Here is an 86,395-nt window from a genome sequence, read left to right as displayed (position 1 = left end):
GCGCGGCGTCGTGGACGGCAACGGTTACCCGCCCCCGGCCTACCCGCCCCCGAGTTACCCGCCGCCCGGATACGGTCCACCCCCATACGGGGGTTCGCCACCGTTCACCCCCGGAGGGTTCAAGCCGGGGATAATCCCGTTGCGGCCGTTGAGCCTCAGCGACATCTTCAACGGCGCGGTCGGCTATATCCGGGCCAATCCGAAGGCCACGCTTGGGCTGACCGCGGTGATCGTGGTGATAACGCAGATCATCACGTTGATCGCGACGGCCGGACCGCTCGCCGCCGCGAGCCGGCTGAGGACCACCCCGCCGGACGAACTGAGCGGGGGTGACCTGGGCGCGTGGCTGCTGTCGGCCACGCTCGCCATGCTCGTCTCCTGGCTGGCCACCGTTCTGCTCAGTGGCATGCTCACCGTGGTCATCGGGCGGGGAATTTTCGGCTCGACGATCACCATCGGCGAAACGTGGGCCAAAATCCGCGGACGGATACTCGCCTTGCTCGGACTGGCGGCGCTCGAGCTTGCCGCCCTGATACTGCTGGGCGCCCTGGTGGCGCTGATCATCGCGGCAGTTGGCGCCGCAGGTAGCGCCGCGGCGGCATTCGTATTCGGTTTCCCGCTGGTGCTGGCCCTGATCGCGGCCGTGGTCTACGGCTACACCGTGTTGTCGTTCGCCCCGGCGTTGATCGTGCTGGAGCGGCTGCGGGTGATCGATGCGATCAGCAGATCCTTCGCGCTGGTCCGCAACAGCTTTTGGCGGGTGCTCGGCATTCGGCTGCTGACGGGGATCGTGGTATTCCTCATCGCCCGAGCGGTAGCCGCGCCGTTCAATTTCGTCAGCTACCTACTCTCCGCGTCCACGGGCGCGCTGCTGATCAGTGCGACGGTAGGGGCCATCGGATCGGCGATCGGCCGGATCATCACCGCTCCATTCAGCGCCGGGGTGGTCGTCCTGCTCTACACCGACCGCCGGATCCGTGCCGAGGCGTTCGATCTGGTTCTGCAGACCGGCGCGACCGGCGGCCCTGCGGCGGCGGCATCCACCGACTACCTCTGGCTGACCCGGCCGGCGTAGGGACCACCCGAGGATGCCCGCTATCGACATCGACCGCGATGCCGCGCACGACGCCGCGCAGCGCGAACTCGCCAAACCGATCTACCCCAAACCGTCGCCCACCCAACGGGTCCACGAATGGGTCGACGAACTACTGGACCGACTGGTGGAGAAGGGCTCATCGGTACCCGGCGGCTGGTTTACCGTGACCGTGCTGCTCATCCTGCTGGTTGTCGCGGTTGTGATCGCTATCCGCGTCGCACGCCGCACCATCCGCACCCAGCGGGGCGGCGACTACCAGCTGTTTGACGCCGGCGAGCTCAGCGCCAGCCAGCATCGTCGTATCGCCGAAGGCTTTGCGGCCGAGGGTAATTGGGCCTCAGCGATCAGGCATCGGTTGCGCGCGGTCGCCCGCGGGCTCGAGGAGACCGGGATCCTCAACCCGGTTCCCGGCCGCACAGCCAACGAGCTGGCCCGCGACGCCGCTGCGTCCATACCTGCGCTCGCGTCCGAGTTATCCCGAGCCGCAACCGTTTTCAACGACGTTGCCTACGGCCAACGGACAGGAACGCCACAGTCCTACCACGTGATCGTCGACCTCGACGACCATCTGCGATTCCACTCTGGGGCGGGCCGTTCACCCGAGACCGATCAGCAAGCCACGGTCGACTCGTGGGCGTCGGTCCAGTGACGGTCACCGACAGCTCCCCGAGCGTGGTCGGACGGTGGCGTGCCTGGCGCTGGGTCGTGTTGGCATTGGCCGCCATCTGCGTGGTCGCCGCGATCGGCACATTCCTGACCGCACCGCGCCCGGGCGGCCAGATGGATCCGGCATCCACCGGCCCCGGGGGCGCGCACGCCCTGGTGACCCTATTGCGCGAGCACGGTGTCGAGGTTGTCGTCGCCGGCAGCGTCGCCGAGGCGGAGAACGCGGTGCAGCCAGGAACTCTGTTGCTGTTCGCCGAAACCCAGCACATCACCAACGGCTCGCTGCTGCGGCGGCTGGCGGCCACGTCGGCAGATCTGCTGCTGGTGGAGCCGACCTCACGCGCCCGCGCCGCGCTTGCCCCCGGAATCCGCAACAGCGGCGCCAGTGTGCTGGACAGTGCGCCGAATTGTGCACTGCGCGAAGCCAACCGAGCAGGATCGGTAGCATTCGGGCCGTCGAACACCTACCACGCCGTCGGTGACCGAACAATAACCAGTTGCTATGGCGGAGCGCTGGTGCGTTACCGCGACGGAGAGCACACCGTCACGGTCGTCGGCAGTACCGAGTTCATGACGAACAAAGGCCTGCTGCGGCAGGGTAACGCGGCGCTGGCGATGAACCTCGCAGGTGACCGGGCTCGCCTGGTGTGGTATGCACCGCAGCGAGTCGAGGGTGAATCATCGGGTACAGCCTCGGTTTTCGACCTTATCCCGCCCAACGTCATCTGGATTGTCTGGCAGTTGTGCCTGACAGTTATCCTGGTTGCCTTGTGGAAGGGGCGCCGAGTGGGCCCGCTAGTCGCCGAGGAGCTGCCGGTGGTGGTACGCGCATCGGAGACCGTCGAAGGCCGCGGCCGGCTGTATCGATCGCGGCGGGCCCGCGATCGAGCCGCGCAAGCATTGCGCGCCGCGACGCTACAGCGGCTGTCACCGCGACTCGGACTTGGCGCGGATGCATCGGCGCCAGCGGTGGTGACCGCCGTGGCGCAGCGCAGTGGCGCCCATGCGGAGATGGTGGGGCACGCCCTGTTCGGACCGTCGCCGGCCACCGACGCCGACCTGGTTCAGCTGGCCCGTTCGCTCGATGACATCGAAAGGCAGGTCGCGCAGTCATGACCCAATCGGCTCCCCCCTCCGCCCAGCCGCCGGTGGCGGAATCGGCGCGTCATGCGTTGCTGGCGTTGCGTGCGGAGATCGCCAAGGCCGTCGTCGGACAGGACGCCGTGATCAGCGGCCTGGTGATCGCGTTGTTGTGCCGCGGTCACGTGCTGCTCGAAGGCGTTCCGGGAGTGGCGAAAACGTTACTGGTTCGATCCCTGGCCGCAGCACTCCAGTTGGAGTTCAAGCGGGTCCAGTTCACCCCGGACCTCATGCCCGGCGACGTCACCGGGTCGCTGGTCTATGACGCTCGTACCGCCGCATTCGTCTTCCGCCCGGGCCCGGTATTCACCAATCTCATGCTGGCCGACGAGATCAACCGCACACCGCCCAAGACACAGGCCGCCCTGCTGGAGGCGATGGAAGAGCGCCAAGTCAGCGTGGAGGGCGAGCCGCGGGCATTGCCCGACCCGTTCATCGTCGCCGCGACGCAAAATCCGATCGAATACGAGGGCACCTACCAGTTGCCGGAGGCACAGCTTGACCGTTTTTTGCTCAAATTGACTGTGCCAGTGCCTCAGCGCGATTCCGAGATTGCGATCTTGGGCCGACACGCGCACGGCTTCGACCCGCGCGACCTGTCGGCCATCCAACCGGTCGCCGGGCCCGCCGAGTTGGCAGCCGGCCGCGACGCGACGCGTCAGGTGCTCGTCGCCGACGAGATACTGGGTTACATCGTTGACATCGTTGCGGCCACCCGCCGTTCTCCGGCGCTGCATCTGGGTGTTTCGCCGCGCGGCGCAACCGCGCTGCTGGCCACCGCACGTTCGTGGTCGTGGCTTTCCGGACGTAACTACGTCACGCCCGACGACGTGAAGGCCATGGCCCGCGCGACGTTGCGGCACCGGGTGATGCTTCGGCCGGAAGCCGAGCTGGAGGGCGCCACACCCGACGGCGTGCTCGACGGCATCTTGGCCTCGGTCCCGGTGCCACGCTAGTGATCCTGACCGGGCGCACCGGGCTGATCGCGCTCATCTGCGTGCTGCCTGTTGCGCTATCGCCTTGGCCCGCAACGTCTTTCCGCATACTTCTGGCGACGCTGGCGGTGCTGGTGATGGCGGACATCGCTTCGGCGGCGAGCCCGTCCGGATTGCAGTACACCCGGCTGGAAAACGGCTCGGTGCGACTGGGCGAGTCGGTGAATACTTCCCTGCTGATCCACAATGGCGGCCGGCGCCGATTCCGCGGCCAGATCCGCGATGCTTGGTCCCCCAGCGCATGCGCCGAGCCGTACACCCATGCGGTGAACATCGCCGCCGGACAGCAGCAGCGGGTGGACACCTGTTTGCGGCCGGTGCGCCGCGGCGATCAGCGGGCGGCGGTGGTGACTGCCCGTTCGGTCGGACCGCTGGGGCTGGCGGGACGGCAACGGTCCCGTCCGGTGGCCGGCCGGGTCCGGGTGCTGCCGATGTTCTTGTCGCGCAAGCACCTGCCGTCGCGGTTGGCCAAACTTCGCGAGATCGACGGGTTGTTGCCGACGCTGACGCGCGGGCAGGGCACCGAATTCGACTCGCTGCGTGAATATGTCGTCGGCGACGACGTGCGCTCGATCGACTGGCGGGCGACCGCGCGGCGCGCCGACGTCGTGGTCCGGACCTGGCGGCCGGAGCGGGATCGCCGTGTCGTCATCGTGCTCGACACCGGCCGCACCGCCGCGGGGCGCGTGGGAGTCGACCCGACGGGTGGCGATCCGGGCGGCTGGCCGCGGCTGGACTGGTCGATGGATGCCGCGCTGCTGCTGGCCGCGCTGGCCGCCCGGGCGGGTGACCATGTCGACTTCCTCGCCCACGACCGGGTGACGCGGGCCGGTGTGTTCGGCGCATCACGCACCGAGCTGTTGGCCCGACTAGTCGACGCGATGGCGCCACTGCAGCCCACGCTTGTCGAATCCGATGCAACCGCAATGGTTTCGGCCATCCTCACCCGCGCACGTCGCCGGGCGCTGGTGGTACTGCTGACCGACCTCAACGCGACCGCCCTCGAGGAGGGCCTGCTGCCGGTATTGCCCCAACTGTCCGCCAAGCACCGGGTGATCCTCGCCGCGGTCGCCGACCCTCGCGTCGACCAAATGGCCGTCGGCCGTGCCGATGCAGCCGCCGTCTACGACGCCGCGGCTGCCGAACGCTCCCGCAACGACCGGCGGGCGATCGCCTCGCGGCTGCGCCGTGGCGGCGTGGAAGTCATCGACGCGCCGCCTACCGAACTCGCGCCGGCACTTGCCGATTGCTACCTGGCGATGAAAGCCACCGGTCGGCTCTAACCCCGCGCCGAGTGGCCAGTGCCACTCGGTGTGGCTAGCCCGTTGGGACCACATCCGGCGCGTCGGCGATATCGCCGGTGTCGCCGGCGCGTGCGGCACGTCGTCCGAAATAGACGATGTAGGTCAAAAACGCCGCCTCCGCGGCGATTCCGATGCCGATCCGCAGGAACGTCGGCAACGGCGAGGGAGTCACCAACGCCTCGATGGCACCCGAGACAAGTAACACCACGACCAACCCCACAGCGACCGACACGACGGCTCGGCCCTGCTCGGCCAGCACCTGGCCGCGGGGGCGCCGGCCCGGGGAGATCACCGACCAGCCCAGCCGCATCCCGACCGCGGCGGCCAAAAACACCGCCGTGAGTTCCAACAGTCCGTGCGGAATCAGCAGCCCCAGCAAGACGTCGGCCTTGCCCGCTTGCAGCATCAGACCAGCGACGACTCCGGTGTTGGCGGCGTTTTGGAACAGCACCAACGGGATCGGCACTCCCAGCACGACAGAAAACGCGATGCACTTGGCGGCCACCCAGGAGTTGTTGACCCATACCTGCAGCGCGAACGCTAGAGCGGGGTGTTCGCTGTAGTACGAGGCGAAGTCGTGATTGACCAACTCATCGATCTCGCGTGGTGTTCCGATCGTGGATTGCACTTCCGGGCTGCCCATCACCCACAGCGCTATGACAGCTGTTACGGCGAAGAAAGCCACTGCCGTCGCCAACCACCAACGCCAGGCGCGGTAGGCGACCACCGGAAACGACACCGTCCAGAACCGGATCAGTTCGCTGGTCAACGGGGCGTGTGCGCCGGTGACCGCGGCGCGGGCCCGCGCCACCAGCGTGGAAAGTCTGCCGACGAGAGCCGAATCTGACGACCCTGAGCGCAGCATCGACAAGTGTGTGGACACCCGCTGATAGAGCTCGACGAGTTCGTCGATCTCGGCGCCCGTGAGTCGCCGACGGTTTTTGACCAGTCGATCGAGGCGGTCCCAGGTGCCGCGGTGCGCGAGAACGAACGCGTCGACGTCCACCACCCGAAGACTAGCGGGTCATCGTCCAGATGGATCGAGTAGCGTTTGCTGCATGTCGGAGGTCGTCACCGGTGACGCCGTCGTTCTCGACGTGCAGATCGCCCAGCTGCCGGTACGGGCGGTCGGTGCGCTGATCGATATCACCGTCGTCTTCTTCGGCTATGTGGTGGCGTTGGTGTTGTGGTCGATCGCGCTCCGCGAATTCGATGACGCCGTCATCGGCGCGATCATCGTCATCTTCACCGTGCTGGTGCTCGTCGGGTATCCGCTTGTCTTCGAAATCGCAACACGGGGTCGCTCGGTCGGCAAGATCGTGATGGGCCTTCGCGTGGTGTCAGACGATGGCGGCCCAGAACGCTTCCGTCAGGCGCTGTTTCGTGCACTGGCGTCGGTGGTGGAGATCTGGATGCTGTTCGGCAGCCCCGCGGTGATCTGCAGCATGATTTCGCCGAAGGCCAAACGGCTCGGCGACATCTTCGCGGGCACGATCGTGATCAGCGAACGTGGGCCCAAGCTGGGGCCGCCGCCCGCAATGCCTGTGTCGCTGGCGTGGTGGGCTTCGTCGCTGCAGCTCTCCGGGCTGGGCGCCGAGCAAGCAGAGCTTGCGCGCCAATTCCTTTCACGGGCACCCCAACTCGATCCGCGAGTGCGCGATCAGATGGCCTATCGGATAGCCGGCGACGTACTGTCCCGGGTCGCTCCGCCGCCGCCGCCGGGAACTCCGCCGCAACTCGCCCTCGCCGCCGTCCTCGCCGAACGCCACCACCGAGAACTAGCGCGGTTACGCCCCCCGCCCGGCGGACCACCGCCGTCGCCGCCCCCGCATGCGCCGCCCCCGCCGGCGCCGTTCTGGCCTGACGAGGGTTTCTCGCCGCCCCACTAGGCTCGCGGCCGTCCTACTGCGCGACGGTCACGGCAACGATGGTGATATCCGCGATCAACAACGCCAACGCGCAGATCGGAACAACGATGCCCCATCGGCGACGCGCCGTGAAAAACGAAGCGACGATCGCCGCCGCGGCCACCACCGGGGCGCCGTAGAACAGGAAGTTGAAGCCGATCCCGCCGGGGCCCAAGTTCGGGCACGCCCGGGCGCTGCAGGCAGCGGTACTCATCACCGCACCAAGCGCAAAGATCATGACGGCCGCCGCGGCCGGCACCGTCAACAGCGCCAACACCCAGTTGACCCACAACCGCAGGCGCTCGGTGTCGCCCGCCGTCGCCGGTTTGGTGTCGGCAGCGAGCCGGTCTTCGGTCTTCAGATCGCGGTTTTCGTCGTTCATCCATCGAGTGCTACCCAGCCTCGATCGGATACAAACTCGCGCGGAGCGGGTCACGCGCCGGGGTGACCACCCAGAATCAACCGTTGCATCACGATAATTTACGATATATCGTCAACGTATCGGCAGCGCCCGGCGTCCCTGCCAAGCTGGTCGACCATCTGGATTCGAGAAGGAATGAAACCGAGTGAGGTTCTGGCGCAGATCCGCGACGTTTTGGACACACGCGGCTGGACCCAGCACGCCTATATGGACAGGCGGGGTCGCAGGTGCCTGCTAGGCGCGGTTGCAGCCGTCCAGGGAACTCGGCGCCCAGAACTCTGCGCGGCCACTTCGGCGGCCGTGATGGCGTTGGAGCACAAGATTGCCGAGATGTACCCGGACAGCACCGGCATCCGCTCGCTGAACTTCTGCCCAGGCGACAGCATCTCCGTCTTCAACGATGCCCCCGGGCGCACTCTGCAGGAAATATTCGATCTGCTCGACAAGACCCGGATCGGCCTCGAGGAGAAGGGGCAATGAACGCTGCCGGTATCCCTAAGCACGATGAGAATGAAGGAGCACACATATGAGCAACCCTTTCGAACCGCAACGACGCGCATTTCAGGAGGCCAGGCGCCAAGCCAAACGGCAGTTCAAGGAGCACCTGCGCGACCAGGCCGGCCGACATGACGGCCCATTCGCCATGGCTGGCGGCTTCGGCCCCGGCTTCGGTCCGGGGTTCGGTTTCGGTTTCGGCCCAACCGGATTGCGCAATTGGCGCCGCGGCGGACGAGGCCGTGGGCGTCGCGGTGACGTGCGTGCGGCCATCCTCCTGCTGTTGGCCGAGCAGCCGATGCACGGATACGAGATGATCCAGCAGATTGCCGAGCGCAGTGGCGGATTGTGGCGACCCAGCCCGGGGTCGGTGTATCCGACGCTGCAGCTGCTCGTCGACGAGGGCCTGATCACCGCTACCGAATCCGACGGCAGCAAGAAGCTTTTCGAGCTGACCGAGGAGGGGCGCGCCGCGGCCGAAAAGATCGAGACCCCGCCGTGGGAGGAGATCGCCGACGGCATCGAGCCATTCCAGCTCAACATGCATACTGCGGCCGCGCAATTGTCCGGTGCGGTAATGCAATCCGCGATGCTCGCCACCGTCGAGCAGCAGGAGCGCATCGTCGACATCCTCAATAATGCACGCCGCGAGATCTACGCCATCCTCGGCGAAACCGAATAGCACACCGTCGCGCTAGGACACGTCGACCCAATCCAGGGTCCGCTGCACCGCTTTACGCCAGCCCGCGTAGCCTGCGGCGCGCTCGTCCTCGCTCCACGCCGGCTTCCAACGCTTGTCCTCCCGCCAGTTGGCCCGCAGGTCATTCGGGTCTGCCCAGAATCCGACCGCGAGGCCTGCTGCGTATGCGGCGCCCAATGCGGTGGTCTCGGCGACCACGGGTCGCACTACGTCCACGCCCAGCACGTCGGCCTGTATCTGCATGCACAAGTCGTTGGCGGTGATACCGCCGTCAACCTTCAAAACCTCGAGGTGCACGCCAGAATCTGCTTTCATCGCGTCGACCACGTCGCGGCTTTGGTAGCAGATCGCCTCCAGGGTCGCACGCGCGAGATGCGCGTTGGTGTTGAACCGCGAGAGCCCGACAATCGCGCCGCGGGCATCCGAGCGCCAGTACGGGGCGAACAACCCGGAAAACGCAGGAACGAAATACACTCCGCCGTTGTCGTCGACCTGACGGGCCAGCGCCTCGCTCTGCGCGGCGCCGCTGATGATGCCCAACTGATCACGCAGCCACTGCACCGCCGAGCCGGTAACCGCGATCGAACCCTCAAGCGCGTAAACGGGTTTGGCGTCGCCGAATTGATAGCAGACCGTGGTCAGCAGACCATTGGCCGACCGCACGATCTCCTCACCGGTGTTGAGCAGCAGGAAGTTCCCGGTTCCATAGGTGTTTTTGGCCTCCCCCGGTGCCAGGCACACCTGGCCCACCATCGCCGCATGCTGGTCGCCCAGAATTCCGGTAATGGGCACCTCGCCGCCGATGGGTCCGCTGTCCGCTGTGACGCCATACGGCTGCTGCGGCGACGACGGCGCGATCGACGGCAGCATCGCTCGAGGTATCCCGAAAAGCGACAGCAGCTCGTCGTCCCAGTCCAAGGTCTCCAGGTTCATCAGCATCGTCCGGCTGGCGTTGGTGACGTCGGTGACGTGCACGCCGCCCCGGGCACCGCCGGTGAGGTGCCACAACAGCCAGGTGTCCGGGGTGCCGAACACGGCCTCACCGCGCTCTGCCGCGTCCCGCACCCCGTCGACGTTGTCGAGAATCCACTGCAGCTTGCCGCCGGAGAAATACGTCGCCGGCGGCAGGCCGGCCTTACGTCGGATCACGTCGCCGCGCCCGTCGCGTTCGAGAGCCGATGCGATGCGGTCGGTGCGGGTGTCCTGCCAGACGATCGCGTTGTAGTAGGGCCTGCCGGTGCGGCGGTTCCAGACCAGTGTGGTCTCCCGCTGGTTCGTAATACCCAGCGCCGCAATGTCTTTAGGTTCCAAATTGGCCCTGTTCAGCACGGACACCAGCACCGATGAGGTGCGCTCCCAGATTTCGACCGGATCGTGCTCGACCCAACCGGCTCGCGGCAGGATCTGCTCGTGCTCAAGCTGATGGCGGGCGACTTCGGCACCGTCGTGGTCGAAAATGATGCAGCGGGTGCTGGTGGTGCCCTGGTCGATCGAGGCTATGAACTCCGCAGATTCGGCCACGTCGTCAATGATGACTTACATGGCTAGCCGGTGAAGGGGTCCCGCACAGTGAACCCTTCGAACTTGCGGAAATCGCGGTCGCGGCTCCAGATGGTTGCGATGCCGTGCTGGTGCATGAGAGCGACGACATGGGCATCGGACACCAGGTTGCCCCTCGGCTTGACGACATCAGACACCCGTCGATACACCGACCAAAATCCGTCGCTCTCGCCGACCAGCCGCACGTGCGGTGGTGCGATGAACTGTTCGATGTTGTCGGCTGCGACATTGGGCGACAGCGGCGCATCGAGCAATGCAGGATGCGTGACGATCCGCAGGTAGCCCATCGCCACGGGCCACAGCAGATAAACCAGTCCCGGACCGGCCAGGAACCGCTCAACGAGTGCTTTGGCTTTGTCGTGAAACGGGCTGGCCCGATGAGTCGCGTACACAAGCACGTTGACGTCGAACGTCTCGCTCATGTGTGGTCGAGGACTGCCCAGACGGCGTCCTTGTCGTCAAGGTCGACGCGCGGGCGCAAGTCGGCCGTCGTCCAACGGATGTCCACGGCCGGGGGCGGACCGGCCGCGAGCGCTTGAGCGAGCAATTCCGAGACGAGCTGCCCCAACGTTTTGCCTTCCTCGCGCTGGCGCCGCTTCAACACACGCAGTACGTCGTCGTCGAGGTCGATCGTCGTTCTCATGCATCAGATGCTATAAGATTGCGCATCTGATGTGCAGACGTAGACCTACCCGGTTGCGCAGCCATCGGTAAACCGGTTGCATCGGCGGTGTGGGCGAAGAGGTCAAGCAGACCACCTATGGCCGCGCGCACCGGCAGGAATACCGGCGCAAGGTCCAGTTGTGCCTGGACGTCTTCGAGACCATGCTCGCGCAGTCGAGTTTCGAGTTCGATCGCCCCCTCACCGGCATGGAGATCGAATGCAACCTGGTCGACGCCGACTATCAACCGGCGATGTCGAATCAGGATGTGCTGGCCGCCATCGCCGACCCGGCGTATCAGACCGAATTAGGCGCTTACAACATCGAATTCAACGTGCCGCCCCGGCACCTGCCGGGCCGTACCGGGTTGGAGCTGGAAGCAGATGTGCGGGCCAGCCTGAACGCCGCGGAGACCAAGGCCAACGCCGGCGGCGCCCATATCGTGATGATCGGAATTCTTCCCACGCTGATGCCCGAACACCTCACCGGCGGATGGATGAGTGATTCGACACGGTATGCGGCGCTCAACGCGTCCATCTTCAACGCCCGCGGCGAGGACATCCAGATCGACATCGCCGGCCCCGAGCCACTCAGCTTGAATTCGCCGACCATCGCCCCCGAATCGGCTTGCACGAGCATGCAGTTGCACCTGCAAGTGGCGCCCTCCGAATTCGCCAACAACTGGAACGCCGCGCAGGTGCTGGCCGGGCCGCAGCTGGCGGTCGGGGCGAATTCGCCCTATTTGTTCGGTCACCAGCTGTGGGCCGAAACCCGCATCGAACTGTTCACACAGGCCACCGACACCCGCCCCGACGAGCTCAAGGCCCAGGGCGTGCGGCCGCGAGTCTGGTTCGGCGAACGCTGGATCACGTCGATCTTCGATCTGTTCGAGGAGAACGTGCGCTACTTCCCGTCGTTGCTGCCCGAGGTGTCCGACGAAGATCCGGTTGCTGAACTTGCCGCCGGACGCACCCCGCAGCTCTCGGAGCTACGCCTGCACAACGGCACGGTCTACCGGTGGAATCGGCCGGTGTACGACGTCGTGAAAGTCGATGGGCTCGACCGGCCACATCTGCGGGTGGAAAACCGGGTGTTGCCGGCAGGACCGACCGTCATCGACATGATGGCCAATTCGCTGTTCTACTACGGCATGTTGCGCACGCTGTCCGAGGAAGAACGCCCACTGTGGACCAAGATGAGTTTTGCTGCCGCGCAGAAGAATTTCCTAGCGGCCGCTCGGTACGGCATCGCGGCCAACCTGTACTGGCCGGGCGTAGGCGAGGTGAGCACCGCAGAGCTGGTGCTGGGCAAATTGCTGCCGATGGCGTACGAAGGACTGACGCGCTGGGGCGTTGCCGCCGATGTGCGTGACCGTTTTCTCGGTGTGATCGAGGAGCGCGCGAAGACCGGACGCAACGGGGCGGTTTGGCAGGTGTCGACGGTGCGGGCCTTACAGGAGCGCGGGATGACGCGTCCGGCCGCGCTGGCCGAGATGCTAAGGCGCTACTGCCATCACATGCACACCAACGAGCCCGTGCACGCCTGGGATGCAACGACGGTCCGCTAGCGATCTGAATCCTGCCAGACGATCTTGGCGAGTTCGTCACGGTCGGTGACGTCGAGTTTGATGCAGGCCCGGTATATGTGGCCTTCGACCGTGCGGACCGAAACCGTCAGCCGCTCTGCGATTTCCCGGTTCGTCAGTCCCTCGGCAACCATGGCAGCGATCTCGCGCTCGCGTGAGGTCACCGGCAACGGCCGCGCCGCACACCGGATCGCCGGGGTCGTGGCGCCACCGCACTGAGCCGCCAATCGCAGCGTGCGCGCCGAGGCCTCCGCACTTTCGCGTCGCCGACCGGCTTGATCGTGCAGCGGTACGGCTTGCGCCGAGGCATCCGCTGCCGAAAGCAAAAAGCCCGCATTTTCGAATTCCACGCTCACTGCGTCGAGCGCTTTTCCGTCAGAGGTGGCAACAGCTTCGGCGTGGCGGGCTTGAAGTCCCACCAGTTGTCCGTCGACGCGTTTAATGAGTTTCGCCAGGCTATCCGCGACGGTGCGGTCACCGAACCGGGCGGCATCGTGCAGCGCCTCAGCCTCGACGGCGTATTGCCCTGAGCGGTGCGCTAAATCCGCTGCTTCGCGGGCGAACTCGATGGCGGAACGTTCGCCGCCCTTGGCGGCGGTCACCCACGACCTCGCGATCAGCAACTGCGGGTCGTGCAGCGCCATGAACCGTCCGGTGTGTTCCTTGGCGTCGTCGAGTACGCGTTCGGCCTGTTCTGTTTTACCGACCGCCGCATACGCTCGGGCCAGCAGTGTCCGTGCGGGCAGAAGCCAGGGCAGTGGAACATCTGCTGCCAGCGCTGCAAGGGCTTGCTCAATCGACGCGATGGCGTCGGGGAACCGGCCTCGGTAGGTCGCCACCAGGCCGGCCATGATTTTCGCGATGGCCCAGCCGAGAAACTGTCCGGCTGAGGAGAATTGCGCATAGCCGGCGGCGGCCTGATCGGCCTGTTCCAGTTCACCGATGTACGTGCGTGCGAGCACGTCGCCGTAGCGCACCATGATGCGGATCATCCCGTCGGTGGCCTTCTGCTCTGCACGACACCGGTCGGCGATCGGCGCGAAATCGCCGCCGCGGCCCGCGACCGGCATCGCCAGCCCGGCACTGAAGGCGGCGAAATCGACCGCCTGTTTCGGCGCATGCGGATTGGACAGCACACGCTCGGCCGCATCCAAGCCTTCGGCAATTTTGTTCTCGTGCACCGCCATTGCCGATCCGGTCGCCTCCACGATGAGTTTCAGGCTTGGGTGCTGTACATGATCGCGCAGCAATGCCATCACCTGGTGAGCGCGCTCGATGTCGCCCATCGACCAGAACAGGATCGACACACGCGGGATGCCCCATTGCACCAACTGCAACTCGTCGAGGTCAGCGGGCTCAAAGCGGGCCAGGACTTGCTCGGCCTGCACCGGCCGGCCTTGCCACAACAACGCGCGGGAGAACAGCTCACCGGCCTGCACCCCACCCCCACGCTCGAAGGCTGCCTGGGCGATCCGCTCCCCGAGCGGTAGGTCTGACAAGAAGATCGCATCCTTGGCGGCCGAGGTGAGCAGGTCGGTGTCGACGAGCTCGTCGCTGTCGATGCAGAGCTGCGCCAGCCGGATACGGGTGGCCGCCGAGTCGAGTTCGCGGTCTCGGAGCACCTTGACGATACGACCGCGCAATTTGCGCGCGGATGCCGTGCCGATGCGACGCCGCAGCACCTCACCGTAGAGCGGATGGGTGAACCGGGCGTTGACCTTGGGCCCGTCATGATCGATCCGGATCAAGCCGGCCACCTCGGCCGCATCCACGGCCTCCTCACCGGCCAGCTCACACAGCGCGTCGATGTCGAGCGGTTCGCACAGCGCCAACAGCTTCATTGCGTTGATCGCGTCCGCGCCGGCGTGTTCGAGACGGTCTTCCAACAGCACGGCCAGCCCGGAGGGGACCACTGTCGGCCCGCGCAGCTGCCATACCCCGTTGACCTCTGTCAGCGTCCCGGCCTGCACCGCGCCCTCGACCATGTGCCGGAGAAATAGCGCGTTACCGCCGGACGACTCCCACATGACGTCGGCGCTAAGACCCTCCAACGTTCCGCCCAGGACGGATTCGACGAGCGCGATGCTCTGCTCTTTGGTGAACGGATCGAGCTCGAATCGCTGCAGATAGCCGTCTTTCCACAAGGCGGTGACCGCGTCGGGAACCGGCTCGCCGGTTCGGACGGTGGCCACGATCCGCCCCGCCCGATCCACCGCGATTTGGTGCAGCAGCGTCGCGGAGAGCTGGTCGAGCAGGTGCGCGTCGTCAATACCGACGACGGTGTCCTTGTCGGTGAGAATGGACTCCCGCGCCGAGTACATCAGTGCAATCGGGTCGCGCGGGGCGGATGGTCGCAACCACGGCGCGAACGCGCCGAGCGGAATGCTGCGCGAAGATTCGGTGCACGCCGTCCAGTGCACCTGCGAGGGCAGGGACTGGGTGACGGTGCGCGCCAGCGTGGTCTTGCCGACCCCGGCGGCGCCGACGACGACAACGCCGCAACTGTCCTGCTCGCTCAATGCCGAGCAAATAGCACCAAACTCCGCTGGGCGGTCAAGCAGCTGCCATTGACCTGCCATGAAGGGAAGTGTAAGCGTCACTATCAAAAGTCCGCGGTAAAACTGGCTATGGGAAAGCTGCCCTAATCGGGCAGCTGCGCGATATCGGTGGGTTCTGCTCGAGGCACATTGTTCATCTCATGCCGAAACCGGCTCGACGCCTCGTAAACCTGTTTTTTGAGCCGGTTGATCGACCCGAGCGGACGGTGAACCTCCAGGGTGCGCCACGAATTGAACGACAGCACGTCATCGCCGTAGGCACGGCGCGCCGGACTGTCCACGTCCTGCATGTCGAATCTGATCTTGGCGACTCCGCGGTACGGAGAAACGGTTTCGGGCCACTCCACCGTGGCGTCCTCGATCGGCATCGCGACGGGATCGGTGCACAGTTGCACGCGCAGCTCGTATTCGGCGCTGTTGCTGTCGAAGAATTGGACAACCATGTCGCGGTGCGCATCTCGGCCGGCGGCGCGGGGAACCGGCACACCCACCAATGCTTTCACCGATTCCGACAACGGCACGTAGGCCATCTTGACCACGTAGTCCCCATAACGCAGCGGCGCCGACGAGTAGAAGGTCTCGCCCAGAATGTGGTTGTTGGGCAGGGCAAACAACGCCAGAGTAGCCGGCACCGGCAGTCCGACCTTGAGGGCGGCGACCGCCAGATTGCTGATGAACCTCAGGCCGATGTCCGGCAGCCAGGCCAGGATCCAGGCCGCCACCATCCCTGCCCGCGCGTAGGCCCGCATATCGGCGAACGGGAACTCCCGGTGGGTGACCAGCACGAAGTCCTGCGTGGTGGCCGGCTCGCCGGGCAACCCGCTGTCCTCGCGCTTCCCGTCGACACCAAGCACCTTGACGCCGAGGCCGCGGACTCCGCGCAGCTGGTCGCTGCGAAGTCCGCCCGCAGTGCTGGAAAGCCGGGCGATGACGTCGTAGCTCTTCCCCGGTGTCGCGAAAAGTCCCTGGCGCAGTTGGGGATCCAAATCGTCGTACACGGTGAGCTTTCCACGAAGGATGCCATGGCTCTTGGCGTGCGCGTCACGGATCGCGTGTTTGTATTTCCGATACGCAAATTTGTTGTTCCAGTGCAGCACCTTGATGATCTGGGCGATCGACTGCTCCTCGTCGGGCTGCCGCCGTTCCAGTTTGTCGCTGTAGGCGACGTAGGTGTCGGTCATCGCCGGTCGACCCTTGCCCAGGGTGCGAACGGGTTCTTGACGCCGCGCAGGGCAGGCTCGAGCGACGGGAAGTGCCGCAGCAGGACCGTGCGCATGGTGTTCGAGTCGATCCAGTCCATTCCGGCTGGGGTGTAGATCTCGGGGCGATAGTCGCGGGTGAAGAAGCGGTCGCTCTCGAGCCGTCGGGAGGCCATCAGGATGAAGATGCGAAAGGCGGTGTCACTGAACCCGAATCCAGGCGGCTTGGGCTCGGCGTACAGTCCGATCATCAGGTCCACCCGTTCCACGTCACCATAGATCCGCCGCAATTCCGCGGCCCATTGCGGGTTGTCGGTCAGCTCCTCGAACGACGACGCCGGCTTCAGGCGCAGCAGCCGCCGGAACTCGTTGTAGCGCGGCACGCCGCGTTCGCGGGCGCGCAGGATGTCAATTGCCGCAAGGTCGACAACCGAGTCGTCGTACCGCTTGAAGTACTGCAGATGCCTGGGGAAGTTATGCAGGTTGATGGCACCGGGATAGGCGCGACCGAAGGAGTAGAAGATGTCGTCCATCTTCAGCTCGTTCAGCCGATCGCGCACGTGACGCACGGTCAGGTCGGGCAGTTCGTGCTCGGCGATCAGCTTGTTGTCGGCCACGGACCGGAATACGAAGTGATCGGGAATCAGCGGATGCATGCGGTAAACCGCGACGAACTCCTCGGTGAGGGAATATGGGACGCCGTGCTGGTTGGTGGGTGATCCCGGTATACCTTGCAGCACTTCGTCCTTGGTGATCCGCCCGAAATACTTGCGAAACCGCTCGCCGAGAACGCCAAACCAGTTGGCGCGAAGCGCGACGACGGTGGTGGGGTGAGCGATGACGGCCGGCGTCCAGTCCACGGTGTGGATCTTGGCCATCAGCGCGCAGTTGACCAGGCGCGCTTTGTCATACAGTTGCTGGTCGGACATGTGCGGGTACTCCGCGGCCAGCCGCTCGCAAATCGCATTGTGTTCGCGCATGAACAGCGAGTGCAAGATCGCCAGACCCACCCAGAAGGCGCCCGCGGTGCCATTGAGGTCGAGGGTCTGCTCTGCGTCTTCGGGCGGCAGCCCCAGGTCGTCGATCCGCAGCTGTCCGCGACGGCCCAGCCGCAGTGCCTTGGCGAATTCCAAATTTGGTGCGCCACCATAGATTTGAGAGCTGTCCCACCAGTGGGTATCTCGTGTCACGAACGTGGGCGGACCCTGGCTGTCCGGGCTGGGGTCGGGCGGGGTTCGTTCGATCCGCATGACGTGCTTGCCGGCGGGCCGTTTGCTCCGCCTGGACCGATTGGGCCATGGATCGTCGTCGTCGAGCGGGATCTCCCACTGATGCGACAGGTCGGTGCCGTGGCTGAACCAATCATGGACTTCGAACTGGATCCACGCCGCCGCCAGCAGATTCAGCGTGGTGGCCGGCTGGAATCCTTCGCGCACGAGCAGTTTCCGGCTTATCAGCCGCGGGTTGGGATCGAGCAGGCGCTCATCCTCTTCGGGGTAGGTGTGCGCCAGCGGAACGTTACGGCCGAACCTGCTGCCCAGCGAACCCATGAGGGGGTGATCAAGGTCGTTGTGGGTGCCGTTGAGGGAACGAGCGGTGAGGTCACCAACGAGTTCGGCGTCGTACGGCGGCTTGTCCCCGGCACCGCGGCCGGTGTCGTATAGGTTGTGTGCGCGCAGCTGCTGGCGCAATCCGATTAACACCGGTATGGCCAACGGAGTTGGTAACCGCGACCATCCGATGGAGCGGTCCAGCTTCTCGGCAATCCAGGAAACCAACCGCGACAGTGTGCCCGAGCCATTTTCGTTCACAGGGATCCCGTTCGGCTTGCTACGTTGTGGTACAGCTTCGTGGGTGGCGTTTTCGGACGGTACCAATTTCGATGCGACGACGTGGGATAACTTTGTATAAACCGGGTCATACGCCGCAAGGCTGATGAGCCGTGGTTGCCGGCTCATCAGTCTTGCGCATGACGCTGATAGGCCCAGCGTTCCAGTTTCGCCTGCAGATGGCTTATCCCGACGGCGAAGGCCGTTGCGCCGATCAAGATCAGCGCGAGCGTAACGGCGTTCACTACATCCTCCTCCGATGCATCGAGCGGCGCGAACCGCTGCCCAGCGATTACAGGCGGCCCATCTCGCGTGCCATGGCGGCGTGCTCGAGGAAGTCATAGCGTTTCGCGTAATGCCGCCGAGGCTCGCGAGGGTCGGGGGTCAATGCCGCCGACAGTTTGTGCACAGCCGCGGCCAACCGCCGCTTCCTCGCCGGCGCCACCGGCACCGCCGCCGCCGTGCCAAAGGCGACCTGTTGCTCGGTGATCAGGACCGGCGCCTCTTGGGTGCTGGACTCGGTGTCGGGTGTGACAACATCCAGCAGTTCTATTTCTGGTGTGGTAGTCATTTCGGACCTCCTATGGTTTTGGATCGGCTGTCGATGGGCTTTGCTGCCGCTGCGCCCACTTTCAGATGTCCCGATCGTCGCTCGGGCTGGGCGTGATGAAACGCGTAGCGCACTACGCGAATTTCTGGTTGCTGGCCCGCCAGGTACCCCATCGCGAGGCGCGCGGTACGCAGGCGCGCGGATGCTGGCCGCAGCTGCACCCCCGAGTAGGTTGAAGAGCATGGCAAATGAGGTGATGAACTGGGACGATGCCTATCGCGAGCAAGGCGTCTTCGAGGGCCCTCCGCCGTGGAATATCGGGGAGCCGCAGCCGGAATTGGCGGCGTTGGTGGCCGCCGGCAAGGTACGCAGCGACGTGCTCGACGCCGGATGCGGCTACGCGGAGCTGTCGCTGGCTCTGGCCGCCGAGGGCTACACGGTTGTGGGCGTCGACCTGACCCCGACGGCGATCGCGGCCGCCACCAAGGCCGCTGAGGAACGCGGGTTGAGCAACGCCACCTTTGTGCAGGCCGATATCACCTCGCTTACCGGCTTTGACGGGCGTTTCAACACGGTGATCGACTCCACGCTGTTTCATTCGCTACCGATCGAAGGCCGCGACGGGTATTTGCGCGCGGTGCATCGTGCGGCCGCCCCCGGGGCGAACTACTACGTGCTGGTATTCGCCAAGGGCGCCTTCCCGCCGGATGCCGAGCAGGGACCCAACACCGTCGACGAAGACGAGCTGCGGGACGCGGTGTCAAAGCACTGGGAAATCGACGAGATCCGACCGGCGTTCATTCACGCCAACATTCCCCCGGCCCGCCCCGATGCGCCGTTCCAGATGCCGGACTTTCCCAAGGACGACAAGGGCCGGGCGAAGATGCCGGCTTACCTGCTGAGTGCGCACAAGGCCGGCTGAAAGGCGCCGAGCATCACACCGCCGCGGTGGCCAGCGCGAGCGTCTCGGCGAAGGTCGTCAGCTCGTCGGCGGTGGCGTCCACGTGTGGGGAGATCCGCAGCACGGGCGCGGTCATTTCCAGCGGCGCCCGCTCCACGCCCGCCGACGTCGTCACAATGCCGTGTTCGGCAATCAGCCAGGCACGCACCCGCGCCGGGTCCAGGCCGTCGACAGGTGCCAGTGTGGTGATCGCGCTGGGTTCGTCGAGCGCTTCCACCACCCGCCAGCCACCTACGTCGGCGAGCACGGCCCGGCTGGTGCGGCCTACTTCGGCCAGACGCGCGCGCATCGCGACCGGCCCGGACGCCACATGCTCGCCCAATGCGACCGAAAAGCCCACTCGCGCAGCTATATTCGCCTCGCCAAGTTCGAGGCGCTGGGCCACCGACAGCGACGACACCCAATCTGGCGGCGGTAGCCGCGGCTGCAGCCGCCGCATCAGCGGCCCGCGCACGGCAAGAACGCCGACACCGCGCGGGCCGGCGATCCATTTGCGCGACGACGCGTACATCACGTCGGCGCCCACCGCACAGTCCACTTGGCCCAGTGCCTGCGCGGCGTCGACCACCAGCGGTAACCCCAATTCAGCACACACGTGTGCCATCTCGGACAGCGGTTGCACCACGCCGCGGTGGCTGGCCACCGGGGTCAGGTGCACAAAGTCGGGTGGGTCGGCGGCCAGGCCGACAGCGGCCTCGTCGACCGCGACTCGACCCTCACCGTCGACCGGCAGCGGGCGTCGGGCGAAGCCGTGCGCCGCCATCACGGCCAGGTTGGGTCCGTACTCGCCGGGCAGGCAGGCCAGGGTGCGACCGCCGGGCGGCCAACTGGCCAGCAACAAGTCCAGCGCGTGCAGGGAACCGGTGGTGAATACGACCTCGGCGTCGGGCATGCCGGCGAGCGCGGCCACCGCCGCGCGTCCGGCGTCCAGCACGGGTTTGGCCGCGTCCGCGGCGACGTACCCGCCGACCTCGGCCTCGTGCCGGGCATGCCGGGCGGCGGCGTCGAGCACCGCGAAGCTCTGCCGAGAGCAGGCTGCGCTGTCCAGATGCAGCCCCGCGACCGGCGGACGGGCGGCCCGCCAGGCATCGGCGAGACCAGCGCTCACTTGACCGCCAGTGACAACCCGAAGTCGCCGGCGTCATCGGTCCACCACCGGATGCGGCGCAGGCCTGAGCGCGCCAGCTCGGCGGCCACGGCCTCCGCCCGGAATTTGCAGGACACCTCGGTGAGCATCTCCTCACCGGCGGCGAACTCGACGGTCAGATTCAGCGCGCCGATGCGCACCTGCTGCGGCGCCTCGGCCCGCAGCCACATTTCCATCCGCTCTTCGGCGGCGTTCCAGCGGGCGACATGTTGGTAGGCGCTGAGGTCGAAGTCGGCGTCGAGTTCCCGGTTGACCACCGCTAGTACATTGCGGTTGAACCGGGCCGTCACCCCTGCGGCATCGTCGTAGGCCCGGACGAGTCGGCCGGTGTCCTTGACCAGGTCCGTGCCCAACAGCAGGCTGTCGCCCGGCTTCAACACCGCCGCCAGCGCCGCCAAGAACTCCGCACGCGGGCCGGGCGTGAGATTACCGATCGTCGAACCCAAGAAGACGAACAGCCGCCTCCCACCACCGGGGATTTCGGCCAGGTGCTCTTCGAAATCGCCGCAGACAGCGGCTATTTCGATGCCAGGATATTCGCGCTGGATTGCGGTCGCGGCCGCCGACAACATGCTGGCGTCCACGTCGAACGGCACGAACCTGCGCAGCGAGCCGCCGTCGCGCAGCGCGTTCAGCAGGATCCGAGTCTTCTCCGACGTGCCGCTGCCCAGTTCGACCAAGGTGTCCGCACCGGCTGTAGACGCCACCTCGGCCGACCGGGCGCGCAGTATCTCCGCCTCGGCGCGGGTCGGGTAATACTCGGGCAGCCGCGTTATCTGGTCGAACAAGTCGCTGCCTACAGAATCGTAGAACCATTTGGGCGGCAACGACTTCGGTGTACACCGAAGGCCGTCGAGCACATCGCGACGCAGCGCGTGGTATGCCGAGTCCGCGGCCAGATGGTTGGACAGCGACAGCGTCATCAGGGTCCCTTCAGCACGGTCATGGTAATGCCGTCCGGGGTGACCTCGACCAGATGGCGGTCCGGCACTTCATCCCAGTCGGCATCGTCGTCATAGGGTTCACTGGCCAGCACGATGCCGTCGTCGCGGTGCAACACCGACAGGGTGTCACCCCAGGTGGTGGCCAGCATACGAGAACCGTTGGCCGCCAATATGTTCAGCCGAGCATGCGGGTCGGCATTCCCGATCTCCACGACCACCGCACCTAGCTCGTCGAGTCCGCGGGCAAAGATCAGGTCAGCGAGAACCGCGCTGTCACAGACCGATTCGGCCGACGAGGTGGCGGGCAGCACATGGCGGTCGACGATGCCGTTGTGGGAGAGCAGCCAGTGTCCATCGGTGAACGGCGCGGTGGCGCCGACTTCGATCGGCATGCCGACCGTCGCCGAGCGCACCGCCGCCACCACGCAGTGGCTACGCAGCGCGGGGGCGACCGAGGCGAACGACGCATCCCCCCACAACGGTGCGGCGCTGCGCCACCGCCGCGGAATCGCGCCGTCGAAAAACCCGACGCCCCAACCGTCGGCGTTCAGTAGCGCATACTTCTGCCGGCGGGGCGCATAGGACTGCGTGCGCAGACCGTAGGCCGGCTCCAGCACCAGCGAGGAGACCGAGACCTCGCGTCCCAACCAGCCCAGGTGCCTACACATCAGACGTCCCACGCCAATCGGACACCGGAGAAGATCTGCCGCCGGTACGGGTGATCCCAGTTGCGGAAGCTCGGCCGCAGAATCGACGACTCCACCGCCCACGACCCGCCGCGCAGCACCCGGTAGTCGCCGCCGAAGAAGGGCTGCGAGTACCGCTGGTAGATCATCAGCGTGAATCCCGGCCAGGGCCGCAGCGACGAGCTGGTCCACTCCCAGACATCACCGAGCATCTGCTCGGCCCCGTAGGCCGACGCGCCCGCCGGGTAGGCGCCGACCGGCGCCGGGCGCAGCGCGTCGCCGCCCAGGTTGGCGCGGGCGGCAGAGGGCTCCTCGGCTCCCCACGGGTAGCGGCACCGGGCACCCGCCGCCGGATCCCACGCACAGGCCTTCTCCCACTCGATTTCGGTGGGCAACCGGGCGCCGGCCCACGCGGCGTAGGCCTCGGCCTCGAAATAGGTGATGTGCTGGACGGGTTCGTCGGAGGGAATCTCCTCGATGCGGGCGAACCGGGTCCGGGTGTGCCCATCGGCGTCCCAGAACTGCGGCGCGGTCAGGCCGGCGTGCTGGCGATGCTCCCAGCCGCGCGCCGACCACCACCGCGGCTGGGCGTAGCCGCCGTCGTCGATGAACTGCCGCCACTCGCCGTTGGTGACCGGAACCCGCCCGATGCGAAATGCCGGCACATCCACGACATGCGCGGGGCGTTCGTTGTCCAGCGAGAACGGCTCGCTCGCGGCGTCGACGCCCAACACGAAAGGGCCGCCCGCAACCAGCACCGACGTCCCGGCCAGTGCCGGTCGGCCCTCGGGCAGCACAGATCCAGCGGCCAGCAGCGGCGGGCCGCTGCGCAGGTTCAGCGCCTGCAGCATGGTTTCGTCGTGCTGGTGTTCGTGGCTGACGACCATGCCGAACGCGAAATCTGCGTCGGGTTGGTCGGGCAAGGCGTCGAGGGCGTCCAGGGCTTCCGAGCGCACGGTGCGGCAATAGACCCGCGCCTGGTCCGGGGACAGCAGCGGCAGCTCGGCGCGGCTGGCGCGGGAGTGCACGAATGCGTCGTACAGGCCGTCGATCGGTTGGGGCAACATGCCCGGTCGATCCGGGTCACCACCGCGCAGCAGCCAAAGCTCTTCCTGCTGACCGATGTGCGCCAAGTCCCATACCAGCGGACTCATCAGCGGGTCGTACTGCCGGCAAAGTTCGGCGTCGTCGAAGTCGGTCAGGCGCAGCGTCCGATCTCGCGCCCGGGTCAGATCCCGGGCCAGGGTTTCGCGTGATGTCACGGCTGCCCTTGCGCCAGCTGGGCGACGGCCGGGGCGATCCCGTTGGCGATCACCTGGTCGCAGAAGTCGTCGGCCGGACAGCGCCCCTGGTCGACCGCCTCGACCAGGCGCCGCATTGCGTCGCCCAGCTGGGCCGGTGCACGTTCGGCGGCGATGGCCACGCAGCGGCTGGCCGCGGCGTGCAACCGCCGGTCATTCAGCCCGACCCGCGCGGCGGTGTCCCACGCGGTGGCGACGGGTTCGACGGCTTCGGCCGCGACCTCGGCGGCGGCCGGGTCGTCGAGCAGGGTCACCAGCGTGAACGCCACTGCCGGCCAGATGGCGTTCGGAACGCTGTCCAGGTAGCGGATTTCCAGCCACTGCCGTGGACGCACCGGCGGGAACAGCGTGGTGAGGTGATAGTCCAGGTCGTAGGCCGTTGGCCGGCGACCGCCCAGCACCGCGCGCCCGTCGGCCCAATCCGCAAACGGCACATAGCGCGTCACCGGAACGGCGTCGGGCTCGTGCACCAGCATTACCGGCGCCTTCAGCGCGTAGCGCGCCCAGTCGGTGCCCGGGTCGTCGCCACTGGCGGTCAGAATGGGTCCGCACCGCGCCGAATCGAGCTGACTCCACACCCGCTGTCGGGTGGATAGCCAGCCGGAGAACTCCCCACCGAGCAGCGGTGAATTGGCGGCGATCGCGACCATGGTCGGCCCCAGAGCGTGCGCCAACCGCACCCGCGCGGCCCACCGGGCCCGGGGCCCGGCGTCCAGGTTGACCTGGACCGACGCCGTCGACGTCATCATCGCCGCACCGGCGACGCCGGAGCGGCTGGCCGCGAAGAACTGTTCCATGGCGCGATAACGCGCGCCCGGGTTGACTCGCTTGGCCGGCCGCAGCGGGTCCGCGCCCAGCATCACCAACCCCAGTCCGGCCTCGGCGAAGGCGGCTCGGAGCACGGCCTGGTCGCTGGTCATCGCCTCGATCGCGGCCAGCACCCCGTCCACGGGCGGCCCGGACAGTTCCACGGCGCCGCCGGGTTCCACGCTGAGCGCACTGCCACCCGGCATCGCCGGCAGCGATTCGAGGACCGCGGTGATTTCCTCCCAGGCCGGTCTGCGATGCGGCTCGACCGGGTCGTAACAATGCGCTTCGACCTCGAGACCGACCCGGCCCACCGGGCCGTCGGACAAACAGGTGTCGCCGATGTACCGCGCGGCGGCCGCGGAACTGGCCAGTTCGCCGTCGGCGAGGCGTGACTGATCTACCTGCGACGCGACGGCAAAGGCCATATTCTCGATCCCTCCGGGGCCCGGACCTCGGTCGCGGGCCACTGGTTGCGCGCGGCTACCCAACCATAGCCACAAGATTCCATCTTCCAGAGAGCACCGACATATTCCCGCGGCGTTACTGGCCCAGCGCGTTCTCCATGGCGCCAGCCAGCACATTTGTCGCGGGACCGCCGTTGCCGGATTGACACACCTTGGCTTGAAGCAGCACGTTTTCCCGCAGCCGGGTCTGAGTGAAGCAGCGGCGGTCGGTGCCGGCCTCCTGCTTGGTCCACGACGCGTCGGTGGCGCCGGGCGGGCCGCCGTCGAACGACCACACCTGGGTAACGCCGTTGTCCAAGTGCATCGCGGTAGTCTGCCCACTGCAGCCGACCGTGCGGTCCACGACGCGGTGAAACGCCCGGCCCGCGGCGTCGCCGGTGGCGAAGACACCGACCGCCTGCTTGACGAAGTGGGTCTGATCGGTGGGCGAGGTCTGGGTGCTCGCACCGTTGAACGACGCCAGGTCGGGATCGTTGTAGACCTCCGGCAACCCGATGTCGGCCCAGTTGTTGCACACCGGGTTGTCAACCGAGAACGACTGGAACGGCTGAGTGAACAGCGATTCGTCGCGCATCGGCCCGCCGACGATGTTGCCGACCGAGCCCTTGCCCATCACTGCGTAGTTCACCACGCCCGGATCGGATGGGCGGGCCGCCGCGACCGGGGCCGCGAAGATTCCGACGGTTATCGCCACGGCGGTAATACGCATTGCCCGATGCATGGGCTCGATCATGCCAACTGGGCCAGTCAGATCAACCGTCGGCTGTCGGCTACGTCGTACTCGGGCAACCTGATTTCGCCGAGTGTGAAGCCGTTGCGACGACACGCCGGTGAGCGTCGCAGCGGCTTCACACTGAAGACGCTTTTCGCGCAGCCCTAGGGGTTACCGAGGCGGGGGCGGCGGCGGTGGAGGTGGCGCGGGCGGTGGCGCTGGAGGTGGCGGTGGTCCCGGCGGCATCGGCGGACCACCCGGGCCCATGGGCGGCGGGGCACCGGGGCCGCCAGGGGCGATGAAAATCCACCGCCCGGGCCCCGGCGGCGGTCCGTCCGGCATACCGCCGGGTTTGGACACGCCGTGGTGATAGCTGCAGCGAAGGTCATGCATCGCGACTGCGGCGCCGGTGAAAAAGACGATCGCGAGGATGAGAACAGTGCCGGCGACGATCATCACCCACGCCGCGACCTGATAAAGGCGGGGCGGCTTCGCTTCATGCGGTGGCCGAGGAGGAGGCGGCGGTGGCGGGGCCTCCGGCGGGAGGGGAGGTTCAGGTGCCTGCGTCATGTCTTGATAATGCCCCCTTCAACGGTCAACAGCAGAACACGCACACCAAACGCTACGGGCGCGGCGGCGCCGTGGACGGAGCGATGGAGTGCGGCGGCTGTCCGGGACCGGGTGCGCCGGCGCCGGGACCGCCTTGCGGACCGCCCGGCCCCCGGTGGTGGACCATCGCGTGGTGGTGACGGCAATGGTGGTGACCATGGTGACCGGCAATCCGGAAGCCGGCGAAGAAGATGGTCGTGACGATGAACAGGATGCCGGCCACGATCACCACCCACGCCGCCAGCCGATAAAGCCAATATGGCTTGGCGGGCGCAGCAGCTGGCGTCGTTGCGGCCGAAGTAGTGGCTGGTGTTTCAGGTATTTCACTCATGCCTCGAATGATGCGCGGCCAACGAATAGTCCGCGCTAGGTGCTGGCTATGAAACAGCTATGAATGACACGGCGGCTACTCCGGTTTGAACGGGTTGACCGCGAATTGGATGACCCGGTAGGGCGCACGCGCCCGCGGATCGCTGTTGTGCCACTGGCTGACGAACACCCGCAGTTCGTCCAGCGTCGAACCCGGCGAGATGTATCCGCCGTAGGGCTGCGCCAGCCGGTTGTCATACGGCGGGGGCAGGCTTTCCGCGGGTTCGGGCCACTCGTCCACGTGTTGCACCACCGTGGTCACCGGCGCGGTGCCCAGCGAGGTCGGGTCGTCGGCGACCCGCACTTCCATGTTTCCGGTGTTGGAGTTGAAATAGGACAGCACCGCCTTGCCGTCGATCTGCTTGAAGCTCATCTCGCCAACCGTGTCCGCCCACAACGGCGTTGGGGGTTTGTCCCAACCGCCGTCGGGACCGGACGACCAGCCCTGCCACTGAGACCGGTCGCCGAACTTCTCCGGGGCGACGCGGTAGAGCGTCACGGGTTGGTTGCGTTGGAAGCTGTCGGCGACGATGTACACCCACCCGCTCGGCGATTCGGCCGTCGGGATCGGGTCGTAATAGCCGCTGATCTGCGACTGCTGCCCCCCCAGGTAGTCGGCGGTCCGCACCGACCCGGCAACAGTCTGCCAAAATCCATGCACCGGTTCGGCTTTCACGAGTCGCGAACCCTGCGGTACCAGTTCGACCGTGCTGGTCACCAACAGATAGTTCTGCCGGTTGATCTGCACTACACCGGCGGGCAACTGCGCTACGCCCGGCGGTGCCGGGTCGGCGAGCAACGGCTCCCACACGCCGGTGACGCCGGTGTAGCGCACCCCGTTCGGGTCGTCCACCGATGACGTGTCGACCCGCAAGGCGATCGGCGCATAGTAGCCGCCGAAGCCGACGCCCTGGCCGGCGAAGCTGTCACCGCAGACCTGCATCACTTCGCTTGGAAATTCCATGAATTCGCACAGGTCGGTCGCCCCGATGCCATAGTCCCGGGTGGGCGTGCCGGTCCCTGCGGTGGGGCCGATCCGGATCACCTCGCCGGGCGCCAGCGGGGGCATCACCGGCTCGGGCATCGGCGCCGGCGGGTCGGCATGGGCGATCGAAACACCAATCGGAGCAAGCAAACACGCGAACAGTAGCGATAGGCGGGCGGGCGAGCTCACGCCCGGATCACAATTCGGCGGCCAGCAGCTCGGCGATCTGGATGGTGTTCAGCGCCGCGCCCTTGCGCAGGTTGTCGCCGGAGACGAACAGCGCCAGGCCGCGTCCATCGGGCACACCGGGGTCGCGGCGGATCCGGCCAACCAGAGATTCGTCGACGCCGGCGGCGGCCAGCGGGGTCGGCACGTCGACCACCTTCACTCCCGGGGCACCGTCGAGCAATTCACGCGCCCGCTCGGGTGAAAGCGGTTGCGCGAACTCGGCATTGATCGACAGCGAGTGACCGGTGAACACCGGGACGCGCACACAGGTGCCGCTGACCAACAGATCAGGGATGTCGAGGATCTTGCGGCTTTCGTCGCGCAGCTTCTGGTCTTCGTTGGTCTCTTCGGACCCGTCGTCGACCAGCGACCCGGCCAGCGGGATGACGTTGAACGCGATCGGCTCGGTGTAGGTGTGCGGCGACGGAAACGCCAGCGCGCTGCCGTCGTGCACCAGCAGCTCGGCACCGTCGATCACTGCCCGGGTCTGCTCGGCCAGCTCGGCCACCCCGGCCACGCCGCTGCCGGAGACGGCCTGATACGTCGATGCCACGATGCGCACCAGCTGGGCCTCGTCGTGAAGCACCTTGAGCACCGGCATCGCGACCATCGTGGTGCAGTTCGGGTTGGCGATAATGCCCTTGGGGCGGTTCCGGGCGGCAGCGAAATTCACCTCGGAGACAACCAGTGGCACGTCGGGGTCCTTGCGCCACGCCGAGGAGTTGTCGATCACCGTCACCCCGGCGGCCGCGAACCGTGGCGCATGCACCCGCGACATCGCCGCGCCGGCGGAGAACAGCGCGATGTCCAGCCCGGCCGGGTCGGCTGTTTCGGCGTCCTCGACCTCGATTTCCTGGCCGCGGAACGTCAGCTTGCGGCCCTGCGAGCGGGCCGACGCGAAAAACCGCACGCTGGTCGACGGGAATTCGCGATCGTCGAGCAACGCGCGCATCACCTGGCCCACCTGGCCGGTGGCGCCTACTACACCGATGGCGACCATTAGCGCCCCGTCCCGGCATAGACGGTTGCGTGCTCCGTGCCGCCGAGCCCGAATGCCTCGTGCACTGCGACGACCGCCTTGTCCAGCTCGGTGTCCTTGCACAGCACCGAAATCCGGATCTCGGAAGTGGAGATCAGGTCGATGTTGATTCCCACACCGGCCAGCGCCTCACAAAACGTGGCAGTCACCCCCGGATGGCTACGCATGCCGGCACCGATCAACGACACCTTGCCGATGTGGTCGTCGTAGAGCACCCGGGTGAAGCCGATCTCGTCCTTGAGCGCGTCCAGTACTTGCATCGCGGAGGGCCCGCTGTCCCGCGGGCAGGTGAACGTGATGTCGGTCTTGCCGTTCTCGACCTTGGAGACGTTCTGCAGCACCATGTCGATGTTGATGTCGGCGTCGGCGATCACCCGGAACACCTTGGCCGCGTACCCCGGCAGGTCAGGTATACCGACGACGGTCACCTTGGCCTCGCTGCGGTCATGCGCGACGCCGGTCAGGATGGGGTCTTCCATGGGGATGTCCTTGATTGATCCGGTAACGACGGTGCCCGGCTTGTCCGAATACGACGACCGGACATGGACGGGCATGTTGTAGCGACGGGCGTATTCCACACAGCGCAGCATCAGTATCTTCGCGCCGCAGGCCGCCATCTCGAGCATCTCCTCGAACGTCACGGTGTCCAACCGCCGGGCATTCGGCACGATCCGCGGGTCCGCGCTGAAGATGCCGTCGACGTCGGTGTAGATCTCGCAGACGTCGGCGCCCAGCGCGGCGGCCAACGCCACCGCGGTGGTGTCCGAGCCGCCGCGGCCCAGGGTAGTGACATCCCTGGTGTCCTGGCTGACGCCCTGAAAGCCGGCGACCAGCACGATCAGGCCCTCGTCGAGCGCGGACCGCAACCGGCCCGGGGTGACGTCGATGATCTTCGCCTTGCCGTGGGCGCCGGTGGTGATGACACCCGCCTGCGAGCCGGTGAACGAGCGGGCATGGGCGCCAAGCGATTCGATCGCCATCGCCACCAGCGCGTTGGAGATACGCTCGCCGGCGGTCAGCAGCATGTCCAGCTCCCGGGCCGGCGGCGCCGGACACACCTGCAGGGCGAGGTCCAGCAGGTCGTCGGTGGTGTCGCCCATCGCCGAGACCACCACGACGACGTCGTTGCCTTGCTTCTTGGCCTCAACAATGCGTTCGGCGACGCGGCGGATCCGCCCGGCGTCGGCTACCGAGGATCCGCCGTACTTCTGCACGACGAGCGCCACTGCGACCCCTTCTGATCGGGCAGAGTCCTAGTGGCGATCGCCAGCGCGGCGGAGCCGGGCGCAGCGGGTCGCCACCATCAGACCTAGCATCGCTGAGGTTCAAGGTCCACAACAGAATACGTTGACATGAGAAAGGGGTCCTGACGATGGGTGCGGTGCTGTGGAGTGCCGAACCGGACGAGCATGACTATCCGGCGGCCGCGGATTACTTGGCCCTGCTCACCACCGCCCAGCAGGTTAGCGAACTCGTCGCGGCGTTGAAGGTGGCCCCGCTGGTGCACAAGAAGGCCAAGGACCTGCTGCGCGCGTCGCGCCTGGCGCTGCTGCCGCCCGACAACCCGCACGTGCGAGCAGACCTCGAGAAAATCAAGAAAGGCAAGCAGCTGTCGCCGATTCTGGCGGTGCGCGGCGATCTCACCAACGGTGTGCCGCTGCAGATCGCCGACGGCTATCACCGGGTGTGCGCCAGCTATCACACCGACGAGAACACCGACATCCCGGTCAAGATCGTCCCGCCCGGTCAGTAAGGGGACGACCTGGGGTTTTGGGGACGGGTGTAAGCACGGTAAAGTACTAAAGCGTGCAGCGGGTGCTCCTTCTCGAACGCCGCGGCGGGGTCTGATCGCAGGCCGGCTTCCCGTCGCGGAGTTCGCGATGCGCCGGTCTGAGCCGAATTAGGCGCCCTTCAATATCACCGGAGCAATCACCGTGACTAGTTTCCCTTCTGATTCGCCCGACGCGTTCAGATCTACGCGGACCATCACCAAACCCGCGGGCAGCCCCAACGCCGGCCAACCCGCGTGGAACACCCAGCGCGGATCGTCGATGCCTATCAAGCGGTATCGGCCGTTCGCCGAGGAAGTCGAACCCGTCCGGCTGGCCGATCGCACCTGGCCCGACCGAGTGATCACTCGCGCCCCGATGTGGTGTGCGGTCGACCTGCGCGACGGCAACCAGGCCCTCATCGACCCGATGAGCCCGGCCCGCAAGCGCCGCATGTTTGAGCTGCTGGTCCAGATGGGCTACAAGGAGATCGAGGTCGGCTTCCCGTCGGCCAGCCAAACCGACTTCGACTTCATCCGCGAGATCATCAGCGAGGACGTCATTCCCGACGACGTCACCATCCAGGTGCTGACCCAATGCCGCCCGGAGCTGATCGAGCGCACCTTCCAAGCGTGCGAGGGGGCGCCGCGGGCCATCGTGCACTTCTACAACTCGACGTCAATCCTGCAGCGCCGCGTGGTTTTTCGCGCCGACCGGCCTGCCGTCCAGGCGATCGCCACCGACGGCGCCCGCAAATGCGTCGAAGAGGCGGCCAAATACCCAGGCACCCGGTGGCGCTTCGAGTACTCACCGGAGTCCTACACCGGCACCGAACTGGAATACGCCAAAGAAGTCTGCGACGCCGTCGGCGAGGTCATCCAGCCGACGCCGGACAACCCGATCATCTTCAACCTGCCCGCCACCGTGGAGATGGCCACACCGAACGTCTACGCCGACTCCATCGAGTGGATGAGCCGTAACCTGGCGCGCCGGGACTCGGTGATCTTGAGCCTGCATCCACACAACGATCGCGGAACAGCCGTCGCAGCAGCCGAATTGGGTTATCAGGCCGGCGCCGACCGAATCGAGGGCTGCCTGTTCGGCAACGGCGAGCGCACCGGGAACGTGTGCCTGGTGACGCTGGGGCTGAATCTGTTCTCCCGCGGCGTCGACCCGCAGATCGACTTCTCCAACATCGACGAGATCCGGCGCACCGTCGAGTACTGCAATCAGCTGCCGGTGCACGAACGTCATCCCTACGGCGGCGATCTGGTCTACACCGCGTTCTCCGGCAGCCACCAGGACGCCATCAACAAGGGCCTGGACCAGATGAAGATCGACGCGGACGCCGCCGACTCCGACGTCGAAGACATGCTGTGGCAGGTGCCGTATCTGCCGATCGACCCGCGCGACGTGGGCCGCACCTACGAGGCGGTGATCCGGGTCAATTCGCAGTCCGGCAAGGGCGGGGTGGCCTACATCATGAAGGCCGACCATGGCCTGGCGCTCCCGCGACGGCTGCAGATCGAGTTCAGCCAGGTGATCCAGAAGATCGCCGAAGGAGGAGGCGGCTCAGAAGGGGGTGAGGTCTCGCCCAAGGACATGTGGGATGCGTTCGCCGAGGAATACCTGGCCCCGGTGCGGCCGCTGGAGCGGATGCGCCAGCAGGTCATCGCCTCCGAGGTCGACGGCGGCACCGACCGCATCCTGGCCGTCGTCAAGATCGACGGGACAGAGACCGAGATCAGCGGCGCCGGCAACGGCCCGCTCGCCGCATTCGTCGACGCGTTGGGCCACGTCGGCTTCGAGGTATCGGTGCTCGACTACTTCGAGCATGCGATGAGTGCCGGCGAGGAAGCGCAGGCCGCCGCGTATGTGGAGGCGTCGGTCGGCGGCCGCACGGTGTGGGGCGTCGGGATCGCGCCGTCGATCACCACCGCGTCGCTGCGCGCCGTCGTCTCGGCGGTCAACCGCGCATCGCGCTAGAACCCTTTAGAACAGGGCGAACTGCTTGCCGACGTCTGCGGTGTCGATGAACTCCTCGACGCCGGTGCCACCAGCGACGGTGTTTACGCAATCCATGAACTGCGCGTCGGAAACCAACGGCACACCCAGTTCGCGGGCCAGATAACCCTTGCCGTGCTCGGGCCGGGACTCATTGCAGACCACCAGCGAGGTGTCGAGGTCGACGGCCTCGGTGTAGGCCAGCCCGGCGTGCAGGATCCGCTCGACCAGTTCCTCGTGAGTGCGGCGCACCTCGGCGGCCAGTGCCACCCGCATGCCCTGCACCAGCGGTCGGCCCCGCACATACGGGCCCGGGTTGAGATACGGGCAGGGTAACCGGGACGCCAGCACCTTCAGCGGCCGAAGCTCGTCATGGGTGACCCGGCCGTTGGGCCAGCGGCGGCGGGTGACCGGGCGCACTGGTAGCCAGACGTCGCGGTCGCGGGCCCGCTCGAGTGCGGCGGCCAGCACGCGGGTCAGCACAAGGGCGTCGTCGAAGGCGTCGTGCGGCCGGCGCTGGGCGACTCCCCAGTGCGCCGCGAGCGTCTCCAGCCGCAGGTTGTCGATGCCCAGTTCTAGCCGGCGGGCCAGCTCGACCGTGCACATGACCGCGTCGACCGGGAGTTCGAAGTCGGCGAGCTCGGCCTCAGCGGCCAGGAAGGCGTAGTCGAACGCGACGTTGTGCGCGACCAGCGTGCGGCCGTCGAGCAGTTTGACGACGTCGTCGGCGATGTCGGCGAACTGCGGCTGGTCCTCGAGCATGGCGGCGGTCAGGCCGTGCACATGGGTCGGACCGGGATCCACGCCGGGGTTGAGCAGGCTGACGACGGACTCCTCGACTCGCCCGTCGACGTCGAGGGCCAGCGCCGCGAGGCTGATGATCCGGGCCTGGCCCGGGCGGAAGCCCGAGGTCTCGACGTCGATGACGGCCCAGCCCGTGCCGGGTTCACTGGTCGGCCGACCCCAGATCGTCTCCATAAAGGTGAGGATGGCACGTCGAACCGACATCGCCGGTTCGCCGCGCGACGTGTCGTGAACTTAACTCGATGAGGGCGACCCGCTGCGCCCGGCGCAATCGCCGCGCTTGCGATCGCCCTAAACTCCCGAACGTGATTACCGCCCGTGGACGCCTCGCCCTGGCCGCCGGAGCCGGCGCGCGGTGGGCGTCGCGGGTGACCGGCCGGGGGGCCGGCGCAATGATCGGCGGCCTGGTGGCGATGACGTTGGACCGCTCGATCCTGCGTCAGCTCGGCGCGGGCCGGCGCACGGTGATCGTCACCGGGACCAACGGCAAGTCGACGACCACCCGGATGACCGCGGCGGCGCTGGGAACTCTCGGCTCGGTGGCCACCAACGCCGAGGGCGCCAACATGGACGCCGGCCTGGTGGCGGCGCTAGCCGCCGACCGCGGCGCCGGGTTGGCGGCGCTGGAGGTCGACGAGATGCACGTGCCGCACGTGTCGGATGCTGTCGAACCCGCCGTCGTCGTCCTGCTCAACCTGTCCCGCGACCAGCTGGACCGGGTCGGCGAGATCAACGTGATCGAACGCACGCTGCGGGCCGGGCTGGCCCGGCGCCCGAAGACGGTGCTCGTCGCCAACTGCGACGACGTGTTGATGACGTCGGCCGCCTATGACAGCGCCGACGTGGTGTGGGTGGCCGCCGGCGGTGCCTGGTCGGCCGACTCGGTGAGCTGCCCGCGCAGCGGCGAGGTGATCGTTCGCGAGAAGTCGCATTGGTATTCCACCGGGGCCGACTTCAAACGGCCCAGCCCGCATTGGTGGTTCGACGACGACATGCTCTATGGACCCGACGGGCTGGCGCTGCCGATGCGGCTGCGGCTGCCCGGGGCGGTGAATCGCGGCAACGCCGCGCAGGCCGTGGCGGCGGCCGTCGCGCTCGGGGCCGATCCGGCTTCGGCCGTCGCAGCCGTGTCGACGGTCGACGAGGTCGCCGGGCGCTACCGGACCGTCCGTATCGGGGACCACACCGTGCGGATGCTGCTGGCCAAGAACCCCGCCGGGTGGCAGGAAGCGCTGTCGATGGTCGACAAGCATGCCGCCGGTGTGGTGATCTCGGTCAACGGGCGGGTACCCGACGGCGAGGATCTGTCCTGGCTCTGGGATGTGCGCTTCGAGCATTTCGAGGGTGTGCCGGTGGTGGCTGCCGGCGAGCGGGGCACCGACTTGGCGGTGCGGCTCGGGTATGCCGGCGTGCAGCACACCCTGGTGCACGACACCGTCGCCGCGATCGCCTCGTGCCCGCCCGGACGAGTCGAGGTCGTCGCTAACTACACCGCGTTCCTGCAACTCAACCGGCGAATCACATGACAGTCCGGATCGGGTTGGTGCTGCCCGACGTGATGGGCACCTACGGCGACGGCGGCAACGCTGTTGTGCTGCGACAGCGGCTGCTCTTGCGGGGCATCGCCGCGGAGATCGTCGAGATCACGCTGGCCGACCCGGTGCCCGAGTCGCTGGATCTCTACACGCTGGGCGGGGCGGAGGACTATGCGCAGCGGCTGGCGACCAGGCATCTGCTTCGGTATCCGGGTCTACAGCGCGCCGCGGCCCGCGGCGCGCCCGTGCTGGCGATCTGCGCGGCGATCCAGGTGCTCGGGCACTGGTATGAGACGTCATCCGGCGAGCGGGTCGACGGCGTGGGTCTGCTCGACGCGACCACTTCGCCGCAGCCGGTTCGCACCATCGGCGAGGTGGTCAGCAGGCCGCTGCTGGACGGGCTGACGGCGCCGTTGACCGGTTTCGAGAATCACCGGGGCGGAACGGTGCTCGGCGATGCGGCATCGCCGCTGGGCGCGGTCAAGAAGGGTGCCGGCAACCGGGCCGGCGACGGCTTTGACGGCGCGGTGCAGGGCAGCGTGATCGCCACCTACATGCACGGCCCATGCCTGGCCCGCAATCCCGAACTCGCCGACTACCTGCTGGGCCGCGTGGTCGGTGAGCTGGCGCCGCTGGCGCTGCCGGAGGTGGAGTTGCTGCGCCGCGAACGGCTACGGGCGTAGGGCCTCTTTGCGCCGACACGCACCCGTTCGATGATGTCGTCTGGCCTGTCCCCGGCGATCACCCGGATGACGATCCAGCCCAGCGCTTTACCGACATCACTCAATCCGACGTTTTGCAGAAAAAGTGCGAGAAGCGGCCTGCAAAACGTCGGTTTCGGCGCAAATGGGCAATCAGGCCATGGCGCGACGGCCGGTCAGCGCGCGGCCCAAGGTCAGCTCGTCGGCGAACTCCAGGTCGCCGCCCATCGGCAGCCCGGACGCTATCCGCGTCACGGTCAGCCCGGGGATGTCGCGCAGCATCCGCACCAGGTAGGTGGCCGTCGCCTCGCCTTCGGTGTTGGGGTCGGTGGCGATGATGACCTCGCTGATCTCGACGCCGTCGGTCTGCTCGCCGATCCGGTTCAGCAGCTCGCGGATCCGCAGCTGCTCGGGACCGACTCCGGACAGCGGATCCAGCGCCCCACCCAGCACGTGGTATCGGCCCCGGAATTCGCGCGTGCGCTCGACGGCCTGGATGTCCTTGGGCTCCTCGACCACGCACACCACAGACGCATCTCGACGGCTATCAGCACAAATTCGGCAGCGCTCGTCGTCGGAGACGTTGCCGCACACCGAGCAAAACCGCACGCCCTCACGGACCCGGGCCAGCACCGCGGTGAGCCGGTCGATATCCGCCGGTTCGACCGACAACAGGTGGAAGGCGATGCGCTGCGCGCTCTTCGGCCCGATGCCCGGCAGCTTGCCGAGCTCGTCGATCAGATCCTGAACCGGCCCCTCGAACAATCAGGACTCCGGGATACCCAACGCGTCGCCCATCCCGCCGGCCAGCGGACCCAGCTGCTCCCGCGCCATGGCGCTGACTTGCGCGGACGCGTCGGCGAGCGCACCGACGATCAAGTCCTGCAACGTCTCGACATCAGCGGGGTCGACGACCTTGGGATCGATCTTGACCGCGACCACCTCGCCGTTGCCCTTGACCGTGACCTCGACCAGGCCACCCCCGGCTTTGCCCTGCACCTCGGAGTTGGCGAGCCGCTGCTGTGCGGCCATCAGCTGTTGCTGCATCTGCTGCGCCTGAGCGAGCAGGGCCGACATGTCCGGCTGGCCTCCTGGTTGCATGACAGTCCTCTTGCTTCTTGGTCTCGACTTGGTCTCGCCTAACAAGGCTCGGCGGTTCGAAACTTTCAGCCTAGACGCCGGCAGGCTACCGTGGCGCAGTGCGCTTACTAGCTCGCCTGCGTGTCGGGGTCGTAGTAGCGCTCGGCGTACTCATGGTTGCTCCGACACCCCACCTCCCCGAGGCGACGGCCGCTCCTACCAGCATCGCGGGCATGACCGTGTTCCTCGACCCGGGTCACAACGGCGCCAACGACGGGTCGATCAGCCGCCAGGTGCCGAATGGTCGCGGCGGCACCAAAGACTGCCAGGCTAGCGGCACGACGACCAACGACGGCTACCCGGAGCACAGCTTCACCTGGGACACGACGTTGCGCATTCGCGCGGCGCTCAGCGCGTTGGGAGCGCGGACGGCCATGTCGCGCGGCGACGACAGCTCGGTGGGCCCGTGCGTCGACCAGCGCGCCGCGATGGCCAACGGGTTACACCCGAACGCGATCGTCAGCATCCACGCCGACGGCGGCCCGCCGAACGGGCGCGGCTTTCACGTCAACTATTCGGCGCCACCGCTCAACCAGGTGCAGGCGGGACCGTCGGTGCAGTTCGCCCGGATCATGCGTGACCAACTGCAAGCCTCCGGTATTCCGCCGGCCAACTACATCGGCCAAGACGGGCTGTACGGGCGCGCCGACCTGGCCGGCCTGAACCTCGCGCAGTATCCGGCCGTTCTCGTCGAATGCGGCAACATGAAAAATCCCGCCGACTCGTCGCTGATGCAGACCCCCGAGGGCAGGCAGAAATACGCCGACGCCGTCGTCCGCGGTATCGCAGGATTCCTAGGTCAGGCTAGCCCTCAACCTCCTTCTTGAGGTTGGCCAGCACTTCGGACTGAATCCTCTTCAGGCCCAGCGGGGCGAACGTCTTCTCAAAGAATCCCTTCACCCCACCCGCGCCCGTCCAGGTGGTCGTGACGGTGACGCTCGAGCCGGGTCCGGCCGGAGCAACCGTCCAGTTGGTGACCATCGTCGAGTTGGCGTCCTTTTCGATGACGGCATGGCCGGCGACGTCGACGCTGGCCCGCACGTCCCGCACCCGGGATTTGGTGGCCTGCAGTTTCCATTCGGCGACGGTGCCCTGCCCCTGACCACCCTCCAATACCCGGTAGTCGCGGTAGTGCGAAGAGAGGATCTTCGGGCGGACGTTCTGGTAGTCGGAGACGGCAGTCAGCACGGCCGTGGGCTCCGCGTTGATCAAGATCGTGCTGGCTGCGCTGACCTTTCCCATCAGGCGAAACTCCTCTGTCGGTGGGTTTGTCGACGCCGCGCGCGGGTTGTTGCATCCCGTGCACAGGCTGCTATCGGGGACTAGGGTATATGTGATGCCTGTCCCCGCAGCCGCATCGGCGGCTCACGAGGCGGGCGTCGAGCGGTTGTTGGCGAGTTATCGTTCGATTCCCGCGACGGCGTCCGTCCGACTCGCCAAGCCCACCTCGAATTTGTTCCGCGCCCGCGCCAAGCGCGACGCGCCGGGCCTCGACGTATCAGGGCTGACGAATGTGATCGCGGTGGACCCGGAGGCCCGCACTGCGGACGTGGCCGGCATGTGCACGTACGAGGACCTCGTCGCCGCGACACTGCCTTACGGCCTGTCGCCCTTGGTGGTCCCGCAGCTGAAGACCATCACGCTTGGCGGGGCGGTCACCGGCTTGGGCATCGAGTCGGCCTCGTTTCGCAACGGCCTGCCGCATGAGTCGGTGCTCGAGATGGACATCCTCACCGGCGCAGGCGAATTGCTCACCGTATCGCCGCAGCAGCATCCCGACCTGTATCGTGCGTTCCCGAATTCCTATGGGACGCTCGGTTATTCGACCAGACTGCGAATCGAACTCGAGACCATAAAGCCGTTCGTGGCGCTGCGACACGTCCGATTTCACTCGCTCGCCGACATGGTGGCGGCGATGGACCGCATCATCGACACCGGCGGGCTCGACGGTGTGCCGGTCGACTACCTCGACGGCGTGGTCTTCAGCGCCGACGAGAGCTACTTGTGCGTCGGCGTACGCACCACCACCGCCGGTCCGGTCAGCGACTACACCGGCCAGGACATCTACTACCGCTCCATCCAGCACCAGACCGGCATCAAAGAAGACCGGTTGACCATGCACGACTACTTCTGGCGATGGGACACCGACTGGTTCTGGTGCTCACGCTCATTCGGCGCGCAGAACCCCCAGGTGCGGCGGTGGTGGCCGCGGCGCTACCGGCGCAGCAGCGTCTACTGGAAACTGGTGGCGCTCGACCACCGTTTCGGTATCGCCGACCGGATCGAGAAGCGTCAGGGTCGTCCGCCACGCGAACGGGTGGTTCAGGACGTCGAAGTGCCGATCGAGCGGACAACCGAGTTCTTGGAGTGGTTCTTGCAGACGGTCCCCATCGCTCCGGTCTGGTTGTGCCCGTTACGGTTACGCGACGAAGGCGGCTGGCCGCTGTATCCGATTCAGCCGGGCCGCACCTACGTCAATGTCGGTTTTTGGTCCTCAGTTCCGGCCGGTGCGACCGAGGGCGCGACGAACCGGTTGATCGAGGCGAAGGTCGGCGAGCTCGACGGACACAAGTCGCTGTATTCCGACTCCTATTACAGCCGCGAGGAATTCGACGAACTCTACGGCGGCGAAGCCTACAAAACCGTGAAGAAAACCTACGACCCGGATTCGCGTCTTCTGGACCTGTATGCAAAGGCGGTGCAACGACGATGACGACGACCAAGGCACATGCCCCCACCGCAACCGGCAAGATGAGCCTCGCCGAGATCTTGGCGGTGTTCGCCGGCCGGAGCCAACACGAACTGAAATTCAGCGCGTACGACGGCAGCACCGCCGGCCCCGAAGAAGCCACGCTGGGCATAGATCTGCTGTCCCCGCGAGGCACCACCTATCTGGTGACGGCACCCGGCGAACTGGGGATGGCCCGCGCCTACATCTCCGGCGACCTCGGCCTCCGCGGCGTACACCCCGGCGATCCCTACCACCTGCTCAACACGCTGGCGACCAAACTCGACTTCAAACGGCCTTCGCCTCGCGTGCTGGCCAACATCGTCCGCTCGATCGGATTCGAACGGCTCATGCCGATCGCGCCGCCACCGCAAGAGGCGTTGCCTCGGTGGCGCCGGATCGCCGAGGGCTTGCGGCACAGCAAGACCCGCGACGCCGAGGCCATCCACCACCACTACGACGTTTCCAACACCTTCTACGAATGGGTGCTCGGGCCGTCGATGACCTACACCTGCGCGGTTTATCCCCACCCCGATGCCACGCTGGAGGAGGCGCAGGAGAACAAGTACCGGCTGATCTTCGACAAACTGCGCTTGCAGCCGGGCGATCGGTTGCTCGACGTCGGCTGTGGGTGGGGCGGGATGGTGCGCTACGCAGCCCGGCGCGGTGTTCGGGCCATTGGTGCGACGCTCTCGGCCGAGCAGGCGAAATGGGGGCAAAAGGCCATCGAGGCCGAAGGGCTTGCAGAGCTGGCCGAGGTGCGCCACTCCGACTACCGCGACGTCCGCGAGACCGGGTTCGATGCGGTTTCGTCGATCGGCCTCACCGAGCACATCGGGGTGAGCAATTACCCGGCCTACTTCCGCTTCCTGAAGTCGAAGTTGCGCAGCGGCGGACTGCTGCTCAATCACTGCATCACCCGCCATGACAACCGGTCGATGTTCCGGGCAGGCAGCTTCACCGACCGTTACGTCTTCCCCGACGGGGAGCTGACCGGCTCGGGGCGCATCATCACCGAGATCCAGGACGTCGGCTTCGAGGTACTGCACGCGGAGAACTTCCGCCATCACTACGCGATGACGCTGCGCGATTGGTGCCGCAACCTCGTCGAGCACTGGGACGAAGCGGTCGCCGAAGTCGGTCTGCCCACCGCCAAGGTGTGGGGGCTCTACATGGCCGCTTCGCGAGTGGGCTTCGAGCAGAACAAGATTCAGCTGCATCACGTCCTGGCGGCCAAGGTCGACGAGCGTAATCCGGACAATGGGCTGCCGCTGCGGCCCTGGTGGCAGCCTTAGTCTGATTGTCGTTAGCCGTTGTCGATGCGGCGAGCGCCCAACTCGTTCTGCAACAACTCCAGTGCGGCCTCTTCGGGGTCGCGACGCTCCGCCGGCGCATCGTCATTGCCCGCCTCGGCCAGCATGTGGTCCTCTTCGACGGGCGCGGCGGGCGGCATCGGGTCGCCGGCCTCACAGCGCACCCGCCAATCCACCCCCAGCGCGTCTTTGAGCGCCTCGGCGATGACGTCGGCGTTGCGTTGTTCGCAGAGCCGCTTCGCCAGCGGCGCCGACTCATGGCTTAACACCAGTGTGTTGCCCTCGACCGCGCGGACGGTCGCGCCCGCCAGCATCACTTCGGTGGTGCGGCTGCGCTGACGGACTTTGTCGCGCACGGTCGGCCACAGGGTTCGCACAGCGGCCGCGCCGGGCTCGCCCGGGGCGGCCGCTGGCGGCGGGGCCGGTTCGGGTTCGGCTGGTTTGGGCGCCGGCTCGGGCTTTTTGACCTGCGGGTTGACCTGCGTGCTGTGCCGCTTGGGTGGGTCGGCCCGCTCGGTGGGGATCGACATGTCCAGCCGGGTTTCGATCCGCTCGACGCGTTGCAGCAGCGCCGACTCGGTATCGCTGGCCGACGGCAACAGCAGCCGCGCGCAGATCACCTCGAGCAGCAGACGCGGCGCCGTCGCGCCGCGCATCTCGCTCAGCCCGGCCTGGACGACTTCGGCATATCGGGTCAGCGTCGCCGACCCGATCCGGGCCGCTTGATCACGCATTCGGTCCAGCACGTCTTCCGGCGCATCGACCACGCCGCGAGCGGCGGCATCCGGGACCGCTTGCAGCACAAGCAGATCGCGGAACCGCTCCAGCAGGTCGGTGGCAAATCGCCGAGGGTCATGCCCGGCGTCGATCACCGATTCCACCGCACCGAACAGCGCAGCGGCGTCGTCGGCGGCAAGCGCATCGACGGCCTCGTCGATCAACGCCACGTCGGTGGCGCCCAACAGTCCCAGCGCGCGCTGATAGGTCAGCCGATTCCCGTCGGCGCCGGCCAGCAACTGATCGAGCACCGAGAGCGTGTCGCGTGGCGAACCGCCGCCGGCCCGGATCACCAGCGGGTACACCGCGTCGTCGACGACGAGACCCTCCTGCTCGCAGATGCGCTCGATCAGCCCGCGCATGGTGCGCGGCGGCAGCAAGCGGAACGGATAGTGGTGGGTGCGCGACCGGATCGTCGGCAGCACCTTCTCCGGCTCGGTCGTGGCGAAGACGAAAATCAGGTGCTCGGGCGGCTCCTCGACGATCTTGAGCAACGCATTGAACCCCGCCGTGGTCACCATGTGCGCCTCGTCGACGATGAACACGCGATAGCGCGACTGGGCCGGCGCGTAGAACGCCCGGTCACGCAGTTCACGGGTGTCATCGACCCCGCCGTGGCTGGCTGCGTCGAGTTCGACGACGTCGATGCTGCCGGGCCCGTTGGGCGCCAGCGCGACGCAGGACTCGCACACACCGCACGGTGTCGCGGTCGGTCCCTGCGCGCAGTTCAGCGACCGGGCCAGGATGCGCGCCGACGATGTCTTGCCGCAGCCGCGCGGGCCGGAGAACAAATACGCGTGGTTGACCCGGCCCGCCGCCAGCGCGGTGGACAGCGGCCCGGTGACGTGCTCCTGCCCCACCACCTCGGCGAAGGTTGCCGGTCGGTACTTGCGGTAGAGGGCCACGGTCAGCAGGCTACCGAGGCTGTCCGACGTCGGCTCGGCTGGCCATCGGGTGTGAATCCTCGGTGTCGAGTGTGCACCAGTGGCGGGATTTCGCGAATTTTCCCGCCCTCAGCGCACACTCGATTTCAGCAAGGACTCGGTGGCGGCCAGCAAGGCGCAGGTGGCTAACCCGTCAATGGCGTCGCGCAGATCCGGTAGCGCAGGGAACGTCGGCGCGATCCGGATGTTCTTGTCGTCCGGGTCTTTTCGGTAAGGGAACGACGCGCCGGCCTCGGTGACCGCGATACCGGCGTCCTTGGCCAACGCGACAGTGCGTCGCGCGGTGCCGGGCAGCACGTCGAGGCTGATGAAGTAGCCGCCCTTCGGCTCGGTCCACGACGCGATCTTGGAATCGCCCAGCCGCTTCTCCAGAATTTCCAGCGCCAACGCGAATTTCGGTGCCAGCAGCTGCTGGTGGCGCCGCATTTGCAGGCGCACACCATCGGCGTCGCCGAAAAACCGCAGATGCCGCAGCTGGTTGACCTTGTCCGGGCCGATCGATTTCTTTCCGGCGTACTGCAGATACCAGGCGATGTTGCCCAGCGATCCGCCGAAGAAGCTGACCCCCGCGCCGGCGAAGGTGATCTTCGACGTCGACGCGAAAACGTAGGGCCGGTTCGGGTTGCCTGCGGCGGTCGCCAGCCCCAACACGTCGACCTGGTGGACGAAGTCCAGCGTCAGGGTGTGTACCGCGTAGGCGTTGTCCCAGAACAGCCGGAAATCCTCTGCCGCCGTGCGCATTTGGACCAGACGACGAACCGTTTCCCACGAGTAGGTGATGCCCGTGGGGTTGGCGAACACCGGTACCGCCCACATGCCTTTGATGGCCGGGTCGACGGCGACCAGTTCTTCGATCAGGTCGACGTCCGGGCCGTCCTCGCGCATCGGGACGGAGATCATCTCGATGCCCATGGTTTCGGTGATGGCGAAGTGCCGGTCATAGCCGGGAACCGGACAGAGGAACTTGACGCGTGGCTCGTCTTTCCAGGGCCGCGGCGAGTCCACACCGCCGTGCAGCATGGAAAAGACGACGACGTCGTGCATCAGCTCCAGGCTGGCGTTGTTGCCCGCGATCAGGTTGGGCACGGGGATGCTGAGCAGCTCGCTGAATATTGCCCGCAATTCCGGCAGGCCGTGCAGCCCACCGTAGTTGCGGGTGTCCGTGCCGTCTGCGTCGCGGTAGTCGTCCCCGGGCAGGCTCAGCAACGCGTTGGACAAATCGAGCTGCTCGCTTGACGGTTTCCCGCGAGTGAGGTCCAACGCCAGTTTTCTGGCCTGCAGCGTGGCGTAATCCTGTTGGTGGTGCTCGTGTAGGGCCGCCAATTCCGCACGGCCGAGGGAATCAAACGACACCATGCGCCTTTCACCGTCAACGCCGTGGAATGTGGGGGACCCCGCGCACCCGACAGAGCCCATTGACCCTTGCTGCCTTCCGGCCCTGGGGGAGTTCACAGGATAGACGCCGCGCGGGGTCCATGGCGAGTGTAGTCCCCGGTCCGGGCGAACCCGGCTCGGCTACCATGGCCGACGGAGGATTCGCCTAGTGGCCTATGGCGCTCGCCTGGAACGCGGGTTGGGTTAATAGCCCTCGCGGGTTCAAATCCCGCATCCTCCGCACGCGGTCCGGGATGCGACCAGGCATGATGGTCGGGCTTGGTCGCTCTCGGATCACCAGCTCTAGGAGGGGCATGCGACGCTGGGTCGCCACGTTGTGGCATGCGACGTTCTCGATTGCTGCCGGCATCCTTTACTACGTCTTCGTGCTGCCGCGCGGGCTCGAGCTGATGGGCGATATCTCACACGGCCTGGGCACCGGGCTGCGGATCGTCACGGGTGTGGTCATCGCCTTGGCGGCATTGCCGGTGGTCTTCACCCTGCAGCGCACTCGCAAGCCGGAGTACGGCACGCCGCAACTGGCCCTGACACTGCAGACCTGGTCGATCGTGGCCCATGTGTTGGCCGGCGTTCTGATCGTCGGCACCGCGATCGGCGAGATCTGGCTGAGCCTCGACACCTCCGGGCAGTGGTTGTTCGGGATGTACGGCGCGGCCGCCGCGATCGCGTTACTCGGCATTGCCGGTTTCTACCTGTCGTTTGTCGCCGAGCTGCCGCCGCCACCGCCCAAACCGGTGAAGCCCAAGAAAGAGAAGCAGCGACGCATTCGCCGCAGGCGGCCGAAGAAAGCCGACGAGGCCGAAGGAACCGAAGCCGCCGAGGAAGAGGCCGAAGAAGCCGAAGAGACCGAGGCCGAAGAGTCGGAGGGCGAGGAGAAGCCCGCCGAGGTCACTGCGGAAAGTCCCGAAGTCGAGCCGACGGCCGTGGAAGTCGAGTCGGAGGCTCAAGAGGCGCCCGCCGTGGAAAACGTAGAAGACGTGGAAGAAACCGCCACAGAAACCGCCACCGTCGAGGCGCCCAAGGGTGGTCTGCGCAACCGTCGCCCGACCGGCAAACCGACTGGAGCGCACCGGCGCCGACGCACACGCCGAGGCGTTGCGGTCGAGGACTGAACCCTATGCTGTGCGAGTGCCAAACAAGTATCGGGTCGTCCAGTGGACAACGGGAAATGTCGGAAAGAGCTCGGTGCAGGCGATCGCCACGAACCCGCTCTTCGAATTGGTCGGGTGCTACGCCTGGTCGGAGGACAAGGTCGGCCGCGACGTCGGCGAGCTGTGCGGTATCGCGCCGCTGGGCGTAGCGGCCACTAATGATGTCGATGCCCTGCTCGCGCTGAAGCCGGACTGCGTGGTTTACAACCCGATGTGGGTTGATGCCGATGAGCTGGTGCGCATCCTGTCCGCGGGCGTGAACGTGGTCGCGACGGCCGCGTTCGTCACCGGGCACAACCTCGGCGCCGGTCGAGACCGCATTGCGGAGGCGTGCCGGAAAGGCGGCTCGACGATCTTCGGCTCGGGATCGAGCCCAGGCTTCGCCCAGCTGTTGGCCATCGTGTCGGCGATGGTGTGCGACCGGGTCGACAAGGTCACTGTCAACGAAGCCGCGGACACCACGTTCTACGACTCACCGGCGACCGAGCGCCCGGTCGGTTTCGGCACGCCGATCGACTCCCCCGACTTGGCGCCGATGGCCGCACAGGGGACGGCGATTTTCGCCGAGGCGGTGCGACTGGTTGCCGACGCGCTCGGCGTCGAGCTCGACGACGTGCGCTGCGAGGCCGAATACGCGCAAACCACCGCCGACCTGGACCTCGGGTCCTGGACGATCCCGGCCGGGTGCGTCGCCGGTGTCTACGCAAGCTGGCAGGGCATAGTCGGCGACAAACCCGTCGTCGAGCTCAACGTCCGCTGGCGCAAAGGCCAAACGCTCGACCCGGACTGGAAGATCGACCAGGACGGCTGGGTCATCCAAATCGACGGACGACCGACCGTGCGGACCAGCGTCGGGTTTTTACCGCCACCAGATTTTGAGGCCGAGACGATGGCCGACTTCATGACGCTCGGGCACATCTTGACAGCGATGCCCACGATCAACGCGATCCCGGCGGTCGTCGCCGCAGCACCGGGCATCGCCACGTACAACGATCTGCCGCTGACGCTTCCCCGGGGAGTCGTCCCGTCGGCCTAGCTGGGCGGGATGTTTTGCAGCTTGGGTGCCAGGTCGGGGCAGTAGAAGCTGATGGCGGAGCCGAGGAACTGGTAGCTCTGCACCTGGGTGGTGCCGCGCGGCAGGTTGCGGGCGACGAAACGAGCCGATGCGGCCGCGTCCGGGTCGACGCCCCGGCCCAGCCGATTGCAGGCGATCTTGGCCAGGTAGGGGTTGTAGTCGTGCGGGCCATAGATACCAAAGCTGTTGAGCTGCTGATCGAAATCGGTGTCGATGTCGGCGTGTGCCGGCACGGCCAAGCCGATCGCCACGGCGATGGCTGCAAACCCGGCGACTGCAAAACCCGTTGCCTTCATGGGCTGGATCGTACCGTTTCCGGTTCGACTCGTGGATCGAACTGGCTGCCTGACGCCTATCATCGCTGTTCCTCCCTGCCCTACCCAGGTTCCCGGGACTCGCCTCTTCCGATTAGAGTAGCTAAGGTTACACACAAGCTAATTAGTTGAGCGTCCTTCGCCCCTGGTTAAGGATGGAGGCACCCATGACGACGACCGAGCCGACGACCGAACCTCTGCGCACCGAGGGGCACACGACGAGCGAGTACGAGAACGAGTACAAAGAGGTCGCTGAGCAGAAGGCCAAGCGGGCCACAACCCCCAGCCTCCTCAGACGATTCTGGGTGGTGCTGGTGATCGCCGCCGTGGTCGCGGTCTCGGGGTTCTGCGTGTACCGGCTTCGCGGCATCTTCGGTGTGCACGGCAATGCCTTCGGCGGGGGCGCGGTCGCCGAAGAGATAAAGCCGTTCAACCCCAAGGTCTTAACACTCGAGGTCTGGGGTCCACCGGGCAGCATGGCGACCATCAATTACCTGGACAAAGATTCCAAGCCGCAGCAGGTCCTCAACGCGCCCCTGCCGTGGTCGACACAGCTGACCACAACGCAGCCTTCCCTCCCCGCCAATCTCGTGGCACAGGGAACTGGCGATTGGATTGCCTGCAAGATCACCCTGGACGATAACGACGGGCGCGGGCCGATAGTCAAGGCCACAAATCGATCCCCCGCCGACGAAACAGTGAATGCCTTCACCTTCTGCCTGAACAAGTCCGCATGAGTGAGACCACCGAGGCGACGCAGCCTGTCTCGCAGCCGCTGATCCCGCCGTTCCTGCCCCGGATGATCCATCGGCTTGCGCTGCCGATCGTGCTGCTGTGGCTGGGACTCACCGTGTTTGTGAATGTCACCGTGCCGCAACTGGAGGTCGTCACCAAAGAGCACGCGGTGTCACAGAGCCCGAAAGACGCGCCGGGGATGATCGCGATGAAGAAGGTCGGATCGACCTTCCGCGAATTCAATTCAGACAACTCGGCGATGATCGTCCTGGAGGGCCAGCAGAAGCTCGAGAATGCCGCACACCAGTATTACGGCGAGATCGTCAGGCGACTTCAACAGGACACCAAGCATGTTCAGCACGTCCAGGATTTCTGGAATGATCCGCTGACTGCTGCGGGCTCGCAAAGCCCGGACGGAAAAGCGGCCTATGTCCAGGTCTACCTCGCCGGCAACATGGGTGAGAGTTTGTCCACCGAGTCCGTCGAAGCGGTCCGCAAGATCGTCGACTCGGTGCCCGCGCCACCGGGGGTCAAGGCCCATGTCACCGGCGCCGGCGCGCTGATCGCCGATCAGTCTCATGCGGGCGAGAAGGGCGTCAAGAAGGTCACCATGATGACCTTCCTGGTGATCATCGTGATGCTGCTTTTCGTCTACCGCTCGGTGATCACGACGCTCATCGTGCTGTTCATCGTCCTCGTCGAAGTGGCCGCGGCCCGAGGTGTCGTCGCGTTTCTGGGAAATTACGGGATCATCGGACTGTCCACGTTCGCCAACAACTTGCTGGTGTTGCTGGCGATCGCCGCGGGCACGGACTACGCGATTTTCGTGATGGGCCGTTATCACGAGGCCCGTGGCCTCGGCGAGGACCGAGAACAGGCCTTCTACACCATGTTTCACGGCACCGCGCATGTCGTGCTGGGTTCAGGGCTTACCGTCGCCGGCGCGATGTATTGCCTGAGCTTCACCCGGTTGCCGTGGTTCCAGACGATGGGTGTGCCTTGCGCGGTCGGCCTGCTGGTCGCGGTCTTCGCGGCATTGACGCTGGGACCGGCGGTGCTGGTGGTGGGCAGCTTCTTCAAGCTGCTCGATCCGAAGCGGATATTGCAAACCCGGAACTGGCGGCGAATCGGTACCGCGATCGTGCGTTGGCCCGCACCGATTCTCGCGGTGACGATCGCGATCGCACTTGTCGGTCTGGTTGCCCTGCCCGGTTATGTAACCGACTACGACAACCGCCATTACCTGCCGCCGGACACCCCGGCCAACGTCGGCTATGCCGCCGCCGAACGACACTTCAACCAGGCCCGGCTGAATCCCGAATTGCTGATGATCGAGACGGATCACGATTTGCGTAATCCGGCCGACTTCCTGGTGTTGGACAAGGTGGCCAAAGCGATCTTCCACATCCCGGGTATCGGCCGTGTGCAGACCATCACCCGGCCCCTGGGCACTCCGCTCGACCACTCGACCCTTGCTTTTCTGATGAGCGCGCAAAGCGCCGGGCAGATCCAGACCCAGCATTACCAGGAGGAACAGGCCAATAACCTGTTGAAGCAAGCGGACGAGCTCCGGAAAACGATGGCACTTCTGCACCAGCAGATGCAAGTCACCCAGGATCTCAGCAACACGACGCATCAAACTGTGGTTCTTACAAAAGAGACCGTTGAGATCACCGAGGCGTTGCGCGACGAAATCGCGAACTTCGATGACTTCTTCCGGCCGATTCGCAGCGCCTTCTACTGGGAGAAGCACTGCTACGACGTACCGGTGTGCTGGGCGGTGCAATCCATCTTCAACGCGCTGGACGGTATCGACGAAGTCAGTGAGAACATCGAGAAGCTCTACGCGAATCTCGAGAGGTTAGACCAGATCCAGCCGCAATTGGTGGCGCTGATACCGCCGCAGATTGCCAGCCAGCAGCGAAATCTCGACACGATCATGTCGAACTTCGCGACGACGAAAGGTCTCAACGACCAACAGAAAGCGTTGTCCGACAACGCGACGGCCATGGGAGAAGCCTTCGACAAAGCGAAGAACGACGACACGTTCTATCTGCCGCCGGAGGCGTTCCAAAGCCCGGATTTCCAGCGCGGCCTGAAGCAGTTCATGTCACCCGACGGCCACGCTGTTCGTTTGATCATCTCGCACGAAGGCGATCCGGCGACTCCTGAGGGCATCTCCCACATCAATCCGATCAAGCAGGCGGTACACGAGGCCATCAAGGGCACGCCGTGGGAGGGCGCCAAGGTCTACCTCGGTGGCACCGCGGCGCTGTACAAGGACATGCGCGACGCCTCCAACGTCGACCTGATGATCGCCGGAATAGCCGCGGCCACTTTGATTTTCATCATCATGTTGGTCATCACCCGAAGCGTGGTCGCGGCCCTGGTCATTGTGGGCACCGTGCTGCTTTCGCTGGGCGCGTCCTTCGGCCTTTCCGTGCTCGTGTGGCAGTACCTACTCGGGATCAAGTTGCACTGGATGGTGCTGGCGATGGCGGTCATCTTGCTGCTGGCCGTCGGGTCGGACTACAACCTGCTGCTGATATCCCGATTCAAAGAAGAAGTACACGCCGGGCTGAAGACGGGAACCATCCGCGCGATGGCCGGATCCGGTTCGGTGGTGACCGCTGCCGGTTTGGTGTTCGCCGCCACCATGGCTTCATTCGTGTTCGGCCCGTTGCGGGTCATGGCCCAGGTGGGCACCACGATTGCTCTGGGTCTGTTGTTCGACACCCTCATCGTGCGGTCGTTCATGACGCCATCGGTGGCCACCCTGCTGGGACGTTGGTTCTGGTGGCCACAACACGTGCGTCCGCGCCCCGCCAGTACCCTGCTTCGGCCGTACGGACCACGTCCGGTGGTGCGTGAATTGCTGCTGCGGGACCCCCAGGACAAGTCGGAGAAGCCGCCTACCGAGGAGCCGTCACTGTCGCGGTAATTCGGCGGGCTTGATCTCCACGCCCACGTGCACCTTGTTGACGCCGCCGCGCAGGATTGAATGCGCATAAAACCAGCCGGCGTGATACCAGTACCGTCTGAGCACCGCGTTGTAGACCCGTCGCGTCTCAGACTTCGGTAGCACCCGGGCCACCGCCTCGACTGCTTCACTCCTGGGCGTGCCCAGCGCTGAGCTTCTGGCGATCGTCACCCTGGGTGTGTTCCGGATCCGCTTCACTTTCCATGAGCCATCGTCGGTAATGACCAGTAGACGGTCGCTGTCGGGGACACCCCATGTCGGTGTCGGCTTCGGGCGACCGTCCTTGGTGAACGTCGTCAGCAGCAGGTACTTGGATGCGATGACGTCCTCGAAACGCGGCGCCACGCTCTTTCCCCGCGCCGCGGTTAGCGCAGCGTCCTTGCCCTGGTACGACGCCCGGTCAATGCCTGGTAGATCGCTATCAACAAGATGGCGACCACGACTCCGATGAGGAACGGGATCCAGGCGATTCCACCATTGGCGTTGTGGTAGCCGAACTGGGTGGCCACCGCAGAGCCGATCAAGCCGCCGACTGCACCCAGCAGCACCGTCATGATCATGCCGATGTTCTGCTTACCCGGCATGACGAGACGCGCCACTACACCGATGATCGCGCCCACGATGATGGCGAGAACGATTGATCCGATCATTGCTGCTCCTGTCGTAACAGCGCCCGAATTGGGCGCCATGTCGACACGTGTTCCCCGAACCGGCGGGCTTCTAACTTCTTACCGGTCAGACGTGGCGCGCTGCTTCCTGGGCCAGCTGCACGCGAGAGGTGAGGCCGAGTTTGGTGTAGACGTGGGTGAGGTGGGACTGCACCGTGCGTGGCGAGACGAACAGCCGGGTGGCGATGTCGTTGTTGGCGAGTCCTTCGCTGACCAGTCGTACGACGTCGCGCTCGGCCGGCGTGAGTGAAGCCCAGCCGCTGGTGGGCCGTTTGCGTTCGCCGCGGCCGCGCTGCGCATAGGCGATGGCCTCTTCAGTCGACAGGGCCGCGCCCTCGGCCCAAGCCGATTCAAAGTCCGCCTCGGCCATAGCATTTCGCAATTTCGTCACCGATGCTTCGTAATCAGCTTCCCAGACCTTGAACCGCCCAATTCCCCGGCGCTCGCGGATTGCGGCTGCCGCACCAAAAAGTCGGGCAGCTTCCCGGTGGCTGCCACAGCGCTCGGCCGGGATGGCCGTGCATTCGAGAGTGTCGGCAATGCCCACGTAGGGAAAGCCTTCGGGCAGATTCGCCAACGCCTCGTGGACGTCGCGCTGAGCCTGCTCTAGCTCGCCTTGCGCCATCGCCACACGGGCACGGGTGACCAGTGACGACATCACAACCGTCCAGCTCGTCGCCTTCTCGACCGCCTCGTCGGCCCAGCGGCGGGCGGCGACCAGATCCCCACTCGCCAAGATGGCCTGCGCAACGATGGGCCGCTGGAGTGAGGCATAGCCCGGCAGGGCGCCCCCATGCTCCCAGGCCGCCGCGCTCGCCTCCAGCGCGGTCCCGACATCGCCGGCTGACAGGGCCGCTGCTGCCAACGCCATGTAGCAAATGCCTGAGACGAAGGGGCCGAATTCAGTCCCGGAACCGAGGCCGGCTTCGGCCGCCGCCATGGCCGCCTCCCCGTCGCCCCGCCAGGCCAATGCGCTGGCCTGGTGCGCCAGGTTTCCCGCCGCGAGGATCCCGTCATGGGCGGCCGTGGCCTCGGCGGCCACCGCGCGGAATTGCGTGAGCGCCCCTGCGATATCGCTCTCCAGCATCTGTGCCAGACCGAGGCACGTCCGGCAGTGGCGCGAGTTGAACGCGTCACCGATTGCGGCGGCAATATCGCGTCCTTCCTCGGCGGCCACGCGCGCAGCGATGGGGTCACCGAAGAGCAATGCCACGTGCGCCTGCCAGCCCAGGATTTGAGCGAGCCTCCATTTGTCGTCGGAGCGGCGGGCGAGTTCGGTCGCTTCGGCGAAGTACTGCCCTGCCAGCTCGGCGTTGTGGGCGGCGGTCAGGCCGTAGGCGACGAGCGCTCTCACCAGCACGCCTGCGTCGCCGATGTCACGCGCAAGCGCCAGAGCTTGGTGCGCCTGATTAACGTTCGGGGTGCCGCGGGCGGCGGAGTCAAGCATCGCTTTGTCGGATAACGCTCGGGCGACAATCGCTGCCGGCAGGTCAGGGTCCTGTGCAACCTCATCGGTGACGACCGCGTCGCACCACGCGAAGCCCTCGTGCACGCGGCCTCGCGCGAACCACAGCGGCTGCAGCGACGACGCCAGGGTCAACGCGAGCTCGATATCGGAGTTTTCACGGCTCCAGTCAAACGCGGCCCGCAGATTGTCGAATTCCAATTCGGCCCGGTCGACGTGTTGCTCGTAATCGCTGCCGGCCGGTGCGTCGACCGCCGCCGCCATCGACGTGTAGTAATCGCGGTGACGCGATCGCACGGCATCGGCCTCACCGGACTCACCGAGCTTTTCCAGCGCGTACTGGCGCACCGTCTCCAGCAAGCGGTAACGGGTTCGGTCCCGGCTGTCGTCGGCCACCACCAGCGATTTGTCCACGAGCAGGGTGAGCTGATCGAGCACCTGGTAGCGCTCCACGTCGCCGGATCCGGCGACTGCCTGTGCGGCGTCGAGGTCAAATCCACCCATGAACGCCGCCAGCCGACGGAACAGCACCCGTTCGGACTGGGTCAGCAGCGCATGCGACCAATCCACCGAGGCGCGCAGCGTCTGTTGACGGCGCACCGCGCTGCGCGAACCACCGGTGAGCAGCCGGAAGCGGTCGTGCAAGGTGTCAGCGATCTCGGTCAGTGATAGGGCGCGCACCCGCGCCGCGGCGAGCTCGATCGCCAACGGCAAACCATCCAGCCGCTGGCAGATGTCGGTCAGCACCGCGATGTTCTCGTCGGTCACGGCGAAACCGGGCCGAACATGGCGAGCCCGATCGGTGAATAGCTCGACGGCTTCGTCGGTCAGCGACAGCGACGGCACCCGCCAGCCCATCTCACCGGCAACCCCGATCGTCTCCCGACTGGTCGCCAAGAGCGTCAACTTCTCACCTGCGCCCAGTAGAGCTACGACCAGCGACGCGCTCGCATCCAGCAGATGCTCGCAGTTGTCCAACACCACTAGCATGTGGCGGTCGGCGACGAATCGGGTGACGGTGTCCATCGTGGAGCAGCCGGGTTGATCGGGTAACCCCAACGCGCGGGCCACGGCGGTCGGCACAACGTCGGGATCGGTGATCGGCGCCAGATCCACGTACCACACACCGTCGGCGAATTCGCCGGCCATCTGTGTCGCCAGCTGGACCGCCAGGCGGGTTTTGCCGACGCCGCCGGCGCCGGTCAGCGTCACCAGCCGGTTCTCGGCCAGCAGCTCCGCCACCTCACGCATCTCGGCTTCGCGCCCAACGAAACTAGTGAGCTGTGCCGGAAGCCGCTGGGCGACAACCACTTTGGGTACTCGCAGAGGCGGGAACTCGTTGATCACATCGGGGTGGCACAGCTGCACGACGCGTTCCGGGCGCGGCAGATCGCGCAGCGGGTGGGTGCCCAGGTCGGTCAGCCACGCACCGTCGGGTAGTCGATCGACCACCATCTGCTCCGTCGCGCCCGACAGCACGGTCTGCCCGCCATGGGCAAGATCGCGCAGTCGCGCGGTGCGGTTGATTGTCGGCCCGGCGTAGTTGCCTTCATCGCGCAGCTGAATCTCGCCGGTATGAATGCCGATCCGCAGCCGAATCGGGGCCAAGGGCGCGCGCTGCAATTCGAGCGCACAGGCCACCGCATCGGAAGCCCGGGCGAACGCGGCCACGAAACTGTCGCCCTCGCCCTGCTCCACCGGGCGCACACCACTATGGGCCGCAACGAGGTCCGACACAACTTGGTTGAAACGCGCAATGGCAGCGGTCATCTCGACGGGTTGAGTCTCCCACAGCCGCGTGGAACCCTCGACGTCTGCCAACAGCAGCGTCACTGTACCCGTCGGCAACAGCTCGCTCACGTCCAGCTCGCTCCAGTCAGTTTCGCTCATGCTAGCCAGCATGCGGCGACTACAAGGCACAAAACATCAGCAGAAACGCGTAGAGCGGCAAGCCCCCACGCGGAGATTCCGAACAGCTACCGCCGACCCGAGACCACCTTGCCCGTGACCGGGCGTCGCTGTTTTCCATAGGTCGCGCCGAACTGCGGCACTTCGAGGGGACCGGCATGGCGGGCGGCATCGATCGCATTGCGCAGCGGACGAGCTAAGCCCGCGAACGACGCCATGTCGAACACCATCGGCGTCAGCAGCCGGTTGTGTACGAAGCCGAACGCGCTGGCGGTCTGGGGATCGGCCCATCCGAGGGTTCCGCCCAGACCCATGTGGCCGAACCCCCTGAGCAGGCCGGGAACCGGCGATTCGTGATAGCCGAGGTGAAACGGCATCGGCACCACGATGTTCAGGTCGGGCAGCACCCTCGGTCTGCCCGTCAAGCCCTCCACGAGCTCCGACGACAGGAACTGTGTTCCGTCGATCTGGCCGCCGTTGGCCAGCGCGGCGTACATTTTGGCCAGCCCACGACCGGTGACCACGCCGTTGGCGGCCGGGATCTCACCGTCCAGAAACGGAATGTCGCCCTGCACAAAGGATTTGATTCCAGGGAAGTACATTGCACCCAGTGCGCCTGAGAACGGTAGCCCAGCCACCCTCGGGGCGACGAAGTTGAACACCGGATTGGGTCGGTTGCTTTGCGGGGCAAGGATCTGCGCCACCTTGGTCGGCGCACCGGCAGGAGGCCGGCCCAGATGCAGTCCGTCCGTGTTGAGCGGCTGGGCCACCTCGGTGCGAATCAGCTCGCGCATGCCCATACCCGTCACCGACCGGGCCAGGCCCGACAGCAGCCAACCATAGGTCAGCGCGTGATAGGCGGGGGCGCCCCGCAGGTGGTCGACCGGTGCGGCGGCCAGCCGCTCCTCCATCAGGAGGTGATCCATCAACTCCGCCTTGCTGACGCCCTTGAGATGCGACAGTCCGGATCGATGCCGCAGCACGTCGTGGACGGTGATGTCGGCCTTGCCGTTGGCGCCGAATTCCGGCCAATACTCGGCGACGGGCGCCTCGTACGACAGCAGTCCCCGGTCGACAAGCCGGTGTATCACCGTCGATGCGACACCCTTGGTGGCGGAGAACACCATGGCACCCGTGTCGGGCGTCCACGGTGCCTCGCCGGCCCGGTCCGACCATCCAGTCCAGACATCGACGACGGGCCGGCCCTCGATGTACACCGACAGGGCTCCGCCACCGAACCGGCGCCCGGGAAACAGCCGGGCGAACAACCGGATCACGTTTGCGAAGCGCGGGTCGGCGGCGCCGCGGACGCCGCGTGGGAGACCGCTGTCGGCTCCGAGAAGTGCCTGTTGGGTCACTGAAAGGATGCTATTACCTATAGCGCGTTTTCCCACGTTAATGGCAATATCTAGAGATGAGTACGCGCAACATCGCTCGCATCCTCACAGGTGCGGTGGTGATGACGTGGACGCTGCTCGGCTCGCCCATAGCCATTCCCTCCGCTTCTGCTGCCTGTCCCGACGTGGAGGTGGTGTTCGCTCGTGGCACCAACGAGCCCCCCGGTGTGGGCGGGGTCGGCCAGGCATTCATCGATTCGCTCAGGTCGCAGGTTGGCGGGCGGTCCGTCGGGGTCTACCCGGTCAACTACCCGGCCACCGACGCTTTCGTCAGTAGCTCGATCGCCGGTGCCGGTGACGCGCGTGCTCATGTCCAATCCATGGCCGCGAACTGCCCCAACACCAGAATGGTGCTTGGTGGATATTCGCAGGGCGCGGGCGTGATCGATATGACCACCGACGACTTGCCGCCTCAGGTCGCCGATCACGTCGCAGCGGTCGCAGTCTTCGGCAACCCGGAGAGTTCATTCGCGAGGATGCTGGGAGGCGGCCGATTGCCCGCGATCAGTCCGCTGTATCGTGCCAAGACGATCGATATGTGCGTTCCCGGCGACCCGATTTGCTCCGAAGGCAGGAACGGGGCCGCGCACGTCGCATATGTTCCCGGGATGACCAACCAAGCCGCGGCATTCGCGGCGAGCCGACTCTAGTTATTTGCGCAGACTCACCGTCCTGCCGGCAATGGCCGGTGCCCTTCTCCTGGCGTGCTCCGCAACCCCTCCGCGTCCTGTGATCACACCGACGTCGCCATCCACGAGCACGCCAGCACCGACCGTTCACCCGATCACGGCCGCCGAACTCGGCGCCAGCTGGCGACCGGGCTGCCCGGTCGAGCCCGAGCAGCTACGGCGCGTCGACGTCAACCACATCGGTTTCGACGGCCAGACGCACCGGGGTGAGCTGATCGTGCACAAAGACGTGGCGGCACAGGTCATTACGATCTTCGAGCAGCTTTACCGGCTGCGCTATCCGATCAGCAAGATCCGGGCAGTCGATCACTATCCGGGCGCTGCTGACGAGTTATCGATGGAGGACAACAACACGTCGGCGTTCAACTGCCGAGATCTTCCGGGAACCAACCGACCGTCCCAACATTCCTACGGTCGGGCTATCGACCTCAACCCGCTCCTCAACCCCTCCATCGACAGCACGGGCGAATTCCAGCCGAAGAACGCCTCGGCATACCTGGACCGCGGCCGCACCGACCCCGGACTGCTGCACGACGGCGACGCCGCGGTACGCGTGTTCACGGATCGCGGCTGGGGTTGGGGTGGCTACTGGATGAATCCCATCGACTACCAGCACTTCGAGCTGTCCTGACCGCTGCTGCTGGCTTAGTGTGGTGATCATGGCCGACGACGAGTCAGTCACCACGCTGGAGGATCTGCGGACCGATCTGGCGCAGCGGTACAAGTGGACATCAAGCAGCGGCAGCTCGGTCGACCCAGCGATTGTCGACGCCGACTGGGCGGCCCTTGACCGCGAGGGCTACGTCATCTGGGAGAGCCTGCTAAGCGCCGAAGAGTGCCGGGAGATCAATGACGTGGTGCGGCCCTGGCTCGGGCATACCGGCCGTAACTCGTTCGAGGGCAAACGCACCCAGCGCATCTACAGCGTGCTGAGTCGGACACGGGTGTGCGACCGATTGGTTGATCATCCGCGGGTGCTGGCGGTGCTGGATCGGCTGCTGATGCCCAACTATCTGCTTTCGGCGTTGCAAGCCATCAATATTCAGCCGGGCGAGTCCGCGCAGCTGGCTCATCATGACGACGGGTTCTACCCGATTCCGCGGCCGCGGGCGCCGCTGGCGGCAGCGACGATCTGGGCGATCGACGACTTCACCGCAGACAACGGCGCCACGGTGCTCTACCCCGGCAGCCACCGCTGGGGCAAGCGTCGGCCGGGGCCAAATGATCCCTTGTTGCCCGTCGTGATGCCCGCCGGCTCGTGCGTGTTCTTCGTCGGAACTCTGTGGCATGGCGGCGGTGCGAACACGACTGCGCGCGACCGGCTTGCTGTCACCGCCCAATACTGCCAACCGTGGCTGCGGCCGATGGAGGCGTTCACGCTATCGATCTCCCGCGAGATCGCCCGGGAGGTCTCCGACGACATTCGCCGCATGCTCGGCTACAGCATCCATCCGCCGTTCGTTGGGGCGGTCGACGGCCTGCATCCTCTACGGTTGTTGGACGAACCGACTTAGGCGTGCGCCGGTCAACTCCGCTCTGCCGCTGTCGGTTTGGTGGTCGGCCCTGCTTGGCGGGCCGGTTCTGGGTAGGGCGCACCTAACTGCGGTACCGCCTGGAAGCCTCGCGTGTGTGCGGCCGCTATGGCGCGCCGCACGGGCAGAATCAGTGGCACAAAAAGGATCTGATCGATCACGATCGGTGTAACAAGCCGATTGTGCACGAAGGCAAACGAGCTGTTGGTGACGGGATCAGCCCACCCGATCGTCCCGCCCAGACCGGCGTGGCCGAATCCCCGCAACGCCCCGGGTATCGGTGATCCGTGGTAACCGAGGTGGAACGACATCGGGAACACCAGGTTCATGTCGGGCCGCAAACTCAGCTTGCCCAGAAGGCCGCCTGCCAATTCCGTTGACAGGAACTGCTTTCCGTCGATACGGCCATCGTTGGCGAGAGCACCGTACATCTTGGCCAGCCCGCGCGCGGTCACCACGGCATTGACCGACGGTATCTCACTGTCAAGAAATGGGATGTCGCCCTGCACGAGAGAGGTGATGCCCGGCACGTACATTGCACCCAATCCACCGGCCACCGGCAGCTCGGCGAACCTCGGCGCGAGGTGGTCGATCAACGGGTTGGCCCGTCTGCTTTGCGGATACATGATCTGCGCAACTTTGGTCGGTGCGTCCTTTGGCGGGCGCCCAAGATGCAGGCCGTCGGTGTTGAGCGGGTGCGCGACTTCGCTCCGGAACAATTCGCGCATGCCCATACCCGTTATCGCCCGAGCCAGACCCGAAGCGAGCCAGCCATATGTGAAGGCGTGGTAGGCCGCCCGCCCGGCCAGCCGATCGACGGGTGCAGCCGCAATCCGCTCTTCCATCAAACGGTGATCTAGCAGCTCGTCCTTGCTGACACCCTTCAGGTGCGACAATCCGGCTCGGTGCCGCAGCATGTCGCGGACGGTGATGGCGGCCTTGCCGTTAGCGCCGAACTCCGGCCAATACTGTGCGACCGGCGCGTCATAGGACAGCAGGCCGCGGTCGACGAGCCTATGCAGGACCGTTGCGGCGACCCCCTTGCTTGCGGAGAAGACCATCGCGCCGGTGTCGGCTGTCCACGGCTCTTCACCGTGGCGATCCGACCAGCCGGTCCAGACGTCGACGACAGGTTCACCGTCGACGTAGACCGAAAGGGCGCCTCCGCCGAAACGCGGACCAGGAAACAGGCCGGCGAAGGTACGAACGGCGCACTTGAACCGAGGGTCGGCGGCGCCCTGTACATGCGGCGGCAGGCCGGTGTCACTGTCCAGTACAGATGTCTCTGTCATGGCATCACCGCGGGCAGGCCACGTTGGTTCATGAGAATCATGTTATCAAGTACCGATAAGGGCGTTCTCTGCTCGTCGACAACGCCGTCATGTGCTGACAGCATCGCATCAGTCTGTTTGATGCTATGCTGTCAAAATGCGGACCACGGTGACGTTGGACGATGACACGCTCGTCGTCATCAGGCGGTTGATGCGCGAGCGACAGATATCGTTCAAGCAGGCGCTCAATGACGCCATCCGGCAAGGTGCGCAGCGCCGACCGGCTCCCGCGGTTTTCGAAACTCGTACAGCTGACTTGGGTGTGCCGTCGGTCAACCTGGACCGAGCCCTGCAGATCGCCGGCGAACTCGAAGACGAAGAGCTGATCCGCCGACAGCGCCGCCGCGCATGAGGATCGTCGACGCCAATGTCCTGCTCTACGCCGTCAACACCGCCGCAGACCACCACGAGACCTCGCGCCGCTGGCTTGACGGTGCGCTGTCCGGCGGCGACACCGTCGGCCTCGCCTGGGTGCCCCTGCTCGCATTTGTCCGATTGACGACTCGGCACGGATTGTTTCCGTCACCGCTGAGCAGCGACGCGGCGATGGCTCAAGTGCTCGACTGGTGTAACGCACCGGGCTCGGTCATCGTTACGCCGACCCCGCGCCACGGCGACTTGCTGTCCCGGCTGCTGTCTCAGGTCGGTGCCGGAGGAAATCTCGTCAACGACGCCCACCTGGCTGCTTTGGCGATTGAGCACCGCGCACGAATAGTCAGTTACGACAGCGATTTCGGACGATTCGACGGCCTGCGGTGGGAAACACCCGAGTCGCTATTGAACTGACAGCCTGCCCTCGTCGTAGCGTTTACGCCTGGCGGGCGGCCTCTTGGGCAAGCTGCACACGCGAGGTGAGGCCGAGTTTGGCGTAGACGTGGGTGAGGTGGGATTGCACAGTGCGCGGTGAGACGAAAAGCCGTGTGGCGATGTCGTTATTGCCGAGACCCTCGCTGACCAGCTTTACCACGTCGCGCTCGGTGGGAGTGAGAGATGCCCAGCCGCTCGCGGGCCGTTTGCGCTCGCCATGGCCGCGTTGCGCGTAGGCGATCGCCTCCTCGATAGAGAGGGCAGCGCCCTCGGTCCAGGCCGATTCAAAGCCTTTCTCACCCATGGCATTCCGTAGCGCCGCCACCGACGCCTCATAGCTGGCGTTCCAGACCTTATACCGCATCGTGCCCATACGTTGCCGGATCGCATGTGCGGCGCCCAAGAGTCGAGCGGCCTCGCGGTGACTCTCGACCTCGCCCGCGAGGACGGCGAGGCACTCAAGAATGTCGGGGATGAGCAGGTAGGCCTCGACATCAGCGGCGCACGCGAGTGCATCGTGGGCGTCACGCCAAGCGTGCTCAGAGTCCCCCTGGGCAATCGCGACGCGGGCGCGGGTGGTCAACGCGTGGGACAGGTAAGTGCCGCCCGTCGCGGTAGTGACGGCTTCATCGGCAGCCTGGCGGGCCTCGAGTAGGTCCCCACCCGCCAGCGCGGCCTCCGCCCTGAACCGATAACGGATGCCCGCCGTCTGGGCCAGGGCACTCAAGTGTGGCCAGACAGCGATCGCGTCCAGCGCCACCGCAATATCCCCAGCTGCCAACGCGGCTTCAGCCAACGCCCTGCAGGCGAGGCCCTTGTGTATATCGCCGCACTCGGAAGCCGCTTCACCAGCCGCATCGGCGACGGCGCGGGCCGCACCGGGGTCACCCTGGTACGCCAGTAGGCAGCCCTGCGTCCCCAGAGCACTCGCCTCGACGAGGACATCGTGAGCTGCCTTGGCTTCGCCCACCAGCTCGGTGAGCTGTGCGGAAGCGCCCGCAAGATCACCCTGCAACATCTGGGCGACTCCCAGGCACCAGCGGCACGCGCGCAAGTCGAACCGGTCACCAATCGCCTCGGCGAGCTCGCGTCCTTCTTCGGCGGCAGCGCGTGTCGCTATCGGGTTGCCCGTGGCGATCGCGGCCACGGCCTGCCAGGGGAGGACCTGGCTGAGTCTCCAGCGATCACCGGCTGCGCGAGCGAGATCGATCGCCTCGGCGAAGTATCGTCGCGCGACCTCAGGATCGTTGAAGGCGGCGATGTAGCCACAGGGGATCAATGCGCCGGTCAGCGCGGCCGGGTCACCGACCTCGCGAGCGATCGCCAGCGCTTGCTGAGCCTGGTCCGCGCTCTCGGGGGTGCCCATCCGGACGGCAAGCAGAGCTCTGTCGGCCAACGCGCGCGCCCGTATCGCGGCGGCCACCCCGGGGTGCTGCGCGTCGTCGTCGGCGAGGGCCGTGTCAAACCAGGTCAGCCCTTCCCGGTGGCGGCCTCGCGCGAGCCACAGCGGCTGCAGCGAGGACGCCAGTGCCAACGCCAACTCGGTGTCGGAGTTTTCTGTGCTCCACCCGAACGCGGCCCGCAGGTTGTCGATTTCGGTTTCAGCCTGCTCGAGACGCTGGTCGTAATCACGGCCTACGGGGTCGTCGAGTGGGGCGGCCAGCGCGGTGTAGTGGTCGCGGTGACGCGTCCGCGCGCTATTGGCTTCACCTGACTCGAGAAGCTTTTCCTGGGCGTATTGGCGCACCGTCTCCAGCAAGCGGTATCGCGTTGCGCCACTGGTGTGTTCGGCCACAACGAGGGACTTGTCCACCAACAGGGTGAGAAGGTCGAGCACCTGGAAACGCTCCACGTCGCCGTCGCCGGCGACTGCCTGGGCGGCCTCCAGGTCAAAGCCACCCATGAACGCAGCCAGCCGCCGAAACAACACCCGCTCGGGCTCGGTCAACAACGCGTGCGACCAGTCCACCGACGCGCGCAGGGTCTGCTGGCGGCGTACCGCCGTACGCGCACCCCCGGTCAACAAACGGAACCGGTCATGCAGGCTGCCGAGAATCTCGGCCAGCGACAACGCCCGCACCCGCGCAGCGGCCAACTCGATGGCCAACGGCATCCCATCCAGGCGCTGGCAAATCTCGGCCACCAGGGTCTCGTTGTTGTCGCTCAGGTTGAAGTCGGGCTGCGCCAACCGTGCCCGATCGGCGAACAACTCGATCGCTTCATCGGCCGTCGAGAGCGAGGGCACCCGCCACGTCGCCTCACCCGCTACCCCGATCGGCTCACGGCTGGTCGCCAGCAGCGTCAGTCCTGGCGCCGCGCCCAACAGGGAAGCGACCAGCTCGGCGCAGGCATCCAGCAGATGCTCGCAGTTGTCCAGCACCACCAGCATTTGGCGGTCAGCGATGAAACGGGTGAGCGTGTCTATCGTGGAGCGGCCTGGCTGATCGGGCAGCCCCAGTGCGCGAGCGACCACCACTGGCACCAGGCCGGGATCGGTGATCGCCGCCAGATCCACATACCACACACCATCGGCATATTCGGCCGCCAATTGGCTCGCGACTTCTACCGCAAGCCGCGTCTTGCCTACCCCACCGGCACCGGTCAATGTGACGATCCGGTTCTGCGCCAACAGCTTTCGTACCTCAGCCATCTGGGACCCGCGGCCCACAAAGCTGGTGAATTGCGATGGAAGATTGTGTGCCGCAACAGCTTTAGTCGTCCGCAAGGGTGGAAAGTCGTTGCGCAAATCGGGATGACACAACTGCACCACGCGCTCCGGACGGGCAACACCGCGAAGCTCGTATGTGCCCAAATCGGTCAGCCAAGCGTCAGCGGGCAGCGCGTCAACAACAAGATCCTCCGCCGTGCCCGACAGCACGGTCTGGCCACCATGGGCCAGATCGCGCAGCCGCGCAGTCCGATTGATCGTCGGGCCAATGTAATTACCCTCGTCGCGCAGCTGCACCTCACCCGTGTGCACACCGATCCGCAACCGGATAGGCGCTAAAGGCGCCAGCTGCAATTCCAGCGCGCTCGCCACCGCGTCGCTTGCACGCGCGAATGCCACGACAAAGCTGTCGCCCTCACCCTGCTCCACGGGCCGGACTCCGCCATGAGCGGCCAGCAGATCCGACAGTGCGTGATCCAATCGCGCGAACGCTGCCGTCATCTCTTCAGGCTGGGTCTCCCACAGCCGCGTCGAACCTTCAACATCGGCTAACAGCAACGTCACCGTGCCCGTTGGCAAAAGCCCGCTCACGCCAAGCTCGCTCCAGTCCACCAGCGGCGCGTCCACGCGTGGATCAATCTCACTCATGCTAGCCAGCATGCGGCCACCACGAGCCGCAAAACATCAGCGAAAACGCGTAGAGTCGCCTGCTTACGTAGCTGATTTCCGATCCGTATCCCGGCTCGGCTGCACCCGTTTGGGCTCGCCCGGCATTTTCGGGTAGTTCGGCGGGTAGGGCAGGTCCCCCAGCCCCCGCTCCTCGTCGGCGGCGACCATGTCGAGCAGCGGTTTGATCGACTGCTTCGTCGAATCGATGTCGGCCCACGGATCATCCCGGCCGGCAACGAAATCCGGCACCGTCGCGATCGTGTAGTCGTCGGGATCCGCGCCGCCAAGCTCGTCCCATGTCAGCGGTGTCGACACCGTCGCGATCGGCGTCTTACGCGCCGAGTACGCCGATGCGAAGGTGCGGTCGCGGGCATTCTGGTTGAAATCGACGAATATCCGCTTGCCGCGCTCCTCCTTCCACCATGACGTCGTCACCGCATCCGGGGCGCGGCGCTCGACTTCGCGGGCCAGCGCGATGCCCGCCCGCCGGACTGCGATGAAGTCCCAGGCCGTCTTGATGCGCAGGAATACATGCACGCCACGCCCGCCGGAGGTCTTCGGGTAACCGACCAGACCGAGCTCGTCGAGCAGTGGCTTGAGTACATCGACGGCGATCGCGCGGGCCTCTGCGAAACCGGTGCCCGGCTGCGGATCCAGGTCGACGCGCAGCTCGTCGGGGTGCTCGGTGTCCGGGCAGCGCACCTGCCAGGGATGCAGCGTGATCGTGCCCATTTGTGCCGCCCACACGATCGCCGACGGATGCGTGATTTTCAGCGCGTCTGCGGTGCGCCCCGACGGGAACGTGATCCGGCAGGTCTCCAGATAGTCCGGATGGTGCTGCGGAATCCGCTTCTGATAGATCTCCTCGCCGTCGATGCCGTCGGGGAAACGCTGCAGATGGGTCGGGCGGTTGCGCAGGGCGGTCAGCATCGGCCCGCCGGCCACCGCTTGGTAATACTCGACGAGCTTGCGTTTAGTGCCGGATGAACCGAGCTTCGGGTAGTACACCTTGTCCGGGTTGGTCAACCGGACCTTGACCCCGTCGACGTCGAGTTCTTCAGCTGCACCAGCCATATGTGGATTCCAGCATGCCGCACGTCAAAATGAACCAATGGACTTACCCGTGATGCCGCCGGTTTCGCCGATGCTGGCCAAAGCTGTTGCGGCGATCCCGGCCGAGGCCTCCTACGAGCCCAAGTGGGATGGATTCAGGTCGATATTTTTCCGCGACGGCGATGAGGTGGAGCTGGGGAGCCGCAATGAGCGGCCGATGACGCGGTATTTTCCCGAGCTGGTCGCAGCGGCCACGGCCGAGTTGCCAGAACGTTGCGTGATCGACGGCGAGATCATCATTCCCACAGAGCACGGCTCGGACTTCGAGGCGCTGCAACAGCGCATCCACCCGGCGGCCAGCCGCATCAAGATGCTCGCCGAGAAGACGCCGGCCGCGTTCATCGCGTTCGACTTGCTGGCCCTTGGCGATGACGATTACACCCGCCGACCGTTCACCGAGCGCCGCGCCGCGCTCGTCGACGCGTTGGCGGGTTCAGGTCCCTCGATCCACCTCACCCCGGCGACCACCGATGTGACGACCGCACAACGCTGGTTCGAGGAGTTCGAGGGAGCTGGCCTCGACGGGATCATCGCCAAGCCATTGACCATCACGTATCAACCGGATAAGCGGGTGATGTTCAAGATCAAGCACGAGCGAACCGCCGACTGCGTGGTCGCCGGCTACCGCGTGCACAAGTCCGGCGCCGACGCGATCGGCTCGCTGCTGCTCGGGCTGTACCAGGATGACGGGCAGCTCGCGTCGGTCGGCGTGATCGGCGCTTTCCCGATGACCGAACGGCGGCGGCTATTCGCCGAGCTGCAGCCGCTGGTCACCAGTTTCGAGGATCATCCCTGGAGCTGGGCCGCGCATGAGGCCGGGGAACGAACGCCGCGCAAGAACGAATTCTCTCGTTGGAACGCCGGCAAGGATCTCTCGTTCGTGCCGCTGCGACCCGAAAGAGTGGTCGAGGTGCGCTACGACCACATGGAGGGGCCGCGGTTCCGTCACACCGCGCAGTTCAATCGGTGGCGTCCCGATCGCGACCCGCGTTCGTGCACCTACGCGCAACTCGAACAACCCGTCACTTTCAGCCTCGGCGACATCGTTCCTGGCCTCGGATAGGACGCGTTTATCACGGCCCCGAAGGGGGCACGCGATGAAAATGTCAGTGACAGCATTCAAGGACCTGCCGTTGGCCGATCGCGGTCGCAAATGGGACGGCGCCGCCGCCGAGAAGCGCGTCCGCAAGTGGGCCGACGCCCAGGACAAACCGAATCAGAAGTACCGCGACGCTCACATCTGGTACGACAACGGCAACAAGGACAACTTCACCGCTTACAAGCTGCTGTTCGCCGACGTCATCGGCGGCAGGCTCAAGGCAGTGCCGCGCGGAGTGATGATCGCCGGCGCGATCATGAACGGCGCACGCGGCGGTATCGACTTGCCCAAGGCCGACGTTGGTCGGGTCAAGAGCCACCTCGCGAAGTACTACAAGAAGATGGACGAAATCGCGCCCTGGGAGCGCTAGCCTCGCGCGACTCCCGTCGAGCGGGCGCAGTTGTACGCGAAAACCGGCGTGTCGGCGTACAGACACGCCCGCTCGCGGTCAGGACGGACTGCGCAGGAAGTCGACGATGTAGCCGGCGAGTTCTTCGCCGGCGTCCTCCTGCAGGAAGTGCCCCGCATCGCGCACCACCGGGTGCTCGATACCCTGCGCGCCGCGCATCTGACGCTGAAAGATCGGCGCCATCCCGCCGGTTATGGGGTCGCCGTCGCTGAAGGCGACCAGCATGGGCGTCGGACTTTCACACAGCTTCGCCCATGCCGAGCGGTTGGCCGGTGCCGCGGGGTCGTCGGGCGACGTCGGTATCAGCGAAGGCATCGCCCGAGGGGCGACGCAGTAGGAGTCGTCGGGGAATGGTGCGTCGTAGCCAGAGCGCACCGCGTCGCTCATCGGTCGACGACACCCCGACTGCACGAATCGGCCCACATCGATTGAGGGTGCGCTCTGGATCGCCTTGCGGAACTGCCACCAGACCTCGGGCATCGGGATGTCGCCGGTGGGCAACCCGGTATTGGCGACGACGATCCGGCTGAACCGGTCGGGATGTTCGGCGGCCAGCCGCAGCCCGATCAGCCCGCCCCAGTCCTGCCCGACCAGGGTCACCCGGCGCAGGTCCAGCACGTCGAAGGCCAGCGCCCGCATCCACTCGACATGGCGGGCATAGGTGTGGTCTTCGAGTCGAGTCGGCTTGTCGGAGCGGCCGAAACCGACCAGGTCCGGGCACACGACTCGATGCCCGGCCGCGGCCAGCACCGGGATCATCTTGCGATACAAGAAGGACCACGACGGCTCGCCGTGCAGCATGAGCACCGGGTCGGCATCGTCGGGGCCATCTTGCACCCAGGCGACCCGCAACGTGCCGGCGTCGCCGTCTGAGACGTCGCAATACCTTGGGGTATAAGGGAATTCGGGTAGACCGGCAAATCGATCGTCGGGTGTTCGCAACGTCTTCATGGCGTGACCATACCGTCATGAACTCCAGCGGAGATCACCCGCTGGACAAGATACCCCCAGGGGTATATTCTGGCCTTCAGACCGATACCCCTACCGGTATTCAGCGGCGCAGGGGAAAGGAGCTTCATGTCCATTGCGATAAGCACGTCGACTTCCAACATTGCGTTCGACAAGGTCGTTGGCCGAACTCGAGACGTATTGAAAGATAACGGCTTCGGGATCCTTACCGAGATCGACGTCCAGGCGACTCTCAAAGAGAAGCTCGGAGAATCAATGGAGCGCTATCTCATCCTCGGTGCCTGTAACCCGCCGCTAGCCCACCGGGCCTTGTCGGCGGAGAAGCAAGTCGGACTGCTCCTGCCCTGCAACGTCGTGGTCCGAGAAGATACGCAAAATCCGAGCACCGTGCACATCGAGGCGATGGACCCGCAAGTGATGGTGCAGGTCGTCGATGATCCAGCGCTTTCGCCGGTCGCGCAGCAGGCAACAGAACAACTTCGCGCCGCAATCAACACTCTCGCAAAGGAATTGCAGTGAACACCATCGAACTCTATGTCGACCCCATATGCCCGTTCGCGTGGGCGACGTCGCGATGGTTGAAAGCTGCCGGGCAGACCGTCGACTGCCGCGTTGCCCTGCGGCAAATGAGCCTGGCAACACTCAACGAAGGGCGGGATGTCGACCCCGGACACCGGGCCAAGCTGAACTGGTCAAAGCGGCTGGGACGAGTATTCGCCGCGGCGACCGCGGATGGCGGACCCAACGCGTTCAGCGAACTCTACGAAGCGCTCGGTACCCGTATTCACAACCGGCATGAGAAGTTGTCCGACACCACGGTGAAGGAGGCACTGGCGACAACCAGTTGCAGCCCTGCACTCGCCGACGTGCTCGACGATCCGACATGGGAGGACGCCGTCCGCACGGCGCATCGATGCAGTCAAGAGGCATTGGGCGGAAGCGGAGGCAGCCCGATCATCGCGGTCAACGGCACGGCATTCTTCGGACCGGTGCTGACGTCGGTTCCCAATCCAGATGACGGCGCAGCATTGCTCGAAGCAATCATCGCCGCCGCAACCACGCCCGGATTCGCCGTACTGCAACGCCCCTACCAAGGGCCGCCGACTATTTCCCACGACGCGAACCGATAATCCTTCCGACAGAAAGATAGGAACGAACTATGGCGAACATCGATACCGAGGCGATGGATCTGGTACTGAAACGGCTACGTCGCGCACAAGGCCAGCTTTCCGGGGTCATCTCAATGATCGAGGCCGGCCGAGACTGCAAGGAGGTTGTCACCCAACTCGCCGCAGTGTCGCGTGCACTCGATCGCGCCGGCTTCAAGATTGTCGCCACCGGTATGCGCCACTGCATCGTCGGAAGCGACAGCGAGCTCGGCCCCACCCTCACCGAAGAGGAGCTCGAAAAGCTGTTCCTGGCTTTGGCGTAACGATCCGCCTTCAGGCACCCTCGCGAAGGTGCGCCAATGTCTGTTGCGCCATCAACCGGTCCAGGAACGGGCGCTGGCCTTTGAGGAGCTTGAGCCTGGCCTGTGCCACTGGAAACCAGCCGACCCGGTCGATTTCGGGAAACTCCTTGAACTTGCCGGAACCCCTTGGCCATTCCAGTTCGAAGGTGTTGCTGCGTGCATCGGTGATGTCGAGATCACCCCGGACAGCGAAGGCGGTGATGACCTTGCCGCTGGGCTGTTTCAGCGGCTCGAAGTCGATGCGCGGTCCGGCCGGCACCGGCAGCCCGAGCTCCTCGACGAATTCGCGTTGCGCGACAACCCAAGGGTCTTCGCCGTCGGTGTACTCCCCCTTGGGGATCGACCACGCGCCGTCGTCCTTGCGGGCCCAAAACGGCCCGCCGGGATGCCCGATCAGGACTTCGACGACGTCGTCGCGCACTCGATACAGCAGCAGCCCGGCACTCAGCTTGGGCATACCGCGCTAGACTCCGACCGCGCGTTCCAAGTCTTTGAGCGAGGTTTCCAGGTCGTCGAGCAGCCGCTGCAGGTGCGGCACACTGCGCCGGCAGCCGACCAAGCCGAAATCCAGGTTCTCGGCGTTGTTGACGACCGTGATGTTCAATGCCTGCCCGTCCAGCGGAATGGACAGCGGATAGTTGCCGTCGAGCCGGGCGCCCCGCCAGTACATCGGCTCGTTCGGCCCCGGCACGTTCGAGATGACGAGGTTGAACGGCGGCGGTGCTGCGGTGCCCACTCCGGGGACGACGGCCAGAGCCATCGGCGACATGAGAAATGCCGACAACGCCAACGCCTCCAGCCGCGGCAGTTCGGTGAACACCTTCTTGTTGGAGCGCGTCGACTCGCTGATCGCCTCGAGCCGCTTCGCGGGGTCGTCGACGTCGGTGGCCAGGCTGCACAGGATGGTGCCGACCAGGTTGCCACCACTGTCGGCCTCGTCCTCTTTGCGCAGGCTTACCGGCACCATTGCGATCAGGGGCGTGTCGGGGAGCGCATGTTGGTCGGCCAGGTAGTGGCGCAGCGCGCCGGCGCACATCCCAAGCACCACATCGTTGAAGCTCACCCCGGTGGCCCGCTTGACGCTCTTGATGCGGTCCAGCGACCAGGACTGGGCCGCACACCGCCGGGCACCACCGATCCGCACGTTGAGCATGGTGCGCGGTGCGGCGAACGGCAGAGTCAGTTGCTGTTCGATCAGCGCTGCACGAGCAAGAGTTAGCGCCGACGGACCAAGTCCCGCAACAGATCCCACGAGCTGGGTCAGCGTCTGCCAGCGTGAACGACTGGCCGAGCGTCGGCGGCGAGGCAGACTCCAGATCGCCTGCAGCTCTTGATCGTTCGGGTCGCGGGACAGCGAGCGCTGCATCAGCTTCAACGCCGAGACGCCGTCGATCAGGGAGTGGTGGAACTTGGTGTACAGCGCGAACCGGCCGTCGTTCAGCCCCTCCACGAAGTGGCCTTCCCACAGCGGGCGGTGACGATCGAGCAGGCTGCCGTGCAGCAGCGAGGTCAACTCGAGTAGGTCGCGGACCCGTCCCGGCGTGGGAAGTGCCTGCCGGCGCAGGTGGTAGTCGATGTCGATGTCGTCCTCGTCGTCGTAGGCCCACGCCAGGTTGGCGATGCCGCCGAGGAGGCGTGCCGGCCGTTTGCGGAATGTGGGTTGGAAGTCTCTGTTGTCGACCAGCGCCTCGTAAACCTCACGCGGGAATTCGGGTCCCGCGCCCTCCGGCGGCTCGAACAGCGCCAAGCCACCGACGTGCATGGGATGTTCGCGAGATTCGCCCAGCAGGAATATCGAGTCGGTGGGCGTTATCAGCTCCATCAACACATTAAACGCGGCGGCAGGGCTCCAGCCCAAGCCTTTTAGAAGTGCGGAATGCCCGGGATGCCGCCGCCGTGGCCACCACCGATGCCCGGGATGCCCGGACCCGGAATCTTCGGTCCCGGAATCATCGGACCCGGAATCCCCGGACCCGGAATGTTTGGGCCCGGCAGCTGTGGCGCGGGTAGCTGAGGCGGCGGCAGTGCCGGCGGAGGAGGCGGAAGTGCCGGCGGCGGTGCCGGTGCGACCGGTGCAGGCGCTGGCGCCGCGGGGGCGGGTGCCGGAGCCGCTGGGGCCGGTGCAGGTGCCGGCGGCGCTTTAGGCGGTGGCGGCGCCTGCTTCGTGGGAACCACGACACGTTGACCCAGATTGGGCCGGTCATTGACGTGTGGCCGGATATTGAGTGCGAGCGCAATCGCCAGTGCGGCGACACCGACGACGAAGATCGTCAACACCCCGAGCGCCACCAGGAACGGCTTGCGCTCAGTCTGATCTGTGTCGGCCTGGTGGAAGTCGAGTGCCGTCGATTCTGCCGCGCCCCCAGCCACGGTATAGACGTTGGCTTCATCGTCCGGTGCGGCGCTGTAAGCCAGTCCTTGACCCTCGGCTTGGCCAACCACCTCAGCCTCCGCGGCGAGTCCCGCGGCCAACGCGACCTCTGGGTTGACGACACCGGTGCCGGGATCCTGCGCATAGGCCAGAGCAGCCGTCGACGACTCGAATAACGGTGCGTGCGCCGACGCCAGCGCGGCGCCCCGGGCCAGTGCCGTCTCCGGCTCGCCGGGCGCGCTGACCATGAGCGATGTCGCCTTGTCCAGCTCCGGTTTGATCATGGCGATGTCGACACCGGAGCCCACCACGAACAGGCCCTCCGGACGCGATTGCAGGCCGTCGGCATCGGCGGCCATCTTGGTCAGTTCGGCCACTGCCTCGTCGTCATCGGCCGGCAGGACTTCCCGGCGCACCTCGGCGATCGAGCCGTCGGACGAGTCGACAACAGCCAATGTCGCGGTATCCGGTTCGACGAACAGCAATCCGGTACGCGCATAGCCCTGTGCGGTGCCCACCGTCTGTGCCAGTGCGGCCGCGGCCAAGAAGGCCGAGACCAGCATGACGTTTTCCACTTTGTGGGCGGCCAGCGCATCGCGCAGCGCCCCGGCCTCGGCGGGATCGGTCCAGGTCACCCCGGTCGACGTCAGCCGGTAGCCGCCCTCGGCGGCGCTTTCCCGGGTGCCAAGGATCGCCGCGATCACCTGATTTGCTGCGCTATTTGGGACTGTGGGTTGGTCGGCTTCCCCGTTGCTCGGGATTTCGAAGCCGTCCTCCTCGACGGTGGCGCCGTCCGCGTTTTCGCCTTCGACCAGCACCATTTGGACGGTCGAGGGTGCCATCGACATCCCCAGTACGATGTCCACGATTCCTCCCAGCCTGCAACACCGCACGCGGGCCCCCGACGACCCTGATGCTTTCGACAGTAAGCGCTATGTCCTCAGCAAGCTAGCCGGTTGGCGCGATGTCGCCGCCTCTCGCGGATACCCTCGCCGGGTGGCAACCAATCCTGGCGCGGGTGACGCGGCGGCGTTGGCTGCTGACTTCGCGCAGTTGGAGTCGGAGCTGGACGCGGTCATCGGGTTAGCTGTCAGCGCCGCCGGCAGCGGGAACGCTCCAATTGCGTTGGGGCACTGGCAAAGCGGACCGGCCTGGTCGACGATGAAGGTCCCGGTGGCCATTGCCGCGCTGCGCGAACGCACTCCGGCCGAAGTCACGCCCGAGATGACGGCCGCCATCACCGAATCCGACAATGCGGCAGCCGAATCGATCTGGCGGCGTTTGGGCGACCCGGCCATCGCGGCGGGCAAGGTCGAAGCCGTGCTGAGAGAAAACGGCGACCCGACGACGGTCCAGTCACAACGGGTGCGTCCGGAGTTCACCGCGTTCGGGCAGACGGACTGGTCGTTGGTTGACCAGGCCCGATTCATCTCCGGCGCTGTCTGCGACGGCAGAAACGCGCCGATCTTTGCGCTGATGGGCCGCGTGACGCGTGACCAGAGCTGGGGAATCGGCACCATTTCCGGCGCCCGATTCAAAGGCGGCTGGGGACCGTCAACTGCCGGCAATCACCTGGTACGACAAATGGGCCTGCTCACTTGGCCGACGGGCATGACCGCTGTGGCTTTGGCGGCTGAACCCGCGTCGGGATCCTTCGACGACGGCACCCGGGACCTCACCGACATGGCGCGGTGGGTGACGGCCCACCTTGAGGTCCTGCCTACCGGACGGTGTCGATGAGCACGCCGGGGTTGAGGATTCCGGCCGGGTCAAGTGCTGACTTTGCCGCGCGCAGGGCCCCTGCGAACGGGTCGGGCCGCTGGCGGTCGTACCACGGACGATGGTCGCGGCCCACGGCATGGTGATGTGTGATCGTGCCGCCGGTGGTGATGATCGCCTCGGAAACGGCTGCCTTGATCTCGTCCCACTGTGCGTCGAGGGAACCCCAGCGCCCGCCGCCGTAGATGCCGTAATAGGGCGCAGGCCCGTCGGGGTAGACGTGGGTGAACCGGCTCGTCACCGCGCCTGAACCGCAGACTCGTTCGACGGCGGTCCGGGCGGCCTCGGTCACCGCGGCATGCAGTGCGTCGAAACCCTCCCAGGTGCAAGCGGTTTCGAAGGTTTCGGCGATGACGCCGCGACGGGCGAGGGCGTCGCGCTGATAGGGCATGCGCATGAATGCCGAACGCCAGTTGGCCGAGGCGTCGGGTTTCGTTGTGTCGCTTGCGGTGTCGCGGCTGCGTTGCGCGGTCACCGTGCCGCCGTGTTCAGCGGCGACCTCTAGCGCCCGGTTCAGCCATGGGTCTGTCGGGTGGTCGGCCGATTCGAAGGCCAGCACCAACAGTCCGCCCCCGACCGCCGCGCCGGCGTTGAGAAACGCCTCGGCTGGGTCCAGCAGCCGGCAATTCGCCGGGTAGAGCCCTGCCTGCGCGATCGCCCGAGTCGCCGCGACCGCCGCCGTCCAGTCGTCAAATGCCACCGAAGCGGTGACCTGCCAGCGCGGGCGGTTCTGCAACCGCATCCACGCCTCGGTGATGATGCCGAGCGTGCCCTCCGAGCCGAGGAACAACCGGTCCGGCGACGGCCCGGCACCGGATCCCGGCAGCCGCCGCGACTCGCTCACGCCGGTCGGGGTGACGACGCGCAGCGACTCGGTCAGATCGTCGATGTGGGTGTACAGCGTGGCGAAATGCCCGCCCGAACGGGTGGCCAACCAACCCCCGAGGGTGGAGAACCCGAACGACTGCGGAAAATGTCGCAGCGTGAGATCGTATGGGCGCAGCTGGTTTTCGATCGCCGGCCCGAGTGCCCCGCCCTGGACGCGCGCGGCCCGGCTGACCCGGTCGATCTCGAGCACAGCGCCCATCTCGGTGGTGTCCAGCGTGAGCGCGGGGCCGTCGAACCGGCGCTCGACCCCACCGACCACCGAGCTGCCGCCACCGTACGGGATGACCGAGATGCCTTCCCGCGCACACCAATCCAGCAGGTCGACCACGTCCTGCTCGCGGTGTGGCCTGGCGATCAGGTCGGGGACGTGGTCGAGGCTTCCCTGCAGATTGCGCACCACGTCGCGAAACGCCTTGCCGCGCGCATGACCCGCTCGATCGACGGGGTCGACCGAACACAGCGAGGCCAGCGATGCCGGCGGGGTAATCCGTGGCGTGGGCAATTCCAGCGCGGACGGGTCCGGCGGTTGGTGATCGGTCAGGTCATGTCCGGGCAGCATCGCCGCCACCCGTGACACAAGCTCATTCGTCTCCCGCTCCGACAGCGCTTCCTCGACGTTGCCCCACCCCCACCACGACCGCGTCACTTCGAGACCCCTTCCAGCTCCGCTCGGGCCTGGTCGATTTGGTCATAGGCGTACGCGACGATGGCGGCCGCGGTCATCGCCTCGCCGTTGCCGGCGAACGATTCGTAGGACTGATCGCCGAGCACCTCGCGGAGGTGGGCGATGGTGGGGGCCAGCTCTGGGACCGTCGCCAGCGATACGGGGTCGCATGAAAAGCCGGCTATTGTCGCGGCGGGCTCGAACCGCCCCAGGCGATCCAGGAATGCGCTGAGCATCGCGAGCGGGCCGACCAAATTCCCGAAATTCCCCGCGTCGTACCAATGCCGAATAACCAGCGTCAGATGCTCGATCGCCGCGACGTTAACGACGGGTTCGGATTCGAGTCGGGCCAGAGCTGTCGCGAGAATCGTTGCGTTGTACTGATTGCCGCTTTCTTGGGCGAGCGCTAGCCCCTGCCGGCAGAGCGCGAGGTCACGTTCGGAACCTGCTGAACTCAGGCAATATGCATAGACGGCGATCGCAAACGTATGCATATACGGGTTATCGGTGGCAATAGCTGCTTCGATCAATCCGTCGGCGGCTGCTCTCGCCTCCTCAAGGAGACCGGCGAAAGCCAGTGCACAGACGCGGCAGGTACGAATGGCAACGTGGTTGTCGCCTCGGCGTTCGAGCTGAATGCGGCACACCTCCGCCCACCGCTCAGCTTGTCCGATGGCCATATAGGCTCCGCCAAGCCCGCCTTCCAGGCCGTATGGCGCCGCATGCGGGTTGCTCGCTAAAATGGCGTGACCGCTAGCGGCGTACGCGAGCGCTTGATCGACCCGGCCGGTTACCCAGCACAGCGATGCGCCTACATACACGCTCGCCAGCCGCGGGTGCCCGATTGCCCTCGCCGGCTCGATCAGCTCTTCTGCCCACGAAACCGGCTCGAGGTTCTGGACGCCGAAGAAACCGAGAATCCAGGCGTACGTCGTGATGGACGCGGCAATGTCGACGTCACCGCGGTCGGCGGCCCAGCGGAACGCGGTGCGCAGATTGGCGAGTTCGGTGGCGAACCAGTCGTACGCCTCCCGCTGGCGCGGGCTGTCCCACAGCGCGAGGATGTCGGTCTCGCGGTCGGCGAAATACCGCGCGTGCGCCGAACTCGCCTCGGCCGCTTGTCCACGTTCGACGAGCTTCTCCTCGGCGAACCGGCGGATGGTCTCCAGCATCGAAAACCGGGTCTTACCCGTCGACCGGTCCGCGACGACCAAGGACTTGCGCACCAGCGAGTCGAGCAGGTCGAGGATCGTGAACTCGTCGGCCTCCCCGAATCCTGATACGGCACAAGCACTTTCAACGTCGAAGCCACCGGCGAACACCGAACACCGTTCCAGCAGCGTCTTTGCTGGTTCTGCCAGGAGGTCATACGACCACGACACCGCCTGGCGCAGCGTTTGGTGACGTTCGAGTCCACGCCGCGACCGGACAAGCAGCTTGAACCGGTGATCGAGGCGGTCGCGCATCTCGGTCGCGGTCATCGACTCCATGCGCGAGGCGGCCAGCTCGATCGCCAAGGGGATGCCGTCAAGTCGACGGCACAGCTCTTCGACCGCCGTGGATTCCTCAGCCGACAGGTCCCGGGCAGCGCGGTCCCTGAATAACTCCACGGCTGCAACAACTTCCAGGGAGGGAACCCGACACAATCGCTCATCAGCGAGGCCCAGCCCCTCACGGCTTGTCGACAGGATCTTGACCGTGGCCGACCTCGCGAGGATAAGGTCGATCAGATCCGCCGCTGCGTCGACGACGTGCTCGCAGTTGTCGAACACCAGGAGACGAATCCTGGCCTCCAAAGCCGCTGCGATCGACTCACTCATCGTCATGCCGGGCTGCTGCGTGATGCCCAGCACCGCAGCCACCGCGTCGGGCACAGCTGCCGGATCGGCGACCGAAGCCAGCTCCAAAACCCAGACACCATCAGGAAATTCGTCAGCGAGGACTCCCGCCACCTCGAGTGCCAGTCGGGTTTTACCGACACCACCGACACCCGCCAACGTGACCAGCCGCTGCGATCGCATCGTCGATACGACGTCTTCAACGTCGTCGTCGCGACCGATGAGCCGACTCGGCGCAGGCCGCAGATTTCCTTGACTGGAATCGACCGTCCGTAGCGGTGGGAATTCCGTCCGCAAACCCGGCGCGGCGACTTGGAAGATCGCGATCGGGTTCGGCAGGTCCCGCAGCCGGCGAGGTCCGAGGTTCACCAGCTCGACACCGCTGAGCAAGCCCGCTGTGGAGTCCGCCACGAGGATCTGGCCGCCATGGCCGGCGGCCATCACCCGCGCGGCCCGGTTCAGCACCGTGCCGAAATAGTCGTTGTCGCGTAACTCGGCCTCGCCGGTCGCCAGCCCCATCCGTACGGGCAACTCCAGTTCGCGCTGTGCATCGACGGCCGCGGCCACAGCCGACACCGGCGATGTGAACCCGGCGGCCATCCCGTCGCCGCTGTGACTGAAGACGAAGCCGTCGTGGGCCTCAATCGCAGAGCGCAACACCTTGTCGTGCTTGGCCAGCGCCACCCGCATCGCATCCGCGCCGGACTCCCACCGACGGGTCGAACCCTCAATATCGGTGAACAGAAAGGTCACCACCCCTGACGGCGGCACCTCCGCGGGCACCGGATCAGGATGTCACACGAAATCGCAGGTAAAGGCGACATCAGCGACGAAGTATTAAGACCTCGGGTCGAAAATGTGTGAACCAGCCGGTGAATGAGCAACACGGCACTGCGGCAGAGGGGATTGAAGATGACCAGGATCTACTACGAGTCCGACGCTGACCTCTCGGTGCTGGACGGGCAGCGGGTCGCCGTCGTCGGGTATGGCAATCAGGGCCGCTCGTGGGCCCTGAACTTGCGTGACTCGGGCCTCGCCGTGGAGGTCTACACCCAGGCCGACGCCTCCCGGGACCAAGCCGCGGCCGAAGGCTTCACGGCGCACGACATCAAGGAGGCGAGCGACTGCGACGTGATCTGCACCCTCATCCCCGACGACGTAATCCCCGAGCTGCCCATCACGCCCAAACCCGATGCGCTGTGGGTGCTTGCCTCGGGCTACGCGGCGGCTTTCGACCGGATCGACCCCGACTGCGACGTCGGCATGGTCGCGCCCAGGATGCTCGGTCCCGAGGTGCGTGCGTGCTACGTGGAGGGCATCGGCTTCATTACCGCGCTCGGTATTCACAAGGACAACACCGGAACCGCTCTGGCCCGCACGCTGGCCATCGGACGGGCTATCGGCGGGCTGCGCCAAGGCGCCATCGAGATGACGCCGCGCCAGGAGGCCGTCCTCGACCTGGCGATGGAGCAGCTGTTCGCCCCGGCCATGGCCCGGGTCTCGATGAGCTTCGTCGGGCTGATGGCCGAGGCCGGCATCCCGATTGAGGCGATTATGACCGAGCTGATGCTCTCGGGCGAGATCGAACGGAACTACCGGCTGCTGCGGCTGGAAGGCTACGCCGGTCAGATGCGCTATCACTCGCCCACGAGCCAGTACGGCCAGATGTCGCGGGCGGATCGATACGACGGCATCGACGTCGCCGGGGTGATGCGAGAGGTGCTGAGCGAGATCGAGTCGGGCAAGTTCGCCGACGAATGGGAAGCCGAGCGCAACGCGGGCTATCCGAACCTGCAGCGGCTGCGCGCCGAGAAGCTCAGCCCCGAGGTCGTCGCCTTCGAGGAGGATCTGCGCGCCCGCCTCGGCGAGCGGGTGCGCGGGACTACTTGAGGCACTGTCCCGCATCGATCGGCAGTGTGACGCCGGTGATGTAGCGGGATTCGTCGGACGCGAGGAACAGCACAGCGTTGCTGATGTCTTCCGCCTCGACCCATGGGATCGGCAGCGTGTGGAACGTCTGGCAAAACGGGGCCAAATCATCGGGGCCGGGGTTCTCCAGGTCGGGGCGGACCAATTTGTACAGTCCTTCGTTCAGCAGCATCGGAGTGTTCACGAACGTGGGGTGCACCGAGTTGACGCGGATCATGTGCTGACCCAGTTCGACCGCGAAGGCCCGCATGAGGCCGACGACACCGTGCTTGGACGCGACGTAATGACCGAGATGGAGATTGCTATACGCCTTGAACCCGTTGACCGAGCTCGTCAGCACGATCGAGCCCCCGTGACCGCCCGACAATATATGTGGCACACCGGCTTTCACGGTTTTCCACACGCCCGACAGGTTCACATCGATCATGTCCTGCCAGTCTTGTTCACTGACCTTGTCGAGGGTGTCGCCGTCGTCGCTGCCGGCGTTGCTGATGCCTGCATTGGCTACGATCACGTCGAGCCGGCCCAGCTCGTCTACCCCGTTGTCGACTGCGGTTTTGAGCGCGTCGTAGTCACGAACGTCGATTTCGGCGGTGACAATGCGGCGGTTGTGGCGCCTGACCAGGTCCGCGGTCTGGGCCAGATCTGCCGGTGTGGATGGCGGGTTCAAGAACCCTTCTATCGGCTTGCAGATGTCGATGGCAATGATGTCCGCACCCTCTTGCGCCAATCGCACCGCATGCGCGCGGCCTTGACCGCGCGCTGCCCCGGTGATGAACGCGACCTTGCCTTCGACTCGCCCAGCGGCGGTCACGGCATCGCCTCGGCGTACTTGATGTGCCCTTCGAACCCCAGCCGGGTGGCCATCTCGCGGTAGCGATCTCGGGCGTTCCGGTAGACATCCTCATCGCCTTGCGCGCGTGCCAGCAGTGCTTGCAACCGCAGAAGGAAGATGTCTCGCAGCACAAGCCCGGGTTCAAAAGGCGCCGCCGCCAACCGGTCGATCGCATGCCGCGCTTCCTGGACGTTTTCGGCACCGCCACGCTGCAGCAGTGCCTCCACCAATACCGCGGTGGCTGCCGGGACCCACACCAACCCACCCTCATCCAACAACTCGTCCAGTGGGAGCCGCGACAACTCGATGGCGCCGCTGAGGTCACCCGACATCAGCCGTTCCTGCGCAAGAACGACGTCGATCGTTTGTATGCCGGTGATGGAGTATCGACGCTGCAATGCGGCGTCACGGGTTTCCGAGAGGAGTTCCACACCGAGCTGGCGGGAAGTGCCGTTCCCGTGCACCAAAGCAACCCCTCGGTTGCATCGAGCAAGGCCAAGCGCCACATCCTCACCGGATTGCTCTGCAAGCGTCAACGTTTCCGCGGTTTCGCGCAGCGTCATCTCATCGGGGAGCGCCACTCCGTTGATCGTGGCAACGATATCTGCGTGAAACATCGCACCTGTGCGTGCGACCGCCTCGAATGGTCTGGCCATGATGACTGCCTGACGGAAGTCGTCTTTCCAGCCGCCGATACCCAAGTACGAACGCGCAAGGCCGCGCAGCGCGGTAGCTATCGACAATGGGGAGCCCGACTGTAATGTGCCGCCCATCGTAGGGTCCCCATGCGCAAGGTCAATGACCCGCTCTGCCAATCGCAGGACCTCAGAAATCTCGGCTGTCTCGTGCTTGACGGAAGCGGCGGCCCCGAGCACAGCGATGGTCAAAGTGGCGTCGCCGATCGACTCGAGCAGCCGCGCGTGTTCCGTCGCGAGCTCCGAGGCCTCACGGCGGTGGCCGTTGAAAAACAGCTCCAGTACTCGCCCGGCCATGCCGACCGCCAACGATCGCTCGTCGCCCGCTGCAGTGCACAGCTCACGCAGTTCGTCGAAACCCGAATCGGCGCGGCTGCCACTTGAGCGAACTACTGTCGCGCACAACAGCGTTCGTGGCGCGATACGCATCGTCAGCCGATCCGGTTCGTCAGCCGGCAGCTGATCGGCGGCCAACTGCGCCCTACGCCAACTTGTCTGCGCAGCGGTATTGTCGCGATTGTTGGACCACGCTCCTGCCCGCATGTGCCATTCAAATGCCGCGCGCAAATTTCCAGCCGCCTCATAGTGCTGAGCGATCAACGACGCGTTCTTGTCGGTCTGCTCGATCGCTCTGGCCAGTCGGCCGTGCAGTTGTGCGCGGTCTGATTTCAGCTGCGATTCATAGGCCACCGATCGGATCATCGGGTGGCGAAATGCATACACCGCACGCGGCGAAAACTTCACCTGGTCAACGAGTTCCGCCTCTACCAGAGAAGCCACATCCACGTCGTCGGACAGGGCCTTCAGTGAATCGTCGTCGAACACCGTTCCGATGACGGACGCCGCGTTCAATGTACGTTTTGCAGTCGACTCGAGTCGGTCTATGCGGGCACCGATCGTCGCCTGAAGGGTGGCGGGCACGCTTGTATCAGCAGTCTGACTCCGCAATTGGTAGGTGCCGAGCTCACCGTGCAGCACGCCCCGCTCCGCGAGGTCGCGGACCATCTCCTCGGCGAAGAACGGGTTTCCGGCGGCACGCTCAGCCACGGTCGTCGCCAATGACACCACCGAAGGATCAGGACCCAACAGCTCTTCGGCCAGCTCTGCCGCGTGCTTATCGCTGAGCGGGCGAAGCGCGATGGTCTGCGCGCCGGACACCCGGGTCAATACTCCGCGGTACTCCGGTCGATAGGTGATCAGAGACACCGAGCGAGTTCGCGGAATCACCGCCAGGAACTCCGCCAGCATCGATTCGCTGGCCTCATCGATCCACTGCACATCCTCGATCACATACAGCGCCGGATCATCGCGGTCGAGTGACGCGGAATTGATCAGAGTCAACAACCGCCGGCGCCGCGCGTCGGCCGCGACCTCGGGCAGTGCATCGCGGGGATCCCGAATGCCAAGCAAATCCTCAAGGAGGACAAGGTCTTCCGGGTCCGCATCTGGAAACCGGTCGCGTATCCGCGCCCGAGCGGTTCCAGCGCCGAGATCGGTGGTCTGCGTCCCCGCCCGAAGCAGCCGGGCCAACGCGTGCAAGGGAATATCGCGGGCGTGCGATTCGCAGTGAGTTGTCATTACCTCAACACCGCGGGCGACCGCGATCGCGGCGGCTTCGCGAACCAGGCGGCTCTTGCCAATTCCGGACGGTCCTATGACATTGACGACGCAGCCGGCCCCATCGATCGCCTCGTCGAGAATTGCCGTAATGGTGTTGAGTTCCCATCGACGCCCGACCAACGTCGGCTCACTGCGACGTCGCGGGTGACGATCGGCGATAGCCAGCAGCCGGCGTGCTACGACCGGATCGACCGCGCCTTTGATGCCTACCATCTCCGGATCACTCAGAACCACGGCGTGCTCGACCAATCGGGCAGTCGACTCGCTGAGCATCACTCCGCCCGGCGGCGCGATCGATTCCATCCGCTGGGCCATCCCCACCTGCTCCCCGATGGTGGTGTAGCCGAAAGGCCCGGAACCGATCTCACCGGCGATCACCTGTCCGGAGTTCAACCCGACCCGCAGTTCCAGCTGCACGCCATCGCGGTTCTGGACATCAGCGGCCAGTTGCTGTGCTTCGGCTTGAATCCCCAAACCTGCCAGGCAGGCACGAATCGCGTGGTCCTCCAGCGCCACCGGAGCTCCGAACACCGCCATGATCCCGTCGCCGGTGAACTTGTCGACCGTGCCGCCGTACCGTCGCACGACTGCGGCACAGCGATCGGCCAGGTCGGCCATGATCTCGCGCAGCCGCTCGGCACCAACCGCGGCCGCGATGTCCATCGAGTGCACCACGTCGGCGAAAAGGACCGTCACTTGCTTGTACTCCGCCGACCGGGCGGCCTGCGCGAGTCGCGCACCGCACTCGCCGCAGAACTTCGCAGTCGGGCCTGACTGCGCGCCACAAGAGCCACAGACCAGCCCTGTCGTGGTCAAACCAGCGCCGCCATCCCCGCTGTGGTACACGTCAGTATGGTTTCACTGCTGGTCAGCGGTGTCCGGCATATCGCTGCGCCAGCTCCGATACGACGCGCTTGACTCCATCCGCACTGCCGAGACGCACCAGCGCGGGCCGCGATGAAAAGGGACCGCCCGTTCGGCGATTACGGGGGCCTGCGGGCGACGCCAACCGCGCCATCGTCCCAGGTAGCCGCACGTAGTAACATCGGCTATTGATCTCGTTTCCTGTCCCTGCAGACCCTGAGAGTGTTACGGTAATCGACATGCTCCGGCTGACATCTAGCCTGCGTGCAGGCGTCTGGTTCCTGGCCCTTTTGGTAAGCCTCGGCATCGCCGCCGCGACCTTCCCCAAGGCCGCGGTAGCCGATTCCACCGAGGACTTCCCGGTACCCCGCCGGATGATCCAGACCACCTGCGACGCCGAGCAGTATCTGGCGGCCGCAAGGGATACCAGCCCGGTGTACTACCAGCGCTACATGGTCGACTTCAACAACCACCCAAACGTTCAGCAGGCGACGATAAACAAGGCGCATTGGTTTTTCGCGCTGTCACCGGCGGAGCGCAGGCAATACTCAGAAAACTTCTACAATGGCGATCCGCTGACGTGGGCCTGGGTCAACCACATGAAAATCTTCTTCAACAACAAAGGTGTGGTAGCCAAGGCGACAGACGTGTGCAACAACTACCCGCCCGGCGACATGTCGGTGTGGAACTGGTCATAAGGCTTTTTCGGGATAGTTCGCCTGCCCTCGCCGAGCGTGCCGCTTCATCCTGTTTGCTGTCGTTCGGCGCTGTTGCTACAGAAAGGTGCTGGTCATGAAGGCACTGAGGTTCGTCGTCTTCGCGATATTGACGGCGGTCGCTCCATGCGTCGTCCTCATCGAGAGCAGCCCAGCGCATGCCGACTTTCAACCATGTTCGACAGAAGGCACGAAACTATGGGGGGACACCGGCCCGATACAGTGCGTGCGCCAAGCGGATGGACAACTGCAATGGGTGGCCATTCCCGCTGCAGGAATGTGTGTGGCGATCTGCGATCGGTTCGGCCCGCCCTAGGGTGATTGCCGCGGTAGCGCCGCGCGTCAGCGACCGCGAAACCGAAGCTCCCTCTTCTCCACGAACGCCTGCGCCGCTTCCCGGTGGTCTTCTGTCAAACCCGTATGGATGTGGTGTGTGACCTCGAGGTCCATGCATTCCTCGAGGTTCCCGTGGACCGCACGGTTGAGGTTCTCTTTCATGTAGCGGTAGGCGATCGACGGGCCCCCGGCCAACCTCCGGGCCCGGTCCATCACCTCTCTGTCGAGTTCGTCGGCCGGGAACACGGCGTTGACCAAACCCAGCTTCTCGACCTGACCGGCTGTGAGCCGCTCCGAAAAGTAGTAGAGCTCCTTGGCTTTCGCCGGGCCGACCAGTCTGGTCAAGAACCAGGTTCCGCCGTAATCGCCGGCGAAGGCGACGCGAGCGAAAGCGGTGGTGAAGATGGCAGTTTCGGCCGCGTACCTGAGATCGCAGGCCAAGGCGAGCGCAAAGCCGGCGCCCGCGGCGGGGCCGGGAATCTGTGCGATGGTCGGTTTCGGCATCCGCCACAGCTTCCCGCTGGTCGCCTGCTGGTTCAGACGCTGCCGGTGAATCGCCACGTCGACCGGCACCGACGTCGCACCTGAAGATCCCCGATCGGCCATCGCCTTCACATCGCCCCCAGCCGAGAAGGCGCCGCCTGCTCCAGTCAGTACCACGCACCCAACCTCATCGCTGAGTTCGACCTGGGCCAGGACGCGTCCCAACGCATCGAGCATGTCGTCCGAGAAGGCGTTGCGCCGAGACGGCCGGTTCATGGTTATCACAGCGACGCCGTCGGCCACCTCGGCCAAGAGATCGTCAGTGCCAGTGTCGAGGGCGGTCATGGTGCACGCACTACGAATGCACGCCGCCGATCTCGGCGACCGGGCCGCTACCGTTCGGCAGGCCCGGCAAGCCGGGTGTCAACCAGATTTCGGTGATGCCCTCGGCCCGGCCGTCAACCGAAGGGACGAACCTCAGGGATTGGCCGGCCGGGTCCAGCCGGACGTGCGCAACCCCATCCTCAACCTCGGCGTCGAGACCCAGAACGCGGGCCCACCGCCGGGCCGCCTCGGCCGGTTCTTGCACCTCGACCGTGATGCCGGCGATACCGCCCGCCGGGTGATCCGGCACTGTTCCAGTCCACGCCGGTCCCGCCCACCGCCACGAGTCGGTCGGCGACGCCCAGTCGAGGGACACGATCGCCCCCGGGGTGTCCTTGGGGTGCAAATGGGTCCCGGCGATGTCGTCGAGGTCGACCTTCCAGACCACGCGCACTCCCAGATCGTTCACCCGCCGGCGGGCCTCTTCGAGCGAAGGCATCTGGAATATGGCCATGTAGCCGCTGTCGGATCCGCGACGGGCGAGATAGCGCCCGGCAGTGGTGTCGGGTTGTACGGGAGAGACCACCTCCACGAAGGAGTCCCCCACGGCGAACACGGCGTTGACGAGGCCGAACTCTCCGACCCCAGGATCGTGGAACGGGTCCGGCCAGCCAAACGTCTCCCGCAGAGCGGTGGCGGTGTTCTCACAGTCGTGGGCGACCAGCGCCACCTGGCGTAAACGAGGACCGGACAAAGGATCTGGCATAAGCACGCTCCCATGGCAGCGACGTACGACCACCGTACCTGGGCTCAGTCGGAGCGTCCGCGTACTCACAAACCTTGCGGGCCGCCCGTCGTCGCAGGTCGCAGGCTTGCGGTCGAAAAGAGCCCGGACGTAGCATCACCCCCGGTATGAGTGCGATCCGCCGGGGCGCTGTAGTCGCGATAGCCGGGACAGCTGCCGTCGCCCTACTCAGCGCAGTACCTGCCCACCTTCTCGTAAGCGGCTTGATCGCCCTGGGCGTCGCTTCGGCGCTGATGACCGTCCTTATGTTGGCGAGCCGCCTCGAACCCATTGAACCCAGCGGACCAGCACCGAGCCGATACCATCCTGGGCCGCCCCCAGGCCGCCATCGCCGCAGTACTGAGACTGCGCGGCGCCTAGTCGGTCTGGACCCACGGGGTCCGCTTCGCCTCCTGCGCGAACTTCGCCTACGTCGATGGGTGATCGACGCAGGTGCTCAGGCGCTCCAAGCCATTCGCCCCTCGGGGCGGGACGTGACCGATCGGCAGACCAAGGAATGGGCGCGCGCCGCGGCCCGCAACCACGGGTGGCAGCCGGTCGACAGTTTCAAGCGCCACATCGGCCTCAGCGAAGCGGCGCTGCAACGCCTCATCCTGCGTGGGTTTGTGATTCAGCGCGGCGCCCGGGTTCGGTGGCGATGATCTTGTTCGGAAATTCCAAAGACAGCGTCGAGCGCATTCAGGGCACCCAGAATAACCACGGGTAAGACCTTGCGTTGCTCGCCGAGCTACTCGGCTTGGCCACTGACGACGCGATACCTAGATTTATTAGGCCGGGGATGACAAGTGCAAGAACCAGTGCGCCTGTGACGTGGACCCACGACCATAAAGTCCACTGTGACAGCAAACCCGCGAATATCGCACCCGCACCGGCTAGACCTGCAGTCCAATAGGTTGTCTGTGGCAACCTGCCGATTGAAAATTCGACCGTACTGGCGCCGGCAAGCCTAAGTGCTCGGACCGTCGGGAGCGTCCGGCCTATTATCACAATTCCGCACACTGTAATGATTAGAAGGCCGTAAACCACTGCCGCCCATCTCACCCAGAGGTGTCTATCATTTATGGCCTGCAGGTAGTAGACGCTTAGCGACATCAACATACCTGTCGTTGTTACTACGATCGCGCCTGAAAGGCATGCACCCAGGACACTCCCATAAACGCGGAGAAGTGGAAGGTCTTCGGGGTTACCCTGACCGGGCGTGTCATATCAGTGGTAGCGAGATATTCACCATAAGTAACGAGCATCCAACCGAGACCACAGACTAGAACCGAACCGCCAACGGCGAGCATTCCAGTAGCGGCCATGCCTTGACTCCACACTTTGGCGCACAGCGATGGGTCCGGAGGATCGGGGAGATCAGTTCCAGTAATGAGGCTGAAGAGGTAACTGTCCAGACCTAATACGAGAACGCCAGAAGAAAACAGCACGATTGTGTGGCTGCCCGGTTTTCTCGTTGACGCAAATAGCACGGTTATTGCGGCTGCGAGGAAACCAGCTAATACGCCCGCTAACTGAGAGTTAGTGCTTGCGGAACTAATGATGCTCCAGTGAGATGCACTTTCGCATCCCTTCACGCGCCACTCCCTTGCGAGATTTCACTTGCCGCATGCGTTCGGAACCGAAACGGTCCTACCTGCCCGGACGCCGGCCGACCCGCAGCGATTCTCGCTGAAAAGTGGCGGTGGCGGAGGTGTGTGGTTCCAGGACATGCGAATAGCGTGTCGCAAGACATCGGAATAGGTTGAGCGCTCGACTCTCGGCGGGTG

79 protein-coding genes, 1 tRNA gene and 1 other RNA gene are annotated in these 86,395 nt (G+C 65.8%); 36 read left to right on the top strand and 45 right to left on the bottom strand.

All coding sequences use genetic code 11. From position 1 onward, the window contains the following. The first annotated feature begins 10 nt into the window (after positions 1–10). Genes AWC06_RS23205 through AWC06_RS02685 form a run of 5 tightly spaced genes read left to right on the top strand, consistent with a single transcriptional unit; the run spans position 11 to position 5,180 of the window. Complete coding sequence (locus AWC06_RS23205) at positions 11–1,075, top strand: DUF7847 domain-containing protein (RefSeq protein ID WP_244899002.1); 1,065 nt, start codon at positions 11–13, stop codon at positions 1,073–1,075. 13 nt (positions 1,076–1,088) lie between these two features. After that, the gene (locus tag AWC06_RS02700) at positions 1,089–1,745 is read left to right on the top strand and encodes a DUF4129 domain-containing protein (RefSeq protein ID WP_085194129.1); all 657 of its coding nucleotides are present in this window, start codon (positions 1,089–1,091) and stop codon (positions 1,743–1,745) included. After that, on the top strand, positions 1,727–2,878 hold the full coding sequence (locus AWC06_RS02695; protein WP_085194127.1) for a DUF4350 domain-containing protein: 1,152 nt from the start codon (positions 1,727–1,729) through the stop codon (positions 2,876–2,878). The genes AWC06_RS02700 and AWC06_RS02695 overlap by 19 nt, the downstream gene beginning before the upstream one ends. Beyond that, the gene (locus AWC06_RS02690) at positions 2,875–3,858 is read left to right on the top strand and encodes an AAA family ATPase (protein ID WP_085194125.1); all 984 of its coding nucleotides are present in this window, start codon (positions 2,875–2,877) and stop codon (positions 3,856–3,858) included. The genes AWC06_RS02695 and AWC06_RS02690 overlap by 4 nt, the downstream gene beginning before the upstream one ends. Further along, positions 3,858–5,180 carry a DUF58 domain-containing protein gene (locus AWC06_RS02685; protein ID WP_085194123.1) on the top strand — a complete coding sequence of 441 codons (1,323 nt, stop codon included), beginning with the start codon at positions 3,858–3,860 and terminating at the stop codon, positions 5,178–5,180. The genes AWC06_RS02690 and AWC06_RS02685 overlap by 1 nt, the downstream gene beginning before the upstream one ends. Before the next feature lie 34 nt (positions 5,181–5,214). On the opposite strand, the gene AWC06_RS02680 is transcribed toward AWC06_RS02685, so the two are convergent. Continuing rightward, positions 5,215–6,207, bottom strand: a complete 993-nt coding sequence (locus tag AWC06_RS02680; RefSeq protein ID WP_085194155.1) for a stage II sporulation protein M — start codon at positions 6,205–6,207, stop codon at positions 5,215–5,217. Positions 6,208–6,259: 52 nt separating this feature from the next. Here AWC06_RS02680 and AWC06_RS02675 point away from each other — a divergent pair, with 52 nt between their 5' ends. Beyond that, on the top strand, positions 6,260–7,090 hold the full coding sequence (locus AWC06_RS02675) for an RDD family protein (RefSeq protein ID WP_085194121.1): 831 nt from the start codon (positions 6,260–6,262) through the stop codon (positions 7,088–7,090). A 13-nt stretch (positions 7,091–7,103) separates the two neighbouring features. On the opposite strand, the gene AWC06_RS02670 is transcribed toward AWC06_RS02675, so the two are convergent. Next, a complete protein-coding gene (locus tag AWC06_RS02670; protein WP_085194119.1) occupies positions 7,104–7,490 on the bottom strand; it encodes a hypothetical protein in 387 nt (128 codons plus the stop codon). A gap of 174 nt (positions 7,491–7,664) precedes the next feature. Here AWC06_RS02670 and AWC06_RS02665 point away from each other — a divergent pair, with 174 nt between their 5' ends. Together AWC06_RS02665 and AWC06_RS02660 are read left to right on the top strand one after the other, a co-directional pair. Continuing rightward, a complete protein-coding gene (locus AWC06_RS02665; RefSeq protein ID WP_085194117.1) occupies positions 7,665–8,009 on the top strand; it encodes a DUF6197 family protein in 345 nt (114 codons plus the stop codon). A gap of 46 nt (positions 8,010–8,055) precedes the next feature. Further along, positions 8,056–8,706 carry a PadR family transcriptional regulator gene (locus tag AWC06_RS02660; protein ID WP_085194115.1) on the top strand — a complete coding sequence of 217 codons (651 nt, stop codon included), beginning with the start codon at positions 8,056–8,058 and terminating at the stop codon, positions 8,704–8,706. Positions 8,707–8,718: 12 nt separating this feature from the next. Here the strand turns inward: AWC06_RS02660 and glpK are convergent, their stop codons facing one another. The 3 genes from glpK to AWC06_RS02645 are packed head-to-tail and all read right to left on the bottom strand — an operon-like array spanning position 8,719 to position 10,927. Continuing rightward, positions 8,719–10,245, bottom strand: a complete 1,527-nt coding sequence (glpK, locus tag AWC06_RS02655) for a glycerol kinase GlpK (RefSeq protein ID WP_085194113.1) — start codon at positions 10,243–10,245, stop codon at positions 8,719–8,721. A 23-nt stretch (positions 10,246–10,268) separates the two neighbouring features. Further along, complete coding sequence (locus AWC06_RS02650) at positions 10,269–10,706, bottom strand: type II toxin-antitoxin system VapC family toxin (protein ID WP_085194111.1); 438 nt, start codon at positions 10,704–10,706, stop codon at positions 10,269–10,271. After that, entirely contained in the window at positions 10,703–10,927 is a 225-nt protein-coding gene (locus tag AWC06_RS02645) for a ribbon-helix-helix domain-containing protein (RefSeq protein WP_085194109.1), read from the bottom strand. Before AWC06_RS02645 ends, AWC06_RS02650 begins: the two co-directional genes overlap by 4 nt. Positions 10,928–11,016: 89 nt before the next feature. On the opposite strand from AWC06_RS02645, the gene AWC06_RS02640 reads away from it, so the two are divergent. Next, the gene (locus AWC06_RS02640; RefSeq protein WP_085194107.1) at positions 11,017–12,513 is read left to right on the top strand and encodes a glutamate-cysteine ligase family protein; all 1,497 of its coding nucleotides are present in this window, start codon (positions 11,017–11,019) and stop codon (positions 12,511–12,513) included. Here AWC06_RS02640 and AWC06_RS02635 read toward each other — a convergent pair. The 4 genes from AWC06_RS02635 to AWC06_RS02620 form a co-directional block, all read right to left on the bottom strand. Next, on the bottom strand, positions 12,510–15,110 hold the full coding sequence (locus AWC06_RS02635; protein ID WP_085194105.1) for a LuxR C-terminal-related transcriptional regulator: 2,601 nt from the start codon (positions 15,108–15,110) through the stop codon (positions 12,510–12,512). The two genes, AWC06_RS02640 and AWC06_RS02635, sit on opposite strands and share 4 nt — an antisense overlap. 62 nt (positions 15,111–15,172) lie before the next feature. Continuing rightward, positions 15,173–16,270 (bottom strand): catalase family protein, encoded by a 1,098-nt coding sequence (locus AWC06_RS02630; RefSeq protein ID WP_085194103.1) that lies wholly within the window; start codon positions 16,268–16,270, stop codon positions 15,173–15,175. Then, on the bottom strand, positions 16,267–18,054 hold the full coding sequence (locus tag AWC06_RS02625; protein ID WP_227371199.1) for a peroxidase family protein: 1,788 nt from the start codon (positions 18,052–18,054) through the stop codon (positions 16,267–16,269). The genes AWC06_RS02630 and AWC06_RS02625 overlap by 4 nt, the downstream gene beginning before the upstream one ends. A 355-nt stretch (positions 18,055–18,409) precedes the next feature. Then, a complete protein-coding gene (locus AWC06_RS02620; RefSeq protein WP_085194098.1) occupies positions 18,410–18,688 on the bottom strand; it encodes a hypothetical protein in 279 nt (92 codons plus the stop codon). Between the two features lie 220 nt (positions 18,689–18,908). Here AWC06_RS02620 and AWC06_RS02615 point away from each other — a divergent pair, with 220 nt between their 5' ends. Beyond that, positions 18,909–19,589: a class I SAM-dependent methyltransferase gene (locus tag AWC06_RS02615; protein ID WP_085194096.1), complete on the top strand. Its 681-nt coding sequence runs from the start codon at positions 18,909–18,911 to the stop codon at positions 19,587–19,589. A 13-nt stretch (positions 19,590–19,602) separates the two neighbouring features. Here the strand turns inward: AWC06_RS02615 and egtE are convergent, their stop codons facing one another. From egtE to AWC06_RS02565, 11 genes are all read right to left on the bottom strand, one after another. After that, on the bottom strand, positions 19,603–20,736 hold the full coding sequence (gene egtE, locus AWC06_RS02610) for an ergothioneine biosynthesis PLP-dependent enzyme EgtE (RefSeq protein ID WP_085194094.1): 1,134 nt from the start codon (positions 20,734–20,736) through the stop codon (positions 19,603–19,605). Beyond that, entirely contained in the window at positions 20,733–21,698 is a 966-nt protein-coding gene (egtD, locus tag AWC06_RS02605; RefSeq protein WP_085194092.1) for an L-histidine N(alpha)-methyltransferase, read from the bottom strand. Before egtD ends, egtE begins: the two co-directional genes overlap by 4 nt. Beyond that, the gene (gene egtC, locus AWC06_RS02600; RefSeq protein WP_085194090.1) at positions 21,698–22,387 is read right to left on the bottom strand and encodes an ergothioneine biosynthesis protein EgtC; all 690 of its coding nucleotides are present in this window, start codon (positions 22,385–22,387) and stop codon (positions 21,698–21,700) included. The genes egtD and egtC overlap by 1 nt, the downstream gene beginning before the upstream one ends. Beyond that, positions 22,387–23,667 carry an ergothioneine biosynthesis protein EgtB gene (gene egtB, locus AWC06_RS02595; protein WP_085194088.1) on the bottom strand — a complete coding sequence of 427 codons (1,281 nt, stop codon included), beginning with the start codon at positions 23,665–23,667 and terminating at the stop codon, positions 22,387–22,389. Before egtB ends, egtC begins: the two co-directional genes overlap by 1 nt. Continuing rightward, positions 23,664–24,941 (bottom strand): ergothioneine biosynthesis glutamate--cysteine ligase EgtA, encoded by a 1,278-nt coding sequence (gene egtA, locus AWC06_RS02590; protein WP_085194086.1) that lies wholly within the window; start codon positions 24,939–24,941, stop codon positions 23,664–23,666. The genes egtB and egtA overlap by 4 nt, the downstream gene beginning before the upstream one ends. A 115-nt stretch (positions 24,942–25,056) precedes the next feature. Continuing rightward, positions 25,057–25,689, bottom strand: a complete 633-nt coding sequence (locus AWC06_RS02585) for a sensor domain-containing protein (protein ID WP_085194153.1) — start codon at positions 25,687–25,689, stop codon at positions 25,057–25,059. A 174-nt stretch (positions 25,690–25,863) separates the two neighbouring features. Then, positions 25,864–26,262 (bottom strand): hypothetical protein, encoded by a 399-nt coding sequence (locus AWC06_RS23380; RefSeq protein ID WP_139819876.1) that lies wholly within the window; start codon positions 26,260–26,262, stop codon positions 25,864–25,866. Positions 26,263–26,314: 52 nt separating this feature from the next. Then, positions 26,315–26,632 carry a hypothetical protein gene (locus AWC06_RS02580; protein ID WP_085194084.1) on the bottom strand — a complete coding sequence of 106 codons (318 nt, stop codon included), beginning with the start codon at positions 26,630–26,632 and terminating at the stop codon, positions 26,315–26,317. Between the two features lie 75 nt (positions 26,633–26,707). After that, entirely contained in the window at positions 26,708–27,754 is a 1,047-nt protein-coding gene (locus tag AWC06_RS02575) for a DUF4185 domain-containing protein (RefSeq protein WP_085194151.1), read from the bottom strand. Between the two features lie 97 nt (positions 27,755–27,851). Then, positions 27,852–28,883 carry an aspartate-semialdehyde dehydrogenase gene (locus AWC06_RS02570; RefSeq protein WP_085194082.1) on the bottom strand — a complete coding sequence of 344 codons (1,032 nt, stop codon included), beginning with the start codon at positions 28,881–28,883 and terminating at the stop codon, positions 27,852–27,854. Then, entirely contained in the window at positions 28,883–30,148 is a 1,266-nt protein-coding gene (locus AWC06_RS02565) for an aspartate kinase (RefSeq protein WP_085194080.1), read from the bottom strand. Before AWC06_RS02565 ends, AWC06_RS02570 begins: the two co-directional genes overlap by 1 nt. Before the next feature lie 146 nt (positions 30,149–30,294). Here AWC06_RS02565 and AWC06_RS02560 point away from each other — a divergent pair, with 146 nt between their 5' ends. Beyond that, positions 30,295–30,675 (top strand): hypothetical protein, encoded by a 381-nt coding sequence (locus tag AWC06_RS02560; protein WP_085194078.1) that lies wholly within the window; start codon positions 30,295–30,297, stop codon positions 30,673–30,675. 181 nt (positions 30,676–30,856) lie between these two features. Beyond that, positions 30,857–32,677: a 2-isopropylmalate synthase gene (gene leuA, locus AWC06_RS02555; RefSeq protein ID WP_085194076.1), complete on the top strand. Its 1,821-nt coding sequence runs from the start codon at positions 30,857–30,859 to the stop codon at positions 32,675–32,677. A 6-nt stretch (positions 32,678–32,683) separates the two neighbouring features. Here leuA and AWC06_RS02550 read toward each other — a convergent pair whose 3' ends face one another. Beyond that, entirely contained in the window at positions 32,684–33,673 is a 990-nt protein-coding gene (locus AWC06_RS02550; protein WP_085194075.1) for a DEDDh family exonuclease, read from the bottom strand. Between the two features lie 131 nt (positions 33,674–33,804). Between AWC06_RS02550 and AWC06_RS02545 the strand changes: the two genes are divergently transcribed. Both AWC06_RS02545 and AWC06_RS02540 read left to right on the top strand, forming a co-directional pair. After that, a complete protein-coding gene (locus tag AWC06_RS02545; RefSeq protein ID WP_085194073.1) occupies positions 33,805–35,025 on the top strand; it encodes a Mur ligase family protein in 1,221 nt (406 codons plus the stop codon). Further along, positions 35,022–35,717 carry a type 1 glutamine amidotransferase gene (locus tag AWC06_RS02540; RefSeq protein WP_085194071.1) on the top strand — a complete coding sequence of 232 codons (696 nt, stop codon included), beginning with the start codon at positions 35,022–35,024 and terminating at the stop codon, positions 35,715–35,717. The genes AWC06_RS02545 and AWC06_RS02540 overlap by 4 nt, the downstream gene beginning before the upstream one ends. A 171-nt stretch (positions 35,718–35,888) precedes the next feature. Here the strand turns inward: AWC06_RS02540 and recR are convergent, their stop codons facing one another. Both recR and AWC06_RS02530 read right to left on the bottom strand, forming a co-directional pair. After that, on the bottom strand, positions 35,889–36,500 hold the full coding sequence (gene recR / locus AWC06_RS02535; protein ID WP_085194069.1) for a recombination mediator RecR: 612 nt from the start codon (positions 36,498–36,500) through the stop codon (positions 35,889–35,891). Then, entirely contained in the window at positions 36,501–36,836 is a 336-nt protein-coding gene (locus tag AWC06_RS02530) for a YbaB/EbfC family nucleoid-associated protein (protein WP_085194067.1), read from the bottom strand. It lies immediately after the preceding gene. Positions 36,837–36,988: 152 nt separating this feature from the next. On the opposite strand from AWC06_RS02530, the gene AWC06_RS02525 reads away from it, so the two are divergent. Further along, positions 36,989–37,702 carry an Rv3717 family N-acetylmuramoyl-L-alanine amidase gene (locus AWC06_RS02525; RefSeq protein ID WP_085194065.1) on the top strand — a complete coding sequence of 238 codons (714 nt, stop codon included), beginning with the start codon at positions 36,989–36,991 and terminating at the stop codon, positions 37,700–37,702. Here AWC06_RS02525 and AWC06_RS02520 read toward each other — a convergent pair. Further along, positions 37,680–38,117 (bottom strand): SRPBCC family protein, encoded by a 438-nt coding sequence (locus AWC06_RS02520; protein WP_085194063.1) that lies wholly within the window; start codon positions 38,115–38,117, stop codon positions 37,680–37,682. The genes AWC06_RS02525 and AWC06_RS02520 overlap by 23 nt on opposite strands. Positions 38,118–38,211: 94 nt before the next feature. On the opposite strand from AWC06_RS02520, the gene AWC06_RS02515 reads away from it, so the two are divergent. Continuing rightward, complete coding sequence (locus AWC06_RS02515) at positions 38,212–39,588, top strand: FAD-binding oxidoreductase (RefSeq protein ID WP_085194061.1); 1,377 nt, start codon at positions 38,212–38,214, stop codon at positions 39,586–39,588. Continuing rightward, positions 39,585–40,898: a class I SAM-dependent methyltransferase gene (locus tag AWC06_RS02510; protein ID WP_085194059.1), complete on the top strand. Its 1,314-nt coding sequence runs from the start codon at positions 39,585–39,587 to the stop codon at positions 40,896–40,898. Before AWC06_RS02515 ends, AWC06_RS02510 begins: the two co-directional genes overlap by 4 nt. An 11-nt stretch (positions 40,899–40,909) precedes the next feature. Here AWC06_RS02510 and AWC06_RS02505 read toward each other — a convergent pair whose 3' ends face one another. From AWC06_RS02505 to ffs, 3 genes are all read right to left on the bottom strand, one after another. Beyond that, on the bottom strand, positions 40,910–42,598 hold the full coding sequence (locus AWC06_RS02505) for a DNA polymerase III subunits gamma/tau (protein ID WP_085194057.1): 1,689 nt from the start codon (positions 42,596–42,598) through the stop codon (positions 40,910–40,912). A 108-nt stretch (positions 42,599–42,706) separates the two neighbouring features. After that, on the bottom strand, positions 42,707–43,990 hold the full coding sequence (locus tag AWC06_RS02500) for an aspartate aminotransferase type Ic (protein ID WP_139819878.1): 1,284 nt from the start codon (positions 43,988–43,990) through the stop codon (positions 42,707–42,709). Between the two features lie 30 nt (positions 43,991–44,020). Then, an RNA gene (ffs, locus tag AWC06_RS02495) (signal recognition particle sRNA small type) lies at positions 44,021–44,115 on the bottom strand. A gap of 51 nt (positions 44,116–44,166) precedes the next feature. Between ffs and AWC06_RS02490 the strand changes: the two genes are divergently transcribed. From AWC06_RS02490 to AWC06_RS02480, 3 genes are all read left to right on the top strand, one after another. Beyond that, positions 44,167–44,252: transfer RNA gene (locus AWC06_RS02490), tRNA-Ser, on the top strand. Positions 44,253–44,325: 73 nt separating this feature from the next. Then, on the top strand, positions 44,326–45,144 hold the full coding sequence (gene lucA, locus AWC06_RS02485; protein WP_085194054.1) for a lipid uptake coordinator LucA: 819 nt from the start codon (positions 44,326–44,328) through the stop codon (positions 45,142–45,144). Between the two features lie 16 nt (positions 45,145–45,160). After that, positions 45,161–46,219 (top strand): NAD(P)H-dependent amine dehydrogenase family protein, encoded by a 1,059-nt coding sequence (locus AWC06_RS02480; RefSeq protein ID WP_085194052.1) that lies wholly within the window; start codon positions 45,161–45,163, stop codon positions 46,217–46,219. Here AWC06_RS02480 and AWC06_RS02475 read toward each other — a convergent pair. Then, the gene (locus AWC06_RS02475; RefSeq protein WP_085194050.1) at positions 46,216–46,554 is read right to left on the bottom strand and encodes a DUF732 domain-containing protein; all 339 of its coding nucleotides are present in this window, start codon (positions 46,552–46,554) and stop codon (positions 46,216–46,218) included. The two genes, AWC06_RS02480 and AWC06_RS02475, sit on opposite strands and share 4 nt — an antisense overlap. Before the next feature lie 185 nt (positions 46,555–46,739). Here AWC06_RS02475 and AWC06_RS02470 point away from each other — a divergent pair, with 185 nt between their 5' ends. Further along, the gene (locus tag AWC06_RS02470) at positions 46,740–47,309 is read left to right on the top strand and encodes an MmpS family transport accessory protein (protein ID WP_085194149.1); all 570 of its coding nucleotides are present in this window, start codon (positions 46,740–46,742) and stop codon (positions 47,307–47,309) included. Then, on the top strand, positions 47,306–50,248 hold the full coding sequence (locus AWC06_RS02465) for an MMPL/RND family transporter (RefSeq protein ID WP_085194048.1): 2,943 nt from the start codon (positions 47,306–47,308) through the stop codon (positions 50,246–50,248). The genes AWC06_RS02470 and AWC06_RS02465 overlap by 4 nt, the downstream gene beginning before the upstream one ends. Here AWC06_RS02465 and AWC06_RS02460 read toward each other — a convergent pair. The 4 genes from AWC06_RS02460 to lipL (AWC06_RS02445) form a co-directional block, all read right to left on the bottom strand. After that, a complete protein-coding gene (locus tag AWC06_RS02460) occupies positions 50,234–50,632 on the bottom strand; it encodes a PPOX class F420-dependent oxidoreductase (RefSeq protein ID WP_085194046.1) in 399 nt (132 codons plus the stop codon). The two genes, AWC06_RS02465 and AWC06_RS02460, sit on opposite strands and share 15 nt — an antisense overlap. A gap of 20 nt (positions 50,633–50,652) precedes the next feature. After that, the gene (locus AWC06_RS02455; RefSeq protein WP_085194044.1) at positions 50,653–50,937 is read right to left on the bottom strand and encodes a GlsB/YeaQ/YmgE family stress response membrane protein; all 285 of its coding nucleotides are present in this window, start codon (positions 50,935–50,937) and stop codon (positions 50,653–50,655) included. Between the two features lie 85 nt (positions 50,938–51,022). Then, positions 51,023–54,280 (bottom strand): LuxR family transcriptional regulator, encoded by a 3,258-nt coding sequence (locus tag AWC06_RS02450; protein WP_085194147.1) that lies wholly within the window; start codon positions 54,278–54,280, stop codon positions 51,023–51,025. A 116-nt stretch (positions 54,281–54,396) separates the two neighbouring features. Beyond that, positions 54,397–55,686, bottom strand: coding sequence for an esterase/beta-lactamase LipL (lipL, locus tag AWC06_RS02445; RefSeq protein WP_085194042.1), 1,290 nt, complete (start codon positions 55,684–55,686; stop codon positions 54,397–54,399). A 56-nt stretch (positions 55,687–55,742) separates the two neighbouring features. Between lipL (AWC06_RS02445) and AWC06_RS02440 the strand changes: the two genes are divergently transcribed. The 3 genes from AWC06_RS02440 to AWC06_RS02430 are packed head-to-tail and all read left to right on the top strand — an operon-like array spanning position 55,743 to position 57,928. Continuing rightward, positions 55,743–56,375, top strand: a complete 633-nt coding sequence (locus tag AWC06_RS02440; protein WP_085194041.1) for a cutinase family protein — start codon at positions 55,743–55,745, stop codon at positions 56,373–56,375. Between the two features lie 31 nt (positions 56,376–56,406). Beyond that, on the top strand, positions 56,407–57,045 hold the full coding sequence (locus AWC06_RS02435) for a M15 family metallopeptidase (RefSeq protein ID WP_085194039.1): 639 nt from the start codon (positions 56,407–56,409) through the stop codon (positions 57,043–57,045). 25 nt (positions 57,046–57,070) lie between these two features. Further along, the gene (locus AWC06_RS02430; RefSeq protein WP_139819877.1) at positions 57,071–57,928 is read left to right on the top strand and encodes a phytanoyl-CoA dioxygenase family protein; all 858 of its coding nucleotides are present in this window, start codon (positions 57,071–57,073) and stop codon (positions 57,926–57,928) included. 11 nt (positions 57,929–57,939) lie between these two features. Here the strand turns inward: AWC06_RS02430 and lipL (AWC06_RS02425) are convergent, their stop codons facing one another. Then, on the bottom strand, positions 57,940–59,238 hold the full coding sequence (gene lipL, locus AWC06_RS02425; RefSeq protein ID WP_085194037.1) for an esterase/beta-lactamase LipL: 1,299 nt from the start codon (positions 59,236–59,238) through the stop codon (positions 57,940–57,942). Positions 59,239–59,374: 136 nt separating this feature from the next. Here lipL (AWC06_RS02425) and AWC06_RS02420 point away from each other — a divergent pair, with 136 nt between their 5' ends. Then, the gene (locus AWC06_RS02420) at positions 59,375–59,629 is read left to right on the top strand and encodes an antitoxin (RefSeq protein WP_085194035.1); all 255 of its coding nucleotides are present in this window, start codon (positions 59,375–59,377) and stop codon (positions 59,627–59,629) included. Beyond that, complete coding sequence (locus tag AWC06_RS02415; protein WP_085194033.1) at positions 59,626–60,063, top strand: type II toxin-antitoxin system VapC family toxin; 438 nt, start codon at positions 59,626–59,628, stop codon at positions 60,061–60,063. The genes AWC06_RS02420 and AWC06_RS02415 overlap by 4 nt, the downstream gene beginning before the upstream one ends. A gap of 22 nt (positions 60,064–60,085) precedes the next feature. On the opposite strand, the gene AWC06_RS02410 is transcribed toward AWC06_RS02415, so the two are convergent. Beyond that, on the bottom strand, positions 60,086–63,343 hold the full coding sequence (locus AWC06_RS02410) for a helix-turn-helix transcriptional regulator (protein WP_085194143.1): 3,258 nt from the start codon (positions 63,341–63,343) through the stop codon (positions 60,086–60,088). 120 nt (positions 63,344–63,463) lie between these two features. Beyond that, positions 63,464–64,495 (bottom strand): non-homologous end-joining DNA ligase, encoded by a 1,032-nt coding sequence (ligD, locus tag AWC06_RS02405; protein ID WP_085194031.1) that lies wholly within the window; start codon positions 64,493–64,495, stop codon positions 63,464–63,466. A gap of 37 nt (positions 64,496–64,532) precedes the next feature. Between ligD and AWC06_RS02400 the strand changes: the two genes are divergently transcribed. Both AWC06_RS02400 and AWC06_RS02395 read left to right on the top strand, forming a co-directional pair. Beyond that, positions 64,533–65,597: an ATP-dependent DNA ligase gene (locus AWC06_RS02400; RefSeq protein WP_085194029.1), complete on the top strand. Its 1,065-nt coding sequence runs from the start codon at positions 64,533–64,535 to the stop codon at positions 65,595–65,597. Between the two features lie 40 nt (positions 65,598–65,637). After that, positions 65,638–66,003, top strand: a complete 366-nt coding sequence (locus AWC06_RS02395) for a hypothetical protein (RefSeq protein WP_085194141.1) — start codon at positions 65,638–65,640, stop codon at positions 66,001–66,003. Positions 66,004–66,081: 78 nt separating this feature from the next. Here AWC06_RS02395 and AWC06_RS02390 read toward each other — a convergent pair whose 3' ends face one another. Further along, entirely contained in the window at positions 66,082–66,993 is a 912-nt protein-coding gene (locus tag AWC06_RS02390; RefSeq protein WP_085194027.1) for a haloalkane dehalogenase, read from the bottom strand. Between the two features lie 126 nt (positions 66,994–67,119). Here AWC06_RS02390 and AWC06_RS02385 point away from each other — a divergent pair, with 126 nt between their 5' ends. The 3 genes from AWC06_RS02385 to AWC06_RS02375 are packed head-to-tail and all read left to right on the top strand — an operon-like array spanning position 67,120 to position 68,443. Continuing rightward, positions 67,120–67,530, top strand: a complete 411-nt coding sequence (locus AWC06_RS02385) for a DUF302 domain-containing protein (protein WP_085194025.1) — start codon at positions 67,120–67,122, stop codon at positions 67,528–67,530. Continuing rightward, entirely contained in the window at positions 67,527–68,141 is a 615-nt protein-coding gene (locus tag AWC06_RS02380) for a mycothiol-dependent nitroreductase Rv2466c family protein (RefSeq protein WP_085194023.1), read from the top strand. The genes AWC06_RS02385 and AWC06_RS02380 overlap by 4 nt, the downstream gene beginning before the upstream one ends. A gap of 29 nt (positions 68,142–68,170) precedes the next feature. Further along, entirely contained in the window at positions 68,171–68,443 is a 273-nt protein-coding gene (locus AWC06_RS02375; RefSeq protein WP_085194021.1) for a metal-sensitive transcriptional regulator, read from the top strand. Between the two features lie 10 nt (positions 68,444–68,453). Here the strand turns inward: AWC06_RS02375 and AWC06_RS02370 are convergent, their stop codons facing one another. Genes AWC06_RS02370 through AWC06_RS02360 form a run of 3 tightly spaced genes read right to left on the bottom strand, consistent with a single transcriptional unit; the run spans position 68,454 to position 71,719 of the window. After that, entirely contained in the window at positions 68,454–68,939 is a 486-nt protein-coding gene (locus AWC06_RS02370; protein WP_085194019.1) for an NUDIX hydrolase, read from the bottom strand. Positions 68,940–68,945: 6 nt separating this feature from the next. Then, a complete protein-coding gene (locus AWC06_RS02365; RefSeq protein ID WP_085194139.1) occupies positions 68,946–70,304 on the bottom strand; it encodes a WS/DGAT/MGAT family O-acyltransferase in 1,359 nt (452 codons plus the stop codon). Between the two features lie 41 nt (positions 70,305–70,345). Beyond that, entirely contained in the window at positions 70,346–71,719 is a 1,374-nt protein-coding gene (locus tag AWC06_RS02360; protein WP_085194017.1) for a DUF7159 family protein, read from the bottom strand. 130 nt (positions 71,720–71,849) lie between these two features. Between AWC06_RS02360 and AWC06_RS02355 the strand changes: the two genes are divergently transcribed. After that, complete coding sequence (locus AWC06_RS02355; RefSeq protein ID WP_085194016.1) at positions 71,850–72,593, top strand: serine hydrolase; 744 nt, start codon at positions 71,850–71,852, stop codon at positions 72,591–72,593. On the opposite strand, the gene AWC06_RS02350 is transcribed toward AWC06_RS02355, so the two are convergent. After that, entirely contained in the window at positions 72,574–74,166 is a 1,593-nt protein-coding gene (locus AWC06_RS02350) for an FAD-binding oxidoreductase (protein WP_085194014.1), read from the bottom strand. The genes AWC06_RS02355 and AWC06_RS02350 overlap by 20 nt on opposite strands. Next, positions 74,163–76,805 (bottom strand): ATP-binding protein, encoded by a 2,643-nt coding sequence (locus AWC06_RS02345; protein WP_227371117.1) that lies wholly within the window; start codon positions 76,803–76,805, stop codon positions 74,163–74,165. The genes AWC06_RS02350 and AWC06_RS02345 overlap by 4 nt, the downstream gene beginning before the upstream one ends. A gap of 93 nt (positions 76,806–76,898) precedes the next feature. Between AWC06_RS02345 and AWC06_RS02340 the strand changes: the two genes are divergently transcribed. Beyond that, positions 76,899–77,912: an NAD(P)-binding domain-containing protein gene (locus AWC06_RS02340; RefSeq protein WP_085194012.1), complete on the top strand. Its 1,014-nt coding sequence runs from the start codon at positions 76,899–76,901 to the stop codon at positions 77,910–77,912. Here the strand turns inward: AWC06_RS02340 and AWC06_RS02335 are convergent. Together AWC06_RS02335 and AWC06_RS02330 are read right to left on the bottom strand one after the other, a co-directional pair. Next, positions 77,905–78,765, bottom strand: a complete 861-nt coding sequence (locus AWC06_RS02335; protein ID WP_085194011.1) for a mycofactocin-coupled SDR family oxidoreductase — start codon at positions 78,763–78,765, stop codon at positions 77,905–77,907. The genes AWC06_RS02340 and AWC06_RS02335 overlap by 8 nt on opposite strands. Further along, a complete protein-coding gene (locus AWC06_RS02330) occupies positions 78,762–81,947 on the bottom strand; it encodes an AAA family ATPase (protein WP_308066238.1) in 3,186 nt (1,061 codons plus the stop codon). Before AWC06_RS02330 ends, AWC06_RS02335 begins: the two co-directional genes overlap by 4 nt. A 257-nt stretch (positions 81,948–82,204) precedes the next feature. On the opposite strand from AWC06_RS02330, the gene AWC06_RS02325 reads away from it, so the two are divergent. After that, a complete protein-coding gene (locus AWC06_RS02325; protein WP_085194009.1) occupies positions 82,205–82,663 on the top strand; it encodes a DUF5078 domain-containing protein in 459 nt (152 codons plus the stop codon). Positions 82,664–83,023: 360 nt separating this feature from the next. Here the strand turns inward: AWC06_RS02325 and AWC06_RS02315 are convergent, their stop codons facing one another. Together AWC06_RS02315 and AWC06_RS02310 are read right to left on the bottom strand one after the other, a co-directional pair. After that, on the bottom strand, positions 83,024–83,845 hold the full coding sequence (locus AWC06_RS02315) for an enoyl-CoA hydratase-related protein (RefSeq protein WP_085194007.1): 822 nt from the start codon (positions 83,843–83,845) through the stop codon (positions 83,024–83,026). A 10-nt stretch (positions 83,846–83,855) separates the two neighbouring features. Next, positions 83,856–84,590 carry a VOC family protein gene (locus AWC06_RS02310; RefSeq protein WP_139819872.1) on the bottom strand — a complete coding sequence of 245 codons (735 nt, stop codon included), beginning with the start codon at positions 84,588–84,590 and terminating at the stop codon, positions 83,856–83,858. A 512-nt stretch (positions 84,591–85,102) separates the two neighbouring features. Here AWC06_RS02310 and AWC06_RS23195 point away from each other — a divergent pair. Further along, on the top strand, positions 85,103–85,270 hold the full coding sequence (locus AWC06_RS23195) for a hypothetical protein (protein ID WP_169715273.1): 168 nt from the start codon (positions 85,103–85,105) through the stop codon (positions 85,268–85,270). Positions 85,271–86,395: the final 1,125 nt, after the last annotated feature.

This window comes from Mycobacterium fragae, from assembly GCF_002102185.1.
Classification (GTDB): Bacteria; Actinomycetota; Actinomycetes; order Mycobacteriales; family Mycobacteriaceae; genus Mycobacterium; species Mycobacterium fragae.
This window is presented reverse-complemented; position numbering and strand designations above follow the sequence as displayed.

Excerpts from the sequence above, each read along its gene's own strand:
- AWC06_RS02415 (WP_085194033.1), top strand. The coding sequence starts at position 59,626 with ATGAGGATCGTCGACGCCAATGTCCTGCTCTACGCCGTCAACACCGCC.
- AWC06_RS02510 (WP_085194059.1), top strand. The coding sequence starts at position 39,585 with ATGACGACGACCAAGGCACATGCCCCCACCGCAACCGGCAAGATGAGC.
- AWC06_RS02570 (WP_085194082.1), bottom strand. The coding sequence starts at position 28,883 with ATGGTCGCCATCGGTGTAGTAGGCGCCACCGGCCAGGTGGGCCAGGTG.
- AWC06_RS02530 (WP_085194067.1), bottom strand. The coding sequence starts at position 36,836 with ATGCAACCAGGAGGCCAGCCGGACATGTCGGCCCTGCTCGCTCAGGCG.
- AWC06_RS02315 (WP_085194007.1), bottom strand. The coding sequence starts at position 83,845 with ATGACCGCCCTCGACACTGGCACTGACGATCTCTTGGCCGAGGTGGCC.
- AWC06_RS02620 (WP_085194098.1), bottom strand. The coding sequence starts at position 18,688 with ATGACTACCACACCAGAAATAGAACTGCTGGATGTTGTCACACCCGAC.
- AWC06_RS02690 (WP_085194125.1), top strand. The coding sequence starts at position 2,875 with ATGACCCAATCGGCTCCCCCCTCCGCCCAGCCGCCGGTGGCGGAATCG.
- egtD (WP_085194092.1), bottom strand. The coding sequence starts at position 21,698 with ATGACGCTGTCGCTGTCCAACCATCTGGCCGCGGACTCGGCATACCAC.
- AWC06_RS02455 (WP_085194044.1), bottom strand. The coding sequence starts at position 50,937 with ATGATCGGATCAATCGTTCTCGCCATCATCGTGGGCGCGATCATCGGT.
- lucA (WP_085194054.1), top strand. The coding sequence starts at position 44,326 with ATGCGACGCTGGGTCGCCACGTTGTGGCATGCGACGTTCTCGATTGCT.
- AWC06_RS02520 (WP_085194063.1), bottom strand. The coding sequence starts at position 38,117 with ATGGGAAAGGTCAGCGCAGCCAGCACGATCTTGATCAACGCGGAGCCC.
- AWC06_RS02395 (WP_085194141.1), top strand. The coding sequence starts at position 65,638 with ATGTCAGTGACAGCATTCAAGGACCTGCCGTTGGCCGATCGCGGTCGC.
- AWC06_RS02515 (WP_085194061.1), top strand. The coding sequence starts at position 38,212 with ATGCCTGTCCCCGCAGCCGCATCGGCGGCTCACGAGGCGGGCGTCGAG.
- AWC06_RS02670 (WP_085194119.1), bottom strand. The coding sequence starts at position 7,490 with ATGAACGACGAAAACCGCGATCTGAAGACCGAAGACCGGCTCGCTGCC.
- AWC06_RS02340 (WP_085194012.1), top strand. The coding sequence starts at position 76,899 with ATGAGCAACACGGCACTGCGGCAGAGGGGATTGAAGATGACCAGGATC.
- AWC06_RS02675 (WP_085194121.1), top strand. The coding sequence starts at position 6,260 with ATGTCGGAGGTCGTCACCGGTGACGCCGTCGTTCTCGACGTGCAGATC.
- AWC06_RS02635 (WP_085194105.1), bottom strand. The coding sequence starts at position 15,110 with ATGGCAGGTCAATGGCAGCTGCTTGACCGCCCAGCGGAGTTTGGTGCT.
- AWC06_RS02365 (WP_085194139.1), bottom strand. The coding sequence starts at position 70,304 with ATGGAGCTGATAACGCCCACCGACTCGATATTCCTGCTGGGCGAATCT.
- ligD (WP_085194031.1), bottom strand. The coding sequence starts at position 64,495 with ATGGCTGGTGCAGCTGAAGAACTCGACGTCGACGGGGTCAAGGTCCGG.
- AWC06_RS02580 (WP_085194084.1), bottom strand. The coding sequence starts at position 26,632 with ATGAGTGAAATACCTGAAACACCAGCCACTACTTCGGCCGCAACGACG.
- AWC06_RS02615 (WP_085194096.1), top strand. The coding sequence starts at position 18,909 with ATGGCAAATGAGGTGATGAACTGGGACGATGCCTATCGCGAGCAAGGC.
- AWC06_RS02435 (WP_085194039.1), top strand. The coding sequence starts at position 56,407 with ATGGCCGGTGCCCTTCTCCTGGCGTGCTCCGCAACCCCTCCGCGTCCT.
- AWC06_RS02540 (WP_085194071.1), top strand. The coding sequence starts at position 35,022 with ATGACAGTCCGGATCGGGTTGGTGCTGCCCGACGTGATGGGCACCTAC.
- AWC06_RS02630 (WP_085194103.1), bottom strand. The coding sequence starts at position 16,270 with ATGACCGACACCTACGTCGCCTACAGCGACAAACTGGAACGGCGGCAG.
- AWC06_RS02375 (WP_085194021.1), top strand. The coding sequence starts at position 68,171 with ATGGCGAACATCGATACCGAGGCGATGGATCTGGTACTGAAACGGCTA.
- AWC06_RS02465 (WP_085194048.1), top strand. The coding sequence starts at position 47,306 with ATGAGTGAGACCACCGAGGCGACGCAGCCTGTCTCGCAGCCGCTGATC.
- AWC06_RS02420 (WP_085194035.1), top strand. The coding sequence starts at position 59,375 with ATGCGGACCACGGTGACGTTGGACGATGACACGCTCGTCGTCATCAGG.
- AWC06_RS02370 (WP_085194019.1), bottom strand. The coding sequence starts at position 68,939 with ATGCCCAAGCTGAGTGCCGGGCTGCTGCTGTATCGAGTGCGCGACGAC.
- AWC06_RS02665 (WP_085194117.1), top strand. The coding sequence starts at position 7,665 with ATGAAACCGAGTGAGGTTCTGGCGCAGATCCGCGACGTTTTGGACACA.
- lipL (WP_085194037.1), bottom strand. The coding sequence starts at position 59,238 with ATGACAGAGACATCTGTACTGGACAGTGACACCGGCCTGCCGCCGCAT.
- AWC06_RS02585 (WP_085194153.1), bottom strand. The coding sequence starts at position 25,689 with ATGCGTATTACCGCCGTGGCGATAACCGTCGGAATCTTCGCGGCCCCG.
- egtA (WP_085194086.1), bottom strand. The coding sequence starts at position 24,941 with ATGGCCTTTGCCGTCGCGTCGCAGGTAGATCAGTCACGCCTCGCCGAC.
- AWC06_RS02390 (WP_085194027.1), bottom strand. The coding sequence starts at position 66,993 with ATGAAGACGTTGCGAACACCCGACGATCGATTTGCCGGTCTACCCGAA.
- AWC06_RS02575 (WP_085194151.1), bottom strand. The coding sequence starts at position 27,754 with ATGCCCGAGCCGGTGATGCCCCCGCTGGCGCCCGGCGAGGTGATCCGG.
- AWC06_RS02440 (WP_085194041.1), top strand. The coding sequence starts at position 55,743 with ATGAGTACGCGCAACATCGCTCGCATCCTCACAGGTGCGGTGGTGATG.
- AWC06_RS02325 (WP_085194009.1), top strand. The coding sequence starts at position 82,205 with ATGCTCCGGCTGACATCTAGCCTGCGTGCAGGCGTCTGGTTCCTGGCC.
- egtC (WP_085194090.1), bottom strand. The coding sequence starts at position 22,387 with ATGTGTAGGCACCTGGGCTGGTTGGGACGCGAGGTCTCGGTCTCCTCG.
- AWC06_RS02400 (WP_085194029.1), top strand. The coding sequence starts at position 64,533 with ATGGACTTACCCGTGATGCCGCCGGTTTCGCCGATGCTGGCCAAAGCT.
- AWC06_RS23380 (WP_139819876.1), bottom strand. The coding sequence starts at position 26,262 with ATGACGCAGGCACCTGAACCTCCCCTCCCGCCGGAGGCCCCGCCACCG.
- AWC06_RS02645 (WP_085194109.1), bottom strand. The coding sequence starts at position 10,927 with ATGAGAACGACGATCGACCTCGACGACGACGTACTGCGTGTGTTGAAG.
- AWC06_RS02650 (WP_085194111.1), bottom strand. The coding sequence starts at position 10,706 with ATGAGCGAGACGTTCGACGTCAACGTGCTTGTGTACGCGACTCATCGG.
- AWC06_RS02310 (WP_139819872.1), bottom strand. The coding sequence starts at position 84,590 with ATGCCAGATCCTTTGTCCGGTCCTCGTTTACGCCAGGTGGCGCTGGTC.
- AWC06_RS02385 (WP_085194025.1), top strand. The coding sequence starts at position 67,120 with ATGTCCATTGCGATAAGCACGTCGACTTCCAACATTGCGTTCGACAAG.
- AWC06_RS02470 (WP_085194149.1), top strand. The coding sequence starts at position 46,740 with ATGACGACGACCGAGCCGACGACCGAACCTCTGCGCACCGAGGGGCAC.
- AWC06_RS02475 (WP_085194050.1), bottom strand. The coding sequence starts at position 46,554 with ATGAAGGCAACGGGTTTTGCAGTCGCCGGGTTTGCAGCCATCGCCGTG.
- AWC06_RS02660 (WP_085194115.1), top strand. The coding sequence starts at position 8,056 with ATGAGCAACCCTTTCGAACCGCAACGACGCGCATTTCAGGAGGCCAGG.
- AWC06_RS02560 (WP_085194078.1), top strand. The coding sequence starts at position 30,295 with ATGGGTGCGGTGCTGTGGAGTGCCGAACCGGACGAGCATGACTATCCG.
- AWC06_RS02550 (WP_085194075.1), bottom strand. The coding sequence starts at position 33,673 with ATGGAGACGATCTGGGGTCGGCCGACCAGTGAACCCGGCACGGGCTGG.
- AWC06_RS02525 (WP_085194065.1), top strand. The coding sequence starts at position 36,989 with ATGGTTGCTCCGACACCCCACCTCCCCGAGGCGACGGCCGCTCCTACC.
- AWC06_RS02700 (WP_085194129.1), top strand. The coding sequence starts at position 1,089 with ATGCCCGCTATCGACATCGACCGCGATGCCGCGCACGACGCCGCGCAG.